Source organism: Pseudomonas sp. S2_B10, assembly GCF_054668425.1.
This window is the reverse complement of the sequence record NZ_CP162768.1, coordinates 4111952-4227294: the sequence shown is the minus strand read 5'-3', so window position 1 is coordinate 4227294 and position 115343 is coordinate 4111952. Positions and strand designations below refer to the sequence as shown.

Here is a 115343-nt window from a genome sequence, read left to right as displayed (position 1 = left end):
CGACGCGCATAACCAGCCGCTGTCCGATCCGCTGCTGTGCAGCCGTCTGCAAGATGCGATCGTCGAACAACTGAGCGTCAATCAGGAACCGGATATCAAACTTTCGCGGATCAGTATCTGAATCACCCATTTATCCCTGTGAATGCAGCCCATGCTTTCCTCCGGTACATACAATCCCCTGTGGCGAGGGGATTTATCCCCGTTCGGCTGCGAAGCAGTCGTAAAACCTGTGTATGCGGACATTCAGTTGAACCGCAGTGATGGTTTTGGGGCCGCTGCGCAGCCCAACGGGGATAAAGCCCCTCGCCACAGAAAGCTCTTGAGCATTTAAAAGAGGCCCCAATGAACAACGCTCTGAACCAGCTCCAGCCGTACCCGTTCGAAAAGCTCCGCGCCCTGCTTGGCACCGTGACCCCGAACCCGGACAAACGCCCGATCGCCCTGTCGATCGGCGAGCCGAAACACCGTTCGCCGAGCTTTGTCGCCGAAGCGCTGGCGAACAATCTGGATCAGATGGCGGTGTACCCGACCACCCTCGGTATCCCGGCCCTGCGCGAAGCCATCGCTGGCTGGTGCGAGCGTCGTTTTGGTGTGCCGAACGGCTGGATCGATCCGGCGCGCAACGTGCTGCCGGTCAACGGCACCCGTGAAGCGCTGTTCGCCTTTACCCAGACCGTGGTCAATCGTGGTGACGATGCGCTGGTGGTCAGCCCCAACCCGTTCTATCAGATCTACGAAGGCGCGGCGTTCCTCGCCGGGGCCAAGCCGCATTACCTGCCATGCCTGGATGAAAACGGCTTCAACCCGGACTTCGACGCCGTTTCGCCAGACATCTGGCAGCGCTGCCAGATCCTGTTCCTGTGCTCGCCGGGCAATCCGACCGGCGCGCTGATTCCGGTCGATACCTTGAAGAAGTTGATCGCCCTCGCCGATCAGTACGACTTCGTGATTGCCGCCGACGAGTGCTACAGCGAACTGTACTTCGACGAGCAAACCCCGCCGCCGGGCCTGCTGAGTGCTTGCGTCGAACTCGGCCGCAATGACTTCAAGCGCTGCGTGGTCTTTCATAGCCTGTCCAAGCGCTCCAACCTGCCGGGCCTGCGTTCAGGCTTCGTTGCCGGCGATGCCGACATCCTCAAAGGCTTCCTGCTCTATCGCACTTACCACGGCTGCGCGATGCCGGTGCAGACTCAACTGGCCAGCGTTGCCGCGTGGAATGACGAAGTGCATGTGCGCGCCAACCGTGCGCTGTATCGCGAGAAGTTCGATGCGGTGCTGAACATCCTCAGCCCGGTGCTGGACGTACAGCGCCCGGACGGCAGCTTCTATCTGTGGCCGAATGTGCAGGGCGATGATGCGGCGTTCTGCCGCGATCTGTTCGAACAGGAACACGTGACCGTGGTGCCGGGCTCGTATCTGTCTCGCGATGTCGATGGCGTCAATCCTGGCGCCGGCCGTGTGCGTATGGCACTGGTTGCGCCACTGGCAGAATGCGTCGAAGCCGCCGAACGGATTCGTGACTTCATCACCCGCCAGAAGTGATCACGGAGCGCTTGCGGCAGTCCCCTGCTGCAAGCGCTCAACCGGCTATTTGACCTGGCCCAGATTGGCCTCGCTCAAATCCAGTTCGCCGAGCACTTCTCGCAACACGTCATCACCGATCTGGTGCTGACGGCTCAGACTGTAAAGCTCAAGACGCTGCGCGCGCAGCGCTTTCAAACGCAGGCGACGCTCAAGCAGATCCATCTGAAACGCCAGCGCCTGGGCTTCGGCGGAATCGTTGAACACATCAAGTTGATGGCGATATTCGGACATGATCCGCGCCTTGAGCTCCGCTGCCAGCGCTGCTTGAGCGGCATCCTGTGGGACCACTTCTTCGCTTTCCAGCGAGTGAATCGCCGCTTCGGCCGTCTTGCGCCAGGCGTCGCGCACTTCCTGACGACGCTTGTCGTCGGGACTTTTGTCGATGCCGCGCAGCAGCAAGGGCAGCGCGATACAGGCCGAGACCAGCGACAGCAGAATCACCCCGGCTGCAATGAAGATCAGTAAGTCGCGTTCAGGAAAAGCCTCGGCGCCGATCAGCATCGGCACCGACATCACGCCTGCCAGCGTCACCGCCCCGCGCACACCGCCCACCGTCAGCAACCAGCATGAACGCGCCGTCGGCACTTGCGTCAGCTCGCCCTTGCCGCGCAGTCGGCGCAGCAACACCGACAAGCGCCAGATGCTCTGCACCCAGATGAAGCGCAGCAGCACCAGCGCGACGAAAATCGCCAGCACATCGAGGCAGCGATAGAACAACGTCGGCCACAGCGTCGGCTCATGGCTGACCACGGCCTTGATGATGTCTGGCAATTGCAGGCCAAGCAGCAGGAAGATCAAGCCATTGAACGCAAATTCGAGCAGCGCCCAAACGCTGCGGTTGAGCAGCCGCGTGCTGGTCTGGCGCGGCAGCAGGTCGAGCCAGCTTTGCATCATCCCCGCCGCCACCGCCGAAAGAATGCCCGAAGCGCCCAGACGTTCAGCCAGTACGTAAGCGGCGAACGGCAGCAGCAACATGAACACCACGTGAGTGGCCGGATCGTCCCAGCCCCGGGCGATCATCCACGCGCGCAGGCGCCCGACCAGCCAGCTCAACGCTACACCCACAGCCAGGCCACCGAGCGCCACCGCGACGAAGGTCAGACTGGCATTGGTCAGCGAAAACACGCCCGTGATCGCTGCAGCGAGGGCGAATTTGAAGGTCACCAGGCCTGAGGCGTCATTCATCAGCGCCTCGCCCTGGAGGATGTGCATCAGCGGCGTGGGGAGACGGTTCTGCGAAATCGCTGAAACCGCCACGGCGTCCGTCGGTGACAAAACCGCGGCAAGGGCGAAGGCCACTGGCAGCGGAATAGTTGGCAACAGCCAATGAATGAAATAACCGGCACCGACCACGGTGAACAGAACAAGGCCGACGGCCAGGGTCAGGATCGGTCCACGCAATTGCCAAAAGGCGCGTTTGGGCATGCGCCAGCCATCGGAAAACAACAACGGCGGCAGGAACAGAAACAGGAACAATTCCGGGTCGAGGGCGACGTGCAGCCCCAGGGTCGGCCAGGCGAGCAAGGCACCGGCGGCGATTTGCACCAGCGGCAATGGCAGCGGGATAACCCGCCCGACCAGGCGCGAGACGCTGACCAGCATCAGCAGGATCAGGACGGTGTAAGCAGTTTGCATAAAACGAAAATCTCAGGCGATCGACAGCGTTGAACTGCCATATTAGCGCCTTAGGCTGTGGCTGACCGTTGCACCTATGTCGCACGACCGCAAGCGACACCCTTGTGGGAGCGAGCCTGCTCGCGAAAGCGGTCGTTCAGCACACAGAGATATTGATTGATGTGGCCTCTTCGCGAGCAGGCTCGCTCCCACAGGTTTTACAGCGTTACGACAACCGTGGCCGACGAAACCGTCCGGTCATGGCATAATCCGTCACCATTTTTTTCCAGCACCTGTAAAGGGGGCGATTCCTTGGCCGTTTCAAGTAAAACGTTGCACCTTTTCGGCATCAAAGCCTGCGACACCATGAAAAAGGCGCGCACCTGGCTCGATGAACACGCTGTCAGTTATGACTTTCACGATTACAAGACCGCCGGCATTGACCGTGAGCACCTGACCCAATGGTGCGACGAGCACGGCTGGCAAACCGTGCTGAACCGCGCCGGCACGACCTTTCGCAAACTCGACGACGAACGCAAAGCCGATCTCGACCAAGCGAAAGCCATCGAACTGATGCTCGCACAACCCTCGATGATCAAGCGCCCGGTGCTCGATCTCGGTGACCGAACCCTGATTGGCTTCAAGCCAGATATCTACGCGGCCGCTCTGAAGTAAGCAGCCCGTCACTCTTTGTAGAGGTATTCACATGTCCAATTCCCTGTTCAGCATCGCCTTTGGTGTCGGCACCCAGAACCGTCAAGGCGCATGGCTGGAAGTGTTCTACGCACAACCACTGCTCAATCCTTCGGCCGAACTGGTCGCAGCGGTCGCGCCGATCCTCGGTTACACCGAAGGCAACCAGGCCATCACCTTCACCACCGCCCAGGCCGCGCAACTGGCTGAAGCCGTCAAAGGCATCGACGCTGTGCAAGGCAAGCTTCTGACCCGCCTGGCTGAAAGCCACAAGCCGTTGGTTGCCACGCTGCTGGCCGAAGATGCGCAACTGACCTCCACGCCTGAGGCCTACCTCAAACTGCATCTGCTCTCGCACCGTCTGGTCAAGCCGCACGGCGTCAGCCTCGCCGGTATCTTCCCGCTGCTGCCGAACGTGGCGTGGACCAGCCAGGGCGCGATCGACCTGAGCGAACTGGCGGAAATGCAACTCGAAGCGCGTCTGCGCGGCGAACTGCTGGAAGTGTTCTCCGTGGACAAGTTCCCGAAGATGACCGACTACGTGGTACCGGCCGGCGTGCGTATCGCTGATGCCGCACGTCTGCGTCTGGGCGCTTACGTCGGCGAAGGCACCACCGTGATGCACGAAGGTTTCATCAACTTCAACGCCGGTACCGAAGGCCCGGGCATGATCGAAGGCCGCGTTTCCGCTGGCGTATTCGTCGGCAAGGGTTCGGACCTGGGCGGCGGTTGCTCGACCATGGGTACCCTGTCGGGCGGCGGCAACATCGTGATCAAGGTCGGTGAAGGCTGCCTGATCGGCGCCAACGCCGGTATCGGTATTCCATTGGGCGACCGCAACACTGTGGAGTCGGGCCTGTACGTGACCGCTGGCACCAAGGTTGCGCTGCTCGACGAAAACAATAATCTGGTCAAAGTTGTGAAAGCACGTGAGCTGGCTGGTCAGACTGATCTGCTGTTCCGTCGCAATTCGGAAACCGGTGCTGTGGAATGCAAGACCCACAAATCGGCGATCGAGCTGAACGAAGCGCTGCACGCTCACAACTAAGCAGCACATCGACCTCCTGTGGGAGCGAGCCTGCTCGCGAAGCTTCTGGCGTCCTCAAGGACGCTGTCGCGAGCAGGCTCGCTCCCACAAGGTTTGGCGTACACCCCGCCCAATTTCACAGGGCTGAACCCATGATGATCCCCTCCCCGTGGCGCGCTGATTTCCCGGCTATCGCCGCGCTGCAACGGCAAGACCAGACCTATCTGGACAACGCCGCCACCACGCAAAAACCCCAGGCCCTGCTCGACGCACTGACGCATTACTACGCCAACGGCGCGGCCAATGTGCATCGTGCGCAACACCTGCCGGGTGCCCACGCGACACAAGCGTTCGAAGACAGCCGGCGCAAGGTTGGCCAGTGGCTGAATGCCGGTGACAGCGGGCAGATAATTTTCACGCACGGCGCCACCAGTGCCTTGAATCTGCTGGCTTACGGTCTTGAACATTTGTTCGAGCCGGGCGATGAGATTGTCATCAGCGCTCTGGAGCATCACGCCAACCTGTTGCCGTGGCAGCAACTGGCGCAACGCCGCAACCTGAAACTGGTGATCCTGCCGCTGGATGCCGACGGCCTGATCGACCTCGCCGCTGCCGTGCATCTGATCGGCCCGCGCACGCGTTTGCTGGCGGTCAGTCAGCTGTCCAACGTCCTTGGTGCCTGGCAACCGCTGACCGCTTTGCTCGGCATGGCCAAGGCGCAGAACGCGCTGACGGTAGTCGATGGCGCGCAAGGCGTGGTGCACGGCCGGCATGATGTGCAGGCGCTGGGTTGCGACTTCTATGTGTTTTCCAGCCACAAACTCTACGGCCCTGAGGGACTGGGCGTGCTGTTCGGACGCAACGCTGCGCTGGAGCAATTGCAGCCATGGCAGTTCGGCGGCGAGATGGTGCTGGACGCCAACTATCAGGATTCGCGCTTCCGCCCGGCGCCGTTGGGGTTCGAGGCTGGCACACCGCCAATCGCCAGTGTCATCGGCCTCGGAGCGACCCTCGACTACTTGGCCGGTTTGGATCAGGACGCCGTATCTGCCCATGAAGCGGCGCTGCACGACTATCTGTTGCGCGGCCTCGCTGCCCGCAACGGCATTCGCCTGCTGGGCAAGCCGCAACTGGCACTGGCCAGTTTTGTCGTCGAAGGCGTGCACAACGCTGATCTGGCGCATCTGCTCACCGAACAAGGCATCGCGGTGCGCGCCGGGCATCACTGCGCCATGCCGCTGATGAAAAGCTTCGAACTGGCTGGGGCGATTCGCGTGTCGCTGGCGCTGTATAACGACTCGGAAGATCTGGAGCGCTTTTTCGAGGCGCTGGATCAGGCGCTGGAGATGTTGCGATGAGCCTGCCGGTGGAAGCGGCCGAAGCGCTGCAGACGTTTCAGACTGCGGCGGGCTGGGAACAGCGGGCGCGGTTGCTGATGCAGTTTGGTGATCGCTTGCCGGCGCTGGATGACGCGCAAAAGTGCGAGGCCAACCGGGTGCATGGCTGTGAGAGTCAGGTGTGGCTGGTCGGGGATTTGCGCGACGGGCACTGGCAGTTCAAGGCGAGCAGCGATGCGCGGATGATTCGCGGGTTGGTGGCGTTGCTGCTGTTGCGGGTCAACGGCTTGCCGGCAGTGGAGTTGCAGCAGGTGGATTTGCCGGAGTGGTTCAATCAGCTGGGACTGTCGCGGCAGTTGTCGCCTTCGCGCAGTAATGGCTTGAATGCGGTGCTCCAGCGGATGAATGAGTTGGCCGGTTAATCGCCATCGCTGGCAAGCCAGCTCCCACAGGGTTCGGTGGTGTTCATAGATGCACTGAACTTACCCAATACCTGTGGGAGCTGGCTTGCCAGCGATGAGGTCATCAGCCTCACCGTTCAAACCTGAGGTTTTACTCGGTCCGAAGGGCGCCGCACCCCCGCCACAATCTTGTCCACAGCCTTGGTCGCCGCGACCATGCCAAACGTCGCCGTGACCATCATCACCGCGCCAAACCCGCCGGCGCAGTCGAGCTTCACGCCGTCGCCGACAAAACTCTTCTGCAGACAAATGCTGCCATCCGGTTTCGGGTAGCGCAGCTGTTCGGTGGAAAACACGCACGGCACGCTGTAGTGACGGGTCACGGTGCGGGAAAAGCCGTAGTCACGACGCAAGGTCGAACGGACTTTCGAAGCCAGCGGATCATTGAAGGTGCGGTTCAGGTCGCAGACCTGAATCAGCGTCGGGTCGATCTGCCCGCCCGCGCCGCCGGTGGTGATGATCTGGATCTTGCGGCGTTTGCACCAGGCGATCAGCGCCGCTTTGGCGTTCACCGCATCGATGCAGTCGATCACGCAGTCGATGTTCGGCGTGATGTATTCGGCCATGGTGTCGCGGGTGACGAAATCGGCCACGGCGTGCACCGTGCAATCGGGGTTGATCCCGCGCAGGCGCTCGGCCATCACCTCGACCTTGGGTTTGCCGACAGTGCTGTCCAAGGCGTGCAACTGACGGTTGGCATTACTGACGCAGACGTCATCAAGGTCGAACAGCGAGATCTCGCCCACCCCGCAACGGGCCATGGCTTCCGCCGCCCAGGAACCGACGCCACCGACGCCGACGATCGCCACATGGGCGGCGCGCAAGCGCTCCAGGCCCTCGATGCCATACAACCGGGCGATGCCTGCAAACCGCGGATCTTCTGTACTCATGACCATTACCCCAAAAACCGGCGCGCATTATAGGGCTACGCAGCGACAAGTTTTAAGCTGCAAGCGACAAGTGTAAGAACTTAAGTCAGAGACGGCTGCCCAATGTCAGGCATTTTCCCTTCAGTTGTACGACTGGTTAACCGCCGGTGTAGGATGCGCGCCCCTCGGGCGTCTATCCGACCGATCCTTCGTTCCACAGCCTTTGGAACCCGAAACAGCTATGTCATCGCGTAAATTTGGACTCAACCTGGTGGTGGTGCTGGCCATCGCTGCCTTGTTCACCGGTTTCTGGGCGCTGGTCAATCGCCCGGTCACGGCGCCGAACTGGCCGCAGCAAATCTCCGGCTTCTCGTATTCGCCATTCCAGCAGGGGCAATTCCCACAGAAGGATCAGTATCCGTCTGATGATGAAATGCGCCGTGACCTGGAAATCATGAGCAAGCTGACCGACAACATCCGTATCTATTCGGTCGACGGTTCGCTGGGAGACATCCCGAAACTGGCGGAGGAATTCGGCCTGCGTGTCACCCTCGGCATCTGGATCAGCCCGGACCAGGAACGCAACGAACGGGAAATCACCAAAGCCATCGAACTGGCCAACACCTCGCGCAGCGTCGTACGCGTGGTAGTCGGCAACGAGGCGCTGTTTCGTGAAGAAATCACCCCTGAGGCCTTGATCGTTCTGCTGGATCGGGTGCGCGCTGCGGTCAAAGTACCGGTGACCACTTCCGAGCAATGGCACATCTGGGAGAAATACCCGCAACTGGCCAAACATGTCGATTTGATCGCCGCCCACGTCTTGCCCTACTGGGAATTCATTCCGGTGGACAAGGCCGGCCAGTTCGTCTTCGACCGCGCCCGCGATCTGAAAAAACTCTTTCCGAAAAAACCGCTGCTGCTGTCCGAAGTCGGCTGGCCGAGCAACGGTCGCATGCGCGGTGGCGCCGATGCATCGCCGGCCGATCAGGCAATTTATCTGCGCACGCTGGTCAACAAGCTCAATCGCCAAGGCTTCAACTACTTCGTGATCGAAGCGTTTGACCAACCGTGGAAGGCCAGCGACGAAGGTTCGGTCGGCGCCTACTGGGGCGTTTTCAACGCCGCGCGCCAGCAGAAATTCAATTTCGAAGGCCCGGTGGTGGCGATTCCGCAATGGCGCGTGCTGGCCATCGGTTCGGTGGTGCTGGCGCTGCTGTCGCTGACCCTGCTGATGATCGACGGCTCGGCCCTGCGCCAGCGCGGTCGTACGTTCCTGACGTTTATCGCGTTCCTCTGCGGCTCGGTGCTGGTGTACATCGGTTACGACTACAGCCAGCAATACAGCACGTGGTTCAGCCTCACGGTCGGATTCCTCCTCGCGCTCGGTGCGCTCGGGGTATTCATCGTCCTGCTCACCGAGGCCCATGAACTGGCCGAAGCGGTGTGGATTCACAAACGCCGTCGGGAATTCCTGCCGGTGCTCGGCGATTCCGACTACCGACCGAAAGTGTCGATCCACGTGCCCTGCTACAACGAGCCGCCAGAGATGGTCAAACAGACCCTCGATGCCCTGGCCGCGCTCGATTATCCGGATTTCGAAGTCCTGATCATCGACAACAACACCAAGGATCCGGCGGTGTGGGAACCGGTGCGTGACTACTGCGCAACCCTTGGCCCGCGCTTCAAGTTTTTCCACGTTTCGCCGCTGGCCGGTTTCAAGGGCGGCGCGCTGAATTATCTGATCCCGCACACCGCCAAGGATGCCGAAGTCATTGCCGTGATCGACTCCGATTACTGCGTGCACCCGAACTGGCTCAAGCACATGGTGCCGCACTTCGCCGACCCGAAAATCGCCGTGGTGCAGTCGCCGCAGGATTATCGCGACCAGAACGAAAGCACCTTCAAAAAGCTCTGCTACGCCGAATACAAAGGCTTCTTCCATATCGGCATGGTCACCCGCAACGACCGTGACGCGATCATTCAGCACGGCACCATGACCATGACCCGCCGCTCGGTGCTGGAAGAATTGGGCTGGGCTGACTGGTGCATCTGTGAAGACGCCGAACTCGGTTTGCGCGTGTTCGAGAAAGGCCTGTCGGCGGCGTATTACCACGACAGCTACGGCAAGGGCCTGATGCCGGATACCTTCATCGACTTCAAGAAACAGCGTTTCCGCTGGGCCTATGGCGCGATCCAGATCATCAAGCGCCACACCCGCAGCCTGCTGCGCGGCAAGGACACCGAACTGACCCGTGGTCAGCGCTATCACTTCCTCGCCGGTTGGCTGCCGTGGGTTGCCGATGGCATGAACATCTTCTTCACCGTTGGCGCGCTGTTGTGGTCGGCGGCGATGATCATCGTGCCGCAACGGGTCGATCCACCGTTGCTGATTTTCGCGATCCCGCCACTGGCGCTGTTCGTGTTCAAGGTCGGCAAGATCATCTTCCTCTACCGTCGCGCCGTCGGCGTGAATCTGAAAGATGCGTTCTGCGCGGCGCTGGCCGGACTGGCGTTGTCGCACACCATCGCCAAAGCGGTGCTGTACGGTTTCTTCACCAGCAGCATTCCGTTCTTCCGCACGCCGAAAAACGCTGACAACCACGGTTTCTGGGTGGCGATCAGCGAGGCTCGCGAGGAGCTGTTCATCATGCTGTTGCTGTGGGGTGCGGCGCTGGGGATTTTCCTGGTGCAGGGCATTCCGAGCAATGACATGCGCTTCTGGGTAACCATGTTGCTGGTGCAGTCGCTGCCGTATCTGGCGGCGCTGATCATGGCGTTCCTGTCGTCGCTGCCCAAACCTGCGGCCAAGGCTGAGCCGGCACCGGTCGTCTAAATCCGCAACGCAGCACTAAACGGCGGCCAATGGTCGCCGTTTTGCTTTAAGATAACCGCCATTTTGCGGGGCTTGGCGTGATAACCGGTCTGACTGACCACCCCTGTCCCTTGTGGGAGCGAGCCTGCTCGCGAAGGCGTTGTAACATTCAACCTTTAAGGTGCCTGGTAGACCGCTTTCGCGAGCAGGCTCGCTCCCACATTAGAAGCCCAAGCTCACACCCCATGATCCCGGAGTTTTCCATGACGGCCCACGCCGACCTATCGCCGACCCTTCAACTGGCCATCGACCTGATCCGCCGTCCTTCCGTGACCCCGGTCGATGCCGACTGCCAGAAGCAGATGATGCAGCGCCTGGGCAATGCCGGTTTCGCCCTGGAGCCGATGCGCATCGAAGATGTGGATAACTTCTGGGCCACTCACGGCAACAACGACGGCCCGGTGCTGTGCTTCGCCGGCCACACCGACGTGGTGCCGACCGGTCCGGTTACCGCATGGCAGATCGATCCGTTCAATGCCGTGATCGACGAACATGGCATGCTTTGCGGTCGTGGCGCGGCAGACATGAAAGGCAGCCTGGCATCGATGACCGTCGCCGCTGAACGCTTTGTCGCCGATTACCCGAACCACAAAGGCAAAGTCGCTTTCCTGATCACCAGCGATGAAGAAGGCCCGGCGCATCACGGCACCAAGGCGGTGGTCGAGCGCCTGGTCGCGCGCAACGAGCGTCTGGACTGGTGCATCGTTGGCGAGCCGTCGAGCACCACCCTGGTCGGCGATGTGGTGAAAAACGGCCGTCGCGGCTCCCTCGGTGCCAAGCTCACGGTCAAAGGCGTGCAGGGCCACGTGGCCTACCCGCATCTGGCGAAGAACCCGATCCACCTCGCCGCTCCGGCGCTGGCAGAGCTGGCCGCCGAGCACTGGGACCACGGTAACGACTTCTTCCCGCCGACCAGTTTCCAGATTTCCAACGTCAATTCCGGCACCGGCGCGACCAACGTGATCCCGGGTGATCTGGTGGCGGTGTTCAACTTCCGTTTCTCCACCGAATCGACCGTAGAAGGCCTGCAGAAGCGTGTGGCCGATATTCTCGACAAGCATGGTCTGGACTGGCACATCGACTGGGCGCTGTCCGGCCTGCCGTTCCTCACCGAACCGGGCGCGCTGCTCGATGCGGTATCGTCGAGCATCAAGGACATCACCGGTCGCGAGACCAAGGCGTCGACCAGCGGCGGCACCTCCGATGGCCGCTTCATCGCGACCATGGGCACGCAAGTGGTTGAACTGGGCCCGGTCAACGCGACCATCCACCAGGTCAACGAGCGCGTGCTGGCAGCCGATCTCGACGTGCTGACGGAAATTTATTACCAGACCCTGATCAAGTTGCTCGCCTGATGCTCGCGTGCCCGATCTGCAGTGAACCGCTCAACGCGGTAGAGAACGGCGTGGTCTGCCCCGCCGGGCATCGGTTTGACCGTGCGCGTCAGGGTTATCTGAACCTGTTGCCGGTGCAGCACAAGAACAGCCGCGACCCGGGCGACAATCAGGCCATGGTCGAGGCGCGGCGTGATTTCCTCAACGCCGGGCATTACGCGCCAGTGGCCAAACGTCTGGCTGAATTGGCGGCGAGTTACGCGCCGGAGCGCTGGGTCGACATCGGTTGTGGCGAGGGTTACTACACCGCGCAAATCGCCGAAGCTTTGCCGAACGCTGATGGCTACGCGCTGGACATCTCCCGCGAAGCTGTCAAACGCGCCTGCAAACGCAACCCGGCGATCACCTGGTTGATCGCCAGCATGGCCCGCGTGCCATTGGCTTCAGGCAGTTGCCAGTTTCTCGCCAGCGTCTTCAGTCCGTTGGATTGGGAGGAAGCCAAGCGTCTGCTCAGCGTCGGCGGTGGGCTGATGAAAGTCGGCCCGACCCGTGGCCATCTGATGGAATTGCGCGAACGCCTGTACGACGAAGTGCGCGAGTACACCGACGACAAGCACCTGGCCCTGGTGCCGGAAGGCATGGTTTTGGCGCACAGCGAAACCCTGGAATTCAAGCTGACCCTGGACAAGCCCGAGGACCGCGCCAACCTGTTGGCGATGACGCCTCACGGCTGGCGTGCCAGTGCCGAGCGTCGTGCGGCAGTGATCGAACAGGCCGAGCCGATCGAGACCACCGTGTCGATGCGCTACGATTATTTCGTTCTTCAATAACTTTTGGTCTCGGGCACAGGCCCGGGGCCGGCTAAATCCGCGAATGGATTTTTCAGACCCGCAGTGAGGACATCCATGCGCCAACCGGACATCGAGATTTACCTGAAAGACGCCGACGTCGACCACAAGGCCATCGCCGCCTGGCTCGGCCAAGCGCTTGGCCCGTGCAGCGACTGGGTGCAGAAAGGCCAGACGTACAAGTGCAAGGCCGGCAACGTGCCGGTGACCTGGCTGCCGAAAGCCGTGGGCAAGTGGAACAGCCTGTTCCTGGAAAGCGACCAGACCCCCTGGGACGACGACATCGCCTGCGCCCGCGCAGCCTTTGCCGCGCTGAACGTCGAAGTGCGTTGCGCACCGGGGACGTGGGTCGAAGAAGAAGGTGAAGAAACCGCCGATCGCTGGATTCGCATCAGCGAAGACGGAGAAGAAGAGATCACCTGGAAAACGGCTTAAAAGCAGCTGCAAGTTACGAGCTGCAAGCTGCAAGCCTCAAGCGGAACTGCTTATAGCTTGTGGCTTGCAGCTTGAAGCTTGAAGCTGCTGTTACAGACCTACAACATCCTCAGCCTGCAACCCCTTCTCGCCGGTGATCACCGCATACTCGACCTGTTGACCTTCGGTCAGCGAGCGGTGCCCTTCGCCGCGTATCGCGCGGTAGTGCACGAACACGTCCACGCCGTCGTCGCGCTGGATAAAGCCGTAGCCTTTGGCGTCGTTGAACCACTTCACGTTGCCGGTTTCGCGTGTTGCCATCTGTTCATACTCCTTTTTTATTATTGAACGGGCTTTTCGCAGGAAAGCCTTAGAGGAACGTCAGCCTGCGTCCGACGTCCATGACAGGGCACCGGCAACAGAGCGCCGAGTATATGACAGGTGCGGAAACTCTCAACAGGAGATTACTTCGGCGCTTTTTTGCCGATTTTCGCCTAATACGGCAAACTGTCCGCCCCGAGCGCCTGCTCGGTTTTATCCACTCACGCAGAAGCCGTATGACCCGTTCCCCGTTCCGCCGTCTTGTGTTTGGCACCCTGCGCCGCCTGTTGTATCTCTGGGTTCGCTCCGAGACCATCAATCAGTCGTCGTTCACTCTTAACCTCGACCGCAGTCGTCCGGTGTTCTACGTCCTGCAAAACCCTTCGCTGACCGATCTGGCGGTGGTTGACACCGAGTGCACCAAGGCCGGTCTGCCACGCCCGGTGCTGGCGGTGTCGGTCGGTACGCTGATCGAACCTGCGGCGTTTTTTTATCTGACACCGGACCCGGACTGGCTCGGCCGCCAGGACAAACGCGGTGCGCCGCCGACTCTCACCCGCCTGGTCAGCGCGCTGACACAGAATGCTGCCGAAGACGCGCAGATCATTCCGGTCAGCGTGTTCTGGGGCCAGTCCCCGGACAGCGAAAACAGTCCGTGGAAACTGTTGTTCGCCGACAGCTGGGCAGTCACCGGACGCCTGCGCCGGCTGCTGAGCATTATCGTCCTCGGGCGTAAAACCCGCGTGCAGTTTTCCGCGCCGATCCACCTGCGCGAACTGATCGATCACAACAAGGGTCATGAGCGCACCGTGCGCATGGCCCAGCGCATCCTGCGCGTGCACTTCCGCAACTTGAAAGCCGCGGTGATCGGCCCGGACATTTCCCACCGGCGCAATCTGGTCAAAGGCCTGCTCAATCAGCCGCTGGTCAAACAGGCGATCCTCGACGAAGCCGAGCGCGAAAAAATCTCGCCGGAAAAGGCCAAGGCCCAGGCCCTGCGCTATGGCAACGAGATCGCTTCGGACTACACCTACACCGCGATCCGTTTTCTCGAAGTGGTGCTGAGCTGGTTCTGGAACAAGATCTACGACGGCATCAAGGTCAACCACATCGAGGGCGTGCAGAACGTTGCGCAGGGTCACGAAGTGATCTACGTGCCGTGCCACCGCAGCCACATCGACTACCTGCTGCTTTCCTATCTGCTGTTCCGCAATGGTCTGACCCCGCCGCACATCGCCGCCGGGATCAACCTGAACATGCCGGTGATCGGTAGCCTGCTGCGTCGCGGCGGTGCGTTCTTCATGCGCCGCACCTTCAAGGGCAATCCGCTGTACACCTCGGTGTTCAACGAATACCTGCACACGCTGTTCACCAAAGGTTTCCCGGTGGAGTATTTCGTCGAGGGCGGGCGCTCGCGCACCGGGCGCATGCTGCAACCGAAAACCGGCATGCTCGCGATCACTCTGCGCAGTTTCCTGCGTTCGTCGCGGATGCCGATCGTATTCGTGCCGGTGTACATCGGATACGAGCGCGTGCTCGAAGGCCGCACCTACCTCGGTGAGCTGCGCGGCGCGAGCAAAAAGAAAGAGTCGATCTTCGATATTTTCAAAGTGATCGGCGCGCTCAAGCAGCGCTTCGGTCAGGTCGCGGTCAACTTCGGCGAGCCGATCAAACTGGCGGAATTCCTTGACGCCGAGCAACCGGACTGGCGCCGGCAGGAACTCGGCCCGCAGTTCAAACCGGCGTGGCTCAACGAAACCACCAACCGCCTCGGCGAGAAAGTCGCCCGACATCTCAATGAAGCGGCGGCGATCAACCCGGTCAATCTGGTAGCGCTGGCACTGCTGTCGACCACGCGCCTGGCCCTGGATGATCGGGCCATGGCGCGGGTGCTGGACCTGTATCTGGCGCTGCTGCGCAAGGTCCCGTATTCGCCACACACCACCTTGCCGGAAGGCGATGGCCGTGCGCTGATTGAGCATGTGAAAGACATGGATCTGCTCGCCGAGCAGAACGATGCGCTGGGCAAGATTCTGTATCTGGACGAGCAGAACGCGGTCCTGATGACTTACTACCGCAACAACGTCCTGCACATCTTCGCCCTGCCTTCGTTGCTGGCGAGTTTCTTCCAGAGCACTTCGCGCATGAGCCGCGAGCAGATCCTGCGCTACACCCGCGCGCTGTATCCGTACCTGCAATCGGAGTTGTTCATCCGCTGGAGCCTGGAGGAACTCGACGCGGTGATCGATCAGTGGCTGGAAGCGTTCGTCGAGCAGGGCCTGCTACGTTTCGAGAAAGACCTGTACCTGCGTCCGGCACCGAGTTCGCGGCATTTCGTGCTGCTGACGCTGCTGTCGAAAAGCATCGCGCAGACCCTGCAGCGTTTCTACATGACGGTGTCCCTGCTGCTCAACAGCGGCCAGAACAGCATCAGCGCCGAAGAGCTGGAAGACCTCTGCACAGTGATGGCCCAGCGCCTGTCGATCCTCCATGGCCTGAATGCGCCGGAATTCTTCGACAAGAGTCTGTTCCGCCACTTCATCCAGACCCTGCTCGACCTCGACGTCCTGCGCCGCGACGAAGCCGGCAAGCTCAGCTACCACGAACTGCTCGGCGAGCTGGCCGAAGGCGCGGCCAAACGCGTGCTGCCGGCGGAGATTCGCCTGTCGATCCGCCAGGTCGCGCTGCACCGCAGTGAAGATGCGGCGGATCAGATCACGCCACAGCCTGAGGCTTGAAGCCTTACCCCTGTGGGAGCGAGCCTGCTCGCGAAGACGGAGTGTCAGTCGCCATTTATTTTGACTGATCCACCGCTTTCGCGAGCAGGCTCGCTCCCACATTGAAAGGAGATTCACCCATGAAAAAACTGTTGACCCTCGCCGCCGCCACCCTGCTCAGCGCCTGCCAATCAACCACACCCGCCGGCAAGGCCAGCCTCGACGGCGAAGTCTTCTACCTGCAACGCATCGCCCTGCCCCCGAGCGCGACCCTGAGCGTCAGCCTGCAAGACGTGTCGCTGGCCGATGCACCCGCCATCGTCCTCGCCGAACAGAACGGCCCGATCAAAGGCCAGGTGCCGCTGCCGTTTCATTTGAGCTACGATCCGGCGCAGGTCAAACCCGGCCATCGTTATTCGATCAGCGCACGCATTGAAGTCAACGGCGAGCTGATGTTCATCACCACCGAAAACCACGCCGTGCAACTCGACGGCAACGACCCGCAGCCGCTGAAAATCCGCGTCGACGCCGTTCGTTAATCCATTTTTCGCCACAAGGAAGCCGCCATGCGCCGCCCTACCCTTCGCTTCGCCGCCGCCTGCGCCGGCTTGCTGATCTCCGCCAACGCCCTGGCCCTGTCGCTCAGCGACCTGTCCCAGCAAGACGCCACCGGCGGCCTCAAGGACGCCCTGACCCAAGGCGCCCAGATCGCCGTGAAACAACTCGGCACCCCGGGCGGCTTCAGCAATAACCCCGAAGTGAAAATCGAACTGCCGGGCAAACTCGGCAAAGCCGCGAGCAAGATGAAAGCCTTCGGCATGGGCGCCCAGGTCGAAGAACTGGAAAACGCGATGAACAAAGCCGCCGAATCGGCCGTGACCCAGGCCCAGCCAATTCTCGTCGACGCGGTGAAGAAAATGAGCGTGGCCGACGCCAAAGGCATCCTCAGCGGCGGCAAGGACTCGGCCACGCAATACCTCGACAAATCCAGCCGCGAACAGATCCGCGCCAAGTTCCTGCCGATCGTCAAACAGGCGACCGACAAGGTTGGCGTAGCGCAGAAGTACAACTCGTTCGCCGGTCAGGCTGCTGCGTTTGGCGTTGTCGATGCGAAGAGCGCCAACGTTGAAAACTACGTCACCGAGCAAGCGCTGAATGGCCTGTTCGAGATGATCGGCAAACAGGAAGAAACCATCCGCCAGAACCCGGCCGCTGCGGCGACGAGTCTGGCGAAGAAAGTGTTTGGTACGCTTTAAGTCGTTACAACATGGGGGCGATTCAATTCGCTCCCATGCTTGCCTCCACGTAAAGAACTACGTAAAAAAAACACCCACTCCCGCCCCATCTTCCTTCTCTCAAAAAGCTGCAATTGGTCCAGCCCTTCCAGGATCGACGCCGCCTCGCTACCCGAGCAGGAAAAATTTTCCGCGACATTGCTCGCCGTAAACTCCTTCGCCTCCCCGCTTTTAGCCACCTGATACACCGCGCGCTGCCGTTCCGTCAGTTGAGCAATTACGCCAGAGCTCGTCAGCCAGCGCTGAAAGTCCTGAGTGTCTGCCAGACTCTTGCGGTACACAGATGTAAAACCGACCACGGCTCGCAAAACAACCGCGCATTGAAACTCGATGAAATAAGTCAGATCCAGCTCATCTGCCTCGGTGTGCAGGTAGGAGCGTCCGTATTTCACCGGTGCATTGCGCAGCAGCAGACTGATCGCAATGTAGCGAAACGCCGCGAACTCATGTTTGAACATGAACCAGTAAAACAAGGCTCTCGCGACCCGTCCGTTACCGTCGCGAAATGGATGTTCATAACCCATGGCGAAATGCAGCGTCACGGCCTTGGTCAGTGGATGCAGATAATTTTTGTCCAGAATCGAGGCAGCGGGCCGGTTGATCCAGGCGGACAGCCTCGCCAACCGCGCAACCAATCCTGCAGCAGGAGGTGGTCGGTGCACGGTGTTGCCTGAACCATCCTGAACAACCACCTCATCATTGGTCCGGAACAATCCGGGGGAATACTGCCCGTCATCGATCCCCTCCACACCCACTCGATGGATCTCTGCAATCAGCTCAATGCTCAGAGGTTCATAACGCTTTTCCCAAGCGAAATTCATCATTCGATAATTCCCCATGACCATGCGCTCATCTGGCGTCCGCGGCTGGCGCTGATGCTTGAGCATGTCCTTGGCTACGCGCGTGGTAGTCGCCGCGCCCTCCAACTGGCTACTGGCGATGGCTTCGTCTTCGATCAGGTCATTGAGCAGACAGGAGAAATGCGCCCGCTCGCCGATCTGACTGGTCATGTAATCCAGCGCGGCCGTACTGGCGTAACGATCCACCACAGCCAAGGTTTTCTGCGCCAACGGCGTTGGCACGTATTTGCCCCACTGCACCGGCTCGCCCAACGGCAACAAATGAATGTACTGGGCCGCCCGCGCCTTCTTCACCAACGCCCAACAAAGGTTCGCGTCCAACCCTGCCGCCCAGCGATAGCGCAACGCCTCGAATGGCAGATAGCGCCCCTGATCATCGAGCGGCTTGAGCAGCGCCAGATAATCCGCAAGTCGTTGCTTGTGGGGCGAGCGGGCCAACAGGTCGAAAACAGGATCCGTTCTGCCGGCTAATGTCGGTGGTTTCTTCATCAGACAGACTCAAGGACTCGGAAAAGCAGAACCCGGAGTACAGCATTGGACGGCTAGCGCCTCAAGATCGGAGGACTCTGAAAAAGCTGTAGGAAGGCAGCGTGAATTGGCGATTCGAAATGAATTGGCTGTCAGACCGCCTTCGCGAGCAAGCTCGCTCCCACAAAAGCAAAGCAGCGAAGCCGCCCCACTCAACAATGAGCGCAAGCTCGAGTGCTTTTGATCTTGATCCACCGGCGACGTCGGAAGGCTGAGTGGAGGGATTGATCCGGGCGTGGGAGCGCAGCGACCGTACGACGCAGTCGTACACAGCGAGTGTAGGTGCAGCGAAGCAAACCGGAGCCGCTGCGCCCGGATCGATCCCGCAGCGAAGGAACCCGAGCCTGCGAGGGCCGAACGCAGGAGCAAGCCTTTTTGGGTACTTTTTCGGCGTCTGGAAAAAGTGCCTCGCCGTAAGGGCGAAACCGCCAGCCGCAACACCCACAGCAACGGATATACACCCAAAACCCCACGTCATGGTCGGCCCGAAGGCCGCCACGACACAAAAACCTCAAGCCTCCTTACGCACCCGAAACCAGGCCGCATACAACGCCGGCAAAAACAACAGCGTCAGCGCCGTAGCCACAATCAGCCCGCCCATGATCGCCACCGCCATCGGCCCGAAAAACACACTGCGCGACAGCGGAATCATCGCCAGCACCGCCGCCAGCGCCGTCAACACAATCGGCCTGAAGCGCCGCACCGTCGCCTCGATAATCGCCTGCCAAGGCTTAAGCCCCGAAGCGATATCCTGCTCGATCTGATCGACCAGAATCACCGAATTGCGCATGATCATCCCGGACAATGCGATGGTCCCCAGCATCGCCACAAACCCGAACGGCTGCCGGAACACCATCAGAAACAACGTCACCCCGATCAACCCCAACGGCGCCGTCAGAAACACCATCGCCGTGCGCGAGAAACTGCGCAACTGCACCATCAGCAAGGTCAGCACCACGACAATGAACATCGGCACCCCGGCATTCACCGACTTCTGCCCGCGCTCGGAATCCTCCACAGTGCCGCCGACATCCAGCAGATAACCATCGGGCAATTCGGCGCGAATCGGGTCCAGCGTCGGCATGATCTGCTTGACCAGCGTCGCCGGCTGCTCCTTGCCGTAAATGTCGGCGCGCACCGTCACGTTCGGCAGCCGATTGCGGTGCCAGATGATGCCTTCCTCAAACCCGTATTCCAGCGTGGCAATCTGCGACAACGCCACACTGCGACCGTTATCCGTCGGCACCGCCAGGCTCGGCAACAACGACAATTCAGTGCGTTCGTGCACGGTGCCGCGCAGCAGAATCTCGATCAATTCATTGTCTTCGCGGTACTGGCTGACCGTCGAGCCGACCAGCGAACTCTGCAGGAATTTCGCCAGATTGGCCGTGCTCACACCGAGGGCGCGGGCGCGATCCTGGTCGATGTTCAGGTAGACAACTTTGCTCGGCTCCTCCCAGTCCAGATGCACGTTGACCACATGCGGATTCTCGCGAACCTTTGCCGCCACTTTGCGCGCCAACGCACGGACTTCTTCGATGTGCTCGCCAGTGACGCGGAACTGCACCGGATAGCCAACCGGCGGGCCGTTTTCCAAACGGGTGACCCGCGAACGCAGGGCCGGGAACTGTTCGTTGAGGGTTTCGATCAACCAGCTGCGCAGCGCTTCACGCTCTTCGATGGTTTTTGCCAACACCACAAACTGGGCAAAACTCGCAGCCGGCAGTTGCTGATCCAGCGGCAGGTAGAAACGCGGCGAGCCGGTGCCGACATAGGCCACGTAATTGTCGATGCCGGCGTGCTCCTTGAGCAGCGCTTCGAGGCGTTTGACTTCGCTGGTGGTATTGGCCAGAGAAACGCCTTCGGCCAGTTTCAGATCGACCATCAACTCCAGCCGGTTCGAAGCCGGGAAGAACTGCTGCGGCACGAAGCGGAACAACATCACCGAGGCGATAAACAGGCCTACGGTGAGCACGATCACCGTCTTGCGATGGGCCACGCACCACTCCACCAGACGCCGGACGCGCTGATAAAACGGCGTGGCATACGGATCCGGTTGACCATCGCCAGTACCGTGTTTCGCCGCATGAATTTTCGCCAGATCCGGCAGGAGTTTTTCCCCCAGATACGGCACGAACATCACTGCCGCGACCCATGAGGCGAGCAAGGCAATGGTCACCACCTGGAAAATCGAGCGGGTGTATTCGCCGGTGCCGGACTGCGCAGTGGCAATCGGCAGGAAGCCGGCGGCGGTGATCAGCGTGCCGGTGAGCATCGGGAATGCGGTGCTGGTCCAGGCGTAACTCGCCGCGCGAATGCGATCGAAGCCCTGCTCCATTTTGATCGCCATCATTTCCACAGCAATGATCGCGTCATCCACCAACAAGCCCAGCGCCAGCACCAGCGCACCGAGGGAAATCTTGTGCAGACCGATGCCGAGGTAATACATGCAAGCGAAGGTCATCGCCAGCACCAGCGGAATGGTCAGCGCGACGACCATGCCGGTGCGCACGCCGAGAGAGAAGAAGCTCACCAGCAAGACGATCGCCAGTGCCTCGACCAACACCTGGACGAACTCGCCGACGCCGGTTTTTACCGCTGCCGGCTGATCGGACACCTTGCGCAACTGCATGCCGGCCGGAAGGTTTTTCTGGATCCGCGAGAACTCGCCCTCCAGCGCCTTGCCCAGCACCAGAATGTCGCCGCCGTCCTTCATCGCCACGGCCAGACCGATCGCATCGTCGCCCATGAAACGCATGCGCGGCGCCGGTGGGTCGCTGAAACCGCGACGCACATCGGCGATATCGGAGATACGGAACGTACGATCGGCGACGCGGATCGGAAAGTTCTTTATCTCATCGACTGTCTGAAAATTTCCCGAGACGCGTAGCTGCAAGCGCTCGCTGCCGGTTTCAAAGAACCCCGCCGTGGACACCGCGTTCTGTTCCTCCAGCGCCTGCTGCACTGCCGCCAGCGGCAAGCCGAGGGTGGCGAGTTTGACGTTGGACAGCTCGACCCAGATTTTCTCGTCCTGTAACCCAAGCAGTTCGACCTTGCCGACGTCCTTAACCCGCTGCAGCTGAATCTGGATGCGGTCGGCGTAATCCTTGAGCACGGCGTAGTCGAAACCGTCACCGGTCAACGCATAGATATTGCCGAAGGTGGTGCCGAACTCATCGTTGAAAAACGGCCCCTGAATTCCCGGCGGCAAGGTCTGCCGGATATCGCCGACCTTCTTGCGCAACTGATACCAGAGATCGGGGATTTGCTTGGAGTGCATCGAGTCGCGGGCGATGAAGGTCACCTGGGACTCACCGGGGCGGGAGAACGACATGATGCGTTCGTACTCGCCGGTTTCCATCAGCTTCTTTTCGATGCGTTCGGTGACCTGGCGCGAGACCTCCTGCGCGGTCGCGCCGGGCCAGCGGGTCTGAATGACCATCGCCTTGAAGGTGAACGGCGGGTCTTCGCTCTGGCCGAGCTTGGTGTAGGACAACGCGCCGACAACGGCGAGCAAAAGCATCAGGAACAGTACGATCTGGCGATTACGCAACGCCCATTCTGAGAGGTTGAAGCGCATTGGGGCTTACTCCTTGTTCGCCAGATTGACCACACGGTTGGAGCGATCCACCGGCCGCACCTGCTGGCCGTCGAGCAGCACATGAACGCCGGCAGCCACTACCCAGTCGCTGGCATTGAGCCCCTCGAGCACCGCCACGCTTTTCTCGCCAAACGGACCGACCCGCACCGGGGTTTTCTTCAACGTGTTGTTGCCGTTGACCACCCAGACGTAGGTCGCGCCGTTTTCAGCGGTCAGCGCGGAAAGCGGTATCGACAGCGAGACACTGTCAGCCGATTGCACAAACACCCGGGCGCTCTGCCCCAGTTCAGCCGGCACTTTGCCGCTGGTGAACGAGATACGCGCGGCAAAAGTGCGTGAGCGCGGGTCGGCGGACGGCGACAACTCGCGGATCTGCCCGGCGAAGCGTTGATTTTGCTGTGCCCACAATTCCACGGTAACCGGCTGACCAACCTTGAAGCGGCCGAAGCTTTGCTCCGGCAGGCTGATCAACACTTCGCGCTCACCATCGGTGGCGAGGGTGAACACGGTTTGCCCGGCAGCGACCACCTGACCGACTTCCACCGAACGCTTGGCCACCACACCGTCCTGTGGCGCACGCAGCACCGCGTAACTGGCCTGGTTGGTCGAAACGTTGAATTCAGCTTTGATTTGTTTAAGGCGGGCTTCGCCGGAGCGATATAGATTTTCGGCATTGTCGTAGGCCGAGCGGCTGACCATCTGCCGATCCATCAGGGTTTTATAGCGATCACGTTCGGCGCGGACCAGGTTCAGATTGGCCTCGGCGGCGGCGACCTGCGCGCGGGTGGCTTCCAGTTGCAGGCGCACATCCTGCGGATCGAGTTCGGCCAAGGGCTGATCGGCTTTGACGCGCTGGCCTTCGTCGACCAGTCGTCGGCTGACTTTACCGCCAATGCGGAACGCCAGATCAGGCTCATAACGGGCACGCACCTCGCCCGGATAACTCTCCATCGCCTGCGCCGAAGGCTCGGGCTGTACCACCATGGCCGGGCGTACGGTGACCTTGGTCACCTCTTCCTGACCGCACGCCGATAACAGGAACGCCAGACTGACTGGCACGGCAAAGGACAACGCATGGCGGTACATGGTGACGGACCTTTCGCGAATGAGGCTTGGAATATTTATACTGGCGGGTATGGTATTAATAGCAAACTCACCAGTCCAGTATTAAAAGCGAAGAATGTCGAACAATCTTTCAGCTCCAAACGGCCCGGGCCGCCCCAAGGATCTGGCCAAGCGCTAAGGCGATCCTGGATGCGGCGAAAACCCTGTTTCTCTGCCATGGCTACGCCAACACCAGCATGGACGCGGTGGCCAGCGAGGCGGGCGTGTCGAAGCTGACGGTCTACAGCCATTTCAACGACAAGGAGACGCTGTTCTCCGCTGCCGTCGTCGCGAAATGCGAGGAACAATTGCCGCCGCTGTTCTTCGAATTGCCGGACGGCATCGCGGTGGAAAATGTATTGCTGAACATTGCCCGGGGCTTTCACCAACTGATCAACAGCGATGAATCAGTGAACCTGCACCGCCTGATCATGGCGCTGGGCAGTCAGGACCCGAAGCTGTCGCTGATCTTCTTCGAGGCCGGCCCAGAGCGCGTGGTCAACGGCATGGAAGGTCTGCTGGCGAAAATCCATGCAACCGGCGCGCTGAGCATCGACCAGCCACGCAACGCCGCCGAGCACTTCTTCTGCCTGATCAAAGGGGCGGGAAATTTTCGTTTGTTGTATGGCTGCGGCGAGCCGCTGACCGGAGAGGAAGCGGAGCGGCATGTGCGGGAGGTGGTGGGGTTGTTTATGCGGGCTTACAAACCCTGACAGTTTTGCGGTGCTTGTGCAGACCGCTTCGCGAGCAGGCTCGCTCCCACACTGGAATGCATTTCCTACTGTGGGAGCGAGCCTGCTCGCGAATGGGGCGACGCGGTCTCAGGGCTTCAGCGCTTTCTTCGGATAAATGTCATACCGGCTCGATTTGCCATCCAGCGCATGGCTCGGTTTCGGCCCTTCGATGCACGGTGCCTTGCGCGGGCGCTTGACCACCACCCGGTGCGTGGCCAGCGCCAGCGCGGCTTCAAGCAGGGCCGGTGCATCCGGATCATCACCGACCAGCGGGCGGAACAGGCGCATTTCCTTTTTCACCAGCGCGGTTTTCTCGCGATGCGGGAACATCGGGTCGAGATAGATCACCTGCGGCGCCTCCCCTTCCCAACTGCGCATCACTTCGATGGAGTTGCCCTTGAGCAATTTCATCCGCGCCACGATCGGCGCCACGTCGAAATCTTCCGCCGCCCGCGCCAAGCCGTCCTCAAGCAGTGCGCCGATCAGCGGCTGACGCTCGATCAGGCTCATTTCACAACCGAGACTGGCCAGCACAAATGCATCCTTGCCCAAGCCCGCCGTGGCATCCAGCACACGCGGGCGAACGCCTTGGGCGATGCCGACAGCCTTGGCAATCATCTGGCCGCTGCCGCCGCCATACAAACGACGATGCGCCGCGCCGCCTTCGACGAAGTCGACCCGCACCGGTCCAGGCGCATCCGGGCCAAGCTGCTGCAACTGCAAACCCTGCTCGCCGACCTGCAAGACGAACTCGCCGTCCGCCTCGCCGAGCGGCAGGCCGAGACGTTCGGCCCAGTGTGCGGCTTGCGCTTGAAACGTCGGGGCGAGGGCCTGGACATGGATGCGGCAGGCCGCGGGTGACTCGATCATGAAAAAACGCTCAAAAAAGTTAAGGATCGACAAAAACCGCCGATAAACCATTCAACGCGCATTTTGCCAGAGCTGAGCGTCAACCGAAAAAAATGTCAGGCATTCTTCCCACATCGATTGGCTACGTTTCGCCCCATGGCGACTTCAGCCGTCATAACACTCAAGCACTGAGCGGCGTCAGTCACCTGTGGCAGGATTTCTTTGCCCAGGCCCTGGCCGAACAGACGAGTGAAGTGGTGCCTGCCTGTGGCACGTTTCCACCGGTTGACCTGAACAGCCCGGAAGAACCGACCGTTGGCAGCGAGCTGCACGCGCACATCGTCAGCCAGCGTGAGTGCGACGTGGTCGAAACCCAGGTTCGCCCGCCGGAGCCGCTGTTCCTGCCGATCGCCGAGTTCGAAATGGAGCTGCTGGACAAGCCGTTCCCACCGTTCCCGCCGGAAGAGCTCAAAGCCCAGCAAGAGCAACAGGATTTCGACAGCAGCTGGGTACGCCCGATTGTGATCAACAATGGCCAGCCAGTGCCGGAGCCAGGCCCTGCTCCGCAGAAACGTCCGCTGTACCTGCCGATTGCCGAGTTCGATCTGGACTTGCTGCAGAAGCCTTACCCGCCGTTCCCGCCGGAAGAAATCGTCGAGCAGCAGAAAGCTCTGGACTTCGATAATGGCTGGGCTCGGCCGATCGTTCTGCAGAACCTGCGCCTCGCTGCCTGATTCTCAGCGACACACGCTCCAGCGCCCGACATCGACATGAAAGTGATTGCGATGGGCGGCGTTGTAATCCGGGCTCAACACCACACTGAATGACTCGCAGGCGCCGTCGCGCACTTGGCGGAGAAACTCTGCGTCCTGGTTTTGCTTGGGCCAATCCTTGAGCACGCTGATCGTGCGTCCGTCAGCCAGACGGAAACCGGCAATGTCCAGCGCGTCGGCACTGGCATGTCGACTGAGGGCGCCGCTCTCACGGTTGTAGACATTGCGACAGGCAAAGCTGCCGAGGTGATCGACCCGCGCAATCTTCTGGCCATAAGCCGATTGCGCGGCCGGTTGCAGGGTGTGGTGTTCGAACATCGCGTAGGCCACCGCCAGCGGGCAACTGGCGATGAAGCTGCTGCTCAGCCCCACTCCACCGCCCTGCACCCGCAGAGCACCGACCAGCGGACACTTGGCGCCGGGGCTGTCGGCCTGGGGGCTGACGCGCAGATCCGAGCTGCTCAATGCCTGTGCGCAAAGCTCGGGATCACTGCGCAGGCGCATGAGTTTGTAACCGGTGAGCCAGTTGGGCGCGGCTTTAATGTCCAATGGCGCCCACGGGTTCCACTGCGGCGGCACGTCCAGCCAGCCACGCCAGACACTCACCGCGCCACCAGCGATCGCGAGCAACACCCCCCAGAACAGCCAACGTCCCATGCTCAGTCCTTGCAGAGTTGATTGGCCTTGGCATACGGCATCGACTGTGACGTGAAGCCAAAGGTGCCGGATTGCTGGATTTCCTCAGCCGCGCGGAAGAACTCGCCGAACGCCGCCAGCGCCAGTGCCGACCCGGTGCTGATCCGCCGGACGCCCAGTTCCTCGAGCTGTTGCACGGTCAGTTTCAAACCGCCAGACATCAACACATTGACCGGTTTCGGCGCCACCGCTTGCACCACTGCGCGCACTTCTTCGGCGCTGCGCAAACCCGGCGCATAGAGCACGTCGGCACCCGCTTCGGCGAATGCCTGCAAGCGGCGAATGGTGTCGTCAAGATCGGGGTTGCCGTGCAGGTAATTTTCCGCGCGAGCGGTGAGGACGAAAGGAAACGGCAGGGTGCGCACCGCCGCGACAGCGGCTTCAATCCGTGCAACGGCGTGTTCGAAGCAATAGATCGGCGCGTCCGGACGTCCCGAAGCGTCCTCGATCGACCCGCCCACCGCGCCCGCTTCGGCGGCGCGCAACAGACTCTGCGCAGACTCGACCGGATCATCGGCAAAGCCGTTTTCCAGATCCACCGCCACCGGCAGATCCGTCGCTGCGACAATCGCCCGGACATTGGCCAGGGTCTCGTCGAGACTCAACGCGCCATCAGGCTTGCCTTGGGAAAACGCGTAACCGGCACTGGTGGTTGCCAAGGCCTGATAGCCAAGACCGGCGAGCATCTTCGCCGAGCCGGCATCCCACGGATTAGGGATGACGAAGATCCCCTGGCGATCATGCAGCGCTTTGAAGGCTTGGGCTTTGAGGCGTTGCTGTTGACTGACTTGGACGTTCATCGACGGCCTCCCGGGCAGAAAAAACCCGCCTCAGAGCAAGCCAAGCTGCTCGGCGGCGGGTTCTCTGTATAGCTCAGGCAGCGCGGGCAAGCCAGGCAAACGTTGCATCAGTTGGGCGTGAAAACGCTGCGCCAGTTTCGCTGCCAACAGGTTATCGGCGGTATGCAGAAAGACGTAGGGCGTGCGCCCCTCTTCGATCCATTCAGCAATCTTCGCCACCCACGGCACGAGAAACGCATCGTTGGCCTCAAGCTCGGGATGGCCGATGAAGCGCACCTGCGGAAACTGCGTGAACGCCGCCGGACGGGTCGGCACTCGCGGCTTTTTCGACTGCGCGTGGATCACCGAGGACTCGGTCGACAAGCAACTGAACAGCGCGCGCGGGTCGAGACAGATGCGCTCGACACCGCGATCCAGCAACAGACGATTGAGCAGACGCTCGCTCTCGCCCTTGGCGAAGAACTGTTCATTGCGCACCTCGACCGCAAGCGGGCAATCCAGCGCATCGATAAACGCCGCGAGCTCCGGCAGACGCTGCGGCGTGAAGCTTTTCGACAGTTGCAGCCACAGCGGCGAAACACGTTCGCCTAACGGCTTGAGTAATTGCAGGAAGGTTTCGGCAGCGGTCAGTTGCTCGCGCAAGTCGCCGCTGTGGCTGATGTCGCCGGGGAATTTGGCAGTGAAGCGAAAGTGCGCCGGCATGATCTCGGCCCAGCGTTGCACAGTGGCTGGCGACGGGCTGGCGTAGAAGGTGGTGTTGCCTTCAACGGCGTTGAACACCTGGCAGTAGAGAGCGAGAAAGTCGGAGGTTTTTGCGTCTACCGGATACAGATACTCGCGCCAGGCATTTTCGCTCCAGGACGGGCAACCGAGGTAGTAAGGCAGATCCATCAGATATACAGATCGAGGCCCAGCACGTCTGCGTCCCAATCGACAAAACCGGCGGTGCTCAGGTAGCTGGCCAGGGCCATGGCTACGCTTTTCTTCATCGCGCGGTGGTAGATCATGTCTTGCTGACGGGCAGGCAGGTTGCTCAGGCGTTGCGCGGTAGCTTGGGCAGCACGGGCGGCCAACTGCTCTTCGCTCGGGAATTCCAGCTCGCCGTCGATGATCTCGACGGACTCATCCAGCGCCGCATTGCCTTTGCGCGGCTTGCGCTTGATGGGGTAGGACTGAGTGGAAACGCCGTCTATACGCATAATGTCATGCTCGGTATCAATGATGGCAATTTAGCGGCACTTGACCGACTTAGCAAACCGCCGAGTGATAACTAGAACACATAAAGCGCAAAAGGTTTTAAGCGAGGGGGCAGAAACTGACGATTGGCGATATTTGTATGTGACCGCGAACCTGTGGGAGCGAGCCTGCTCGCGAAGGGTCCAGCACATTCAACACATGCATTGACTGAACAGAAGCTTTCGCGAGCAGGCTCGCTCCCACAGGAGAAAGTGTCGTATCAGCGGGCTTTTGGGGTGGCGACTTTATCGCGCAGGTAAACCGGCTGGGCGTCATCTGCCGGGATCGCCTCACCGCGCTGCCAGGCGTAACGCGCCAGGGTCAATAGGTCCTCGGCGTGGGGCAGCATGCCGGCGTCAGAGCCGCTCAGATTGACCGCAATGCGCTCGCCGTAACCCCAACCGGTACCGGCACCGAACCAATCGCCACTGGCATCAGTTGGCAACGCGGCGACTTCCGGTGGTAACACGGCTTCGGCGCCAACCAGACGCATCTCCCCCGCCGTCTCGCGGTAGCAGCCCCAATACACCTCATCCATCCGCGCATCGATCGCAGCCGCGACCTGGCTTACACCATGCTCACGAAAGGCACGCTGGGCCAGCACGGCAAGGTTGGATACCGGCAACACCGGACGATCCAGAGCAAAGGCCAAACCCTGCACCACACCAATGGCAATGCGCACACCGGTAAACGCGCCCGGGCCACGGCCGAAAGCAATCGCGTCGACCGCTTGCAGCGTGGTGCCGGCATCCGCGAGCAATTGCTGAATCATCGGCAGCAGCTTCTGCGCATGCAGGCGCGGGATCACCTCGTAATGGCTCGTGACCTTGCCGTCATGCAGCAAGGCAACGGAGCAAGCTTCAGTCGCGGTGTCCAGGGCCAGCAAGGTGCTCATCGATGTTTCCAAAACAGGGGTGGGAAAAAGTGCGTCAGTATAAACAACAACGGCCCGCAAGCGGGCCGTGGATGATGCAGCCGATCAGACTTTTCAGCTCAGCGCGGCCAGCACCTTGGTGGTGATTGCATCAACCGAACCCACACCTTCGATGTGGCTGTACTTTGGCTTGCCGCCGTTCTTGGCGGAAAGGTTCTGGTAGAACTCCACCAGCGGTTTGGTCTGCGAGTGGTAGACCGACAGGCGATGACGCACGGTCTCTTCGGTGTCGTCCTTGCGCTGCACCAGCTCTTCGCCGGTGATGTCGTCCTTGCCAGCCAGTTTCGGCGGGTTGTAGACGATGTGGTAAACGCGGCCGCTGGCTTCGTGAACACGGCGACCGGCGATGCGCTGAACGATTTCTTCGTCTTCTACAGCGATCTCGACCACGGCATCCAGCTCGACACCGGCAGTGACCAGCGCTTCAGCCTGCGGAATGGTGCGCGGGAAGCCGTCGAACAGGAAACCGTTGGCGCAATCAGGTTGAGCGATGCGGTCCTTGACCAGCGCGATGATCAGGTCATCCGACACCAGGCCGCCGGCATCCATGATGCTCTTGGCTTGCACGCCCAGTGGAGTGCCAGCCTTGACCGCAGCACGCAGCATGTCGCCGGTGGAGATTTGCGGAATGCCGAATTTCTCGGTGATGAACTTTGCCTGAGTACCTTTACCGGCCCCGGGAGCTCCCAGCAGAATGACGCGCATCGATGTGCTCCTCAATTTTTTATATAAAAGCTTTACAAAACAAAGGATTCGCTCGTAACCGGCGGATCCTGAAAATACGGGTCGTGGCCGCACAAACGGCCAAAGGCTGATCAAGATACACAGCAGGCTGCGCCCACACAAGACGCCAAAAGTCGGAGAAACCGACGCCCGCCGTGACCTCGCGACGCGGTAACCCAAGTCGCAACCCCTACATTAACTGTCGCCTCGCGGCACTTTCCTACGGCAGGAGAAGCGGCATCCGACCCTTTTCGCGAATGCCGCCTGAGGTGATCAGCAACCTTAGCCGGTATTGCGCAATCCGGCGGCAATCCCCGCCACAGACACCAGCAGCGCCTGTTCCACCGGGCTGCCCTGCTCGACATCCTGCTGCCGCGAACGCGCCAACAGTTCCGCCTGCAATAGATGCAGCGGGTCGAGGTAGGTGTTGCGCAAGCGGATGAATTCGAGGGTGTCCGGACTGTGCGCCAGCAGCTGCGACTGCCCGGTCAGACCGAGCACGACGGAGCATGCCTGCGACAATAGGTCGCGTAACTGCGCGCCCAATGGCAGCAGATCAGCTTCAACCAGACGCTCGTCGTAGGACTGCGCAATATCTGCATCAGCCTTGGCCAGGACCATTTCCAGCATATCGATACGGGTGCGGAAGAACGGCCATTGTTCGCGCATCTGCCCCAGCAACTCACCTTCGCCGCGCTCCAGCGCCTTGCTCAACGCAGTCTCCCAACCCAGCCAGGCCGGCAACATCAATCGGGTTTGGGTCCAGCCGAAAATCCACGGGATCGCCCGCAGGCTTTCGATACCGCCGGCGCGACGCTTGGCCGGGCGACTGCCCAGAGGCAAACGTCCCAATTCCTGCTCCGGGGTCGACTGCCGGAAGTACTCGACGAATTGCGGATTTTCCCGCACCACCTGACGGTAAGCGCTGACACCGTCCGCCGCCAATTCGTCCATCAGATGGCGCCATTCAGGCGTCGGCGGCGGCGGTGGCAGCAAGGTCGCTTCGAGCACGGCGGCCAGATACAGATTGAGGTTTTGCTCGGCGATGTCCGGCAGGCCGAATTTGAAACGAATCATTTCTCCCTGCTCGGTGGTGCGGAAACGCCCGGCCACCGAACCCGGTGGTTGCGACAGAATCGCCGCGTGCGCCGGACCGCCGCCACGCCCCACGGTGCCGCCGCGACCGTGGAACAACAGCAGTTCGACTTGCTGCTCACGGCAGATTTCCACCAGACGTTCCTGCGCCCGATATTGCGCCCACGCCGCAGCGGTGGTGCCGGCATCCTTGGCCGAGTCGGAATAGCCGATCATCACTTCCTGCGGGCCATGCAAACGCGCGCGATAGCCCGGCAACAACAGCAGACGCTCCATCACCGGCCCGGCGTTGTCGAGGTCGGCGAGGGTTTCGAACAGCGGCACCACGCGCATCGGCCGCAGTACGCCGGATTCCTTGAGCAGCAGTTGCACCGCGAGCACATCGGAAGCGGCGCCGGCCATGGAGATCACGTAGGAGCCCAGCGAAGCAGCAGGCGCGGCAGCGATTTCCTTGCAGGTGTTGAGCACTTCAGCGGTGTCCGCCGACGGTTTGAAATGCGCGGGCAGCAAAGGGCGACGGTTGCTCAATTCTTCGGTGAGGAAGTTGATGCGCTGTTCTTCGTCCCATTCCTCATAGCGGCCGAGGCCGAGGTAATCGGTGATTTCCGTCATCGCCGAGCTGTGCCGGGTCGAATCCTGACGCACATCGAGGCGCACCAGAAACAGGCCGAACGTCACCGCCCGACGCAGGCAATCGAGCAACGGCCCGTCGGCGATAACGCCCATGCCGCATTCGTGCAGCGAGTTGAAACACAACTGCAAAGGCTCGAGCAGGTCGCGATTATCGTGCAGCACATCGGCGGTTGCCGGGGTCGGCGCGGTCAACGCGGCATGCGCCCAGTTGCGTGTGGCGCGCAGGCGTTCGCGCAGTTGCTTGAGCACCGCGCGATACGGTTCGGCACTGTCGCCAGCCTTGGCCTTCAGCGCATCGCTGGCCTGCTGCATCGACAGTTCGGCAGCGAGATGATCGACATCGCGCAGGTACAAATCAGCGGCCATCCAGCGCGCCAGCAGCAAGACTTCGCGAGTGACAGCGGCGGTGACATTGGGGTTGCCGTCACGGTCGCCGCCCATCCACGAAGCGAAGCGGATCGGCGCGGCTTCCAGCGGCAAGCGCAGACCCGTCGCGGCGAACAGCGCCTGATCGGCCTTGCGCATATGGTTGGGGATCGCCTGCCACAACGAATGCTCGATCACCGCAAAGCCCCACTTGGCTTCATCGACCGGCGTCGGGCGGGTGCGGCGGATTTCTTCGGTGTGCCAGGCTTCGGCGATCAGCCGTTGCAGTTTGCTCTGGATCTGCTCGCGCTCGGCGCTGGTCAGGTCGCGATGATCCTGAGCGGCCAGTTGCGCGGCGATCGCGTCGTACTTCTGGATCAACGTGCGTCGCGCCACTTCGGTCGGGTGCGCGGTCAGCACCAGTTCGATTTCCAGCCGCGCCAGTTGCCGGGCCAGAGATTCGGCGCTGTGGCCTTCGCTGCGCAGGCGCGCGAGCAGTTCCGGCAACACCCGCGACTCGAACGGCGCCGGTTGCGACTCCTCGCGGCGATGGATCAGCTGGTACTGCTCGGCAATGTTCGCCAGGTTGAGAAACTGATTGAAGGCCCGCGCGACCGGAAGCAATTCGTCTTCACTCAATTGATTGAGGCTGGCGCTCAGTTCAGCGTCCATCGAGCCGCGCCGGTCGGCCTTGGCGCCTTTGCGAATCTGCTCGATCTTGTCGAGGAACGCCTCGCCGTACTGGTCTCGAATGGTGTTGCCCAACAGCTCTCCGAGCAGGTGAACATCTTCGCGCAAGCGTGCATCAATATCGGTCATCAGCAGTTCTCCAGCGGTAATCGGGGACAGCGCAGAAACGAATGCTTTGCCAGAGAGTGCCGCTCTGCGCCGCTTCTTACAAGCAGGCGACGAATTGACTTTAAACCTTGCCGGCGAAAGCTAGTCTCAACAGTAAGCCGTACGACGGCCCGCCGCCGGCGCTGCCGGACACTCACCCAGGCCTGCCATCAGCAGGCGCTAAATGAGGTCATCATGAAAATTCGTGAACTCGCCCAGCATTGGGAAGAAAACGCCAAAGGTCGCCTGACCGACACCGGCTACACGATTCATCTGGACGTCGAAGCCGCCGCAAGGCTGGCGGCGATTGCCGAAATGTACCCCAAGCGTCACCCCGAGGAACTGCTCGGCGAGCTGATCGGCGCCGCGCTTGAGGAGTTCGAAGCGAGCCTGCCGTATGTGAAGGGTTCAACAGTGGTGGCGACCGATGAGGAAGGCGATCCGTTGTATGAAGATGTCGGCCCGACGCCGCGTTTTCTGGCGTTATCGCGGCGGCATTTGCATGATTTGTCCTCGGCTGAGAACAAGCAGAAGCACTGATTCCTGACATCGAGAAAAATGTGGGAGCGGGCTTGCCCGCGATGGCGGCAGTTCAGTCAAAGATGTGCTGAGCACGATGGCCTCAGCGCTGGCAAGCCAGCTCCCACAGGGTGCGGATCATCCCTGATATCACCTTAAAACTCACCCGCGCGTACCGCTCCAAAGCCCCAAAGTTCCCGCCCCAGAGCCTTGTCCAAACGGTCAATTAAATTTTTGGCGATAGGCCATCTTTTCTGAACTTTTCAAAAATGCCGCCGGTCGGAACTGGTAACCACGCCTGGAACGAGCGTTTCAATTCGCGTCTACAAGCGATGCTTTCGCCTCCTCTGCCAGGATGGATTCAGTTGTATTTTCAGGAGATGCCTAATGGAGTTGAAGACCATGAAAACCCAAACCTCGTTTTCCCACCTGCGCGGTCTGAAACTGGCCGCTCTGGCCATCGGCACCAGCTTCGTACTGGCCGGTTGCGCCGGTAACCCACCGACCGAGCAGTACGCCGTGACCCAATCGGCCGTCAACAGCGCCGTCAGCGCTGGCGGTACCGAATTCGCTGCGGTGGAAATGAAGCAGGCTCAGGACAAACTGAAACAAGCTGAAATCGCCATGCACGACAAGAAGTATGACGAAGCCCGTCGCCTGTCCGAACAGGCTGAATGGGACGCTCGCGTCGCTGAACGCAAGGCTCAGGCCGCCAAGGCCGAACAGGCTGTGAAGGATTCCCAGAAAGGTGTTCAGGAACTGCGTCAGGAAAGCCAGCGCACTGTGCAGTAAGCGCGCATCCCGACCGCAAAGCTGAAACTCTTACCGATAGAAAGGACGAAAAATTATGCGTAAGCAACTGATGATTCCCGCTCTTCTGGCCGCAAGCGTTGCACTGGCTGCCTGCTCCACCCCGCCTAACCCGAACCTGGAACAGGCGCGCACCAACTACGCCGGCCTGCAGGCCAACCCACAGGCGAGCAAAGTCGCGGCACTGGAAACCAAAGACGCCAGCGATTACCTGGACAAGGCCGACAAGGCTTATCTGGACAAAGAAGATGCAGCCAAGGTTGACCAACTGGCTTACCTGACCAACCAGCGCGTGGAAGTGGCCAAGCAGACCATCGCTCTGCGCACCGCTGAAAACAACCTGAAAAACGCCGCTGCCCAACGCGCCCAGGCTCGTCTGGATGCCCGTGACCAGCAGATCAAACAGCTGCAGGACAGCCTCAACGCCAAGCAGACCGATCGCGGTACGCTGGTGACTTTCGGTGACGTGCTGTTCGCCACCAACAAGGCTGATCTGAAATCCAGCGGCTTGGTGAACATCAACAAACTGGCGCAATTCCTCCAGGAAAACCCGGATCGCAAAGTGATCGTCGAGGGTTACACCGACAGCACCGGCACCGCGAGCTACAACCAGTCGCTGTCCGAGCGTCGCGCGACTTCCGTGCAGATGGCCCTGATCAAGATGGGCGTCGACCCTTCGCGCATCGTCGCTCAGGGTTATGGCAAGGAATACCCGGTAGCGGATAACGGCAGCGTCTCGGGCCGTGCGATGAACCGTCGTGTGGAAGTGACCATCTCCAACGACAACCAGCCAGTAGCACCGCGTTCTTCGGTGAGCTCGAACTAAGCTCCACCCGGTAACGCAAAAGCCCCGCCTGAGTTGATCAGGCGGGGCTTTTTTGTGGGAGCAGACATCGTAGCCCCTCACCCCAGCCCTCTCCCAAGGGAGAGGGAGCCGATTTGTGTCGCTTTCAAAACTTGTGTTCGGCGCAATGGATCAGGTCGACTTAGCTTAAACAAACACCTCGGTCAGTCCCCTCTCCCTCTGGGAGAGGGTTAGGGTGAGGGCTGAACCTGCAGAATCACTCCTCCAGCTTCTGCGGGGTCTCTTCGCCCATACACCGCACGGCTTTTTTCTGCGCGTTGATCAACACCCCGGTCAGGCCTTTCTGTTCGGTATCGAACAGCACCAGCACGCCATCAATGCACTGCGCCACTTGCGGCGCAGGTGTCAGCGAGACTTTGTAGTCCTCGCCCGGCACGGTCTTGAGCATGGTGAATTCGTTTAGCAGCAACGCATCCTCCGGCTTGGCAAAGTGCAGGTAGCCGTAGTACCACAGCGCCCCGACGGTGCCGAGGATGCTGCAGATACCGGTGATGATCAGCGGGATGGCATTACGTTCTTCAGTCATTGCGGGGTCTCATCTTCGGAATTCGGGGGCGGCGGATAGTTGGGGATTTCGCCGAGGCGGCGCAGGCCGTCGAAGTGTTCGGGATCATCAAGGTAGCGCAGCATGACCTGACGCCACACCGGGTCGCCGAAGGTTTGCACATGACCGCCACGGGTCAGCTGCAACACCCGCGGCGGCGGCGCCGCTTGATACAGGCGAATGCCGTTGGCCATCGGCACCAGCGGATCGTCGATGCTGTGGAAGATCAGCTTGGGCACGCCGGTCAGCTGCGCCATCGAGTTGATCGCGCTGTCGCCATCCGGCACCAGCCACGACAGCGGCACCTGCAACGGCCAGGTCAGCCACGAAGTGCTGAGGGCGAATTGGCCGACACTGCGATAACTGGCCGGCACGCCATCCAGCACCAGGGCCTTGAGTTGTTTTTGCCGTTCCGGGTGCTGCGCCAGCCAATGCACCGACATCGCGCCGCCGAGGCTCTGCCCGAGCAGCACCAGCGGCTTGCCTTTGACTTCGGGCGCGTTGTCGAGCCAGGCGAACGCGGCGTCGATGTCCTGATAGATCGCCGGCAGGCTCGGCTTGCCCTCGGACAAACCGTAACCGCGATAGTCGACCAGCAGTACCTGATAGCCATTCTTCGGCAACCACCAGCTGCCGCCCAGATGCATCGGCAGATTGCCGCCGTTGCCGTGCAGATGCAGGACCGTGCCTTTGACCTCGACGCCAGGTTTGGCCGGCAGCCACCAGGCGTTGAGCTTCAAGCCATCAGCGGTGAGCAGGGTGATGGTGCGGTATTCGAGTTTGGCTTTGTCCGGGGTGAAGATCTGGCCCGGTTCAGGGTAGAACAGCAGCGAACTGCAACCGCCGAGGGTCAAGAGCAGGCAAAGAATGCCGAGGATTCTCATCCGGTGAAACCTCGCAAAGAAGAGAACTGAACACAAATCAAACCTGTGGGAGCGAGCCTGCTCGCGAAAGCGGTGTATCAGCCGACATCAATGTTGAAGGTGAAATCGCATTCGCGAGCAGGCTCGCTCCCACAAGGGGTTCGGTGGTGGGTCTAGAGGATATTGGAGTAATCCGCCTCAATCCGGTCCAGGCTCAAATGGTTGAGGAAGTTGGAGAAACACATCCACGCCGACAACGCATTCAAGTCACGGAACTGGTCAGGTAGATATTTCGGCGGCACCACCAGCCCTTCATCCACCAGTTGCCGCAAGGTTCGCATGTCTTCCAGTGTGGTCTTGCCACAGAACAACAGCGGAATCTGCTCGAGCTTGCCCTTGCGCACGGCCAACTGAATGTAGTTGTAAACCATGATGAAGCCCTTGAGGTAGGACAAGTCTTTGGTGAATGGCAGACCGGTGGGCGTCGAGCCACGGAACACCCGGCTGGCATTGCCGTAGCTTTCGGCCATCTCGAAACCCTGCTCGCGGAAGAATTCGTAAATCTGCAAAAAGTCGGCGCCCTCCTCGACCATATGAATCGCACGGGTGCGGTTGGTCAGTTTGCGCAGGCGACTCGGGTAAGAAGCGAAGGTGATGATTTCCATCAGGATCGCCAGCCCTTCCTGGGTCACCGTTGACGAGGGCGGGCCTTTGGACAGGAAAGTGCAGATAGGCTGGTTCAAGCCATTGAGCGTAGTGCCGACGTGCACCAGACCTTCGTGGACTTCCAGTGCGCGCACGTCGCGGTCGTTGAACAGCGCATCCGTGCGGATCTTGATGTAGTCGGCGCCCGCCGCGGCGTCGGCGACGATGCCGTCGGACTCGAACACGCGAATGGTTTCTTCGGCCTCACCGAATACCTTGTTCAGTCGGGTTTGCAGCAGGTGCACCGCGTCTTTGGCGGTAAGGATCTTCGGCTCGTCCTTCAGATCGCCGCGCCCGTCGATGTTGTTCAGGTAGTCGGACATCATCAGGCCGAGGTCGGCCAATGTCGGGTCACCGGCGTGGAAGGCATCGGACGCCGCGCCGTACAGCTCCTGCGAGATCAGTCCGAAGTCCTCGGTGCCACGCGCTTCGAGCATGCGCACCACCATGCGGTATTCCTTGCACATGCGCCGCATGATCTGCCCGACCGGGTTGAACTGGCCGAGCTGGCGGGTGATGTCGCGCTCGATGTTCTGGAATTCCAGTTTGACCTGGCTCGAATCGAACGACAGCGGGCGGTTGAGGTAGTAGTCGCGATCCACCGCCGGCATTTCCTTGCCTTTGGCCTTGAGAAAACCCTTGCGCACGTTGTCGTCCCACTTGACCGCATCGAGCACGCGGATCGGCGTCTGCGCCAGCACAATGCGATCGGACAACATGCGTATCGTCTGCTGGTAATCGTCCACCCGAAACTCCTGTAGAAAACGTGACGTGCTGAAACTCAGACTTTAAGCCTTTGCGGGAGCGGGCCTGCTCGCGAATGCACTGTGTCAGACAACGCAGATGTTGAATATCAGAGTGCTTTCGCGAGCAGGCTCGCTCCCACGGGGTGTAGCGTGAAACGCTAGACCGACGCCAGCACCAGGTGCATATACCGCGTCAGAATCCCGAGCATGTCCTCTTCGGCCAGAGGCTCGGCGTCATTGAGCAGGCCCTGATATTCCATCCGGCCGATAATCGCCGTCAACACCTTGGCATCCTGCTGTGGTTCGCGCGAGCCCAGTACCTGGAACAACTGGCAGGTGCCCTGCAACAGAATCTGCTGATGGGAGCGCACCAGAATGGCCAGACGCGGATTGAGCAGCGCTTCCTGGCGGAACGCCTGCTCGGCCATCAGATGTTCGCGACGGTTGATCAGTTGCCGATGCACGTAATCGGCCATCAACCGCGCTATGTCATCGGCCAATTGCGAGCGCGACTCCGGGCTGCCGTCGGCGCTGACCACCATTTCGCGCAGCAGCCCTTCATTATTGATCCACAACTTGGCCATGTACGCCGCGCTGCGTTCAACGTATTGGGCGAAGGTATCGGTGAGCAGGTCATCGATGTCCTTGAAATAATACGTGGTCGCCGACAGCGGCACACCGGCCTCCGCCGCGACCGCACGATGGCGCACGGCTCGCACGCCGTCGCGCACGACAATGCGCATCGCGGCGTCGAGAATGTCCTGGCGACGCTGCTCACTGCCCTGTCGGCTGGCCTTGCGGCCCTGGTACTGAACACTTTCAGCGACCGCAGTGGCGATACCCGCTGCACCTTCTTGAGCTATTGCACCCATCACGACAGCACTTCCTCTGCTATTTGCAAATTAACCAATTGATACATTTGTACCAGACAGGCAATAAAAAGCCGCCTGTTTTAGGCGGCTTTTCAACTGAAACGTTTACGCTTGCGGTCGCATGTGCGGGAACAGGATCACATCGCGGATCGACGGCGAGTTGGTCAGCAACATCACCAGGCGATCGATGCCGATACCTTCACCGGCGGTTGGCGGCATGCCGTACTCCAGCGCACGGACAAAGTCGGCGTCGTAGTGCATGGCTTCGTCGTCACCGGCGTCCTTGTCGGCCACCTGCGCCATGAAGCGCTCGGCCTGGTCTTCGGCGTCGTTCAGCTCGGAGTAGGCATTGGCGATTTCACGACCACCGATGAACAGCTCGAAGCGGTCGGTGACGTTCGGGTTTTCGTCGTTGCGACGGGCCAGCGGCGACACTTCGAACGGGTACTGAGTGATGAAGTGCGGCTGCTCCAGCTTGTGCTCGACCAGTTCTTCGAAAATCATCACCTGCAGTTTGCCCAGACCTTCGAAGCCCAACACCTTGGCGCCGGCCTTCTTGGCGATAGCGCGAGCCTTGTCGATGTCGTTCAGATCATCGGCGGTCAGCTCAGGGTTGTACTTGAGAATCGAGTCGAACACCGACAGACGCACGAACGGCTCGCCGAAGTGGAACACCTTGTCGCCGTACGGCACGTCGGTGCTGCCCAGCACCAGCTGCGCCAGCTCGCGGAACAGTTCCTCGGTGAGATCCATGTTGTCTTCGTAATCGGCGTACGCCTGATAGAACTCCAACATGGTGAATTCAGGGTTGTGACGAGTCGAAACGCCTTCGTTACGGAAGTTGCGGTTGATCTCGAAGACTTTCTCGAAACCACCGACCACCAGACGCTTCAGATACAGCTCAGGAGCGATACGCAGGAACATTTCCATGTCCAGCGCATTGTGGTGGGTTTCGAACGGCTTGGCCGCAGCGCCGCCGGGAATGGTCTGCAGCATCGGTGTTTCGACTTCGAGGAAGTCGCGCTTCATCAGGAAGCTGCGGATGTGCGCGATCACTTGCGAACGCACGCGGAAGGTCTGGCGCACGTCTTCGTTGACGATCAGGTCGACGTAGCGCTGGCGGTAGCGCTGTTCGGTGTCAGTCAGGCCGTGGTGCTTGTCCGGCAGCGGGCGCAGCGACTTGGTCAGCAGGCGCACGTTGGTCATTTCAACGTACAGGTCGCCTTTGCCGGAACGCGCCAGGGTGCCTTCGGCAGCAATGATGTCGCCCATGTCCCAGGTTTTCACCGCGGCCAGGATTTCTTCGGACAGTGTCTTGCGGTTGACGTAGACCTGAATGCGTCCGGTCATGTCCTGGATCACCATGAACGAGCCACGGTTGAGCATGATGCGACCGGCAACCTTGACCGGGATTGCAGCCTCTGCCAGCTCTTCCTTGGTCTTGTCCGCGTACTGTTTCTGCAAGGCATCGCAGTAGTTGTCGCGGCGGAAGTCGTTCGGGAAGGCATTGCCCTTGGCGCGCTCGGCAGCAAGCTTTTCCTTGCGCAGGGCGATCAGGGAGTTTTCTTCCTGTTGCAGGGCTTGCGGGTCGAGTTGTAGGTCGCTCATGTCTTTAAGTATTCCATCAGGTTCGTTGCCCCCAGCCTTCGGCTGGGGATCGCGGGCGAGCCCGCTCCCACAGAGGGTGTTACAGGCCGGATTTCAGGCTCGCTTCCAGGTACTCATCGATGTCGCCATCGAGCACCTTGTCGCAATCGCTGCGTTCGATGTTGGTACGCAGATCCTTGATCCGCGAGGCATCGAGCACGTAAGAGCGGATCTGGTGACCCCAGCCGATATCCGACTTGGTGTCTTCCAGCGCCTGCGAGGCCGCATTGCGCTTCTGCATTTCCTGCTCGTACAACTTGGCCCGCAGCATTTTCATGGCGGTGTCCTTGTTGGCGTGCTGGGAACGCTCGTTCTGGCAGCTGACCACGGTGTTGGTCGGTACGTGGGTGATACGTACGGCCGAGTCGGTGGTGTTTACGTGCTGACCACCGGCACCAGAGGAACGATAGGTGTCGATCCGCAGGTCTGCCGGGTTGATTTCGATTTCCACCTTGTCATCGATCTCTGGCGAGACGAAAACCGCGGAGAACGAGGTGTGGCGACGGTTGCCGGAGTCGAACGGGCTCTTGCGCACCAGACGGTGCACGCCGATCTCGGTACGCAGCCAGCCAAAGGCGTATTCGCCCTTGATGTGCACGGTCGCGCCCTTGATCCCGGCGACTTCACCGGCGGACAGTTCCATGATGGTTGCGTCGAAACCGCGTTTGTCAGCCCAGCGCAGGTACATGCGCAACAGGATGTTGGCCCAGTCCTGCGCTTCGGTACCGCCGGAACCGGCCTGGATGTCCAGGTAGGCGTTGTTCGGGTCCATTTCATGGCTGAACATGCGGCGGAATTCCAGCTTGGCCAGATTTTCCTCGAGACGGGCCAGCTCGGCGACGACATCGCCCACTGCGCCTTCGTCGTTCTCTTCGACGGCCATGTCCAGCAGGTCGCGGCAATCGGCCAGACCGCCGTTCAGTTCGTCGAGAGTGTCGACGATCTGCGCCAGCGCGGCACGCTCGCGGCCCAGCTCCTGGGCGTATTCAGGTTTGTTCCAGACACTCGGATCTTCAAGCTCGCGATTGACCTCGGTCAGACGCTCATGCTTTTGATCGTAGTCAAAGATACCCCCGAATAGTTTCGGAGCGCTCGGACAGGTCCTTGATGGTGTTCAGGATCGGGTTGATTTCCATGACGGGCAGCACTCGTTGGCGAACTTTTGAAAGCCGGCGAGTATAACGTAAACAGGCTGTCGCGGCAGCCCGTCTGGCGGTGAATGGGCCGAGATTGCTGCCCTCACCCTAGCCCTCTCCCGGAGGGAGAGGGGACCGATCGGGGGATATTTGAAACATACGCCGAATAGAATGGCTTCACCGAATCCGTGATCGCCAAGCCTGAAGATCCATAATCGCTGCGATCTCTCAGGTCGATGTCTGGCCCGAGACACCTCGGTCGGCCCCCTCTCCCTCCGGGAGAGGGCTGGGGTGAGGGCAACGGCCGTTACTCGATCCCGACCTGATTGCGCCCATTGTTCTTGGCCAGATACAAGCCGCGATCCGCCGCCGAAATCAGCAGCCGGCAATCACTGCCCGCCTGCGGCACCATGGTCGCCAGACCAATGCTGATGGTCAGACTGGAGCCCTCGGCCGGCGTGTTATGCGGAATTTTCAGCGCCGCCACGGTCTGGCGCAGTTTCTCGGCCAACAGCCGCGCGCCGCCCGGTGAAGTGTTCGGCAGCACCAGCACAAACTCCTCGCCGCCGTAACGCGCCGGCAGGTCCGACGGTCGCGCACTGGCCTCGCGGATCGCCGTGGCGACCTTGCGCAAGGCTTCGTCGCCTTCAACGTGGCCAAAACTGTCGTTGTACGACTTGAAGTAATCGACGTCGATCATCAGCAATGACAGCTGCGTCTGATCACGCAGCGAACGGCGCCACTCCAGTTCCAGGTACTCGTCGAAGTGCCGTCGGTTGGACAGCCCGGTCAGGCCATCGGAGTTCATCAGCCTTTGCAGCACCAGATTGGTGTCGAGCAATTGCTGCTGGCTGACCCGCAACGCTCGGTACGCGGCGTCGCGTTGCAGCAATGTCATGTAGGACCGCGAGTGGTAGCGAATGCGCGCGACCAGTTCGATGGTGTCCGGCAGTTTCACAAGATAGTCGTTGGCGCCAGCGGAGAACGCCGCGCTTTTGATCAGCGGGTCTTCCTTGGTCGAGAGAACGATGATCGGGATGTCCTTGGTCGCCGGATGATTGCGGTATTCGCGCACCAGGCTCAGGCCATCGAGGCCGGGCATCACCAGGTCCTGGAGAATCACCGTCGGTTTGATCCGCACCGCCTGGGCGATGGCCTGCTGCGGGTCGGAGCAGAAGTGGAAGTCGATGTTTTCCTGATTCGACAGCCCACGGCGCACCGCTTCGCCGATCATCGCCTGATCATCCACCAACAACACCATAGCGGCGTTTTCGTCGGTTTTAATGTCGTCGATCTGTAAATCATTCATGAGCGGTCACCTGAGTACTGCGGGGGCCTGGATTGCCGATCAACCTGTTCATTTGGGGAAAATCTCCAGCAATCGTGGCGCTATCTTTTCCAGCGGGCGGATTTCCACCGCGGCATCGATTGCCGCGGCAGCCTTGGGCATGCCGTACACCGCACTGCTGTGCTGATCCTGGGCGATGGTCAAATAACCCTGCTGGCGCATGAGCTTAAGCCCTTGCGCGCCATCGCGCCCCATTCCGGTCAATAAAACCCCGACCGCGTCACCGTTCCAGTAACTGGCAACGCTCTCGAAAAACACGTCGATCGAGGGGCGATAGATCTCGTTGACCGGTTCGGCGGTGTAGGCCAGCGTGCCGTTTTTCAACAGGCGAATATGGTGATTGGTCCCGGCCAGCAGCACCGCGCCACTTTGCGGCGGCTCGCCTTCACGGGCCAGACGCACATCGAGGCCGCTGGCGCTGGCCAGCCATTCGGCCATGCCGGCGGCGAACACCTGATCGACATGCTGCACCAGCACGATCGCGGCGGAAAAATCCTTCGGCAGGCCTTTGAGCAACACTTCCAGCGCCGCCGGCCCACCCGCAGACGAACCGATCGCCACCAGCCGCTGACGTGACGGCGAACTGCGCGGTGAACTCGGCGCCGGGCGCGAGCGCGGCGCCTTGTCGCCGATCAGCCAGCCGATGTTGAGGATCTTGCGCAACAACGGCGCCGCCGCTTCCTGGGCATTGCCGGCGCCGATCGCCGGCGTGTCGACCACGTCCAGCGCGCCGTGGCCCATGGCCTCGAACACGCGGTGCACGTTCTGCTGGCGGTCGACGGTGACGATGACGATCGCGCATGGGGTCTCGGCCATGATCCGCCGCGTGGCTTCGACACCGTCCATGATCGGCATGATCAGGTCCATCAAAATCAGGTCCGGCGTTTGTTCGGCGCAGCGTTGCACCGCCTCGGCGCCGTTGCTGGCGACCCAGATCACCTGATGCGCCGGCTCGAAGGCCAGCGCTCGGCGCAGGGCCTCCACCGCCAGGGGCATGTCGTTGACGATTGCGATCCTCATGCCCGCGCTCCCCCGATGAGCTCGACCACTGCATCGAGCAGGGCGTCGTCATGAAAACTGGCTTTGGCCAGATAATAGTCGGCGCCGGCGTCCAGTCCACGGCGGCGGTCTTCTTCGCGATCCTTGTACGACACGACCATCACCGGCAACGATTGCAGACGGTTGTCGCGGCGCAGCAGCGTGACCAGCTCGATGCCGTCCATGCGCGGCATGTCGATGTCGGTGATCAGCAGATCGAAGTTCTCCGAACGCAGCGCATTCCAGCCATCCATGCCGTCCACAGCCACCGCGACGTCATAGCCGCGATTGAGCAGCAGTTTGCGTTGCAGCTCGCGCACGGTCAGCGAATCGTCGACCACCAGCACCCGTTTGCGCGCCGCTTCGGCAGTTTGATTGCCGTGGCGGGCAATGCGCTCCAGACGCCCGGTGTTGAGCAGTTTGTCTACCGAACGCAGCATGTCTTCGACATCGACGATCAGCACCACCGAACCATCATCGAGCAAGGCCCCGGCGGAAATATCCTGAACCTTGCCCAGACGCTCGTCCAGCGGCAACACCACCAGCGTGCGCTCACCCACGAAGCGCTCGACAGCCACCCCATAAATCGCCTCGCGCTCGCGGATCACCACGACTTTCAGGGTAGCGCCATCGTTCTGACTGGCCGGGCGATTGAGCAACTGGCTGGCCGCAACCAGCCCGACATGCTGGCCTTCGTGCCAGAAATGCTGGCGTCCTTCGACCTGCACGATGTCTTCGGGGGCCAGATCGCACATGCGTTCGATGTGCGCCAAGGGGAATGCGTAAGCCTCTTCGCCGACTTCCACCACGAGGCTGCGTACCACCGAAAGCGTCAACGGCACCTCCAGATGGAAACGGCTGCCCTCGCCCGCCGTCTGCTCCAGCACCACGGCCCCACGCAATTGGCGGACCATATGCTGAACAGCGTCCAGGCCGACGCCACGCCCGGACACTTCGGTAACCTTGTCGCGCAGGCTGAATCCCGGCAGAAACAGGAAGGTCAGCAGTTCTTCTTCGCTCAATTGCGCTGCGGTTTCGGCTGGGGATAACTGCCGTTCGACGATGCTGCGGCGGACTTTCTCCAGATCGACGCCACCGCCGTCATCGCTGAGTTCCAACACCAGCAAACCGGCTTGGTGGGAGGCGCGCAGGCGAATCAGGCCTTCTTCCGGCTTGCCCTTGAGCAGGCGTTGGTCCGGGGATTCGATGCCGTGATCGACAGCGTTGCGCAGCAAGTGAGTCAGCGGCGCTTCGAGCTTTTCCAGCACATCGCGATCGACCTGGGTTTTCTCGCCTTCGATCTCCAGGCGCACTTGTTTGCCAAGACTGCGTCCGAGATCGCGAACCATGCGCGCCTGCCCGCTGAGCACGTCGGCGAACGGGCGCATACGACAGGCCAGCGCGGTGTCATAGAGCACTTGTGCACGCTGGCTGGCCTGCCAGGCGAATTCGTCGAGTTCGGCGTTCTTCTCGCTGAGCAATTGCTGCGACTCGGCGAGCAAACGTCGCGCATCTTCCAGCGACTCGAGCGCTTCCAGGCTCAGTGCATGCTCCTTCAGGTGCACATTGAGATTTTCCAGCGCGCGCAGGCCGTTGTTCTGCATGCGCTTGAGGCGCTGCATGGTCGCCAGATGCGGCTTGAGACGCTGGGTTTCCACCAGCGATTTGCTCGATAGATCGAGCAGGCTGTTCAGGCGTTCGGCAGTGACGCGCAAAACGCGCTCGCCGCCTTCGGTGGTGCGTTTGTTTTTGCGCGGAGTCGGCTCGGCGGGCTCGTCCATGATCGGCGCTGTCGCCGTTGGCGCAGGCTCGATCTGCAACTCGGCCATTGACGGCGTGGCAACCACAGCGGCTGGCGCCGAAGGATCGAGCAGACGCCCCATCAACGCGACGTAGGCTTCAATGTCCGTGGGTTGCGGCGCATTGGCCGGCGTGGCGATGCGCATCAGCAGGTCGGTGCCCTGCAACAACGCGTCGATGTGTTCGGGACGCAGCAACAAACGGCCTTCCTGCGCACTGACCAGGCAATCCTCCATGACGTGGGCGACGCTGACGCCGCTGTCGATGCCAACAATGCGCGCCGCACCTTTGAGCGAGTGCGCCGCGCGCATGCACGACTCCAGCTGATCGGCCTGGGTCGGATTGCGCTCCAGCGCCAGCAGCCCGGCGCTGAGCACTTGGGTCTGGGCTTCGGCTTCGAGACTGAACAGCTCGAGCAGAGAGGCGTCGCGCATTTGCTCGGGGGTCATGTCAGGCTCCGGGTCACGGCGGACAACAGCTGTTCTTCATCCAGCCAGCGCAGGCTGCGACCGCGATATTGCAGAACGCCACGGGTGTACTTGGCACTGTTCTGCGCACCGGACTGCGACGCGGCGTCGAGGATGCGCTCGTCGATGGCATGAATGCCGTCCACTTCATCCACCGGCACCACCACCGGCCCGCCGTGCGCGGCGATGATCAGCATGCGCGGCATGATTCGCCCGCCGCTGACCGGCGCAACGCTGGCGCCGAGGTCGAGCAGCTCCACCAGCGACAGGCACGCGACCAGTGCGCCACGGACATTGGCCACACCGAGCAAGGCCCGCGAGCGCTGGTGCGGCAGCGAATGTATCGCCTGCAACGGCGCAACTTCGACAAGCGTGCGCGTGGCCAGTCCGAGCCATTCCTCGCCGAGGCGGAACATCAGCAGCGAGCGGGTCTTGACGTCGGTTTCGACTTTGCTGACCACTGCTTCGCGCTGGTTCTGCTGCAACGAATAACGGTCGAGCAGGCGTGTGGCGGCGGCGGAATACACCGAGCAGTTGCGGCAATGAATGTGCTCTTCCAGCAACGGGCAGGACTTGTCGCCATGAATGCCGATGCGGTTCCAGCAATCGTCGATGGCGCGGGCGTCTTCGTGGGTAACGTTCAAGGTGTCGGACGCGCTCATCGTTTACGCTCACTGTCGGCGGTGCGCCCGCTGCGGGCGGCGCGCTCCTGCAATCGTCGGGCACCCGCCGTGTCGCCCTGAGCCTGTAGCAACGCGGCCAGGTGCATCAGCGCTTCGGGGTGTTGCGGTTCGAGGTACAAGGCCTTGCGATAGAAACCCTGGGCCTCGAGGCTCAGGCCGGCGACATCGCTGAGCAGGCCGAGCCAGTAGAACACCTGCGCCACCGGCTCATGGCTGCGCAGATAGTGTTCGCACGCGGCGCGGGCCTCGGCGCTTTTGCCTTCATTGGCCAATGCGGCGATTTGCGCCAGCAGCGTCGCGGCGTCGGGGTTGGCAGTTTTTTCGTTACCGGCAAAGCCGTCACGGCAGCGAACGGCCGATTGCGCACTGGCGCTGGCGGCGCGCTGCGCAATGGTTGGCTGACCGGCACGGCGACCGGTTTGGGCGTCGGCAGTGGTTCGGGGTGCGGCTCGCTGTGACGGCTGAAGGCGAACGACTGCGGGATGCCGATCGAGCGCATGCCCAAACGCCCGAGCAGACTGCCCTCCGCCGGGCCGATAAACAGCACGCCGTCAGCATGGGTCAGGCGCTTGAGCACTTCGAACACCTGCTTTTGCGTCGGCTGGTCGAAGTAGATCAGCAGGTTGCGGCAGAACACGAAATCGAAGGCTGGCTCGCTCGCCAACAGTGTCGGATCGAGGACATTGCCGACTTGCCAGCGCACCTGCTCGCGAACGTATTCGTTGACCCGGTGGCCGTCCTGCTCAGGCATGAAATGCCGATCGCGAAATTGCAGATCCTGCCCGCGAAACGAGTTCTTGCCGTAAACAGCACGGCGCGCCTTGTCCACCGACAACGGGCTGATGTCCATGCCGTCGACCTTGAATTGATGCGGCTGCAATCCGGCATCAAGCAAGGCCATGGCAATCGAGTAGGGTTCTTCGCCGGTCGAGCACGGCAGGCTCAGAATTCGCAGCGCGCGCATATTATTGAGTTCTTTAAGCCGACCTCGCGCCAGTTTGCCCAGCGTCGCGAAAGATTCCGGATAACGGAAAAACCACGTTTCCGGAACGATCACCGCTTCGATCAGCGCCTGCTGCTCGTCCCGCGAGCCTTGCAACAGCTGCCAATATTCGTCGGCGTGGGCGGCCTGGGACAGGGTCGTGCGCTGGCGCACGGCACGCTCGATGATCGCCGCGCCCACCGACGCGACATCAAGGCCGATGCGTTCCTTGAGGAAATCGAAAAAGCGCTGCTCACTGCTCATGGCTGCGCCTCAAGCTGCGCCGGATCACGCGGCGGATCGGGGAACAGCAAGCTGCGCACGGCGTCATCGAGCAAGTCATTGACCCGCACCCATTGCAGCAATCCCTGCGCATCTTCGCGCACCGGGCCGAGGTACGGCGCCTCACGGTTGTCGAGGCCGTAAGGCTGGAAATCTTGCGGATGACAGCGCAGCGTGTCGGTGGCCTGCTCGAGAATCAGCCCGAGCCATTGTGCTGATTGCGATTGATCCGGCTGATAATTGACCAGCACCAGCCGCGTGCTGGTGCGCGCCTCGGCGGGCTGGCCAAAAGTCAGCGCACTGAGGTCGATCACCGGCACCACCGCCCCGCGATAGGCGAACACCCCGGCCACCCAGTGCGGCGCCCGGGCAATCGGCTTCAACGGCAGGCGCGGCAGCACTTCGGCCACTTCCGTGGCGCGCAGGGCATAGCGCTCGTTGCCGATGCGAAACAGCAGAAACAGCGCCTGCTTCGCCACTGGCGCGGCGCCACGTTTGGCGATGATTTCGCTCATCAGACTTTGAATCGCGAAACGCCGCTGCGCAGGCCGACGGCCACCTGGCTCAGTTCGTCGATAGCGAAACTGGCCTGACGCAGCGATTCGACGGTCTGGCTGCTGGCATCGCCCAACTGCACCAGCGCATGGTTGATCTGCTCGGCGCCAGTGGCCTGGGCCTGCATGCCTTCGTTGACCATCAGCACGCGCGGCGCCAGCGCCTGCACCTGATGGATGATCTGCGACAGCTGCTCGCCGACCTGCTGCACTTCCGACATGCCGCGGCGCACTTCTTCGGAAAACTTGTCCATGCCCATCACCCCGGCCGACACCGCCGACTGGATCTCGCGAACCATCTGTTCGATGTCGTAGGTGGCAACGGCGGTCTGATCGGCCAGACGCCGGACTTCGGTGGCGACCACGGCAAAACCGCGACCGTACTCGCCGGCCTTCTCGGCTTCGATCGCTGCGTTGAGCGACAGCAGGTTGGTCTGGTCAGCCACTTTGACGATGGTCACCACCACCTGATTGATGTTACCGGCCTTCTCGTTGAGTATCGCCAGTTTGGCGTTGACGAGATCCGCCGCGCCCATGACCGAGTGCATGGTGTCTTCCATGCGCGCCAGGCCTTGCTGGCCGGAGCCGGCGAGCACCGAGGCCTGATCGGCAGCGGTGGACACTTCGGTCATGGTGCGCACCAGATCCCGCGAAGTCGCGGCGATCTCACGGGAGGTTGCGCCGATTTCGGTGGTGGTCGCTGCGGTTTCGGTGGCGGTGGCCTGTTGTTGCTTGGAAGTGGCGGCGATCTCGGTGACCGAGGTGGTCACCTGCACCGAGGAGCGCTGGGCCTGGGATACCAGCGACGTCAGCTCGGTCATCATGTCGTTGAAGCCGGTTTCGACCGCGCCGAATTCGTCCTTGCGATCGAGGTTCAGGCGCGAGCTCAGATCACCGGTGCGCATGATGTCGAGGATGGTCACGATGCGGTTCATCGGCGCCATGATCGCGCGCATCAACAGCAGACCACAGAGGCCGGCGGCCAGCACCGCAACCAGCAGGGAAATGACCATGCTGACTTTGGCCGTTGCCACCGCGTCGTCGATATTGGCCATGGCGGTATCAGCGACGACTTTGTTCTCGCCAATGATGTCGTTGAGTTTCATCCGACCGGTGTACCACGCCGGGGTCAGTTTCTCGTTGAACAGCTTGATGGCATCGGCTTCCAGATTGCGCTTGTGCAGGTCCAGCACGGCATCCTGAATCTGGATGTAGGTGTCGTGGTACTTCTCGAACAAGGCGAATTCGGAGCGGTCTTCATCGGTGGCCATGGTCTTGCGATAGTTGGCCATCTGCTCTTGCAGACGCGCCTCGAACGCCTTGTAGTCCGCTGCGTCTTCGCTGGAAACGCCCTGGCCTTCCTTGAGGCCGAGCAGCTCCTGGGTCTGCAAATAACTGTCGACCCATGCACCACGAATCATCGAGCTGTAATAGACGCCGGGAATGGCATCGTCGCGCACGCTGTTTTCACTGGCCTCGATTTTCAACAACCGCGAGTAGGACAGCACCACCATCAACAGCATGATGGCGATAATCACCGCAAAGCTCGCCAAAATGCGTTGGCGCAACGTCCAGTTCTTCACAGTGAATCCTCGTGCCTGATCGAAATGCGGGGAGTATAGCCGAGGGCGGTGTTTCATTTATAAGACGCTTTCGCTGGCAGCACTGTCCTTGTGGGAGCAAGCCTGCTCGCGAAGGCCACACCGCAGTCCCGGCAAATACCCAACTGCGCAAGAAGTTGCGCAGTTGGTCGTAATATTTCAGGACCTAAATCCTCTGCAGCTCAAGCGGCGCAAGGCCTGCAGCCAAGTGCGCAAGAAGTTGCGCAGTACTGCGCAACTTCTTGCGCACTTTCTCCCGACTTTCCCGCTGAAAATCGCCCCGAATGATCACCGACTACCGTGGCGCCCCCGCCATCCGGGCACCGCGCAAAACCTGGCACGCTCCTTGATAACTCTCAGCCACCCACCGGGCGATTTCGCCTCCGGGCACCCTAACTTTATCCGCAAGGAGAGCACCCCATGGCAACACCAGCGTACATGTCGGTTACCGGCGAAAAACAAGGCCTGATCACTGCCGGCGCTTTCACCGCCGACTCCGTTGGCAACACCTACCAGGAAGGCCACGAAGACCAGGTTATGGTTCAGGCTTTCACCCACGACGTGATCATCCCGCGTGACCCGCAATCCGGTCAGCCAACCGGTCAGCGCGTACACAAGCCAGTTGTGATCACCAAGGTCTACGACAAGGCTTCGCCACTGCTGCAAGCAGCTCTGACTTCCGGCGAGCGCATGAGCGAAATCGTTATCCAGTGGTACCGCACTTCGGCTCAAGGCACCCAAGAGCACTACTACACCACCAAACTGGAAGACGCGATCATCGTCGCCATCAACAACAAAATGCACAACTGCCAGGATCCAGGCAACGCGCACTTCACCCACCTGGAAGAAGTGCAGTTCACCTACCGCAAAATCACCTGGACCCACGAAGTATCCGGTACTTCGGGTTCCGATGACTGGCGTGCTCCAGTCGTTTAATTACGGCTGACCGTTACACGCATCGGCCAGCTCTGCTGGTCGATGTTGTTTACGCCCCTCCAGAATTTCGCGTACGTTGAGCCGCTTTTTTGCGGCCGTCGACGAGCGCCGCTGTACAGCACGAGGAACAAGGGATGTTCGCGCCGGCCAATGAAACCCACTTTGCCCTGACCATCGAAGGGCTTTCCGCCGACTTTCAGGTGTTTACCCTCACCGGCCGGGAAGCCATCAGCCAGCCTTTTGTCTTTGAGGTGGAGCTGGTCAGTGAGCAGCCGTCGCTGGACCTCGAAACCCTGCTGCACAAACCGGCCTTCCTGCAGCTGTCGCCCGACGGCAGCGGCATCCATGGCCAGATCTACCGCGCCGCGCAAGGTGACTCGGGCAAACGCCTGACCCGTTATTCGGTGACGCTGCGCCCGCAACTGGCGTATCTCGCGCACCGCATCAACCAGCGCATCTTCCAGAACCTCAGCGTGCCGAAAATCATCGGCATGGTGCTGGAAGAGCACGGCATCCAGAGCAACGCCTACGAATTCAAGACCGGTTCGATCTATCCTGAACGCATCTACTGCGTGCAATACGACGAGTCGGATCTGCACTTCATCCAGCGCCTGTGCGAGGAAGAAGGCATTCACTTCCACTTCCAGCACAGCGCCAACGCGCACAAGCTCGTTTTCGGCGATGACCAGACGGTGTTCCCGAAACTGGCCCCTGTGCCCTATCAGCAAGACTCCGGCATGGTCGCCAGCAACCCGGTTATCAAGCGCTTCGACCTGCGCCTGGAAACCCGCACCAGCCGCACCACCCGTCGCGACTACGACTTCGAAAAACCGCGCCTGACCCTGGAAAGCGAAAACCGTGGCGACGCCCTGCCCGACCTCGAAGACTACGATTACCCGGGCCGCTTCATCGACCGCGAGCGCGGCAAGCATTTGGCCAAACGCGCCCTCGAACGTCATCGCAGCGACTTCCAATTGGCCGAAGGCAAGAGTGATCAGCCACTGCTGGTCAGCGGCCATTTCCTCGCCCTGACCGAACACCCGAAAGCCAAGTGGAACGACCTCTGGCTGCTCACCGAAGTCCTGCACGAAGGCAAGCAGCCGCAAGTGCTTGAGGAGTCGGTGACCAGCGACACCACCGCACTCAAAGACGATTTCCACCAGGGCTACCGCAACCGCTTCCAGGCCACGCCATGGGACGTACCCAACCGCCCGCCGCTGCGCCACCCGAAACCACGCATCCTCGGCAGCCAGAGCGCCGTAGTTACCGGCCCGAAAGGAGAAGAAATCCACTGCGACGAATACGGCCGCGTCAAAGTCCAGTTTCACTGGGACCGCGAAGGCCAGGCCGACGACAAGACCAGTTGCTGGCTGCGCGTCTCCTCCGCCTGGGCAGGCGCCCAGTACGGCGGCATCGCCATCCCGCGCATTGGCATGGAAGTGCTGGTCACGTTCCTTGAAGGCGACCCCGATCAACCGCTGATCAGCGGCTGCCTGTACCACAAGGAAAACACCGTCCCCTATCCACTGCCGGCAAACAAGACCCGCAGCACCTTCAAGACCCTGAGTTCCATGGGCGGTGGCGGCTACAACGAACTGCGCATCGAAGACAAAAAAGGCCAGGAACAAATCTACCTGCACGCCCAGCGCGACTGGGACGAAAACATCGAGCACGACCAGAAAATCCGCGTCGGCAACGAACGCCACGACACCGTCGAGCAAAACAGCTACAGCGAATTCAAGGCCGAAGAACACCACACCGTCTACGCCGACCGCAAAGTCGAAACCCGCGCCAACGACCACCTCACCGTCGGCGTCAACCAGCACATCAAGATCGGCACCGGCCAGTTCATCGACGCCGGCCAGGAAATCCACCTGAGCAGCGGCATGAAAGTGGTGATGGAAGCTGGTGCAGAGCTGACCCTGGTCGGCGGTGGCAGCTTCATCAAGATCGACGCCGGCGGCGTGACCATGAGCGGGCCAGTGATCAACATGAATTCCGGTGGCAGCCCCGGCGTTGGTACGGGCGCCGCGCCATTGATGCCCGGCGTGTTGAAACAGGCGGATGCAGACAAGGCTGGCCAAGTCCTGACCCCGGCGCAGATCAACACCCTCAAACGCAACGCGCCGTTCTGTGAAGAATGCGAAAAATGCAAGGCAGGTGCCTGTGCCATCTGAACGAATTTCCCCCAAGGACTGGCTGGCGCAACAGCCGCTGCAAAGCGGCGAGCGCCTGTACCTGATCATCAGCGCCGCCAGCGACGCAGACGCCCTGAAAACCCTGTACCTCACCGAACCCACCGCCCAGCTCATCCCGATCTGGGGCGGCACGCCCTACTCCACCTGGCAACCGGTGATGCCCTACCTCACCGAACTCAAAGCCAACTCCGCCTTCCTGCCATGGATCGCCGAAACCGACGCCCTCGACTGGGGCTGGCTGGCCGTATCGCGCTCAGAGCCAAACGAAGTGTTCGAACATCTGCGCAGCCTGACGCAGGTGAAAATGCCGGATGGCACCGAGGTGTTTTTCCGGTTTTGGGATGGGCGGCATATCTATCCGATTCTGCGGGGGCTTGGGGAGAAGGCTGGAGAAGTGCTGCCGGTGTTTGAGCGGTATCTGATCAATGGGCAGGCGCTGGAAGTGGGCACGCGAGTTGTGCCGAAGGTGCGGGACTGGCGGTGGTGGGAGGTGCCGAAGGGGTTGTTGGAGGGGTTAATGGCAGAAAATCCATCGACCGTTATCGGCAACATGATGCAGTGGTTGCAAGAGGAACACGCCGATCTGTATTTCGCCTTTCCCGAATCGAACCTGAAACAAAAGGTGGCGCGCTTTGTTAAACGCACGCCACTCACGGAAGAAAACTTTACCGGGCTGTTGAAGGCCTATCTGGAAAAAGAGGTGGTGGTATGAGCGTTTTAATGGGCGGGATCGTTGGCGGTCTCACAGCAAAACAACCCGATGCTCAGGCCATCATCAACGATTTCAAGAAGTGCCTGAAGGATTATCGCGAGCATGCCGAAGCCTGGTACGGCGGCATTCTGGATGCGGAGCAGCAATTCAAAGTCGGTGACGAAGTTGGCACGGCTGACAAGGACAGCAAGAAAGAAAATACCCTTTATGCCAACTGTCCTGCGAACGGCAAGCTGGTGTTGATCCATAGTTTCGAGTCCGCGCGCTTTGTGCCGATCGGCAATACGCCAGTTCAACTGACACCGGTCGTCAATGGACGCTTCATCGGCAAAAACGAAGTTGGCCCGACCATCAATAAAACCATTGATGCATCAGGGATTCTTGAAGTTTCAGGCCTTACTCCCAATCAGCAATACAAAATCACCTTCTTCCCGAATCCTACGCGTGCCCAGATCGACAGTTTGTTCAATTCCTACCAAGGCGTGATCGGCGAGTTGGGCGGCTGGCTACAAACCGAATGGAGCACCAGCTTCCTCCCGCTCTGGCAAGCTCACACCGATGCCTCCCTTGGAGGTCGCGCCTTGCAGGAGCTGGAAGCGGCCTGGGAAGGCTTCATGAAAGCGATTATGGGATTGTGGGGCGATATCAAAAGTCTCTACGACCTCATCGCCCATCCTCGCGAAAACTACGAGAAGCTGAAAAACTTTTTCACTGAAGAACAGATCAAGAAAATTTACGACGCCTCTGCCGACGCTATTCACACTGCTTTATTGATCGCGAGCGATGAGCCGTTGATGTGGATATACGTCGCGGCCATCGTGGCCTGGGTGAAAATGCTGCCGCCGCAGACTTGTACCGAAGTGCTGGCGCAAATGTCGACAGAGTTCCTGCTCAACATTTTGATCGGCGTTGTCTTGACTGGTGGTCTTGGCTTGGCCGTACGCGTGGGTACAAAAGCCGTCAAAGGGGTACAAAGCAGCGGCAAAGTCATAAAGCTGATTGAAGACTTCACCGGCATGTTGATGAAAGTCAGCAAGTCCAAAGCGACGCCCCATACCGAAGCATCGAAGCCGTTGCTACTCAATGGTGATTCGAAATTCAATCCGGCACGCAAAGCGGATGTTCAGATTGCCGCTCCCAAACCTGCCGAAACCGCGACAGCTCCGAAGAGCAAGCCACCGGTCACTGGCGGAAAAGCGGAATCCGATGCGCAGATTCAAACCCGTAAAAAAGATGAGCCAGCCTCACGGATCGAGCAGGTAGAGGCCGTCGACAACGCCCCCGAACAGCCGAAGAACCCTGCAAAAAAACCTGCACAATGCGTCGACGACACGTGCTCAGACGGCGAACCAGTATCGATGGTGACCGGTGAAGAGTTACTGACGCTCACCGATGGGGAACTGGGTGGCCTGCTGCCTTTTGAGTGGACACGCCTATACCGAAGCAGTGCAGTCGAAATTGATAGCCGCCTCGGCTATGGCTGGAGTCATTCATTGTCTCATCGCTTGCAGATCGACGATGAGGGTGTGCTGTGGACGGACAACGAGAACCGGCAAACCCGTTTCCCGATGCCCACGGAACAGCGGCCGGCCATCACTAACAGTCTGGCTCAGGCAGCAATTTATCTAGGCAATGAACCCGGCGAACTCATTTTGACCCAAGCCGGGGCAAAAACACGCTTTTACCATTTCCGTGCCGGTCGACTGACCGCGATCAGCGATGCTTACGAAAATCGTCTGCACATCAGTTATGACTTCGTTGATCGTATCCAGCGCATAGATAACGGCGCAGGGCGCGCCCTTTTGCTGCGCTACGAAGACAGACACATCGTTGCTGTCGACCAACAGCAACAACGCCACGAATACAATGAACGCGGCGAACGCCAAGACCCATGGCTGACGATTCATACCCTCGTCACCTACCGATACAACGCACTCAATCAACTGATTTCTTCCACCAATGCGATCGGCGAAACCGAGCATTACCGCTACAACGATCAGCACGTCATCCTTGAGCGACAAATGGCCGGAGGGGCTAGCTTCTTCTGGGAGTGGGAGCGTGAAGGCAAGCTGTCCCGATGCGTGCGTCATTGGGCCAATTATGCGCAGATGGAAGCGCGTTACGAGTGGGACGATAAAGGCTCGGTCATTGTCCATAACGCTGACGGCAGTGAGCTGGTCTATGTGCATGACGAAAATGCACGCCTGGTCAGTGAGACCGCGCCCGACGGTGGTGAAACGCAGAACGCTTATGACGATCAGGGTCGACTGATTGCTGTTAAAGATCCCATGGGAGCGATCACCGAGTATCAGTACAGCGATGCCGGACGCTTGATTGCAGTGATTCCACCGGAAGGTGTTCCGACGCGTTACAACTACTTCAACGGTCAACTTATTGATGTCCAGCGCGGCAAGGCCCGCTGGAAATACGAACGCAACCGTCAGGGCGATATCACCCAACAAACCGATCCTGACGGCAACGAGACCTTCTACAGCTATGACCGTCAGGGACGCTTGCTGGAGATCCGTCACTCCGACGGCAGTCGTCATCAACTGGGCTGGAACAACCTCGGCCAGTTGTTGGAAGAGCGCCTGCCGGACGGCGGTCAACGAAAATACCGCTACGATGCCCTCGGCCGGCAAATCACTCGCCAGGACGAATTCGGCGCGATCACCCAATATCAATGGGACGCCGTCGACCGCCTGACCCAAGTCACCCTGCCCGGCGGCGCCACCCGCGCGTTTACCTACAATCCTTATGGCCGCGTCACCGCAGAACGTGACGAGCTCGGCCGCATCACCCGCTACGAATACGCTGACAACCTGCATCTGGTCAGCCGCCGCATCAACCCCGACGGCAGCCAACTGCGCTACCGCTACGACAACTCGCAACTCAACCTCACCGAGATCGAAAACGAGCGCGGCGAACGCTACCAACTCGATTACTACCCGAACGGCCTGATCCAGCAGGAAACCGGCTTCGACAGCCGCCGCACCGCGTACGAGTACGACCTCAACGGCCAACTGCTGAAGAAGACCGAATTCGGCGATGACGGTAGCGAACTGATTACCGAATACCAGCGCGATGCCGCTGGCCGTTTGCTGGTCAAGAAGCTGCCCGATGGCGAGGAGATTCACTACAGCTATGACGCACTGGGTCGATTGGTTAACGTCGACGACGGCCATTGGCCGCTCGCTTATGAATACGACGTACAAGATCGCTTGATCACCGAGCATCAGGGCTGGGGCACCACGCGTTATGCATACGACAGCGTCGGTCAACTCAGCCACTGCCGTCTGCCGGACGGCTGCACGCTTGATTACCGTCATTTGTCCGGTGGGCGCCTGAGCAGCATCGACCTCAATGGCTCACGCCTGACCAGCCACCAGTTCAGTGCCGGCCGCGAACAACAACGCCAACAAGGCTTGCTGCTCAGCCAGTACCAATACGACGAACAGGGCCGACTTCAAGCACACAGCGTCAGCCAGCGGGACAAACACCTGTTCCAGCGTCGCTACAACTACGATGCCAACGGCAACCTCACTGGCATCAACGACAGCCGCAAAGGCAACCGCAGCTATCACTACGATCCACTGGATCGCCTGATCAGTGTCCGCGGCGCCATGCCAGAGAGCTTCGCTCACGACCCGGCAGGCAACCTCCTCGGGCAAAATGACCTGCCCGCAGCCAACCTCGCCAACGTCAAAGGTAACCGCCTGCTCATGCAGGGCGACCGCCACTACGACTACGACGCGTACGGAAATTTGATCCGCGAGCGTCGCGGCAACGGCCAAAAGCTCATCACCGAATACCGCTACGACTGCCAACACCGCCTGATCGGCGTGAGTCTGCCAGGCGGCAGCACCGCAAGCTACAAATACGACGCCTTCGGCCGCCGCATCGAGAAAACCGTCGACGGCCACACCACTGAATTCCTCTGGCAAGGCGAACGCCTCATCGCCGAAAGCGCAGAAAAACGTTATCGCAGCTACATCTACGAGCCGGGCAGCTTCCGCCCGTTGGCGATGCTCGACGGCGAAGGCCCACTAAAGGCTGCCCCGTTCTACTATCAACTCGACCACCTTGGCACTCCGCAAGAGCTCACCGACTACAGTGGCGAAATCATGTGGTCGGCAAAGTACCGCGCCTACGGCAATCTCGCAGCGCTGGATATCAGCGAAATCGATAACCCGCTGCGTTTTCAGGGTCAGTACTTCGACGTCGAGACAGGGTTACATTACAACCGCCACCGCTACTACAATCCGAGCACTGGGCGGTTCTTGACGCCGGACCCGATCAAGCTTGCGGGTGGGTTGAACAGCTACCAGTACGTGCCTAACCCTACGGGGTGGGTGGATCCGTTGGGGCTGGTGTGTAAACAGACAAACGGTGCCACTCCGAAAAAGCCTCCGCAAAAAACGACCCCGCCCGAGGTTGGCGAGACACTTAAATTTGAGCATTTCGAGCAAGCGCGCAATAAGGCACTTGAATGGCTTGAAAGCAATGGATTCAAAGCAGAAAAGCCAACCATTGGGAAGTTTGGTACAAATGCCGGGAAGGTTGTAGGCATGCAAACCGCTGACGGCAAGACTGGCTATCGAATCGAATATGATGAAAGAAGCGGCGCACATATAAACGTTTGGTCAGGAAAAAAGCCAGCACCACATTACCTTTTCAATGCAAGCGAAAAAACCGTATTAAAATTACTAAAGGCATTTAAAAAATGAGCTACTTCGACGAAGAACTTGAGAAAGAATTGTTAGAATCCAGCATTAACTACATGAAACTTAACAATGATGCGCATGACAACGCCGTCTCACATATCAATAGAAATTTTCCGTTTATTGGATCAAAAATCGCTTGGAGCTCACTTCCCAACAGCATATCGCATTCAAAAAACACTATTAACAAAGCCATTGAAGAAATTTCAGAAAAAGCAAAAGATCTCAAAATAACTGAGATTACCTTTATCGGCGACTCGCTAACTGAGAATGCTTACAAATTCCACACCGCCGATCTTAAAAAAATAATAATGACATTCTCTGAAATACCGCAACACACCTATTTTTTCTCCGAGCAGTTTAGTTTGATAGGCTGCATAAGCAGCGAGGGCGAAATCAATTTTAGTGAGACCACTTAAACATGACACATAGCAGAAAAATAGGGAAAATCGATTTTCTATTGAAATAAATCCGCCCCCATTTGCGCCATTCAATCAGAGAAAACAAATATAAAAAACAGGATAATCACACTCATCATCGAAGATACTCTGAAAGCACTCGCAAACATTGAATTTACCTTGATTCCTCTACAAAAAATGGGAAGTTACTATAGCGACAAACCGGTTAGAGAATATCAAAAACTACAACCGAGTTCATTAACGATGATACGTCACTCAGCGACCAATCCAAGATCAAAAAATCATCAGCAAAAATTTCGCCCCAATTCCTGGTGAGGATTGACATGGATGACATAGAGCGTCATGTGGAGGGAATTGAATTCTGGAAGCCTTGAATGCTTAGCTGTACGAAGAAATCTGCTGAGCCGCCTGATATGCGTGAAAAATACGTCACTGAAACCTTCAAGGCGACTGTCAACTTAAACTCTCCATTCAAGAATAATGAAAAACAGAAAACTTATGCTCAACGCATAATCACCAGATCAAATCTCTGCGACCACTCTCACGGATTAAATAATCAAAGGACTGTTATCTTGAAACACTTAAGCCGCACTCTCACCTTGCTTCTAGCCCTTACCTTCTCCCTAAGCGCAAGCGCGCTGTCACTACGATCCGAACAACGTCCCGACGGCACAACTGTCTTGTTGCTTACAAACGAAGCCAGTCCAGAACGGGCTCACAAGCTCAACCAAGACCCGGCGGTTCGTTCTGCACTCGTTGATTTTTTTGGCTACCAAACCGGAAGTTACACCAATGACAATACGATGATCGTGCAGCAGGTTCTTGAAGCGCTCGACTCAGAAATGTCGACTTTTGTTGATGGTGTGCCTCCCGGCAGAAAAATGATCACTGCCATGGACGACGGTAACAACGGGTTCGAGCGCGCCGCATTGCTGCTGGACGACAAGGGGCAGTTGCTCGCCGTAGGACTGGTCAATGGCCACTGCACCGTCAAGTCTCGCGAGGAACCATTGACTTGTAACGATGCGCCGGAAACCGTGCTGACTATTTTCCAGCCAGAAGGCGCCGGCAAGTCTGACGCCGATGCTTTGATCCCCTGGAGTAAGCAACTGCCTCCTATGATGGCGCTGTGGGCGGAGAGTGACGATCCAGAACGCCGAGCCGCTGCGCAGAAGATTGCCCACGTTGAGTACATCGTGACTCAGCCGAAACAGGGAGCCTGGACTGCGGCTCAATTACCTTCCGATTTTCCAAAAGCGATGCTGCCGTTGCTTCCGCAGCGAGCTCACTTGATTGGCGCCGGCGCTCACGGTGTCTTTACGACACCGGGTATGGAGGGCACGTCAATTGACGGTGACTGGGACAAAATAGCCGGACGCCCTCAGCATGAATATGAGGTCATTCTCAGGACTTTTACCGAATACGCGGATGTTATCGACTTCTATCAGCAACATGCAAAGGACGCCGAAGTCAGCGGCAACGAGCGCAAAGCGCTCGTTGAAGGCCGCATCAATGGTGGTACCTATAAAGTAGAAATCACCAATAGAAAAGAAGCCGGCACAGTGATCACGTTTTCCGCTTGGCGGCAGGAGGTCTAATTCATCTCTGAAGACAGAGCGATCATGTGGTCGCTTTGTCTTCTGAGCAAAAGGGACTGAGTAAAAGAGGACAGATTTCTTTCTTCAAACTGAATATAAATCTGTCCCCTTTTCTTAAGGCAGGCTGCTCAGAGCGGATGGGCGCTGTCAGCCCAATAGGAAAGTGGAAATAACCTGAATGATAATTGAACTTGACGGCCTATCCATTTCTTCCGAGCAGGATTTCCACAAGCGGATAGCTTCTGCATTTTCTTGGGCTCAGTACTATGGAAACAACCTAAATTCTCTGTGGGATTTGCTCAGTACGGACGTGGAGCGTCCGATTGAAATAGTATGGAAAAATTCGAAAGAATCTGAACAAAGCATGGGCGAAACTTTTAAAAAATAATATTTATATTTGAGCGAACAAAAAATCAGGACATATCCCTGGGTTTAGATGAAAAACTCGAATACAAATTAAAGTAAAAAAAATTGATACTTGCCAGCGCACTTGTTCAACGCTGCAGTAAGCACGATTATCGTTTGAATGATCAGAGCAAAGTATTCACGAATGCAAAGATTTGAAGAGACCCAATGAGATCAAAACTCGAATACAAGCTCCAACCTATCAGAGTACCAAGCGGCTGGACAATAACAATCAACAATCTCTTTGAGGTGGAGCTGACACCGGAGACTTGCAACTGGTTCTCTAGTTCGGTACTGATCGGAGGAGTCCGCCAGAGTACCGGCCATTGCTTTGACACGAGAGTCGAGCCCGAAGGGGATCCCGACGGAGAATTTGTGATTGATATGCTAACGATCGAATACGATAGAAGAGGTGAGCCAATCAAAAACTCCGAAAAGTTTCTAGGTGAATTCAGAACCAAAAGCAAAATCGAATTCATTGAAAGAATTGAAGATTTTATGATTGAGGCTTGATTACATCATTGTTCACGAATCAAAAAGATTAAAAACGGCTTTCCGAGCTAAATCTGTATTGACGCCTCAATAAGCGACACAGGAAAAATCGCAGCACAACACTGCGATTTCTCACCCCATAGAATCAATCTGCCGCCAACCGCACCTGCCTCTCCAACTCCACCTTCAACCCCGGCTCCAGCTTCAACTGCCGTGCCAGTTCATCCAGATAGCTCTTCTCCATAAAATTCTCCTCATCCACCAGCATCACACTGGCGATGTACATCTCCGCCGCCATTTCCGGCGTGCTCGCCGCGCGGGCGACGTCGGTGGGGTCGAGGGGTTTGTTGAGTTCGGCGTGGAGCCAGTGTTGCAGTTCCTGGTCGTTGTCGAGTTTGGTGAATTCGCCTTCGATCAGTTCGCGCTCGCGCTCGTCGATGTGGCCGTCGGCCTTGGCGGCGGCGACCAGGGCTTTGAGGATCGCCTGACTGTGTTCTTCGACTTGCGCGGGTGGCAGGCGGTCGAGCGTTTGTGGTTCGCGTTGTGGTGCGCTGCCTTTCTGAGCGTTGTAGTTGCCGTAGGCCTTGTAGGCCAGCACGCCCAGCGCGGCGAGGCCGCCGTAGATGGCGACTTTGCCGCCGACCTTGCGGACTTTTTTGTTGCCGAGCAGCAGGCCCATCGCGCCCGCGGCCAATGCGCCGCCGCCCGCGCCGGACAGCAGGCCGCCGAGGCCGCTGGAGCCAGACGAGCCACCGAGCAAACCGCCCAGTCCGCTGGCAGCCGACTTGTTGGAAGCGCCACCAGTCTTGTTCTGCAGCATTTCCTGCCCGGACTTGAGCAGTTGATCGAGCAATCCACGGGTGTTCATGTTCCGTCTCCAAACAAGGGTTATCCGGATCTAAGGCCCTCAGCCTAGTTCGAAAGTGCCCGACCCCGACCTGCGAGTGTGCTTCGAGATGTTGCTCGCCACTCAGAAGGGCATGTTTCGAGCGTTACGCAAATGAAAAAGGGGCAGGCTTCTCGGCCGGCCCCCTTCTCCCCTCCCCCTTAGAATCGCGAAACACTCCGCATCGCATCCACCAGATAGCGCATGGCAATCCGGTCGCTTTCCGATAGTTCTCGATAACGCTCCACCAGTTTCAATTCTTCGGAATTGAGGCGGCGTCTTCTGCGCCCGCCGCCCAAGCAAGGGAAGATGCCCAACATTTCGGTGATGCTCTGTATTTTTGCCATGGACGATGTCCTTCTCTATTGAGTCAAGAAACTGCTGAACCTCACATCGCCCTGCCTCTTCGAGCAGCGTCGTGTGCCCCGCCGGCACGAAGGCTTGTATCCGGTCTTGCCCATAGAATAGGAATTAAATCGGCGTTGAAAAGCGGTTTTTAGAGTAATTAATCGAAAAAAGCAGATATGCCCTCTAAATCAGAGAACCCTGTCAGAAAAATTACAGACATGTCTTGTTTCATTGCCAGATGACGCAACGCAAACAACCCTTTTTGCCCGACAATCGAACCGATTAAGCTAGCGGGCATCTGTTTATAGTCCGTTGCGTTTGGCCGAAGGCATGACCGAACCGTAATTTCCGATCCGACAGGTGCCAGGAACGGCGCTGGATTGCACACGACAGGTTGTATTTATGCACCGCAGGAATTTGCTCAAAGCGTCCATGGCCATTGCGGCCTATACCGGTCTTTCCGCGTCGGGCCTGTTGGCCGCCCGCGCTTGGGCAGCCAATGGCGGCGCCGCCGATGGCGAGGCCCAGGCCTTCGATTTCGAGGCGTTGAAGCGTCAGGCCAAGCAGCTCGCCGGCAGTGCCTATCAGGATACGAAACAGGTGTTGCCGCCAACCCTGGCGACCATGACTCCGCAAAATTTCAACGCGATCCGCTACGACGGCGAGCATTCCTTGTGGAAGGAAAACAAAGGTCAGCTGGACGTGCAGTTCTTCCACGTCGGCATGGGTTTCCGTCAGCCGGTGCGCATGTACAGCGTTGATCCGAAGACGCGCATGGCGCGCGAGGTGCATTTCCGTCCGGCGCTGTTCAATTACGAGAACACTTCGGTCGACACCCAGCAGCTCAAGGGCGACCTGGGTTTTGCCGGCTTCAAACTGTTCAAGGCGCCGGAGCTGGATCGGCATGACGTGGTGTCGTTTCTCGGCGCCAGCTATTTCCGTGCGGTCGATGCCACTGGCCAATATGGCCTCTCCGCGCGCGGCCTGGCCATCGACACTTACGCGAAGAAACGCGAAGAGTTTCCCGACTTCACCAAGTTCTGGTTCGAGACGCCTGACAAGAACGCCACACGTTTTGTGGTCTACGCCCTGCTCGACTCGCCGAGCGCGACCGGCGCCTATCGCTTTGACATCGATTGCCAGGCCGAGCGCGTGGTCATGGAAATCGACGCGCACATCAATGCTCGTACCACCATCGAACAACTCGGCGTGGCGCCAATGACGAGCATGTTCAGCTGCGGCACCCACGAACGGCGCATGTGCGACACCATTCATCCGCAGATTCACGACTCCGATCGCCTGGCAATGTGGCGCGGCAATGGCGAGTGGATCTGCCGGCCGTTGAACAACCCGGCGACGCTGCAATTCAATGCATTTGCCGACAAGGACCCGAAGGGTTTCGGCCTGGTGCAGACCGACCACGAATTCGCCAACTATCAGGACACTGTCGACTGGTACAGCAAGCGCCCGAGCCTGTGGGTAGAACCTACAACCGCCTGGGGCGAAGGCTCTATCGATCTGCTGGAAATTCCTACGACCGGCGAGACGCTGGATAACATCGTTGCGTTCTGGACGCCGAAGAAACCCGTGGCTGCCGGTGATTCGCTGAACTACGGGTACAAACTGTATTGGAGCGCGCTGCCACCGGTGGGCACGCCACTGGCACGGGTGCACGCAACGCGTTCAGGCATGGGCGGCTTCACCGAGGGTTGGGCGCCGGGTGAGCATTACCCGCCAGTCTGGGCGCGGCGCTTTGCCGTGGACTTCACCGGTGGCGGCCTCGAGCGCCTGCCACAGGGCACCGGAATCGAGCCGGTGATCACCTGCTCCAACGGCAAGGTGCAGGACTTCAGCGTGCTGGTGCTGGATGACATCAAGGGGTACCGGATCCTGTTCGACTGGTACCCGACCAATGACAGCGTCGAGCCAGTGGAACTGCGTCTGTTCATTCGCACCAATGACCGCACGTTGAGCGAGACCTGGTTGTACCAGTATTTCCCGCCGGCGCCGGACAAGCGTAAATACCCTTGAGGTTTTGTAGCGCCTGAACGGGCCTAATCGCCGGCAAGCCAGCTCCCACAGTGGTGGGTTGATCACAAGACCTGTAGTCGACTCGAATCTGTGGGAGCGGGCTTGCCCGCGATGACGGCAGCGCAGACAGCGAGGCCGCATCAGACAAACCAAAGCCCCGGCCATCACCGGCTCGGGGCTTTTCCTTTCCAGCCTTCAATCAATCGCGCAAATCCGATTCATGAATCGGCTGATCCCGATGGGTCGCGCGCTGATACTGCGCCGGCCACACTGCTTTGCGCCCGCCCAGATCATCGTCGGCATGCAGCGGCCAGTACGGATCGCGCAGCAGTTCGCGCGCGAGGAAAATGATATCGGCCTGACAGGTACGCAGAATGTGCTCGGCCTGGGCCGGCTCGGTAATCATTCCGACAGTACCGGTGGCGATGCCTGACTCTTTGCGTACACGCTCGGCGAAGCGCGTCTGATATCCGGGTCCAACCGGGATTTCCGCGTTTGCAGCAGTCCCCCCTGAAGACACGTCAATGAGATCGGCGCCCAGCGTATGAAGGCGGCGCGCAAGCTCCACGGTCTCATCCGGATTCCAGCCATCTTCGACCCAATCGGTCGCCGAGACGCGGACAAACACCGGCAATTCCTCCGGCCATACCGCCCTCACCGCTTCAGTGACTTGCAGCACCAGACGGATACGATTCTCGAACGAACCACCGTACTGATCGCGACGTTGGTTGCTCAGCGGCGAAAGAAACTGATGCAGCAGATAGCCGTGTGCGGCATGCACCTCGACCACGCTGAAACCCGCCGTCAGCGCGCGTTTGGCCGCGTCGACAAAGGCCTGGATCACTTCGGCGATCTGCCCTTCATCCAGCTGCTTCGGTTGGGTGTGCTGCGGGTCGAAAGCAATCGGCGATGGCCCGACCGGCGTCCAGCCGCCGTCCTCGGGTTTGACACTGCCATGCTTGCCGATCCACGGCCGGTGGGTGCTGGCCTTGCGCCCGGCGTGGGCCAGTTGAATACCGGCGACCGCGCCCTGGGCGGTGATGAAGCGAGTGATGCGTTGCAGCGGTTCGATCTGTTCGTCGTTCCACAGTCCAAGGTCTTCGGCGGTGATGCGTCCGTCGGCGGTAACCGCCGTGGCTTCGGTGAAAACCAGACCGGCACCGCCCACCGCGCGGCTACCCAGGTGCACCAGGTGCCAGTCGTTGGCCAGGCCGTCGACGCTGGAGTACTGGCACATCGGCGACACGGCGATGCGGTTGGGCAGGGTCAGTTGGCGAAGAGTAAAGGGTTCAAGCAGCAGACTCATGGGGCACCTCTCGAATCAGTGGGCAGGCTCCAGGGTTCTGTTTGAAAAGTCGACGAGTGACAGAAAAAGGGTGCAGCACCCGCCCCCGCGGGCAAAAAAACGACAAGACGTCACAAGGCCAATCAAGCAGTGCTTAGAGCCTAGTCGACAACCGGGGATCTTGGGGGGTTCCAGAAAAGATCGCAGCCTTCGGCAGCTCCAACAGAGGAATGCGATCCCCTGTAGGAGCTGCCGAAGGCTGCGATCTTTTGATCTTCAGCGCGGTTCGATATGAGCAATCATCAACTGCACAGTCTCGTTGCCACGAAACTCGTTAACGTCGAGCTTGTAAGCCAGTTCAACCCATTGAATCGTCGGGTTCGGCCACACATCGCGATCAATGCCAAACGCGATGCCATCGAGCTTCACCGAACCGCATTCGCTTTTCAGCACCACTTTCAAATGCCGTTCGCCGACCACGCGCTGCTCGACCAGTTGAAACACACCGTGAAACAGCGGCTCGGGAAAATGCTGCCCCCACGGCCCGGCGTGGCGCAAGGCGCGGGCCAGTTCGAGATGAAACTCTTCAACGGCCAGCGTGCCATCTGAAAGCATCCGCCCAGTGAGGTCTTCTTCGCGAAGTTGCCTACGCACTTCAGCGTCAAATGCCTCGGCGAACAGCGGAAAATTCTCCTGCGGCAAGGTCAGACCAGCGGCCATCGCATGACCACCATATTTGGTGATCAGGTTCGGATGCTGCGCCGCGACCACACTCAGCGCATCGCGAATATGGAAGCCCTGCACCGAGCGACCGGAGCCCTTGAGCAGACCATCACCGGCATCGGCGAAGGCAATGGTCGGGCGGAAATAGCGCTCTTTCATGCGCGAGGCGAGGATGCCGATCACGCCCTGATGCCACTCCGGATCGAACAGGCACAGACCAAAAGGCATCGACTCGACCGGCAGATCCTTGAGCTGCGCCAGCGCTTCACGCTGCATGCCCTGCTCGATGGATTTGCGATCCTGGTTCATGCCGTCCAGTTGCGCAGCCATTTCCCGCGCCAGATTGGCGTCGGCCGTAAGCAGGCATTCGATGCCCAGGCTCATGTCGTCCAGACGTCCGGCGGCGTTCAGGCGCGGGCCGACGATGAAACCGAGGTCGGTGGAAGTGATCCGCGCAGCCTCTCGCTTGGCGACTTCGAGAATCGCCTTGATCCCCGGCCGTGCCCGGCCGGCGCGAATCCGCTCCAGCCCTTGATGCACAAGAATGCGGTTGTTGGCATCCAGCGGCACCACGTCGGCGACGCTGCCCAGCGCCACCAGATCGAGCAGTTCGCCGATGTTCGGTTGTGGCTTGCTCTCGTACCAGCCGAGGCTGCGCAGACGCGCGCGCAACGCCATGAGTACGTAAAAGATCACCCCGACGCCGGCCAGCGCTTTGCTCGGAAATTCGCAGCCCGGCTGATTCGGATTGACCAGCGCATCAGCCTGCGGCAGTTCATCGCCGGGCAAGTGGTGGTCGGTGATCAACACCTTCAGTCCGGCGCGCTTGGCCGCCGCGACGCCTTCGACACTGGAAATACCATTGTCGACGGTGATCAATAATTGCGGTTCACGGGTCAGCGCGACTTCGACGATTTCCGGCGTCAGGCCGTAGCCGTATTCGAAGCGGTTCGGCACCAGGTAATCGACATGCGCCGCGCCCAACAGGCGCAGACCGAGGACACCGACAGTGCTGGCGGTGGCGCCGTCCGCATCGAAGTCGCCAACAATGAGAATGCGCTGACACTGCTCCAGAGCCGTCACCAGCAGGTCGACCGCCGCATCGATGCCTTTGAGCTGCTGGAACGGGATCAAGCGCGCCAGACTCTTGTCCAGCTCCGCCTCCGACTGCACGCCCCGCGCCGCGTACAGGCGGGTCAGCAGTGGCGGCAGATCACCGAGGAAAGGCAGCGTGGCAGGCAATTGACGAGGTTCGATACGCATGGGGCGACGGAGGCTTCTCTTTGATTCGTGGGAAATATCAGCGGTGTCGCGACCTCAGCCGCGCTCACCTTGCAGCCATTGCAACTGGACTTCGTGCTGACCGCGATCGTCGGTGACGAAGATCGTGCCTTCGCTGATCATCACGTCCCACTTGATGACGCGCGGCATGTCCTTGGCCAGGGTCTCCAGCACTTCTTGCGGGACGGCGGCGATGTTGACGTTTTTCAGGTTCTTGATCGCCGGGATCACCTTGGTTTCCCACACACGCAGGCTGCCGTAGGCCAGCAGGCTGGTGCGTTCGGTGCGGCGCGAGCACCAGGTCAGGCGATCGGCATCCGGCTGGCCGACTTCGATCCAGTGCAGGACACGGTCGTCCAGGCTCTTTTCCCACAAGGCCGGTTCATCCACGTCTGACAGACCACGGCCGAACGACAGCTGCTCGTTGTACCAGAGCGCGTAGGCCAGCAGCCGCACAGTCATGCGTTCTTCGGTCTCCGAAGGATGACGGGCGATGGTCTGCTTGACGCTTTCGTAGACGCTGCGGTCGAGGTCGGTGAGGTTCAGTTCGAATTTGTAGGTAGTGGACGGCTGGGCCATGAACGGGCTTCTTGATACGAGGAAAGTCGGCAAGTCTAACCGATGCCACAGGCAATCATCGAATTGATGGCAATCAAGCTGCGGCGTCTGACAGTCGGCTATGTTAAAACCCTGTATCCGCTCAGCCTTGTCCTACAGGATTTCGCATGCCGTTCACCAGCAAACCGCTCTCGGGTCTGAAAGTCATTGAATTGGGTACGTTGATCGCCGGTCCGTTTGCCTCGCGCATTTGCGGCGAATTCGGCGCCGAAGTGATCAAGATCGAATCGCCGGACGGCGGCGATCCCCTGCGCAAATGGCGCAAGTTGTACGAAGGCACCTCGTTGTGGTGGTTTGTCCAGGCGCGCAACAAGAAGTCGCTGACCCTCAATCTGAAACACCCCGACGGTTTGGCGATCCTGAAACAACTGCTGGGCGAAGCCGACATCCTCATCGAGAATTTCCGCCCCGGCGTCCTGGAAAAACTCGGTCTGAGCTGGGAAACCCTGCACGCACTGAACCCGAAACTGGTGATGGTGCGCCTCTCCGGTTTCGGTCAGACCGGGCCGATGAAGGACCAGCCAGGTTTCGGTGCGGTCGGCGAATCCATGGGTGGCCTGCGGTACATCACCGGTTTCGAAGATCGGCCACCGGTGCGCACCGGGATTTCCATCGGTGATTCGATTGCCGCGCTGTGGGGCGTGATCGGTGCGTTGATGGCGCTGCGTCATCGCGAGGTCAACGGCGGGCTGGGCCAAGTGGTCGACGTTGCGCTGTATGAAGCTATCTTCGCGATGATGGAAAGCATGGTGCCGGAGTTCGACGTGTTCGGTTTCATCCGCGAGCGCAGCGGCAACATCATGCCGGGCATCACGCCCTCTTCGATCCACACCAGCGCCGACGGCAAGCATGTGCAAATCGGCGCCAATGGTGATGCAATCTTCAAACGCTTCATGCTCGTGATTGGCCGCGCAGATCTTGCCAACGACCCGGTGCTGGCCAGTAACGACGGGCGTGACAGTCGCCGGGACGAGTTGTATGGCGTGATTGATCGCTGGGTCAATTCCTTACCGCTGCAGACCGTTCTCGACTTGCTCAATCAGGCCGACGTACCGGTCAGCCGGATCTTCAGCGCCGAGGACATGTTCAACGATCCGCAATACCTGGCGCGGGAGATGTTCCTGCATGCCAAGCTGCCGGACGGCAAGGACTTCAAGATGCCCGGCATCGTGCCGAAGCTGTCGGAAACGCCGGGCTCGTCCGAATGGGTCGGACCGCAGCTTGGCGAACACAATGCGCAGGTGCTTGGCGATCTGGGCTACGACGCGGCGCAAATCGCTCGGCTGCGCGAAGACGGGGCCATTTGAGCAACGCTGGAGGTTTGGTTTTCGAGCAAAAAGCTGTGCACAGGGCAAACGCCGGGCAAAAGAAACCCCGAGAAGTGGGGAGACAACTCGGGGTTAAACGGGGTCTGCTTCGAGACCCGTAGCAGCAAGCGACAAGCACCGGAGCACAATGCTTGATCCTGCTGTTATGGGGTCTGACTGACAGGTATGCAGGAAGGTTCCCACAAAAAATATTTCATCTTTACAGGGCCGGACGCTTGTCCAGAGCTGCATTGCGCAACGCCGCAATGACGCAGGGTTCCAGCCGCCCTTCGGCGATCATCACGTCACGGTGCAGGCCGTCCACCACGTCGGTCAGCAAGCGCTTGTCGCTCAACTGGGCCTGATTGAATTCGCGTTCCACCACAATGGCGCCGCTGCTGTTCTTCAGCGTCACCAGACATTCACCATGGCTGCCGCGAGGGGTCAGCGTCACCTGATACGGGCTCAGAGCCTCACCGAGCAATAGACTGATACTTTCCATCTCGATCTCCACTCAATAGTCCGAAAACACAGTGCCTGGGGCGTGTTCACATTAAATGACCACCGGCCCGAGAAGAAAGTTCTGCCTGTCACGTTCCGACCTTGCAGGACCGTGTCTGACAGAGCATGCATGGCGAAGATGACAGAAAAATATTCGCCGGTATCAGGCCTCGATGAGTGCCTGCGCAGTGATCAGATAACTGTCCAGCAGACCTCGCATCAACACCGCCGAAACCGGTGTCTGCAGACGCCCCAGCAGGCGCAGGCGTTGTTGACGAAGCACCGGCTCCAGGTCACTCAACAAACTCTGCGCGACCGAGCCCAGCAGAATCAGGGCACGCGCCTCATGGTGCGCCGCCAGGTGATGAATCAATGCCAACCCATCGCCACCTTTGAGCTGCGGATCGCAAATGGCGATATCGACCGCACCGCGATGCCCCAGTGAAGACAGGGCTGACGCCAGCGAAGGCGCGGTCAATACGTCGTAGATGCCGATGGCATTGAGCATTTGATGCAATGCCATCAGCTGGAACGGGTTGGGTTCAAGAATCAGGACTTTAAGCGAGCGCATGGGCGACCTCTGGAGCGATCATCGCGGACTCTCACCGCAGGTGTCGTTCACTCTAGGGCAGGCGTCTTAAGCCTCCCATCAGAAAAGTAGCCGCGTCTTGCAGGACATTTCCCTTCTTTACTGCAGACAGCGACACCCGCTCTCGGTCCGACGCTGGGTGATGTCGGTCCAGCCGCCCAACAAGCCGCGCAATTTGCCGTCGCCGCTGTAAAACGGCACGGTCCACTGATAAACCTCGCGAGGCCCGCCCTTGAACAGCAGTTGGCGTTTGCTGAAGCGCGACTTGCGGGTTTGCAACTGGGCGATGAATTCGTCGTGGAGCATCCGCGCGGTGGTTTCCGGAAACGCATCGACTTCGATCAGCAAGCGTCCCTGCATCTGGTCCTGGCGCACCGACAGCGCTTCCTCGTAACTGCGATTGCAGATGATCAAACGCCCGTGCAGATCACGGACAAACACCGGATCCGGCATCGAATCGATCAGGGCGTGCTGAAAGGCCAGTTGATCGCCCAACTCCTTTTCCGCCGCGCAGCGCAGCTTGATCACGGCCGCCAGGCGGCGGTTCCACACCAGCGACAGCATTCCGAAAACGCCGATTCCCCCCATCGCCCAGCATGCCCACTCGACCAGGCGCTTCCACACGGAGGGCACGGGCGGCGGCGAAACGCCTGCCAGCCACTTGAAACGAATCGCCCGCAACTCCGCAGCAGGGAAAGCTTCCAGCGCCTTGTTAAGAATACTCAGTAGTTGCGGCATGCCTTTTCGTACAGCCAGATGATCGGCTTCCCACTTGCCCTCTACCAGGGCACCGACCTTGAGCATGCCCAACGGATAGAGCTGCGCGCCGATTTCGTTTTCGATGGTTGCATAGGCTTCCCCACTCTCGACCAGCGCCCGCGCTTCGGCGTAGGTTTTCACCGAGCGTATTTCAATCGACGGATAATCGCGCCGAATCGCATCCTCCAGGGCATGACGGGCGGGCAGCACCAGAACGCGCTTCGCCAGTTGCTCGAAAGACTCCACCCTCGGGGCATTGGCATGTCCGACAAACACCCAGCCAGCCCCTCCGAAAGCATGACTGAAATCGAGAAAGGCCTTGCGTTCATCGCTCATGGCCAACGTCGTACTGATGTCCGCGACCCCGCTTTGCAGGCGATCGAGCATATGGTCGGTAGAGAACGATTCCTGGTGCTCGAATTGCAGTCCGGTCATTGCGCTGACCCGCTTGAGCACATCGTTGTTCAGACCGCTCCACTGGCCGTGTTCGTCCTGAAACAGGTACAGCGGATATTGCACCGATGCCACCGTTACTCTGGGGTTGTCACGGATCCATTGCCGCTCGTGCGCATCCAGTTCGACAACCGGCACAGTGCCCGACGCATTGGCCTGATCGAGTGCCATCTGCGCTGCCACGCCGCTGTGCATCCATCCCAGCACCGCCAACAAAAACAACCAGCCCAGTGCCGGTTTCAAACCTCTGTAAAACAGCATTGCCATTTCCTTCGTGATCGACTCACCCGTCCTTCGTGGGTGAAAACCCGAGCAGTGTGGCAGCAGAAACAAAAAAGCCCGTCAGGAGACGGGCTTCAAAATGTGACAGCTTTTACTGGCTTAGAGTGGCTTGCCGCGGTTGCCATGCTGGCTGACAAAGGCTTGCACGGCTTTCAGGTCGTTTGGCAGAACCGTGCAACGCTCGCTTCGCTCAAACAAATCAGAAAGATGTGCAGGTAGTTCGAGCGCTTTTCCTACACCCGCTTTCTCCACTGCCTCAGGAAACTTGACCGGATGGGCAGTGCCCAGAATTACCATCGGGATATCCAGACTGCGACGGCATTCGCGCGCAGCTTTCACACCGATGGCAGTGTGCGGGTCGAGGACTTCACCGGTTTGCTCGTAGACGTCGGCGATGGTTTCGCAGGTCTGCGCATCGTCCACCGCCAGCGAATCGAACAGCTTGCGTGCTTCGGTCCAGCGTTCTTGTTCGACGCTGAAACTGCCGTCCTTTTTGAACGAGTCCATCAGGCCGGCAATCGCCGCACCGTTACGCCCGTGCAGGTCGAACAGCAGGCGCTCGAAGTTCGACGACACCATGATGTCCATCGACGGCGACAGCGTTGCGTGCAGGGTTTCCTTGACGTACTGGTTGCCGCTCATGAAGCGGTGCAGGATGTCGTTGCGGTTGGTCGCCACGATCAACTGATTGATCGGCAGGCCCATGTTGCGCGCCAGGTAGCCGGCGAAGATGTCGCCGAAGTTGCCGGTCGGTACCGAGAACGACACCGAACGCGCCGGACCGCCCAACTGCAGGGACGCATGGAAGTAGTAAACGATCTGGGCCATGATCCGCGCCCAGTTGATCGAGTTCACCGCCACCAGACGCGTGCCTTTGAGGAAGCTCTGGTCGGCGAAGCTGTTCTTGACCATTTCCTGGCAGTCATCGAAGTTGCCTTCGATGGCGATGTTGTGGATGTTCTCGCCGAAGATTGTCGTCATCTGCCGACGCTGCACTTCAGACACTCGTTGGTGCGGATGCAGGATGAAGATATCGACGTTTTCGCAGTGCTTGCAGCCTTCGATGGCCGCAGAACCGGTATCACCAGAGGTGGCACCGACAATCACCACGCGCTCGCCGCGCTTTTCCAGCACGTAATCGAGCAGACGACCGAGCAGTTGCAGGGCGAAGTCCTTGAACGCCAGGGTCGGGCCATGGAACAGCTCCAGCACCCATTCATTACCGTTCAGCTGACGCAATGGCGCCACGGCGCTGTGCGCGAACACGCCGTAGGTTTCTTCGAGGATCTTCTTGAAATCGGCATCCGGGATGCTGCCGGTGACAAACGGGCGCATCACCCGGAAGGCCAGTTCGTGATACGGCAGGCCAGCCCAGGAAGCGATCTCTTCCTGAGTAAAACGTGGCAGGTTTTCCGGGACGTACAGACCGCCATCGGTCGCCAGACCGGCCAGCAGGACCTCTTCGAAATTCAGGGCCGGGGCCTGGCCGCGAGTACTGATATATCGCATTTTTTTCAAACCTTCGGTTTGAGCTGCAAGCTGCAAGCTGCAAGTCGCAAGTAAAAGCCAGACTGCTTCTCTCTTGCCGCTTGCAGCTCGAAGCTTGCCGCTGCTTTTAGTTCAAATGTTCGACACGGATCCGTACAACCGGGCCGTCGACGCCAGCCAGTGCTTCCAGCGCGGTGATCGCATCATTGATGCGTTGCTCGACCACGCGGTGGGTCAGCAGGATCATCGGCACCAGGCCGTCATGCTCTTCGACTTCCTTCTGCATGATCGATTCGATATTGATGCCGCGCTCCGACAGGATGCTCGCCACCTGAGCCAGTACGCCCGGGTGGTCCTTGGCGTGGATTCGCAGGTAGTAAGCGCTTTCGCAGGCTTCGATCGGCAGGATCGGATGCGCCGACAGCGAGTCCGGCTGGAAGGCCAGGTGCGGTACACGGTTTTCCGGGTCGGAAGTCATCGCGCGAACCACGTCGACCAGATCGGCGATCACCGACGAAGCGGTCGGCTCCATGCCAGCGCCGGCGCCATAGAACAGCGTCGAACCGGCCGCATCACCGTTGACCATGACGGCGTTCATCACGCCGTTGACGTTGGCGATCAGGCGATCGGCCGGAATCAGCGTCGGGTGCACGCGCAACTCGATGCCGGCGTCAGTGCTGCGCGCCACGCCGAGGTGCTTGATGCGATAGCCCAGCGCTTCGGCGTAGTTGACGTCGGCAGTGGTCAGCTTGGTGATGCCTTCGGTGTACGCCTTGTCGAATTGCAGCGGAATACCGAAGGCGATAGACGCCAGAATGGTCAGCTTGTGCGCGGCATCGATGCCTTCGACGTCGAAGGTCGGATCGGCTTCGGCGTAACCCAGCGCTTGCGCTTCGGCGAGCACGTCTTCAAACGTACGGCCTTTCTCGCGCATTTCGGTGAGGATGAAGTTGCCGGTGCCGTTGATGATCCCGGCAACCCAGTTGATGCGGTTGGCGGACAGGCCTTCGCGGATCGCCTTGATCACCGGAATGCCACCGGCCACGGCCGCTTCGAATGCCACGATCACGCCTTTCTCGCGTGCCTTGGCGAAAATCTCATTACCGTGAACGGCTATCAGCGCCTTGTTCGCGGTGACCACATGCTTGCCATTCTCGATGGCCTTGAGTACCAGCTCGCGGGCAACGGTGTAGCCGCCCATCAGCTCTATGACGATGTCGATCTCAGGGTTCGTGGCCACTTCGAAGACATCGTTGGTAATCGCAATACCGGTCGTCTGGAACTGAGGCTTTGGCGTGCGCGTGGCAATTTGCGCCACTTCGATTCCACGCCCGGCACGACGAGCAATTTCCTCGGCGTTGCGCTGAAGTACGTTGAAGGTACCGCCACCGACGGTCCCTAACCCACAGATGCCTACTTTGACCGGATTCACTGTGAACTCCCCATGAAACGGCCGACACAGGGTCGGCCGGAAAACAACCGCGTGCTCGCGGCTCTCTGTTGATGGCCCGGCGCTGCTGCTGCCGGACCACGATCGTCAACGGTTACCCGTGACGATGCGAATTACTTCGCGCCCAGCGCCAGTTTGGCGACTTGTGGCGCCGGCTGGTAGCCCGGAATGACCTGGCCGTCGGCCAAAACGATGGCCGGTGTACCGTTCACGCCGATCGACTGACCGAGCGCGAACTGTTTGGAAACCGGGTTATCGCACTTGGCGGCTTTGATTTCCTTGCCATCGACCATTTTGTCCATGGCGGCTTTCTTGTCTTTCGAACACCACACTGCTTGCAGCTGCTCGTCACCCGGCGAATTCAGGCCCTGGCGCGGGAACGCCACGTAGCGCACTTCGATGCCGCGCTTGTTCAGCTCGGGCACTTCGGCATGCAGTTTGTGGCAGTACGGACAGGTGGTGTCGGTGAACACGGTGATGTGCGATTTGGTCTCGCCCACGGCCGGGTAGACCACGGTTTCGGCCACCGGGATGGCATTGATCAGTTTGGAAATGCCCAGGCGTTCGGTCTTCTCGGTCAGGTTGACCGGTTTGCCATTCGCGAGCTGGTACAGGTTGCCCTGCACGATGTACTGGCCATCGGCACTGGCGTACAGCACGCGGCTGCCTTTGAGTTTGACTTCGTACATGCCAGGCAACGGGCTGGCATTGATGCTTTCGACCGGAACCTCGAGTTCGAGTTTTTCCAGGCTTTGACGAATGGCTTTGTCGGCCGCGTCGTCGGCGACGGCAAAGGTGCTCACCAGCGCAATAGCGGCGGCGGCGAAAATCTGGGTCAGACGCATGAGTACTCCTGAGGGCGGGCCAATGAAACGATCAGAACGCCCGTGCGAAACACCGGGTCATAACCGTCCATCGTGCAAACCGGCAAAGCCTAACACATAAGGCCGCGAGGGCCGAATGCGCCTGTCGCCACACACTCATGTGCAACTGACACACCTTCATGCTTGTACAACTGACCCACAACCACATGTGGCTGACGCACATCATTGTGGCGAGGGGATTCATCCCCGCCGGGTTGCGAAGCAGCCCTAAACCATCCACCGCGATCTTTCAGTCAAAATCGAGCCAGCCGGGTTTGCGACTGCTGCGCAGCCGAACGGGGATAAATCCCCTCGCCACAGGTCAGTATTTCAACATTATGGGATGTGTCAGCCGCGTGGGTGGTGTTTGGCGTGAAGATCCTGCAATCGGGCGCGGGCGACATGGGTATAGATCTGCGTCGTAGAGAGGTCGCTGTGCCCGAGCAGCATCTGCACCACGCGCAAGTCCGCGCCATGGTTGAGCAGGTGCGTGGCAAATGCGTGGCGCAAGGTATGCGGCGACAGCGACTTGCTGATCCCGGCGACCTTGGCCTGATGCTTGATCCGATGCCAGAACGTCTGCCGGGTCATCTGCTCGCCGCGCTGGCTGGGGAACAGCACATCGCTGGGGCGGCCACCGAGTAATTCTTGACGGCCATCACGCATATAGCGCTCGACCCAGACAATCGCCTCCTCGCCCATCGGCACCAGACGCTCCTTGCTGCCCTTGCCCATCACCCGCAATACGCCCTGGCGCAGGTTGACCTGCTCCAGTGTCAGGCTGATCAGTTCGGTCACGCGCAGGCCACAGGCATACAGCACTTCCAGCATCGCGCGGTCACGCTGGCCGATGGCGTCACTCAGGTCCGGTGCCTTGAGCAGCGCTTCGACATCGGCTTCCGATAGCGATTTGGGCAACGGCCGGCCCAGTTGCGGCATGTCGACGCGCAACGTCGGGTCGACGCTGATCAGCTTTTCCCGCAGCAGATAGCGATAAAAGCCACGCACCCCGGAGAGAAATCTCGCGGTGGAGCGTGGCTTGTAGTTTTGCTCCAGCCGCCACGCCAGGTGATCGAGGATCAACTCGCGGCCGGCATTGATCAGCTCGAGATTTTTCTCCTGCAACCAGCCGTTGAACAGCGCGAGGTCGCTGCGATAGGCGTCGCGGGTGTTGTCGGACAGGCCTTTCTCCAGCCATAAAGCGTCGAGGAATTGATCAATCAGCGGATGGTCGATGGCAGGCATGGGTGCTCAGGGCAGGCGGTTTTTAACACTGCGCGCAATTAGACAGTGAACGACGGGAATGGCCGCTAGTCTTTCATAGCCAGCCAGATCAAGGAACAGGGAGCATCAATGAACGAGCAGCAAATTCTCTTGGCATTTGGCGGGATCGGCGCGGCGGCGCTGGGTTGTCAGTGGCTGGCATGGCGCCTGAAACTGCCGGCCATTCTGTTTCTGCTGCTGACCGGCATTCTGGCCGGCCCGGTGCTGGGTTGGCTCGACCCGCAGGAAATGTTCGGCCCGCTACTGATGCCACTGGTGTCGCTGGCAGTGGCGCTGATCCTGTTCGAAGGCAGTCTGACCCTGCACCTGTCGGAATGGAAAGAGATCGGCAGCGTCGTTCATCGACTGGTGACCCTCGGTGCGATTTCGACCTGGATCGTCATCGCGGTGGCCACGCACTTTCTGCTGGGCTTCGACTGGATGCTGGCGATTCTGTTTGGCAGCCTGACGCTGGTCACCGGTCCGACCGTAATCGTGCCGATGCTGCGGGTGGTGCGGCCAAAAGCCTCGATCGCCAACATCCTGCGCTGGGAAGGCATCGTCATCGATCCGATCGGCGCTCTGCTCGCCGTCGTGGTGTACAGCTTCATCATCGCCAGCGCTGAAGGGCATGGCCTCAAGCAAAGTCTTCTCACCTTCGGCGGGGTGATCCTCTGCGGCGCCGTGTTTGGTGTCGTCGGTGGCTGGCTGCTGGGGACGGTGATCCGGCGTCAGTGGCTGCCGGAATACTTGCATAACCTGGCCTCGCTGGCAGCGGTGCTGGCAATCTTCATCGGTGCCAACCAAGTGATGCATGAGTCCGGCCTGCTGGCGGTGACGCTGATGGGCATGTGGCTGGCCAACATGAAAGGCGTGGACGTGCGGCACATCTTGCACTTCAAGGAAAACCTCAGCGTGTTGCTGATTTCCGGACTGTTCATCCTGCTCGCGGCGCGCCTGGACCTGAACGCGTTGATCGGTCTGGGACCGCTGGTGTTGATTCTGCTGCTGGTGATCCAGTTGATCGCTCGCCCATTGAATGTTTTGCTCAGCACCGCCGGTTCCAGTCTCAGCTGGCGTGAACGGGCGTTGCTTTGCTGGATCGCGCCACGCGGGATCGTCGCAGCGGCTGTCTCGGCGATTTTCGCGATCCGCCTGGATGAATCCGGACATGAAGGCGCCCTGCTGCTGGTGCCGCTGACCTTTGCGGTGATCATCGGTACCGTGGTTTTGCAAAGCGCAACGGCGCGACCGCTGGCACGGCTGTTAAAGGTCGCCGAACCGGCGCCGAGCGGTTTTCTGATCGTTGGAGCCAATAGCCCGGCCCGCGCATTGGGCAAGTCGCTGCAGCAACTGGGCAGTCGCGTACTGCTGACCGATTCGAGCTGGGAGAATATCCGCGCGGCACGCATGGAAGGCTTGCCGACTTATTTCGGCAACCCGGCGTCGCAGCATGCTGACGCGCATCTGGACCTGGTGGGGTTGGGGCATTTGCTGGCGCTGTCACCGTCGGGCGAGCTGAACACATTGGCGGCGATGCGCTTTCGTCATGACTTCGGTCATCAGCGCCTGTTCGGTCTGGCCAGCGGCCATGAAAGCCGCCGCAGCGATAAACATCGGGCGAGCCTGGAACACCGGGGCAATCAGTTGGGCAGTGAGGCACTGACCTATTCGAAACTGGCCGGCCAGATGGGCCAGGGTGCCGAGCTGTACAGCACAACCCTGACGGATGGGTTTGGCTGGGATGATTACCGGGCGCTGCACGGCAATCGCGCAACGTTGCTGTTCATGCGTGATGACAGCGGCTGGGTGCATGTGGTGACGCCGGAAACGGCGCTGAAGCCTGGGGCTGGATGGACGGTGCTGGCGTTGATTCAACCAGAAGGTTCCAGCGCCTGACGGATCGATTCGCGAGCAGGCTCGCTCCCACTCTATTCCTGTGGGAGCGAGCCTGCTCGCGAAGGCCGCGACTGGGTCACGGACAGACTGAAGATCTTGGCAGCACAAATCCCGGGCAACAAAAAAGCAGCCCGTAGGCTGCTTTTTTCTGCATCGGAAGCTGGGCTTAAGCCAGTTTTTCCTTGATGCGGGCTGCTTTACCCGACAGGTCGCGCAGGTAGTACAGCTTGGCTTTACGTACGTCACCGCGACGTTTAACAGCCATGCTGTCGATCTGCGGGGAGTAGGTCTGGAAAGTACGTTCTACGCCAACACCGTTGGAGATTTTACGAACGGTGAACGCACTGTTCACGCCGCGGTTACGCTTGGCGATTACAACGCCTTCGAACGCTTGCAGACGGGAACGATCGCCTTCCTTCACTTTCACCTGAACGACAATAGTGTCGCCTGGGGCGAAGGTAGGGATTTCTTTGCTCATCTGCTCTGCTTCGAGTGCAAGGATGATTTTGTTGGTCATGCTGTGCTCCTAAGGTAAATCGTTCGATCTACCATCGATACGTTGTTAACTATCGTCCCGCTCGCGGATGTATTCCTCGAGCAGCTTCTTCTCTTCTCCAGAAAGCGAGCGGCTTTCCAGAAGATCGGCGCGTCGTTCATAGGTCCGACCAAGGGACTGCTGTAAACGCCAACGCCGGATATGCGCGTGATTGCCACTCAGCAACACGTCGGGAACACGCTGATCCGCATACACCTCCGGTCGGGTGTAGTGCGGGCAATCCAGCAGACCATCCGTAAAGGAATCTTCCTCAGCGGAATCCGCATGCCCTAAAGCTCCAGGCAGCAGTCGTGTAACCGCATCGATCAGGACCATGGCCGGCAGCTCGCCGCCAGACAGTACATAGTCGCCAATCGACCACTCTTCATCGACATGAGCCTCAATAAAGCGCTCGTCAATGCCTTCGTAGCGGCCGGCAATCAGGATCAATGCATCCGATTGTGCCAGCTCGCGTACCGCCGACTGAGTCAGTTGACGGCCTTGGGGGGACAGGTAAATCACCTTCGCCGCCTCCCCGGCTGCTGCCTTGGCCTGAGCCAGCGCATCTTCCAGGGGCTTGATCTTCATCACCATGCCCGGACCACCGCCAAACGGGCGATCGTCCACAGTGTGATGCCGATCCGTCGTGTAATCTCGCGGATTCCAACAGGTCAGCTGCAAGAGCCCCTGTTTGACCGCACGACTGGTGATGCCGTAATCGCCAATGGCGGAAAACATCTCGGGAAACAAACTGATCACTTCTACGCGCAAGTTAGCCACGTTCAGAAGTCCGCGTCCCAATCCACCTTCATCTCGCCCGCTTCCAGGTCGACGGCCAACACGCATTGCTCCGTATAGGGCAACAGGCGTTCGCGATCATCCAGGCTGCCAGCGCAAGGCTTGACGACCATTACATCATTGGCGCCGGTTTCCAGAAGATGATCGATTTTCCCGAGCAGTTGCCCGAGGGTGTCGATGACCTTCAGACCTTCCAGCTGGTACCAGTAGTACTCGCCTTCGGTCAATTCAGCGAACAGGTTGCGCGGCACGCAGATCTCATAACCGGCCAGAAGACGAGCTTCTTCACGATCATCGAGACCCTTGAGCTTGGCGACCAGGAACTTGTCGCTCCCGCGTCCACTGACCAGCTCGACCTGTTTGACATTGCCTTCGCGCTTGAGCGTCCAGGTTTTGTACTGCAACAGGTTTTCAGTCGGATCAGTAAAGGAATAAACCTTCACTTCGCCGCGAACGCCATGAACAGAATAAATTTTGCCAATAACGATCAAATCATCGGCAGGGGCTGGCGTCGCGTTCATATTGCTCAGGCCGCAGCCTTGGCAGATTCCTTCAACAACTGAGCAACGCGCTCAGAAGGTTGTGCACCAACGCTCAGCCAGTAGGCAACGCGTTCTTGGTTCACGGACAGACGGATTTCCTGACCACGGGCAACAGGGTTGAAGAAACCAACCTGTTCTTTGTGGGAGCCGTCACGCGGGTTACGCGAGTCGGTTACGGTCAGGTGGTAAAACGGGCGCTTTTTGGAGCCGCCAAGGGCAAGACGGATTGTTAGCATGTGAACATCGTTCCTGTAGTCGGTGCTGCAAATCTAAATGCACAGCGGGCATGGGTGCCCGAAAGGCCGCATATTCTAAGGAATATCCGGACTTTTGCAAATGACTTTTTCCGGCACCCATGGCATGCCGTGCAGATTTGCATAGAGAGCCGTCGTTAAAAACGGCCAGTCAGCTCCCGCCGAGTGCGGGTTTGCTGTTGATCCTGCGTCCTTGCAGGGTCTGCGCCGGTGCGACGACCGGCGAAGTCTTGGTGTCCTGTCTCACATTTTCGGCATGCCACCGCCGGGCAACATACCGCCCATGCCGCGCATCATTTTCGCCATACCGCCCTTGGCGGTGAATTTCTTCATCATCTTCTGCATCTGCTTGTGTTGCTTGATCAAGCGGCCGATGTCCTGCACCTGCGTGCCGGAACCCATGGCGATCCGACGCTTGCGCGAACCGCTGATCAGCTCAGGGTCGCGGCGCTCGGCCGGGGTCATGGAATTGATGATGGCTTCCATCTGTTTAAATTGCTTTTCTGCGGCGTTCTGGGCATTGCCCATCTGCGACAGGTTGACGCCGCCGATGCTCGGCAGTTTGTCCATGAGGCCGCCGAGGCCGCCCATGTTCTTCATCTGTTGCAGCTGATCGCGGAAGTCTTCGAGGTCGAAGCCCTTGCCCTTTTTCAGCTTCTTGGCCAGTTTGTCGGCCTTGTCCTTGTCGAGGGTCGCTTCGGCCTGTTCGATCAGGCTGAGCACGTCGCCCATGCCAAGGATCCGCGAGGCGATACGCTCAGGGTGGAACGGATCGAGCGCTTCGCTCTTCTCGCCCATACCGATGAACTTGATCGGCTTGCCGGTGATGGCGCGCACCGACAGCGCGGCACCGCCACGGGCGTCGCCGTCGACCTTGGTCAGGATCACACCGGTCAGCGGCAGCGCATCGCCGAACGCCTTGGCCGTGTTCGCGGCGTCCTGACCGGTCATGGCGTCGACCACGAACAGGGTTTCGACCGGGTTGATCGCGGCGTGCAGCGCCTTGATCTCGCCCATCATCTCTTCGTCGATGTGCAGACGACCGGCGGTGTCGACGATGACCACGTCGATGAATTTCAGTTTGGCTTCTTTAATAGCCGCATTGGCGATGTCGACCGGCTTCTGGCTCAGATCGGACGGGAAGAACGTCACGCCGATGTCGTTGGCCAGGGTTTCCAGCTGCTTGATCGCGGCCGGACGGTAAATGTCCGCAGACACGACCATGACCGACTTCTTCTTGCGCTCTTTAAGGAAGCGCGCCAGCTTACCGGCAGTGGTGGTTTTACCCGCGCCCTGCAGACCGGCCATCAGAATCACGGCTGGCGGAACGGCACTCAGGTTGAGGTCTTCGTTGGCCGCGCCCATCAGGCTTTCGAGTTCGGCCTGGACGATCTTCACGAACGCCTGGCCCGGCGTCAGGCTGCGCGACACCTCGGTGCCAACAGCGCGCTCCTTGACCGAATTGACGAAGTCCTTGACCACCGGCAGTGCGACGTCAGCTTCGAGCAACGCCATGCGCACTTCACGCAGGGTGTCTTTGATATTGTCCTCGGTCAGCTTGGCCTTGCCGGTGACATGGCGCAGCGTCTGCGAGAGACGGTCGGTTAAGTTTTCAAACATTGCGCGATCCTTTCAGGCCCTGTACGAACCGGGATAATGGCGGCCCAGACCGGAATCAACATGTGCTCGGCGAGCCTGCGGCGTGGGCAGGTCGCGGATTATAGCGAAGACTGCGGCCGGCGGACACCTCGCCGTCAGCTTGCGGAGTCTTTCGTGCCGTGGCGGTTCTATGCCAAACTCAGCGCCTTTCGGGCTCGCCTAACAGGATTTATGCTCCCCTTGTCACCCAGTTTGCTGACCACCCTCGCCGCCGCCCTGCTCTATGCCGCTGCGACCGTCTATCAAAGTACCCGCCTGGCCACCGGCGCCAAGGCGAACAAGCGCCTGCTGGTCAGCCTCGGCGTATTCGCCGTGCTCGCCCACGGCGCCAGCCTGCTTACACATCTATTGACCCCGATCGGCCTCGGTCTGGACTTCTTCAGCGCGTCCAGCCTTATCGCCGCTGCGGTGATTGCCCTGACTCTGCTGGCCTGTTCGCGGATCCCGGTGGAAAACCTGCTGGTGCTGCTGTTCCCGCTCGGTGCGATCACGGTATTGCTGGCGCAGTTCGCGCCGACCGGCACAGTGCAGATCATCGACGAAGAGCCGGGCATTCTCGCGCACATTCTATTGTCGATCCTCGCCTACGGCATGTTCACCATCGCCGTGTTCCAGGCGTTGCTGCTGCTGGTTCAGGACCATCAGCTCAAGCACAAGCACCCGTCCGGACTGATCAAGAACTTCCCGCCCCTGCAAACCATGGAAAGCCTGCTGTTCGGCTTTCTCTGGGCCGGCTGGACGCTGCTGTCGCTGTCGCTGATTTCCGGCTGGCTGTTCGTCGAGAACCTGTTCGCCCAGCATCTGGTGCACAAGACCCTGCTGGCCTGTCTGGCGTGGATCGTCTTCAGCGTGCTGTTGTGGGGTCGCAACCGACTGGGCTGGCGCGGCCATAAGGCGATTCGCTGGACCCTCGCCGGTTTCTGCCTGCTGATGCTGGCGTACTTCGGCAGCAAACTGGTTCGTGAATACATACTGCACATCTGACGGGCGGCATAAATGGACGGTTTGCCCATAGGGCCGATGCTCGCGGTATTTGTCCTGCTGATCTTATGGTCAGGGCTGTTTACCGCCGTCGAAATCGCGCAGCAGCACTTGCTCGCGCAACGGATCGCCTCGCGCGCCAGCGACAAGCCGCTGGCGAAGCTGAGCTTCCCGCTCGACAGCCTGATCCTCTGCAACACCCTGTGCCGCGCCCTGGCCGTGATCCTCGCGACGCTGCTGGCGATTTTTCTCTGCGAAGAAAATGGCCCGTGGGCGGCCTGCCTGGGCGCCGGTGGCATCCTGTTGGTGTTCGCCGATTATTTCCCGCGCACTTTGGCCCGGCGCTATCCCGACGCCGTGCTGGCGTTCGGCAATGCCCTGCTGGCCGTACCGATGAAAATCGTCTACCCGTTCGCGTGGCTGTTCAGCCGGGTCAGCGCTTTGCTGCTGACCCCGTTCACGCGCAAGGCTCAGGTGGTGCAACATAGCGAGGACGAGTTGCCGGCCGATCACGATGATGATCCCGAACATCCGGTCCGCGCCCACCCGGTGTCGGGCATTCATGCGCTGGACAACATCACGGTCAACGACATTCTGGTGCCGCGCAGTGACGTCGACGGCATCAACCTCGACGATCCGATCGAAGAGATCATCGAGCAACTGCGCGAGAACAAGCGCACGCGTCTGCCGGTGTTTCACAGTGACATCAATCAGGTCGAAGCGGTGCTCAACACTCGCCAGATCGGCCATTTGCTGAGCAACGGCGGATTGACCCGCGAGGCGCTGCTGGCCGCCAGCTACGAGCCCTACTTCGTCCCGGAAAGCACGCCGCTGCAATTGCAACTGCTGAACTTCCACAAACAGCAACGCCGTCTCGGCATGGTCGTGGACGAGTACGGTGAAGTGCTGGGCATCGTCACCCTTGAAGACATTCTCGAAGAAATCGTCGGCGAATTTGAAAGCGAGCACAGCCTCGACAATCCGCACATTCATCCCCAGGCCGACGGTCGCATGGTGATCGATGGCGCCGCGTCAATCCGCGACCTGAACAAGTGCCTGGGCTGGCACCTGCCGAGCGACGGGCCGAAGACCCTGAACGGCCTGGTCACCGAAGCGCTGGAAACCATTCCGGAAAGCGCGGTGTGCCTGAAGATCGGGCGTTATCGACTGGAAATCCTCGAGACCGAGGAGAACCGGGTGAGCAAGGTGTTGATCTGGCTGACCTCATCGGTGCCTGCTCTGGTGCCTGCCCGATAGAAGATCAAAAGATCGCAGCCTTCGGCAGCTCCTACCCTGCGATCTTTTGCGCTTGTTTGATCGTTAGCCCCCTTCCTATAATCGAGGCGCTTACCCAAGCGCCGTCGATCCCTGTGCCTACCCGGCACTGCCCGGATCCTGACTGTTTCCGCTGCAAACCGACGACTGTTCCTACTCGAAACAGCGCTCGCGCCCTACCCCACATCCCTGGGTGTTCGACCATAATAATTCGCTCCACTGGAGCTCATGACTGTCAGGGATCACCGCATGACGACCCATACCGCTTACAGCGAAACCGCGCCTGCCCAGCCGACCAATTCCGCCACCCGCGTGGCCACGGCAAGTTTCATCGGCACCGCCATCGAGTTCTACGACTTCTACGTTTATGCCACTGCTGCGGCGCTGGTGATCGGGCCGGTGTTCTTTCCGCAGACCTCCGGCACGGCGCAGATGCTTTCCGCTTTTCTCACTTTCGGCATTGCCTTCCTCGCCCGACCACTGGGTTCGGCACTGTTTGGCCACTTCGGCGACCGTATCGGCCGTAAATCGACGCTGGTCGCCTCGCTGCTGTTGATGGGCGTGTGCACCACCTTGATTGGCGTGTTACCGGGCTACGACAGCATTGGTGCCTGGGCGCCGATTCTGCTGTGCGTGCTGCGTTTCGGTCAGGGCCTGGGCCTTGGCGGCGAATGGGGCGGTGCGGCGCTGCTGGCTACGGAGAACGCGCCGAAGGGCAAACGCGCCTGGTTCGGCATGTTCCCGCAGCTCGGCCCATCGATTGGTTTTCTTGCGGCCAACGGCCTGTTCCTGACCCTGGCGATGACGCTGGATGACGAGCAGTTCCGCAGTTGGGGCTGGCGTATTCCGTTTCTGCTCAGCGCGGCGCTGGTGATGGTCGGCCTGTATGTGCGCCTGAAATTGCATGAAACGCCAGTGTTCGCCAATGCGATCGCCCGTCAGGAGCGAGTGAAAGTGCCGCTGGTCGAGTTGTTCAGCCAATACTGGGCGCCGACCCTGCTCGGTGCGGCGGCGATGGTGGTGTGCTATGCGCTGTTCTATATCTCGACGGTGTTTTCCCTGAGCTACGGCGTGGCCACGCTGGGTTATAGCCGCGAAACGTTCCTCGGCCTGCTGTGCTTTGCCGTGTTGTTCATGGCCGCAGCGACGCCATTATCCGCTTGGGCCAGCGACCGTTACGGGCGCAAACCGGTGCTGATCATCGGTGGCGTGCTGGCGATTCTGTCCGGGTTCCTGATGGAACCGTTGCTGACGCAGGGCTCGACCTGGGGCGTGGCGCTGTTTCTGTGCATCGAGTTGTTTTTGATGGGCGTGACATTCGCACCGATGGGCGCGCTGTTGCCTGAGCTGTTTCCGACCCACGTGCGTTATACCGGCGCATCAGCGGCGTACAACCTGGGCGGCATCGTCGGGGCCTCGGCGGCGCCGTTCTTTGCGCAGAAACTGGTGGCGATGGGCGGGTTGAGTTATGTCGGCGGGTATGTATCGGCGGCAGCGGTGTTGAGCCTGATCGCGGTGTTGTGTTTGAAGGAGACGCGCAATAACGATCTGAATCAGGTTGCCTGACAGAAGATCAAGAGCTTCGCGAGCAGGCTCGCTCCCACAGGGAAATGCATTCCAAATGTGGGAGCGAGCCTGCTCGCGAATAGCTGCCGCGACCCGGTTTACAGCTCTACAACAACCGCCTGCGACGCACGAGTCGCCTTGGCGCGAGCAGCCTCGATCGACTCATCCCGCGCCAGCGCCACGCCCATGCGGCGCTGACCGTTCACTTCCGGCTTGCCGAACAGACGCAGCGCGGTATCCGGCTCGCTCAACGCAGCGCCCAGATTGGCGAATGCGGTCTGGGTCGACTGGCCTTCCACCAGAATCACTGCCGACGCCGACGGGCCAAACTGACGGATCAGCGGTACCGGCAGGCCGAGAATGGCGCGGGCATGCAGGGCAAACTGCGACAGGTCCTGAGAGATCAGCGTCACCAGCCCGGTGTCATGCGGACGTGGCGAAACTTCGCTGAACCACACCTGATCACCTTTGATGAACAGCTCGACACCGAACAGACCACGGCCACCCAGCGCTTCCGTCACAGCTTTGGCAACGCGCTCGGATTCAGCCAGAGCAATCGGGCTCATGGCCTGCGGCTGCCAGGATTCCTGATAGTCGCCCTTCTCCTGACGGTGACCGACCGGTGCACAGAACGTGGTGCCGCCAATGTGGCGCACGGTCAGCAGGGTGATTTCGTAATCGAAATCGATGAAGCCTTCGATGATCACCCGACCTTTGCCGGCGCGACCGCCCTCTTGCGCGTAATCCCAGGCTTTTTGCACATCATCGGCGCTGCGCAGCAGGCTCTGACCCTTGCCCGACGAACTCATTACCGGCTTGACCACGCAGGGGAAACCCAGGTCCTGAACGGCTTTGCTGTAGTCCTCGAAGGTGTCGGCAAAGTGGTACGGCGAGGTCGGCAGGTCCAGCTCTTCGGCAGCCAGACGACGAATACCTTCGCGGTTCATGGTCAGTTGCGCCGCACGCGCGGTCGGAATCACGGTGAAGCCTTCGGCTTCCAGCTCGACCAGCGTGGCGGTGGCGATGGCTTCGATTTCCGGCACGATGAAGTGCGGCTTCTCGGCTTCGATGACTGCACGCAGGGCGGCGCCGTCGAGCATGTTGATCACGTGGCTGCGATGGGCGACTTGCATGGCCGGCGCGTTGGCGTAGCGGTCGACGGCAATCACTTCAACGCCCAGGCGCTGCAGTTCGATTACCACTTCCTTGCCCAACTCACCACAGCCACACAGCAATACGCGGGTCGCGGTTGGCGACAATGGAGTTCCGATACGGGTCATCTCAGGTCCTCAAAGGAAGCGGATCATCGAGGAAAGCCACGCTGGTGCGCTTTCCATGGGGAGAAAGCGCGGCATTTTACATGAACCCGAGGGTTTGGCTTCAGCTGGCGGCAGCCTGTTTGCGATCACGCCAGGCCATGATCAGCCAGACGGCGGTGACGCCGGCGAACTTCGAGGCCAGCGCGGTGATGATCACCGGCGGCGTCAAGGCGTCGATCATGCCGAAAAAGATGAAGGTATCCAGCGGAATGCTCAGCGCCGAACTGATCCATAAACGGTCGCGCAACGGCCGCTTGGTGACGCTGAACACCAGCCAGTCGATGCACTCGGAGACCGCGAACGCCGTGGCGCTGGCCAGCGCGATGGAAGGGTCGGACGTGATGTAGGAAAGCACCAGCGCCGCCAGCATCGCCACGATCGCGCCGTGACCGAAGCGCGTTTGCACCATGTCGCGCAGCACGAACACCAGCCCGCCCCAGGCCGACCAGATGATGTCCAGGTGCGGTGCGGTGGAAAAGGCGAAGTTGATCAGCACGACGCTGCTGATGTAGGCGATGAGAAAGATCATGGGGGCGGCCTGTCGATTTGGCGCACAGGTTACTTGAGCGCTGGTATTGCGCCAATAGGTGCGGTGACAGGACCGACGTCTTCGCGAGCAGGCTCGCTCCCACATTTGAATGCATTTCAAAGTGGGAGCGAGCCTGCTCGCGAAAGCGGTGGTTCAGACGCCTGACTTCGCGGGAATCATCCAGACCAATCCACTCGCCTTCGCCCGTTCATGACACAACCCCAGCACCACGCGGCGCTCGTCATTGTTCATGCGGCCCCAGCGGGTGATCTCCGCGACCGTGCGCTGGCACCCGGTGCAAACATCTTCTTCGTCCAGCGCGCAGATATTCACACACGGCGAGGCAACGGGTCGTTCAACAGTCGTCATTGTTCCTGCTCGACCAGATCGCGGGCGTAACGCTGCGAGTTATGCACATAGTGCGCGGCGCTGGCTTCGAGCATCTTTTTCTGCGCCTCGGTCAGTTCACGCACTACCTTGCCCGGCGAGCCCATCACCAGCGAACCGTCGGGAATTTCCTTGCCTTCGCCGATCAGGGAATTGGCGCCGATGATGCAGTTCTTGCCGATCTTCGCGCCATTGAGAATCACCGCGTTGATGCCGATCAGACTGTAATCGCCGACCGTGCAGCCGTGGAGCATCGCGTTGTGGCCGATGGTCACGCCGGTACCGATGGTCAGTGGATAGCCCATGTCGGTGTGCATCACCGTGCCATCCTGCACGTTGCTGTTCTTGCCGATGAGGATCAGTTCGTTGTCGCCGCGCAATACGGCGTTGAACCAGACGTTGGCGCCCTCTTCCAGGCGGACCTTGCCCACCAGTACGGCATTGGGCGCGACCCAGCTCTGTGGATGGGTTTCGACACGGGCGTCGCCCAGGCGGTATTTCATTTTGTTTTCCTCGGGCTCACGGCCGTTCGAACGACGGCTCAGGTATCGATAAAACTTTTCGGCGGTCGGTGCAGGCTGATTTTGGCGTCATAGAGCAGGTTGATCAACTCGACGATCATGATCGCCGTCAGGCCCCAGATCTTGTACTCGCCGAAACGATAGCTCGGCACGTACCAGCTGCGGCCCTGATAGTCGATGCGATGGGTATGCTCGCGCGGGTCCTTGCGGAAGAATTCCAGCGGTACGCTGAAGACGGCGGCGATCTCGGCATCGTTGGGCTGGTATTCGACAAAGTCGGGAATCACCCCGACATACGGCGTTACCTTGATGCCGTGCAGGGAAATCAGCGGACTCAGCGGGCCGATGACTTCGACCAGACCCGGCGGCAGGCCGATTTCTTCTTCGGCTTCGCGCAGCGCGGTGAAGATCAGGTCCGGGTCTTCCGGGTCGCGGCGTCCACCAGGGAAGGCGACCTCGCCGCCGTGGGTCGAAAGCCCGCTGGCGCGCAGGGTCAGGACCAGTTCCGGTTCGTCACTGCGGGTGATCGGCACCAGCACGGCGGCTTCGGGAAAACGTGCGTCGGTCTCCAGCGTGCGCGGTGTGTGGTTGCTTACCCTATGCAGTAGCTCGTCCAGCATGAGTGTTCTCGATCGGTGCCTTGCTCCGCATCATGCACCAATCAAAGCGAGCGCCCAAGCCCCCGAAACCCGTCGTGTCGCGAAACGACAACTTGCCGACCGGCCCCGCTGCACGCCAAGATAGGCGCAGCATTCAGGAACCCGAGCATGAAATTTTGCAGCCACTGCGGTAACCCGGTCACCCAGCGCATTCCCGAAGGCGACTCGCGGCTGCGATTTGTCTGCGACAGCTGTCAGACCATTCACTACCAGAATCCCAATATCGTCGCCGGGTGCGTACCGACCTGGGGGACGAAAGTGCTGCTCTGCCGCCGCGCCATCGAGCCGCGTCTCGGTTACTGGACGCTGCCCGCCGGTTTCATGGAAAACGGCGAGACCATCGAGCAGGCCGCCATCCGCGAAACCGCCGAGGAAGCCTGCGCCCGGGTACGCAACCTGAGCATCTACACGCTGATCGATGTGCCGCACATCAGCCAGGTGCATGTGTTCTTCCGCGCCGAACTGGCCGATCTGCAATACGCGGCCGGGCCGGAAAGCCTTGAAGTGCAGCTGTTCGAAGAAGCCGACATTCCCTGGGACGAGCTGGCTTTCCGCACGGTCGGGCGTACTCTGGAATGCTTCTTTGCTGATCGGCGCAGCGAGATTTACCCGGTGCGTTCGGAGTCGATTCCGCCACTGGTGCAGCCGGCGATCACTTGAGCTTCGCGGCACCCTGCCGATAACCACACCTGCATCTATCACTATGTGTCTGCGTCATTCTTGGGGAATCGTTTCAATGCGTTGGTTGCTTGCCCTGTTGTGCCTGTCGTTCGTCAGCGTTTCGCAAGCGTCATTCGTGACCACCGTGACGCCCTCGAACACTCCACTGATCGAAAAAGTCCTGGTACTGAAATCGGCCCACCAACTGCAGTTGATTGCCGACGGCAAGCCCCTGAAGACCTATCGCATTTCCTTGGGCAAGGGCGCGAAGAAAGGCCCGAAACTGATCGAGGGCGACAAACGCACACCTGAAGGTTTCTATTGGATCGACTGGCGCAAGACCAGCGACAAATTCAACCTGTCGATGCACATTTCCTACCCGAACATCAGCGATGCCGCCCGCGCGCGTCGTGAAGGCGTTGAGCCTGGCGGGATGATCATGATCCACGGCACCCCGGACTCGGCAGACAATCCGGAACAGCTGTTCCATACCCTCGACTGGACCGACGGCTGCATCGCCATGCGCAACGTCGACATGCGTGAAGTTTGGAATCTGGTACCGGACGGCACGATGATCGAGATTCGTCCGTAACCTCGACCGCTGGTCACCGCAAAAAAAATAAATCAAAAGATCGCAGCCTGCGACGGCGCCTACAGGGGTGATACCACTCTCAACTGTAGAAGCTGTCGCAGGCTGCGATCTTTTGCTTTTTATAGGCCATCACTAATACCACTTTAAACACTGCCCCCTGAAAACCGCCACTCCACTGGGTCAGACGCCAGTTCATCGCGTTGACATGGTATTCAAGTGGTATTAGCTTCCGTCGCACAAGCGAGCCACAACAATCCTATACTCGCGGCGGAAACGACCTACATGAACGACCTCCAGTCCCTACGTCCCGACGATTCCCAGCCGACGCCGCTGTACTTGCAACTGGCGCGCAATCTGGAAGCGGCGATTCATGCCGGGCAGTGGAAGGCCGAACAGGCGATGCCGTCCGAGCGTAACCTCAGCGACCAGCTCGGCATCTCCCGGGTCACCGCACGCAAGGCGCTGGAAGTCTTGCTCGAGCAAGGCCTGATCCGCCGCCTGCAAGGCTCGGGCACGTTCATCACCCCACGCCTGGAACAACCGCTGTCGCGTCTGTCCGGCTTCAGCGAAATGCTGCGCCTGAAAGGTTTCGTGCCGAGTTCGAAATGGCTGGAGCGGGAGATCACCCTCCCAACCCACGAAGAACTGATCCGCCTCAGCCTGTCGCCGAATGACAAGGTGGCGCGCATGAAGCGCCTGCGCAAAGCCGATGACACGGTCATGGCGATCGAAATGAGCACCCTGCCCGCGTCGATCATGCCCAGGCCGCAAGCGGTGGGCGATTCGCTGTACGAATACCTCGACGGCATCGGCAAACCGATCGTCCGCGCCCTTCAGCACATCCAGGCAATCAACGCCTCGGACGAATTCGCCGCACTGGTCGGCATCGCCCCCGGCACCGCCATGCTGCTGATGACCCGGGTCGGCTATCTGGAAGACAACACACCGATCGAAGTCACCGACACCTATTGCCGCAATGACTACTACGACTTTGTTGCAGAGCTTCGTAGATAAAGAGCTTCGTAGATAAAGAGCCGCATCGCTGAGCGCGGCCCCAAGCGAGAACGAAAATGTCCGAAGACAACATCCTCACCGCCAGCGGCTGGGTTCGCGGCCGGCTGATTCACGAACACGGCAAGATCGTGTCGATCGAAGGCGTGCCCTGCGATCCGGCGGCTAACGATCTGCCCTATCTGCTGCCGGGCTTCATCGACCTGCATGTGCATGGCGGCGGCGGCAAAGACATCATGGAAGGCGCCGACGCCTTCGAAACCATCAGCAAAACCCACGTGCGCTTTGGCACCACCTCGCTGTTGGCCACGACCATGACCGCGCCGAGTGCGGAGATTTCCAGCGTCTTGAAAGAGGTAGGAGAATTCTGCGAACAGCGTCCGAAAGGCGCCGCGCGAGTGCTTGGCGTGCACCTTGAAGGCCCGTACATCAATCCGGGAAAACTCGGCGCTCAACCGAACTTCGCCCACACCGCGTTGATGGCCGAAGTCGAAGAGTATCTGGCGCTGGCGCCGATCCGCGTCATCACCATCGCCCCGGAAATCGCCGGCCACGATGCATTGATTCGCGAGCTGAGCCGCCGTGGCATCCGCATGCAGATCGGCCACACCCTCGGCAGCTACGAGGAAGGCGTCGCCGCATTGGCTGCCGGTGCCAGCAGTTTCACCCACCTCTACAACGCCATGAGCCCGCTGCATCACCGCGAGCCGGGAATCGTCGGCGCGGCACTGGCGCACGCCAAATACGCCGAGCTGATTCCCGATCTGCTGCACGTGCACCCCGGCGCCATCCGCGTGGCCCTGCGTTCGATCCCGTGCCTGTATTGCGTCACCGATTCGACCGCCGCCGCCGGCATGCCCGACGGTGAATACAAGCTTGGCAGCCACACCGTGACCAAATGCCTGGGCGGCGTGCGTCTGCCCGACGGCACGCTGGCCGGCAGCACCCTGACCATGGATCAGGCCCTGCGCAATCTGGTGAAGATCGGTTTGCCGATCGCCGAAGCCTCGCAGCGTCTGTCGCAATTTCCCGCCGACTACCTCGGCATCACCGAACGCGGGCGCCTTGCCCCCGGCGCCTGGGCCGACTGCGTGCGGCTCGATCGTTCACTCACACTGACCGCCGTCATGGTCGAAGGAGAAGACATTGACTTCAAAAATGCTTGAAGAGGCGCTGTCCTCGTTCGAGGCCGTGCAAGCCCAGTTGCAACAACTCGACGCGCCGATGATCGAGATCGCCGGGCGCCTGCGCCGCCAGCCACCGCAAGTGGCGATGACCGTCGCCCGTGGCAGTTCCGACCATGCGGCGAGCTACTTCGCTTACCTGACCATGCAGCAACTGGGTGTACCGGTGGCGTCGTTGCCGATGTCGGTGGTGACCATGCAGCAGGCGCCGCTGAAAGTCAGCGGTCAGGTCGCCTTTGCGTTTTCGCAGTCGGGGCAGAGCCCGGATCTGGTCAACAGCCTGCGCCTGTTGCGCAAACGTGGCGCGCTGAGCGTGTCGATGGTTAACGCTGCCGATTCGCCACTGGAAGCGGCCTGTGAATTCAGCCTGCCGCTGCTCGCCGGCACGGAAAGCAGCGTCGCTGCGACCAAAAGCTTTATCGCCACCCTCAGCGCCAGCGCGCGTTTGATCGCGCACTGGAAAGAGGACAGCGAATTGCTGCAAGCCCACGATGCGCTGCCAGAAGGCCTGCGCGAAGCGGCTAAACAGGACTGGAGCTTGGCCATCGAAGCCCTGCGCGATTGCGAGCGCCTGATGGTGATCGGCCGTGGCGCCGGTTTCGCGATTGCTCAGGAAGCGGCGCTGAAATTCAAGGAAACCTCGGCGATTCAGGCCGAAGCGTTCAGCAGCGCCGAAGTCCGTCACGGCCCGATGGCATTGATCGACGAACACTATCCGCTGCTGGTATTCGCCCCACGCGGCGCCGAGCAGGCCGGCCTGCTCAGCCTCGCGGCAGAGATGCGTCAACGCGGCGCCCGGGTCTTGCTCGCCGCGCCAGATGACGTGACCGAGCGCGACCTGACCTTGACACGCGCCGAACACCCGGCCCTCGACCCGATTCTGGCGATCCAGAGCTTTTACGTGATGGCCGCAGGCCTGGCCGTAGCGCGGGGCATGGACCCGGATCAGCCGCGCCATTTGAGCAAAGTGACCCGCACGCACTGATAGCCGTTGACGGATGTACTCCGTGTAGGAGCTGCCGAAGGCTGCGATCTTTTGTTTTTTTCACGTAGCGGAAAAACAAGATCAAAAGATCGCGGCCTTCGGCAGCTCCCACAGGGGACATCGAACCGAGATTCAACTGATGAGACCCAGCCATGCCCGACAACAATAAAGAGCTGACCCTCAGCGCCCCGCTCAGCGGCCCGGTACTGACGCTCGCCAACGTCCCGGACGCGGTGTTCGCCAGTGGCGCGATGGGCGACGGCATCGCCATCGATCCGCTCAACGACACGCTGTATTCGCCCTGCGCCGGCGTGGTCATCCACGTTGCGCGCAGCAGCCACGCGGTGACCGTGCGCGCCGACAACGGCGCGGAAATCCTCCTGCATCTGGGTCTCGACACCGTTGAATTGAACGGTGAAGGTTTCGCCATGCTGGTCAAGGAAAGCGATCGCGTCAGCCTCGGTCAGCCGCTGCTGCGCTATGACCTGGACAAGGTCGGCCAGCACTGCAAAAGCCTGGTCAGCCTGTTGATCCTGACCAACAGCGCGGATTTTCAGGTGCGGCCGATCACCCTCAAAACAGTGAAAGTCGGCGAGCCGCTGCTGCACATCATCGCGCGCAATGTGGTGGCGGCGAATACCGATACAAGCGGCGGGCCTGAGGTTCGTGGCCAAGTGCGGGTCGCTCATCGCGGCGGCTTGCATGCGCGCCCGGCTGCGCTGATCCGCCAGACCGCCCAGGGTTTCAGCAGCCATTCACAGCTGCACTTCAACGGTAAATCGGCGCCGTGCAACAGCCTGATCGGTTTGATGGGTCTGGCCATTGGCGAGCAGGATGAGGTGCACGTCAGTTGTCAGGGGCCGGACGCCGATGCCGCATTGCAAGCTCTGCTCAGCGCATTGGCCACGGCGCTGCCGGACGATCATCACGCGCAAGCGCCGACCACCACAGCCGCGCTGAAACGCCCGGCCGAGGCTGGCGTGTTGCACGGTGTCTGCGCGGCGCCGGGGCTGGTCGCCGGGCCGCTGTTTCGCTTGAACGCGATCACCTTGCCGGCGGATGCGGGCAACCACGATCCGGTGCAACAGCAGCCGATTCTTGAAGCGGCATTGAACGCGGTGCGCAGCGAAATCGCTGCCACCCTCGCCCAAGCGAAAAAGCACAGGAACGCCGACGAAGAAGCGATCTTCGCCGCACACATGGCGCTGCTTGAAGACCCGGCCCTGCTCGACGCCGCGCAGCAATTCATCGCGCAAGGCACCGCAGCGACGCACGCCTGGAGTCAGTCGATCGACACGCAGTGCGACATGCTGCAAGGCACCGGCAGTCCGCTGCTGGCCGAACGTGCCAACGATTTGCGCGACCTCAAGCAACGCGTCCTGCGCGCTCTGCTTGGCGAGGCCTGGGGATACCAGGTTCCGGCCGGCGCCATCGTTGCCGCCCATGAACTGACGCCGTCGGATCTACTGCAACTCAGCGCGCAAGGCGTCGCCGGGTTGTGCATGGCCGAGGGCGGCGCGACTTCCCACGTAGCGATTCTGGCGCGCGGCAAAGGTCTGCCGTGCATCGTCGCTTTGGGCGCGCAATTGCTTGAGCAGCCGCAAGATCAAGCCGTGGTGCTCGACGCTGACGACGGGCGCCTCGAATTGACGCCAAACGCCGAGCGCCTGAGCGAAGTTCAACAGGCGCAGATCGAGCGCCGGCAGCGTCGCGAAAGCCAACAGGCCAAAGCCCATTTACCCGCTGAAACGCGCAATGGCGTGCACATCGAAGTGGTCGCCAACGTCGCCTCAAGCAGCGAAGCGGCAGACGCATTTACCAACGGTGCTGATGGTGTAGGCCTGTTGCGCACCGAGTTTCTCTTCGTCGATCGCCAGACGGCACCCGACGTCGAAGAACAGCGCAGCGCCTATCAAGCGGTGATCGATGCCATGGGCGACAAGTCGGTGATCATCCGCACCATCGACGTCGGTGGCGACAAGCAACTCGACTACCTGCCACTGCCCGCCGAGGCCAACCCGGTGCTCGGATTGCGCGGCATTCGTCTGGCGCAGGCGCGCCCGGAAATTCTCGATCAGCAACTGCGCGCGCTGTTGCAGGTCAAGCCGTTGCCGCGTTGCCGGATTCTGTTGCCGATGGTCACCGAGGTCGACGAGCTGCTGCACATCCGCCAGCGCGTCGATGCCTTGTGTCTGGAGCTGGGGATTACCGAGCGCCCGGAAATCGGCGTGATGATCGAAGTCCCCGCCGCCGCGCTGCAAGCCGAGCAACTGGCCGAACACGCCGACTTCCTCTCGATCGGCACCAACGATCTGTCGCAATACACCCTGGCCATGGACCGCGATCACGCCGGGCTGGCGGCGCGGGTCGATGCCCTGCACCCGGCGTTGCTGCGCCTGATCGCCATGACCTGCGAGGGTGCGGCGGTACACAAGCGCTGGGTCGGCGTCTGCGGCGCCCTCGCCTCCGACCCGTTGGCGACGCCGGTGCTGATCGGCCTGGGCGTCACCGAACTGTCGGTGAGCCCGGTGCAGATCGGTGAAATCAAGGACCGCGTGCGTCAGCTGCATGAAGCCGAATGTCAGCGCCTGAGCCGCGACCTGCTCAAGCTGGCCAGCGCCGCTGCCGTTCGCCACGCCTGTCATCAACATTGGCCTCTGCGCTAACAAAAACAAAAAGGACAAACGCCATGTACCAACTCTTCATCGAAGGCCTGCAACGCCTGGGCCGCGCGCTGATGCTGCCGATCGCGATCCTGCCGATTGCCGGCCTGCTGCTGCGCCTGGGCGACACGGACCTGTTGAACATCGCGATCATTCACGATGCCGGGCAAGTGATCTTCGCCAACCTGGCGATGATCTTTGCCATCGGCATCGCCGTCGGTTTCGCCAAAGACAACAACGGCACCGCCGGCCTGGCCGGAGTGATCGGTTATCTGGTGATGATCTCCACGCTCAAGGTGCTCGATGCGAGCATCAACATGGGCATGCTCGCCGGGATCGTCAGCGGCCTGATGGCCGGTGCGCTGTACAACCGCTTCAAGGACATCAAGCTGCCGGAGTATCTGGCGTTCTTCGGTGGCCGGCGTTTCGTGCCGATTGTCACCGGTTTTGCAGCGGTGGGGCTGGGCGTGCTGTTCGGCTATATCTGGCCTCCGATCCAGCAGGGCATCAATGCGTTCGGCGCGCTGATGATGGAAAGCGGCAGCATCGGCGCCTTCGTCTTCGGCGTGTTCAACCGCCTGCTGATCGTCACTGGCCTGCACCACATCCTCAACAACATGGCGTGGTTCGTCTTCGGCAACTTCACCGACCCGAGCACTGGGGCATTGGTGACCGGCGATCTGTCGCGTTATTTCGCCGGCGATCCGAAGGGTGGGCAGTTCATGACCGGCATGTTCCCGATGATGATCTTCGGCCTGCCCGCCGCGTGCCTGGCGATGTATCGCAACGCGTTGCCGGAGCGGCGCAAGGTGATGGGCGGGATCTTCCTGTCGATGGCGCTGACCTCGTTTCTGACCGGTGTGACCGAGCCCATCGAATTCGCCTTCATGTTTCTCGCGCCGTTGCTGTTCCTTCTGCACGCGCTGCTGACCGGGCTGTCGATGGCGATCACCAACGCCCTGAACATTCATCTGGGCTTCACCTTTTCCGGTGGTTTCATCGACATGATTCTCGGCTGGGGCAAGTCGACCAATGGTTGGCTGGTGGTGCCGGTCGGGCTGGCTTACGCGGTTATTTATTACCTGGTTTTCGACTTCTGTATCCGTCGTTTCAACCTGAAGACGCCGGGGCGCGAAGACGTCGCCAGCGCCGAAAAAGCCGTGCTCTCGGAAACCGAACGCGCCAGTGCGTATATCAAAGCCTTGGGCGGCGCCGAAAATCTGCTCACCGTCGGCGCGTGCACGACCCGACTGCGCCTGGAGATGGTCGATCGCAACAAGGCCTCGGATGCCGATCTGAAAGCGTTGGGCGCGATGGCGGTGGTGCGCCCGGGCAAGGGCGGCAGTTTGCAGGTCGTGGTCGGGCCGTTGGCTGACAGCATTGCCGATGAGATTCGCTTGGCCATGCCTGCCCTGGGCCGTACAACTTTGGCAGAAACCGTAGTAGTTGCCGATGAGCCGACGACTGTCGCGCTTACCCGCAACGAGGCGCAGCAATGGCTGAATGCGCTGGGCGGTCGCGACAATGTGCTGCAACTCGATTGCATCGCCATGACCCGTATTCGCCTGCAACTGGCCGATGCCAAGGCGCCCTCCGAGGCGCAGCTCAAAGCGCTCGGCTGTCTGGGTGTCAGCCGGTTGGACGGTGGCGTCTGGCATTTGCTGGTGGGGGACAAGGCCGCGAGTTTGAGTGGCGCGATCGAGGCGTTGCTGAGTCGCGGGGAGATCCGCGCGCAGGTTTGATCTGCGCGGGTGGCGGGAGGGCTGGAGCGGGCGCCGAAAATACGGCACGCGCACGATACATGAATACCACCCTCCTCCACGCCCTGCTCGCCATGCTGGCCCTTCATCCCCAGCATGGAAATCGTGCCCATGAGCACCCCCAACGCACCCACACCCGATGAGCTCAAAAACGATCTCAACCAGATCGGTCGTCTTCTCTTCAACACCGAAACCCCGCTGTTGCCCGAGCACAAACCGAGCACCGAGCAGGCTCATCTCAAACGCCTCGAAGAGCAGCTGAAAACCTATCGCGACGGCTACCTGCAACGCAGCCGCGCGCTCTATCAGGCGCTGGCAACCAGCGACCTGCAGAGCGAGGCAGGCAAGCAACTGATCGCCACGCTGAAGGTGCGCCTCAACACGCAACTGATCAACATGGATCTGCGTGACGAGATCAACGGCAAAGCGGCAAAAACCTTCCTCAAATACGACGCCGGTTTCACTGCGCTTGAGTACGAGGCGAAACAGGCCGTCACCGATCGCCTGCTGCACCCACAGGCCGGCGAGCTGATACAGAAACTGGCACTCGGCCCGCTGTTGCGTCCGGCGATGTATGCGTTGCAGTTCACTTATCAGCAAACCACTGTCGAGCTGGCCGGGGCCTTTGTTGTGACGCAAAAAGACACCCCGAAAGTCAGCGATCTGTTGACCGACCAGAGCGCGGGCTTCGTCGTGTTGTTCACACCGGCCAGGGGCCTGGAGCTGTTCAGTTCCCTGGCTGATCTCGATGCCCATCTGCTCAAGACCATGCAGCACAGCATTAGCCGTGGCGAATTGATGCAGCTGCTGCCCAGCCGCTACCACGATGTCGGTACAGCGGGAATCTGGCCATTGCAGCTGGCGCCCATCGACAGCAAACCGCTGTTCGAACACATCTACGATGCCTTGATCGAAAAACGCACCCAGGATATCGAACATGCATTGAGTTTCGCCGCCAATCCGCAGCAGGATGCCGCTGTACTGATCGCCGAGCTGGAGCGCGCCATCGGCGCTGCGCTGCCGGATCTCACCCCGCGCCTGGCACTTCAGGCACAAACCCTGTTCGAGCGGCATTTGCGCAACAGCGCCCCGGACTGGTACCGCAGCGCCGACGCCGCCAAGCGGGCCGAACTGGCGTTGCACCTGGGCAACTACAATCAGGCCCGGCAAAACCTGCTTGACCTGATGGGTCCGGCGGTCAGCCTGATGGCCGTGGCCCGCCACCAATGGCTGGAACGGCTGAGTGATGATCTGCAAATCGACGACCTGGAACCGGCCAAGCTGCAGATCATTACGGATCGGCAGGTCCCCGGATTCGGCGCTTATGTGCACAAGAGCAATCTGCTCGAGCTGACCTTGCGCGGCCCGCACACCGGCGATGAGTTACCAGGCTCGGCGTTTCTCAGCCACACCCGGCTGACTTACAACGACCTGCCGTTATCCGACGAGTACGCGGACGTAACGCCCGCCTGGGTGATCAAGCAGGCACTGGAGCTGGAACCGCGCGTCGACTTCGCACGCTTGCAAACGCAGATGCAGGCGAGATCCGCGATCAAACCTGCGATCGAGCAGATGCTCGATCAGCGCATCGTCGCGCTCGCCCATGCCGCAGCGCTGCAAGGGCATCTGCTCGACAGCGATCTGCAAATGCTCCAGCGCCTGCGTAACGGCAGCGATCCACAGCTGCGCGCCGCCACCCTGTCTTTGCACGGCGCCCAGCTGCAGGATCTTTGGGTGCTGCGTCAGACCGACGAATCCGGCGCGGTCCGCCGCCTGCTGCTCTGCACACCGCAGGCGCCCCGTGAACGCCAGTTCGAGGCGTTCGACAGCGAGCGCCAATTGCAGACCCATCTCTTGGGTTGGGCCAAGCAGAATGACGCCGCCGAAAGCATGGCCGGCTATCTGATCAGCCGCGCGCCGATGCGCTTTCGTTCGACCCTGCGCAAGGTGTTGTCGGGGCTGAGCCTGAAGCCGGAAGCAGCAGAGCACCAGAAAGTCACGTTCGACCACCTGGGCAACCATCTCGATTGCCTCAAAGCGATGGCTGAACACATGCTCGCCACACGCATCGACGACTACGATTTCAGCACCCCGGTGTGGTATCGCTCGACCACTGCGGCCAATCGCCGAAAACTCTCGACCCTGAGCGACGACGCTGAGGGGGCTTTGCGCGCGTTCAATCAGCATCCGCTGTCGGGCGGACGTTTTCAGGCGTTTGACGATTACGTGCATGCGCAAGCGAAGATCAGCCTGAACCGCTTGCTCAAGCGTCCTGCCAATGACGTCGATCCCGACACCGTCTGGGCCTATTCGCCAAAGTCGATCGTGCCCTCATGGACGCCGAAACCGCTGACCTATACCCGGCTGTATCGCGACGGCTATGCCGACGGCGTCGGTTTTCTCGACCAGAAATTCTCACGCTCGGCGCGCTTCAAAGGTCCGCAAGGCGTCGATATCAGTAGCCTGACCGCGCAGAACGTAGCCCGCTCGGTCACGGGGGTCTGGATCGGCAAACGCTATACCGACAAAGTCAAAAACGAGCTGCAGGACTCTAAAAGCGAAGGCTACGCATTCCGACGCAACGCGACGCTGGCCATCACTCAGCGCCAGATGCAAAGCGCCGCGCTGGAATGCCAGCTGCAAGGACATATCGCCAGCAGCGACCTGCAATGGCTGCAGCAAAGCATCAGCAGCATGGATCAAACGTCGGGGCAGACCCGGACGAAATACCCGATCCACCGGCTGATGATCGACGGCGAATGGGTGATCGATGCCTGGTTGTTCAGCCATGGCGGCGATCCGGTCCTGCTGTATACGCCGGACGCACCGGACGGCGTGCGTTTTCGCGAAGCACGCCTGTTCAATTACCTGCTGCTGCAGTCCGGCATGATCGAATACCTGACCCAGCGGGTGGGTGTCAGTGCCCAGACCCGGGTGCGCACGTACCTGGAAAACATCCGCAAGAAACTGCCCAAAGACCTCAACAGAACCAGCCCCAGCCCCGCCCGTTATGACTCGATGCGCCCGGCCGACGCCGTCAGCGACCTGCGTACCGCGCTCTACGACATGAAGTTGCAACGGCGGATCGACAACGTCCATGCCACGACCACCAGTCGCGCCGAAATGATTGCCGGCCTGATCTGGACGAGCGTCGAATGGGTCGCTGCCATCGCCACCGCGCCGTTCCCGCTGTTGAGCCTGAGCACCGGCCTGTTGCTGGCCTTCAAGGACGCGATGCTCGCCCTGCATGCCTATCGTCAGGGAAATAACAACGAAGCGTTCCGGCACTTGCTCGGCTATCTGTTCAACAGTGCTGGCGCGGTGCTGACGGATCTGCGTCCGGCGCTGCGTTCACTCAAGCCCGTCCGGCGCCCGTTGCGTCGGGCTGTCACCACCGTTGGCGACGAGCAAGAGGATCTTCTGCCATTGATCGATCAAATGGCGACCGAACCGGTCCGGGACGATATGCATGCCGTCGTTTTCAGAGGGCAGTCGTATTACGCCAGCACGACCCCGGACGCACTCGGCCGTTATTTGCTCTACCGCCCGGATCCGAATGGCTCCGGACTGCTTTCGACCGGCATTCTGACCGTGCGCAACTCCGACGGAGTGATGGTGCGCAGCGGCCTGTCCGGCGGTGCACCAAAATACGAAGCCGTGCCCGAGACACCCGGCCCGCATAAGGACTATGGAGTCGCGATCAAGTACCGGGATCTCGTTGAAGAGTTGCTGGACCCGCAATCGCGACGACGAATGCTCCAGGAGGGCGAGCATTACATGGGCTTCTCACCCCAGGTCATCCTGGTCAACGTGGTCGACAAAATGGCCAGCATGCGCCAAGCCTATCTGCAACAGGTGGAAAAACTCACCACGGACGCCACGCGCCATTTTGCCCAACTCGCACCGCTGCCCGCTCGCGCCGAAGTGCCGGCGGTTGCCGCCAACACCTCATTCGCACAGTTGATTGCCAGCGATGCATTCGCCGCAAAGAATCTGGTCATCGGTGCACAGCCGGGCTCTATCGCCAGCAAACAGGCACTGATCGAAAATCTCGACGTGCTTTTGGAGAACGGCTACAAGCACCTCTTCCTCGAATACCTGCCGGGAGACGTATTTCATCTCAAACTGGAAAAATTCAACAAGGGAGAATCCTGGCGCCATATCAAGAAACATCTGAAAGCGCTCGATAAAGCCATGGGCCATGAGCCAGACGCGCCTTTCTCTTACCTGGCGCTGGTGCGCAAGGCACGGGAAAAAGGCATGAGCATTCATGCGCTGGACGGCTCGACCAGTTATCAACTCGAAGGGATCATGGTGATGTCCAAGCTCTCGCCTTTGACCCCGCGAAACAACCGCATCAGAAACTTTTATTCGCACAAGGCGCTTGCCACCGATATGGCCGAGATCGGCGAAGAGCGCTGGATTGCCCTGACCGAGCAGTCGCGCATGACCACGTTCGACAACACCCCGGGCCTGGCCGACCTCCACGAGGCCGTTGCCGTGCGTATTGAAGACATCGACTTGTACCAACCCGCACGCATAAGCAGGGACGCGCCCGGTGCCATCGCGGGAGACGCGACAGCGCAAGGTGATTACCTCCTACAGATGCCGAGTGCCTACAAGGCACCTCTACCTGTCTCCAAGCCGCCCGCCGCAGCTAGCGCCGTTGAACATTTCAGCGAGTTCGATATTGCTTCGCCACTGCGCGACGATATTGCTGAAATGTTGCATAAGCCCTACTCCATGGATTCCCATTACACCCCGACAGTAGCCAGTGAAAGAACGGCCTACGAGGCTTTCCTTGCCCAACGCAAACGTCTGGAAAAAACCGCCAGGGACGCTTTTACCGACTACGTCCCACCCGATGCGCCGATCCTGCCGGTGCTCGCCTCCGACTGCACATTCGAAGCTTTTTTACGGCAATTGACCGACGGACGTCTGAATCTGCTGATCGGCGAAGCCCACGTCGATGTAGCGAGCAAAGCGCTGCTGAAAAAGCACATGAAAGCCCTTAAGCAAGCCGGTTATGACACGTTGTATGTCGAGCACCTGTTCACCGACCTGCACCAGGCCGATCTCGACACTTTTCTGCGTACCCAGCGCATGCCCGACAGGCTCAAGGCTTATCTGCATCGTCAGGATCAAGGGCAGATGCCGAATTACACAGGGAACGATACGTACACGGCGGTCTGTCAGGCGGCGGCCAAATACAACATTCGCATCAGAGCCCTAGATTGCACGGCGTCCTATCACCTCAAGGGCGTGTATGACGAACACGTCTCGCGAAACGAGATGTTCAGCTATTTTGCAACCCAAGTGATCGAGGCTGATCAATTGGCCAACGGGCCGCATAAATGGGTGGCCTTCATCGGCAGTGCGCATACCAATTACAACCTCGGTGTGCCAGGTCTGGCCGATACACTGTCCGCCGTCAGCCTGCACGTGCGCGACACAGCCCCTGAACTGGCCCGGGATATTCACCGTGGGTCGTGGGAATTTGTCAGCGGCAAGCACGAGGCCAACGTCAGGGCTTTGAGCAGCGATTTTGTGATGGAGGTGGCCGTCCCCGGAACGAAAAAGCCTGCTGCGACGCCTTCTGTCAGTCGCAGCAAACTGACCGAACCCGGAAACTTCCTTATAGAAAATGCAGACACCCGCAACGCCAGCGTGGTGCATAAATCCAGGTCCGGCGAGATCGTTGAAACGCCGATTCAGATCAATGACAAGGGTCTGTTCTTCGTTGATCGCTGGGAGAAAAAAGATCAGACCTTCACCTACCTGCGCACGTTGATCGACATGCTCGTCACAGACGTGAAGCTGACACAGGTGACGTGACGCCCGGGCGATTGCACGTTGTGGAAAACCACTGGGCTTGACGGCCCAGTGGTTTTTTCATGCCTGAGGATCCACCCGATCCAGCGCACGGTTCACCGCCAGCTCAGCGAGCATGATGATCTGCTGAATCGCCAGCGCCGTATTGCGCTGCGGTCGCCCCAACTGATCAGCGAAATCACTGGCCAGGGTGTTGGCTGAAGCGAGGGATTCACAGGCATGGGCGAGCAGGGTTTCGGTATCGATTTGCGGCTGGATGAGGAACATGGTGCTGGGCGGGTGCGCCTTGCCAGGTTGCGGGCACAGGTAAAAATCCAGAGCCCGCTTGATCGCTTCGCGGTTTTTCGCGAGGTCGTCGGCGCGGATGGTTTGTTCGAGGGGGGTGGGTTCGTATGGTGGATCGGGAACGATTTTATCCACAATGCTTCTCCTGCTGATGCTGATGCTGATGGACAGCCATCGATCGCCGGATCTCACGCGGCGGATAGGTGGCAGCTATGTGCGAGGTGAGATCCACCGGAGCAGGCAACCGGCCAGACCGAAGTCTGCCCGCACACAGCCGCCATAAAGCAGGCAGCAGATTGAGCTGGCGCCAATTATCGTGGTGCTGGCGCCAGTTGCAAGCTATCCGGGGATCTCACTCCCGATCGCTGATTCGCAGCGACGGGAAAAGACTAGAGATCGCACGTCCGACGGACAACCTGAAAACCTTGTGGGAAGGTTCTGCGAACTCAGACACTGCTTTAAACACACTCCTGATCGCCACCCTCACCCTAGCCCTCTCCCAGAGGGAGAGGGGACTGACCGAGTTGTTCAGGCGAGGTACGCCGACGTGAAAGTCCGAGTTGAACTCAGGATTTGCAAACCACACAAAATCGGCCCCCTCTCCCTCGGGAGAGGGCTGGGGTGAGGGGCAAATCCACAACAAAAATAACGCCGAACACCCGCTCTTCACCACTCAATAGGCCGAGTGTCAGCTCGCCTGCTCGTGATCTTGATCCACCGGCGACGTCGGAAGGCTGAGTGGAGGGATTGATCCGCGCGTGGGAGCGCAGCGACCGTCTGGCGCAGCCAGACACAGCGGAAGGAGGTGCAGCGAAGCAAACCGGAGCCGCTGCGCCCGGATCAGTCCCGGAGCGAAGGAACCCGAGCCTGCGAGGGCCGAACGCAGGAGCTAGCGTTTTGGGTTACCTTTTTGGCGTTTGAAAAAGGTGACTCGCCGTAAGGGCGAAACCGCCAGCCGCCACACCCGAAGCAACGGATATTCACCCAATCAGCCAGCATGCTCGCCTGTAAGGGCGCCTTCGCGAGCAGGCTCGCTCCCACAGTGAAAATGCGCCCGCACAAAAATCAGCGGCAACAAAAAACCCGCAGACAATCCCTCATCTGCGGGTCTCCCGTTCCAGCAGCAAAGAAGATCAGAAATCCTCCAGCCGCCACACCTCATAAGCCGGCGTCTCATACGGATGACTGAGCTTCAACGCCGCCACAACAGCCACAATCAACTCATCCGCAACAACAAGCTCAACCTTCCATTCCTCAACCCGCTCAACCTGCCCCGCCTGACCGACAAACGGCTGACTGCCGTCCAACGGTCGAAACTCGCCCAGGCCAAGCACCTGCCACGCACAGTGGTCATAGTCACCGATCCGCCCACCACCGGCAGCGAACACAGCCCCTTTGACCACCTCGACATGACTGTCAGGAACAAAAAACGCCAGCTTGTACACAGGCCTTAGTTCACCCAGACGCGCGCATTACGGAACATGCGCATCCAAGGAGCATCCTCGGTCCAGTCTTCCGAACGCCACGAGTTCTGCACCGCGCGGAACACACGCTCCGGGTGCGGCATCATGATCGTCACGCGACCGTCACGGCTGGTCAGACCGGTGATCCCGCGCGGCGAGCCGTTCGGGTTGGCCGGGTAGGCTTCGGTGACCTTGCCGTGGTTGTCGACAAAACGCATCGCCACGCAACCGGACAGATCGGCTTCCAGCAGTGCTTCTTCGCTGGCGAACTCGGCATGCCCTTCACCGTGGGCGATGGCGATCGGCATGCGCGAACCGGCCATGCCCTGCAGGAAGATCGAATTCGATTCCTGGATCTGCACCATCGCTACCCGCGCTTCGAACTGCTCGGAGCGGTTGCGCACGAAGTGCGGCCAGAACTCGCTGCCCGGGATCAGCTCGTGCAGGTTGGACATCATCTGGCAACCGTTGCACACGCCCAGCGTGAAGCTGTCGTTACGTTCGAAGAAGCCCTGGAACGCATCGCGGGCGCGGCTGTTGAACAGCGCCGACTTGGCCCAGCCTTCACCGGCGCCAAGCACGTCGCCGTAGGAGAAACCGCCGCAGGCCACCAGGCCTTTGAACTCGTTGAGGTCGACACGACCGGCGAGTATATCGCTCATGTGCACGTCGATCGCGCTGAAACCGGCACGGTCGAACGCGGCGGCCATTTCCACCTGACCGTTGACGCCCTGCTCACGCAGCACGGCAACCTGTGGCCGGATGCCTTTCTTGATGTAAGGCGCGGCGATGTCCTGATTGACGTCGTAGCTGAGCTTGACGCTCAGGCCCGGGTTGTCTTCTTCCAGCAGCGCGTCGAATTCCTGCTCGGCGCAGTCGGCGTTGTCGCGCAGACGCTGGATCTGGTAGCTGGTTTCGGCCCACTGACGTTGCAGCAGACGACGCTGGCCTTCGAACACGGTGTCACCGTTGAAGGTGATGTTGATCTGGCCATTGTTGATCGGCTGACCGATCACCGACACGCAGTCGCCCAGACCGGCGGCGCTGAACTGCGCGAGGATGTCCGGGGTGGCGTCCTGGCGAACCTGGATCACTGCGCCGAGTTCTTCGTTGAACAGGATCGCGGCGATTTCCGAAGCGGATTCGGCAACGCTGTCCAGGTTCAGGCTCAGACCGCAGTGGCCGGCGAAGGCCATTTCCACCACGGAGGTCAGCAGACCACCGTCGGAACGGTCGTGGTAGGCCAGCAGGTGACCGTCGGCATTGAGGCCCTGGATCACCGCGAAGAAGGCTTTCAGGTCTTCAGCGTCATCGACGTCCGGCGCATGCTTGCCGAGTTTGCCGTGGACCTGCGCGAGGATCGATGCACCCATGCGGTTCTGGCCGCGACCGAGGTCGATCAGGATCAGGTCGGTGGTGCCCTTGTCCATGCGCAGTTCCGGGGTCAGGGTCTGACGGATGTCAGCCACTGGCGCGAAACCGGTGACGATCAGCGACATTGGCGAGGTGACGGTCTTATCTTCGCCGTTGTCGTTCCAGCGCGTGGCCATGGACATCGAGTCCTTGCCCACCGGAATGGTGATGCCCAGCTCAGGGCACAGCTCCATGCCGACCGCTTTCACGGTGTCATACAAACGCGCGTCTTCGCCCGGGTGACCGGCCGCCGACATCCAGTTCGCCGACAGTTTGATGTCGGAGAGCTTGTTGATCCGCGAGGCAGCAATGTTGGTGATGGTTTCGCCGATGGCCATGCGGCCCGATGCCGGCGCGTCCAGCAGAGCCAGCGGAGTACGCTCGCCCATCGCCATGGCTTCACCGGTGTAGACGTCGAAACTGGTGGCGGTGACGGCAACGTCGGCCACCGGCACTTGCCATGGGCCGACCATCTGGTCACGGGCGACGAGACCGGTGATGGTGCGGTCGCCGATGGTGATCAGGAAGCTTTTGCTGGCCACGGCCGGATGATGCAGAACGCGTTCGATGGACTCGCTGATGTCGAGGTTCGACGGATCGAAGTCATCGCCCAGCTCGGCTTCGCGAACCACCGAACGGTGCATGCGCGGCGCCTTGCCCAGCAACACTTCCAGCGGCATGTCCACCGGGTTGTTGCCGAAGTGGCTGTCGGTGACGGTCAATTGCGGTTCGGCAGTGGCTTCCCCGACCACGGCAAACGGGCAACGCTCGCGTTCGCAGATCGCCTGGAAGCGCTCGAAGTCTTCCGGGCCGACTGCCAGCACGTAACGTTCCTGGGATTCGTTGGACCAGATTTCGTGCGGGGCCATACCCGGCTCGTCGTTTGGAATGTTGCGCAGTTCGAAACGGCCACCGCGATCGCCGTCGTTGACCAGTTCCGGGAAGGCGTTGGACAGACCGCCCGCGCCAACGTCGTGAATGAAGCTGATCGGGTTCTTGTCGCCCAACTGCCAGCAACGGTCGATGACTTCCTGGCAGCGACGCTCCATTTCAGGGTTTTCACGCTGCACGGAAGCGAAATCCAGATCCGCCGAACTGGTGCCGGTGGCCATCGACGAAGCCGCGCCGCCACCGAGACCGATCAACATCGCCGGGCCGCCGAGCACGATCAGCTTGGAGCCGACGACGATCTCGCCTTTCTTGACGTGTTCTTCACGGATGTTGCCCATGCCGCCAGCGAGCATGATCGGCTTGTGGTAACCGCGAACTTCGTCGCCGTGCGGGGTGGTGATCGACTGCTCGAAGGTACGGAAGTAGCCGGTCAGCGCCGGACGGCCGAATTCGTTGTTGAACGCAGCGCCGCCGAGCGGGCCTTCGATCATGATGTCCAGCGCGGTGACGATGCGCTCAGGCTTGCCGTACGGCACTTCCCACGGCTGTTCGAAGCCCGGGATCTGCAGGTTGGAGACGGTAAAACCGGTGAGGCCGGCCTTGGGCTTGGCGCCACGACCGGTTGCACCTTCGTCACGGATCTCGCCACCGGAACCGGTGGATGCGCCCGGGAACGGAGCAATCGCGGTCGGGTGGTTATGGGTTTCAACCTTCATCAGGATGTGCACCGGCTCCTGCACCGCGCCGTACTGGCGGGTTTCAGGGTTCGGGAAGAAGCGGCCGGCAACGTTGCCGACAATCACCGAAGCGTTGTCCTTGTAAGCGGACAGCACGCCTTCGCTGTGCATCTGATAGGTGTTCTTGATCATGCCGAACAGGCTTTTTTCCTGGCTCTGGCCGTCAATGTCCCAACTGGCGTTGAAGATCTTGTGGCGGCAGTGCTCGGAGTTGGCCTGGGCAAACATCATCAGTTCGATGTCGTGCGGGTTGCGCTTCAGACCGTTGAAGGCGTTGACCAGATAGTCGATCTCGTCTTCGGCCAGGGCCAGGCCCAGCTCGGTGTTGGCCTTTTCCAGCGCGGCGCGGCCGCCACCGAGGATGTCGATGGCGGTCAGCGGCTTCGGCTCGGCGTGGCTGAACAGTCCGGCGGCCTGCTCGAGGTTGGCCAGCACGATCTGGGTCATGCGGTCATGCAGCGCGTCCGAAATCAGCTGGGCTTCGGCTTCGCTGAACTGCCCTGCAACATAGAAGGCGATACCGCGTTCCAGGCGCTGGATCTTGCTCAGGCCGCAGTTGCGGGCGATGTCGCTGGCCTTGCTCGACCACGGCGAGATGGTGCCGAAACGCGGCAACACCAGAAACAGACGACCGGTCGGCTCTTGAACCGGAACACTTGGGCCGTACTTCAGAAGGCGCGCTAGCACCTGCTGTTCGTCGCCGGTCAGGACGCCGGTGACTTCGGCGAAGTGAGCGAATTCAGCATACAGGCCACTGACAGCTGGAACCTTCTGGCTCAGTTGCTCAAGGAGTTTGCTGTGGCGAAAGGCAGAAAGGGCAGGAGCGCCGCGCAGGATCAACATCTTCGGGACAGCCTCGGGAAGGGGTGTGCTTTGAGGCCGTGCATTCTAGCCTAAACCGACCTCAACATCACCCGAAACGCTACGCACGGTTGCACTCGGGTAGCAATCTGTGTTTCTGCCTTCGGGGTCAGGTAAATCGAGCGTTTCAGCATGGCTTTTTTTTACTGTAACAAAATGCCCTGAAGGCCCGTATTCAAGGGATTTCGTTCGATTTTGTGATCGCTAGCAGACTAGTCCTACGCTGTCGAGATATGGCGCCCGTGGCCGTTTGCGTATACTGCGCAGATGTTTTTCCCAACGGCTTTGCGTCCGCGATACGCCAAATGGCTGATCGCAACCGGACTCTTCCTGATGCTCGGTGGCTGTGTTGATAAACCCAACACACTCGAGCGCGTAAAGGAGGATGGTGTGCTGCGCGTGGTTACCCGCAACAGCCCCGCCACCTACTTTCAGGATCGCAGCGGTGAAACCGGCTTCGAATACGAGCTGGTGAAGCGCTTCGCCGACGATTTGGGCGTCGAGCTGAAGATCGAGACGGCCGACAATCTCGATGACCTGTTCAACCAGGTCGGCAAGCCGAACGGCCCGGTACTCGCGGCCGCCGGTCTGGTCAGCAGCGATGAACGCAAGAAGCAGGTGCGGTTCTCCCACTCCTACCTCGAAGTCACTCCGCAGATCATCTACCGCAACGGCCAGTCGCGCCCCACCGATCCGGCGGATCTGGTCGGCAAGAAGATCACCGTGCTCAAGGGCAGCACCCACGCCGAACAACTGGCCGCGCTGAAACAGAAATATCCCGGCATCGAATACGAAGAATCCGACGCCGTTGAAGTGGTCGATCTGCTGCGCATGGTCGATGAAGGCCAGATTGACCTGACCCTGGTCGACTCCAACGAAGTGGCGATGAATCAGGTGTACTTCACCAACATCCGCGTGGCCTTCGACCTCGGCGACGCGCGCAGCCAGAGCTGGGCGGTGGGCCCGGGCGAAGACAACAGCCTGCTCAATGAAATCAACGCCTATCTGGACAAGGTGCAGAAGAACGGCACCCTGCAACGCCTGAAGGACCGCTACTACGGCCACGTTGATGTGCTTGGCTACATGGGCGCCACCACCTTCGCCCAGCACTTGCAGCAGCGCCTGCCGAAATACGAACAGCACTTCAAGAACTACGCGAAGAAAGAGAAAGTCGACTGGCGCCTGCTGGCCGCCATCGGTTATCAGGAATCCCTGTGGCAGCCGACGGTGACCTCGAAAACCGGCGTGCGCGGTCTGATGATGCTGACCCAGAACACCGCGCAGGCGATGGGCGTGTCGAACCGCCTCGATCCCAAGCAGAGCATTATGGGCGGTGCCAAGTACCTGGCTTATATGAAAGATCAGCTCGACGATTCGATCCAGGAACCGGATCGCACCTGGTTCGCCCTGGCGGCGTACAACGTCGGCAGCGGCCACCTGGATGACGCGCGCAAACTGGCGGCGAAGGAAGGCTTGAATCCGGACAAGTGGCTGGACGTGAAAAAGATCCTGCCGCGCCTCTCGCAGAAGCAGTGGTACAGCAAGACCCGCTACGGTTACGCCCGGGGTGGCGAACCGGTGCACTTCGTGGCGAACATCCGTCGCTACTACGACATCCTGACTTGGGTGACCCAGCCGCAGCTTGAGGGCGATCAGGTGGCCGAGGGCAACCTGCATGTGCCGGCGATCGACAAGTCGAAACCGGCGCAAGAGCCCGCCCCTCTTTAAAGCAAAAGATCGCAGCCTTCGGCAGCTCCTACAGGGTTATGTGTACACCTGTAGGAGCTGCCGAAGGCTGCGATCTTTTGATCTTAGCCCTTGAGATCAGCAGCCAGAATCAGCGCTTTCATTTCCGATACGGCGGACTTGAAGCCCACGAACAACGCATGCGCCACCAGCGCGTGGCCGATGTTCAGTTCGTTGATGCCTTTGATCGCCGCCACGGCCTCGACGTTGTGGTAATGCAGGCCGTGACCGGCGTTAACGATCAAGCCTTGGGCCAGACCAAACGCAACGCCATCCGCCACACGCTTCAATTCCTCGGCCACTTCAGTCGGGGTTTCAGCATCGGCATAACGACCGGTGTGCAGCTCGATTGCCGGAGCTCCGACGCGCTTGGAGGCGGCGATCTGGCGCTCGTCAGCATCGATGAACAGCGACACTTCGCTGCCGATTTTCGACAAGCGCTCGACCGCAGCCCTGATGCGTTCTTCCTGCCCCGCCACATCCAGACCACCTTCGGTGGTCAGCTCCTGACGGGTTTCCGGGACCAGGCAGATGTGCGCCGGGCGAATACGCTCGGCGAACGCCATCATTTCTTCGGTGACGCCCATTTCGAAATTCATGCGCGTCTGCAGCACATCCTTGAGCAGCAACACGTCGCGCTCCTGGATGTGCCGACGGTCTTCACGCAGGTGCACGGTGATGCCATCGGCGCCCGCCTCTTCTGCATCCAGCGCCGCCTTGACCGGATCCGGGTAGCGCGTGCCACGGGCCTGACGCAAGGTGGCGACGTGGTCGATGTTCACGCCGAGAAGAATGCGATTGCTGCTGGTCACGGATGCGCTCCTGAATTGAAAGGTTCGGCGCACAGCATATCAGGGCTTGCGAAACAGCTCGCGACTGACAAGCGGACGCCCGCCCAAATGCACCGCCAGCGCCTGGCGCATCAGACGCTTGGCCGCCGACAGCGCACCAGGCGCCGACCAGTCGGCTTCGGCCATGGCCAGCAGCTCGGTACCGTTGAACAGGCCTGGCTGCAGCAGATACACCCTTTCGAGACCGGCATCGACTTGCAGGCGATAGAGACCGTCAGCAGCGACGGGCTCACCGTGGATGTCAGTGTTCATGGAGAAGCCGTAGCCGAGATCATCCAGCAATCGCCATTCGAAGGAGCGCAACAATGGCTCCAGCGGTCGACCTTCGGCCAGCGCCAGCAAGGTCGCGGCATAGTGGTCGAATACGGCGGGATGCGGATCTTCGGCAGGCAACAGCCGAATCAACAGCTCGTTGAGATAGAGGCCGCTGAACAGCGCCTCGCCATTGAGCCAGGCGGAGGTGCCGGAGCTTTCCATGCGCCCGACATTCTTCAGCTCGCCCTTGCCACGGAACTCGACCTCCAGCGCCACGAACGGCCGCGCCAGCGTCCCGGCCTTGCCCCGCGCACTGCGCAACACCGCCCGCAGCCGACCTTGCGGCGTGAGGAAATCGACCAATGCGCTGGTTTCGCGATAGGCGCGCGAATGCAGGACATAGGCGGGTTGGGCGGGAGGCGGGTTTTGCGACATTGAGTTCTCGATGAAAAAACGCGGTTTTACATACAACCCAAAACCACTGTGGGAGCGAGCCTGCTCGCGAAAGCGGAGTGACAGTCAACATCAATGCTGAGTGTTACATCCTCTTCGCGAGCAGGCTCGCTCCCACAGTGAGTAGCGGTGTTTTCGAGATCGCTACTTACAGATCGCCATAACCCAGCGAACGCAGCGCGCGCTCGTCATCGGACCAGCCGCCCTTCACCTTGACCCACAGGTTGAGCATGATCTTGGAGTCGAACAGCAGCTCCATGTCCTTGCGCGCTTCGGTGCCGATGCGCTTGATGCGCTCGCCCTTGTCGCCAATGATGATTTTCTTCTGGCCGTCACGCTCGACGAGAATCAGCGCGTGGATGTGCAGGGTCTTGCCCTGCTGCTTGAATTCTTCGATTTCGACGGTGATCTGGTACGGCAGCTCGGCACCCATCTGGCGCATGATTTTCTCGCGCACCAGTTCGGCGGCAAGGAAACGGCTGCTGCGGTCAGTGATCTGGTCTTCCGGGAAGAAGTGATCATTCTCCGGCAAGTGATCGGCGATGACCTTTT

94 protein-coding genes and 2 pseudogenes (2 of these 96 running past the window's edge) are annotated in these 115343 nt (G+C 60.1%); 41 read left to right on the top strand and 55 right to left on the bottom strand.

The window, feature by feature from the left end:
- Positions 1-121 carry the final stretch of a [protein-PII] uridylyltransferase gene (locus tag AB4O45_RS18760; RefSeq protein WP_056783205.1) on the top strand. It extends 2582 nt beyond the left edge of the window, so only the last 121 of its 2703 coding nucleotides appear in the window; the start codon falls outside the window, past its left edge; it ends in the stop codon at positions 119-121.
- A gap of 221 nt (positions 122-342) precedes the next feature.
- Positions 343-1542, top strand: coding sequence for a succinyldiaminopimelate transaminase (gene dapC, locus AB4O45_RS18755; RefSeq protein ID WP_056783203.1), 1200 nt, complete (start codon positions 343-345; stop codon positions 1540-1542).
- 45 nt (positions 1543-1587) lie between these two features.
- Here dapC and AB4O45_RS18750 read toward each other — a convergent pair whose 3' ends face one another.
- The gene (locus AB4O45_RS18750) at positions 1588-3219 is read right to left on the bottom strand and encodes a Na+/H+ antiporter (protein WP_056783200.1); all 1632 of its coding nucleotides are present in this window, start codon (positions 3217-3219) and stop codon (positions 1588-1590) included.
- Between the two features lie 345 nt (positions 3220-3564).
- On the opposite strand from AB4O45_RS18750, the gene AB4O45_RS18745 reads away from it, so the two are divergent.
- The 4 genes from AB4O45_RS18745 to AB4O45_RS18730 all read left to right on the top strand — a co-directional run bounded on the left by AB4O45_RS18745 (position 3565) and on the right by AB4O45_RS18730 (position 6677).
- Positions 3565-3873: an arsenate reductase gene (locus tag AB4O45_RS18745; protein WP_050977860.1), complete on the top strand. Its 309-nt coding sequence runs from the start codon at positions 3565-3567 to the stop codon at positions 3871-3873.
- Between the two features lie 31 nt (positions 3874-3904).
- The gene (dapD, locus tag AB4O45_RS18740) at positions 3905-4939 is read left to right on the top strand and encodes a 2,3,4,5-tetrahydropyridine-2,6-dicarboxylate N-succinyltransferase (protein WP_041478134.1); all 1035 of its coding nucleotides are present in this window, start codon (positions 3905-3907) and stop codon (positions 4937-4939) included.
- A 131-nt stretch (positions 4940-5070) separates the two neighbouring features.
- Positions 5071-6276, top strand: coding sequence for an aminotransferase class V-fold PLP-dependent enzyme (locus AB4O45_RS18735; protein WP_150743267.1), 1206 nt, complete (start codon positions 5071-5073; stop codon positions 6274-6276).
- Positions 6273-6677, top strand: a complete 405-nt coding sequence (locus AB4O45_RS18730; protein ID WP_252883250.1) for a SufE family protein — start codon at positions 6273-6275, stop codon at positions 6675-6677. The genes AB4O45_RS18735 and AB4O45_RS18730 overlap by 4 nt, the downstream gene beginning before the upstream one ends.
- 116 nt (positions 6678-6793) lie before the next feature.
- Here the strand turns inward: AB4O45_RS18730 and tcdA are convergent, their stop codons facing one another.
- Positions 6794-7612, bottom strand: a complete 819-nt coding sequence (gene tcdA, locus AB4O45_RS18725; protein WP_150743265.1) for a tRNA cyclic N6-threonylcarbamoyladenosine(37) synthase TcdA — start codon at positions 7610-7612, stop codon at positions 6794-6796.
- 214 nt (positions 7613-7826) lie between these two features.
- Here tcdA and AB4O45_RS18720 point away from each other — a divergent pair, with 214 nt between their 5' ends.
- From AB4O45_RS18720 to AB4O45_RS18705, 4 genes are all read left to right on the top strand, one after another.
- Positions 7827-10418 (top strand): glycosyltransferase, encoded by a 2592-nt coding sequence (locus AB4O45_RS18720; protein WP_110645889.1) that lies wholly within the window; start codon positions 7827-7829, stop codon positions 10416-10418.
- Positions 10419-10660: 242 nt separating this feature from the next.
- On the top strand, positions 10661-11812 hold the full coding sequence (gene dapE / locus AB4O45_RS18715; RefSeq protein ID WP_252877517.1) for a succinyl-diaminopimelate desuccinylase: 1152 nt from the start codon (positions 10661-10663) through the stop codon (positions 11810-11812).
- On the top strand, positions 11812-12621 hold the full coding sequence (locus AB4O45_RS18710) for a putative RNA methyltransferase (protein ID WP_460160422.1): 810 nt from the start codon (positions 11812-11814) through the stop codon (positions 12619-12621). The genes dapE and AB4O45_RS18710 overlap by 1 nt, the downstream gene beginning before the upstream one ends.
- A 75-nt stretch (positions 12622-12696) precedes the next feature.
- Positions 12697-13074: a hypothetical protein gene (locus tag AB4O45_RS18705; protein ID WP_016771488.1), complete on the top strand. Its 378-nt coding sequence runs from the start codon at positions 12697-12699 to the stop codon at positions 13072-13074.
- A 90-nt stretch (positions 13075-13164) separates the two neighbouring features.
- On the opposite strand, the gene AB4O45_RS18700 is transcribed toward AB4O45_RS18705, so the two are convergent.
- Positions 13165-13374, bottom strand: coding sequence for a cold-shock protein (locus tag AB4O45_RS18700; RefSeq protein WP_016771489.1), 210 nt, complete (start codon positions 13372-13374; stop codon positions 13165-13167).
- A gap of 236 nt (positions 13375-13610) precedes the next feature.
- On the opposite strand from AB4O45_RS18700, the gene plsB reads away from it, so the two are divergent.
- The 3 genes from plsB to AB4O45_RS18685 all read left to right on the top strand — a co-directional run bounded on the left by plsB (position 13611) and on the right by AB4O45_RS18685 (position 17347).
- Complete coding sequence (plsB, locus tag AB4O45_RS18695; protein ID WP_095180480.1) at positions 13611-16112, top strand: glycerol-3-phosphate 1-O-acyltransferase PlsB; 2502 nt, start codon at positions 13611-13613, stop codon at positions 16110-16112.
- Between the two features lie 119 nt (positions 16113-16231).
- Positions 16232-16630, top strand: coding sequence for a YbaY family lipoprotein (locus tag AB4O45_RS18690; RefSeq protein ID WP_095180479.1), 399 nt, complete (start codon positions 16232-16234; stop codon positions 16628-16630).
- Between the two features lie 27 nt (positions 16631-16657).
- Entirely contained in the window at positions 16658-17347 is a 690-nt protein-coding gene (locus AB4O45_RS18685; protein ID WP_095180478.1) for a DUF4197 domain-containing protein, read from the top strand.
- Here AB4O45_RS18685 and AB4O45_RS18680 read toward each other — a convergent pair.
- From AB4O45_RS18680 to AB4O45_RS18670, 3 genes are all read right to left on the bottom strand, one after another.
- Positions 17344-18735: a Fic family protein gene (locus AB4O45_RS18680; protein ID WP_460160421.1), complete on the bottom strand. Its 1392-nt coding sequence runs from the start codon at positions 18733-18735 to the stop codon at positions 17344-17346. The two genes, AB4O45_RS18685 and AB4O45_RS18680, sit on opposite strands and share 4 nt — an antisense overlap.
- A gap of 550 nt (positions 18736-19285) precedes the next feature.
- The gene (locus tag AB4O45_RS18675) at positions 19286-22354 is read right to left on the bottom strand and encodes an efflux RND transporter permease subunit (protein ID WP_041478146.1); all 3069 of its coding nucleotides are present in this window, start codon (positions 22352-22354) and stop codon (positions 19286-19288) included.
- Between the two features lie 6 nt (positions 22355-22360).
- Positions 22361-23461 (bottom strand): efflux RND transporter periplasmic adaptor subunit, encoded by a 1101-nt coding sequence (locus AB4O45_RS18670; RefSeq protein ID WP_095180475.1) that lies wholly within the window; start codon positions 23459-23461, stop codon positions 22361-22363.
- Positions 23462-23555: 94 nt separating this feature from the next.
- Between AB4O45_RS18670 and AB4O45_RS18665 the strand changes: the two are divergent.
- Positions 23556-24192, top strand: a pseudogene (locus AB4O45_RS18665) (TetR/AcrR family transcriptional regulator).
- A 108-nt stretch (positions 24193-24300) separates the two neighbouring features.
- Here AB4O45_RS18665 and AB4O45_RS18660 read toward each other — a convergent pair.
- Positions 24301-25083, bottom strand: a complete 783-nt coding sequence (locus tag AB4O45_RS18660; RefSeq protein WP_435406343.1) for a class I SAM-dependent methyltransferase — start codon at positions 25081-25083, stop codon at positions 24301-24303.
- Between the two features lie 92 nt (positions 25084-25175).
- Here AB4O45_RS18660 and AB4O45_RS18655 point away from each other — a divergent pair, with 92 nt between their 5' ends.
- On the top strand, positions 25176-25796 hold the full coding sequence (locus AB4O45_RS18655) for a hypothetical protein (RefSeq protein WP_056783179.1): 621 nt from the start codon (positions 25176-25178) through the stop codon (positions 25794-25796).
- Between the two features lie 3 nt (positions 25797-25799).
- Here the strand turns inward: AB4O45_RS18655 and AB4O45_RS18650 are convergent, their stop codons facing one another.
- From AB4O45_RS18650 to ppc, 7 genes are all read right to left on the bottom strand, one after another.
- Positions 25800-26492, bottom strand: a complete 693-nt coding sequence (locus tag AB4O45_RS18650; protein ID WP_150743259.1) for an extensin-like domain-containing protein — start codon at positions 26490-26492, stop codon at positions 25800-25802.
- Between the two features lie 2 nt (positions 26493-26494).
- Complete coding sequence (locus AB4O45_RS18645) at positions 26495-27331, bottom strand: isocitrate lyase/PEP mutase family protein (protein ID WP_256810829.1); 837 nt, start codon at positions 27329-27331, stop codon at positions 26495-26497.
- A gap of 30 nt (positions 27332-27361) precedes the next feature.
- Positions 27362-28222, bottom strand: a complete 861-nt coding sequence (locus tag AB4O45_RS18640) for a DUF72 domain-containing protein (protein WP_041478155.1) — start codon at positions 28220-28222, stop codon at positions 27362-27364.
- Positions 28222-28530 carry a hypothetical protein gene (locus AB4O45_RS18635; RefSeq protein WP_016771497.1) on the bottom strand — a complete coding sequence of 103 codons (309 nt, stop codon included), beginning with the start codon at positions 28528-28530 and terminating at the stop codon, positions 28222-28224. Before AB4O45_RS18635 ends, AB4O45_RS18640 begins: the two co-directional genes overlap by 1 nt.
- A gap of 257 nt (positions 28531-28787) precedes the next feature.
- Positions 28788-29462, bottom strand: coding sequence for a tRNA (adenosine(37)-N6)-threonylcarbamoyltransferase complex dimerization subunit type 1 TsaB (tsaB, locus tag AB4O45_RS18630; RefSeq protein ID WP_256810825.1), 675 nt, complete (start codon positions 29460-29462; stop codon positions 28788-28790).
- A gap of 93 nt (positions 29463-29555) precedes the next feature.
- Entirely contained in the window at positions 29556-30206 is a 651-nt protein-coding gene (adk, locus tag AB4O45_RS18625; RefSeq protein WP_056783171.1) for an adenylate kinase, read from the bottom strand.
- Positions 30207-30506: 300 nt separating this feature from the next.
- Positions 30507-33137 carry a phosphoenolpyruvate carboxylase gene (gene ppc / locus AB4O45_RS18620; protein WP_252883244.1) on the bottom strand — a complete coding sequence of 877 codons (2631 nt, stop codon included), beginning with the start codon at positions 33135-33137 and terminating at the stop codon, positions 30507-30509.
- Positions 33138-33350: 213 nt separating this feature from the next.
- On the opposite strand from ppc, the gene AB4O45_RS18615 reads away from it, so the two are divergent.
- The 3 genes from AB4O45_RS18615 (at position 33351) to AB4O45_RS18605 (ending at position 35310) form a co-directional block, all read left to right on the top strand.
- Positions 33351-33695: a hypothetical protein gene (locus AB4O45_RS18615; RefSeq protein ID WP_016771500.1), complete on the top strand. Its 345-nt coding sequence runs from the start codon at positions 33351-33353 to the stop codon at positions 33693-33695.
- A gap of 366 nt (positions 33696-34061) precedes the next feature.
- On the top strand, positions 34062-34466 hold the full coding sequence (locus tag AB4O45_RS18610) for a DUF4398 domain-containing protein (RefSeq protein ID WP_024011747.1): 405 nt from the start codon (positions 34062-34064) through the stop codon (positions 34464-34466).
- 55 nt (positions 34467-34521) lie between these two features.
- Positions 34522-35310 (top strand): OmpA family protein, encoded by a 789-nt coding sequence (locus AB4O45_RS18605; RefSeq protein ID WP_024011746.1) that lies wholly within the window; start codon positions 34522-34524, stop codon positions 35308-35310.
- Positions 35311-35545: 235 nt separating this feature from the next.
- Here the strand turns inward: AB4O45_RS18605 and AB4O45_RS18600 are convergent, their stop codons facing one another.
- From AB4O45_RS18600 to AB4O45_RS18540, 13 genes and pseudogenes are all read right to left on the bottom strand, one after another.
- Positions 35546-35875, bottom strand: a complete 330-nt coding sequence (locus AB4O45_RS18600; protein WP_258707654.1) for a hypothetical protein — start codon at positions 35873-35875, stop codon at positions 35546-35548.
- Complete coding sequence (locus AB4O45_RS18595; protein ID WP_150743254.1) at positions 35872-36777, bottom strand: alpha/beta hydrolase; 906 nt, start codon at positions 36775-36777, stop codon at positions 35872-35874. The genes AB4O45_RS18600 and AB4O45_RS18595 overlap by 4 nt, the downstream gene beginning before the upstream one ends.
- 152 nt (positions 36778-36929) lie before the next feature.
- Positions 36930-38180 (bottom strand): flavohemoglobin expression-modulating QEGLA motif protein, encoded by a 1251-nt coding sequence (locus AB4O45_RS18590; RefSeq protein ID WP_166554750.1) that lies wholly within the window; start codon positions 38178-38180, stop codon positions 36930-36932.
- Positions 38181-38365: 185 nt separating this feature from the next.
- Positions 38366-39079, bottom strand: coding sequence for a TetR/AcrR family transcriptional regulator (locus AB4O45_RS18585; protein WP_056783159.1), 714 nt, complete (start codon positions 39077-39079; stop codon positions 38366-38368).
- Between the two features lie 105 nt (positions 39080-39184).
- A complete protein-coding gene (gene lysS, locus AB4O45_RS18580) occupies positions 39185-40687 on the bottom strand; it encodes a lysine--tRNA ligase (protein ID WP_460160420.1) in 1503 nt (500 codons plus the stop codon).
- A 79-nt stretch (positions 40688-40766) separates the two neighbouring features.
- A protein-coding gene (gene prfB / locus AB4O45_RS18575) for a peptide chain release factor 2 (RefSeq protein WP_099758102.1) occupies positions 40767-41862 on the bottom strand; the annotation gives its coding sequence in 2 pieces (ribosomal slippage) (positions 40767-41789 and positions 41791-41862; 1095 coding nt in all).
- Between the two features lie 307 nt (positions 41863-42169).
- Positions 42170-43171, bottom strand: coding sequence for a response regulator (locus tag AB4O45_RS18570; RefSeq protein ID WP_041478162.1), 1002 nt, complete (start codon positions 43169-43171; stop codon positions 42170-42172).
- Positions 43172-43219: 48 nt separating this feature from the next.
- Positions 43220-44230: a chemotaxis response regulator protein-glutamate methylesterase gene (gene cheB / locus AB4O45_RS18565; RefSeq protein WP_150636279.1), complete on the bottom strand. Its 1011-nt coding sequence runs from the start codon at positions 44228-44230 to the stop codon at positions 43220-43222.
- Positions 44227-46497 carry a hybrid sensor histidine kinase/response regulator gene (locus AB4O45_RS18560; protein WP_150636277.1) on the bottom strand — a complete coding sequence of 757 codons (2271 nt, stop codon included), beginning with the start codon at positions 46495-46497 and terminating at the stop codon, positions 44227-44229. Before AB4O45_RS18560 ends, cheB begins: the two co-directional genes overlap by 4 nt.
- Complete coding sequence (locus AB4O45_RS18555; protein WP_252877506.1) at positions 46494-47177, bottom strand: chemotaxis protein CheW; 684 nt, start codon at positions 47175-47177, stop codon at positions 46494-46496. Before AB4O45_RS18555 ends, AB4O45_RS18560 begins: the two co-directional genes overlap by 4 nt.
- Positions 47174-48444: pseudogene (locus AB4O45_RS18550) on the bottom strand (CheR family methyltransferase). Before AB4O45_RS18550 ends, AB4O45_RS18555 begins: the two are co-directional and overlap by 4 nt.
- Entirely contained in the window at positions 48441-48977 is a 537-nt protein-coding gene (locus AB4O45_RS18545) for a chemotaxis protein CheW (protein ID WP_130928068.1), read from the bottom strand. Before AB4O45_RS18545 ends, AB4O45_RS18550 begins: the two are co-directional and overlap by 4 nt.
- Complete coding sequence (locus tag AB4O45_RS18540) at positions 48977-50599, bottom strand: methyl-accepting chemotaxis protein (RefSeq protein ID WP_110645874.1); 1623 nt, start codon at positions 50597-50599, stop codon at positions 48977-48979. Before AB4O45_RS18540 ends, AB4O45_RS18545 begins: the two co-directional genes overlap by 1 nt.
- Positions 50600-51037: 438 nt before the next feature.
- On the opposite strand from AB4O45_RS18540, the gene AB4O45_RS18535 reads away from it, so the two are divergent.
- From AB4O45_RS18535 to AB4O45_RS18500, 8 genes are all read left to right on the top strand, one after another.
- The gene (locus AB4O45_RS18535) at positions 51038-51553 is read left to right on the top strand and encodes an Hcp family type VI secretion system effector (protein WP_007949952.1); all 516 of its coding nucleotides are present in this window, start codon (positions 51038-51040) and stop codon (positions 51551-51553) included.
- Positions 51554-51687: 134 nt separating this feature from the next.
- Complete coding sequence (locus AB4O45_RS18530; RefSeq protein ID WP_460160419.1) at positions 51688-53730, top strand: type VI secretion system Vgr family protein; 2043 nt, start codon at positions 51688-51690, stop codon at positions 53728-53730.
- Positions 53720-54463, top strand: coding sequence for a DUF4123 domain-containing protein (locus AB4O45_RS18525; RefSeq protein WP_460161512.1), 744 nt, complete (start codon positions 53720-53722; stop codon positions 54461-54463). Before AB4O45_RS18530 ends, AB4O45_RS18525 begins: the two co-directional genes overlap by 11 nt.
- Positions 54460-59190 carry an RHS repeat-associated core domain-containing protein gene (locus AB4O45_RS18520; protein WP_460160418.1) on the top strand — a complete coding sequence of 1577 codons (4731 nt, stop codon included), beginning with the start codon at positions 54460-54462 and terminating at the stop codon, positions 59188-59190. The genes AB4O45_RS18525 and AB4O45_RS18520 overlap by 4 nt, the downstream gene beginning before the upstream one ends.
- Positions 59187-59603, top strand: coding sequence for a hypothetical protein (locus tag AB4O45_RS18515; RefSeq protein ID WP_064364373.1), 417 nt, complete (start codon positions 59187-59189; stop codon positions 59601-59603). The genes AB4O45_RS18520 and AB4O45_RS18515 overlap by 4 nt, the downstream gene beginning before the upstream one ends.
- A 374-nt stretch (positions 59604-59977) precedes the next feature.
- Positions 59978-61201: a hypothetical protein gene (locus AB4O45_RS18510; protein ID WP_460160417.1), complete on the top strand. Its 1224-nt coding sequence runs from the start codon at positions 59978-59980 to the stop codon at positions 61199-61201.
- A gap of 178 nt (positions 61202-61379) precedes the next feature.
- The gene (locus AB4O45_RS18505) at positions 61380-61589 is read left to right on the top strand and encodes a barstar family protein (RefSeq protein WP_241089686.1); all 210 of its coding nucleotides are present in this window, start codon (positions 61380-61382) and stop codon (positions 61587-61589) included.
- Between the two features lie 185 nt (positions 61590-61774).
- Positions 61775-62119: a hypothetical protein gene (locus AB4O45_RS18500; protein ID WP_071174496.1), complete on the top strand. Its 345-nt coding sequence runs from the start codon at positions 61775-61777 to the stop codon at positions 62117-62119.
- Positions 62120-62243: 124 nt separating this feature from the next.
- On the opposite strand, the gene AB4O45_RS18495 is transcribed toward AB4O45_RS18500, so the two are convergent.
- A complete protein-coding gene (locus AB4O45_RS18495) occupies positions 62244-62966 on the bottom strand; it encodes a tellurite resistance TerB family protein (RefSeq protein ID WP_095180453.1) in 723 nt (240 codons plus the stop codon).
- Between the two features lie 179 nt (positions 62967-63145).
- On the bottom strand, positions 63146-63331 hold the full coding sequence (locus tag AB4O45_RS18490; RefSeq protein WP_041478186.1) for a hypothetical protein: 186 nt from the start codon (positions 63329-63331) through the stop codon (positions 63146-63148).
- Between the two features lie 403 nt (positions 63332-63734).
- On the opposite strand from AB4O45_RS18490, the gene AB4O45_RS18485 reads away from it, so the two are divergent.
- Positions 63735-65363 carry a glucan biosynthesis protein D gene (locus tag AB4O45_RS18485; RefSeq protein ID WP_095180451.1) on the top strand — a complete coding sequence of 543 codons (1629 nt, stop codon included), beginning with the start codon at positions 63735-63737 and terminating at the stop codon, positions 65361-65363.
- Between the two features lie 199 nt (positions 65364-65562).
- Here the strand turns inward: AB4O45_RS18485 and AB4O45_RS18480 are convergent, their stop codons facing one another.
- The 3 genes from AB4O45_RS18480 to AB4O45_RS18470 form a co-directional block, all read right to left on the bottom strand.
- The gene (locus tag AB4O45_RS18480) at positions 65563-66669 is read right to left on the bottom strand and encodes an NADH:flavin oxidoreductase/NADH oxidase (protein WP_039759093.1); all 1107 of its coding nucleotides are present in this window, start codon (positions 66667-66669) and stop codon (positions 65563-65565) included.
- A 255-nt stretch (positions 66670-66924) separates the two neighbouring features.
- Positions 66925-68634 carry a single-stranded-DNA-specific exonuclease RecJ gene (gene recJ / locus AB4O45_RS18475; RefSeq protein WP_460160416.1) on the bottom strand — a complete coding sequence of 570 codons (1710 nt, stop codon included), beginning with the start codon at positions 68632-68634 and terminating at the stop codon, positions 66925-66927.
- Positions 68635-68688: 54 nt separating this feature from the next.
- Complete coding sequence (locus AB4O45_RS18470) at positions 68689-69231, bottom strand: YaeQ family protein (protein ID WP_007908961.1); 543 nt, start codon at positions 69229-69231, stop codon at positions 68689-68691.
- Between the two features lie 146 nt (positions 69232-69377).
- Here AB4O45_RS18470 and AB4O45_RS18465 point away from each other — a divergent pair, with 146 nt between their 5' ends.
- Positions 69378-70577 carry a CaiB/BaiF CoA transferase family protein gene (locus AB4O45_RS18465; RefSeq protein ID WP_041478190.1) on the top strand — a complete coding sequence of 400 codons (1200 nt, stop codon included), beginning with the start codon at positions 69378-69380 and terminating at the stop codon, positions 70575-70577.
- Between the two features lie 220 nt (positions 70578-70797).
- On the opposite strand, the gene AB4O45_RS18460 is transcribed toward AB4O45_RS18465, so the two are convergent.
- The 7 genes from AB4O45_RS18460 to xerD form a co-directional block, all read right to left on the bottom strand.
- Positions 70798-71079 carry a DUF3509 domain-containing protein gene (locus AB4O45_RS18460; protein ID WP_016771530.1) on the bottom strand — a complete coding sequence of 94 codons (282 nt, stop codon included), beginning with the start codon at positions 71077-71079 and terminating at the stop codon, positions 70798-70800.
- 162 nt (positions 71080-71241) lie between these two features.
- A complete protein-coding gene (locus tag AB4O45_RS18455; RefSeq protein WP_041478191.1) occupies positions 71242-71649 on the bottom strand; it encodes a response regulator in 408 nt (135 codons plus the stop codon).
- Between the two features lie 117 nt (positions 71650-71766).
- Positions 71767-73140: a transporter substrate-binding domain-containing protein gene (locus AB4O45_RS18450; protein ID WP_460160415.1), complete on the bottom strand. Its 1374-nt coding sequence runs from the start codon at positions 73138-73140 to the stop codon at positions 71767-71769.
- Positions 73141-73260: 120 nt separating this feature from the next.
- A complete protein-coding gene (gene thrC, locus AB4O45_RS18445; protein WP_310214373.1) occupies positions 73261-74670 on the bottom strand; it encodes a threonine synthase in 1410 nt (469 codons plus the stop codon).
- 106 nt (positions 74671-74776) lie between these two features.
- Positions 74777-76081: a homoserine dehydrogenase gene (locus AB4O45_RS18440; RefSeq protein ID WP_024011722.1), complete on the bottom strand. Its 1305-nt coding sequence runs from the start codon at positions 76079-76081 to the stop codon at positions 74777-74779.
- Between the two features lie 131 nt (positions 76082-76212).
- Positions 76213-76944 carry a bifunctional protein-disulfide isomerase/oxidoreductase DsbC gene (gene dsbC, locus AB4O45_RS18435; RefSeq protein ID WP_041478193.1) on the bottom strand — a complete coding sequence of 244 codons (732 nt, stop codon included), beginning with the start codon at positions 76942-76944 and terminating at the stop codon, positions 76213-76215.
- Between the two features lie 366 nt (positions 76945-77310).
- On the bottom strand, positions 77311-78207 hold the full coding sequence (gene xerD / locus AB4O45_RS18430) for a site-specific tyrosine recombinase XerD (RefSeq protein ID WP_150636241.1): 897 nt from the start codon (positions 78205-78207) through the stop codon (positions 77311-77313).
- Between the two features lie 108 nt (positions 78208-78315).
- On the opposite strand from xerD, the gene AB4O45_RS18425 reads away from it, so the two are divergent.
- Positions 78316-80124 carry a cation:proton antiporter gene (locus AB4O45_RS18425; protein ID WP_315435705.1) on the top strand — a complete coding sequence of 603 codons (1809 nt, stop codon included), beginning with the start codon at positions 78316-78318 and terminating at the stop codon, positions 80122-80124.
- Positions 80125-80290: 166 nt separating this feature from the next.
- Here the strand turns inward: AB4O45_RS18425 and rplS are convergent, their stop codons facing one another.
- The 5 genes from rplS to ffh all read right to left on the bottom strand — a co-directional run bounded on the left by rplS (position 80291) and on the right by ffh (position 83873).
- Positions 80291-80641 (bottom strand): 50S ribosomal protein L19, encoded by a 351-nt coding sequence (gene rplS, locus AB4O45_RS18420; RefSeq protein ID WP_041478196.1) that lies wholly within the window; start codon positions 80639-80641, stop codon positions 80291-80293.
- Positions 80642-80686: 45 nt separating this feature from the next.
- The gene (gene trmD / locus AB4O45_RS18415; protein WP_231507574.1) at positions 80687-81397 is read right to left on the bottom strand and encodes a tRNA (guanosine(37)-N1)-methyltransferase TrmD; all 711 of its coding nucleotides are present in this window, start codon (positions 81395-81397) and stop codon (positions 80687-80689) included.
- A gap of 44 nt (positions 81398-81441) precedes the next feature.
- The gene (gene rimM / locus AB4O45_RS18410; RefSeq protein WP_016771538.1) at positions 81442-81978 is read right to left on the bottom strand and encodes a ribosome maturation factor RimM; all 537 of its coding nucleotides are present in this window, start codon (positions 81976-81978) and stop codon (positions 81442-81444) included.
- 5 nt (positions 81979-81983) lie between these two features.
- Positions 81984-82235, bottom strand: coding sequence for a 30S ribosomal protein S16 (rpsP, locus tag AB4O45_RS18405; RefSeq protein ID WP_003185073.1), 252 nt, complete (start codon positions 82233-82235; stop codon positions 81984-81986).
- Between the two features lie 261 nt (positions 82236-82496).
- Positions 82497-83873, bottom strand: a complete 1377-nt coding sequence (gene ffh, locus AB4O45_RS18400) for a signal recognition particle protein (RefSeq protein WP_007967791.1) — start codon at positions 83871-83873, stop codon at positions 82497-82499.
- A 210-nt stretch (positions 83874-84083) separates the two neighbouring features.
- On the opposite strand from ffh, the gene AB4O45_RS18395 reads away from it, so the two are divergent.
- The 3 genes from AB4O45_RS18395 (at position 84084) to AB4O45_RS18385 (ending at position 87734) form a co-directional block, all read left to right on the top strand.
- Positions 84084-84896 (top strand): cytochrome C assembly family protein, encoded by an 813-nt coding sequence (locus tag AB4O45_RS18395; RefSeq protein ID WP_016771539.1) that lies wholly within the window; start codon positions 84084-84086, stop codon positions 84894-84896.
- A gap of 12 nt (positions 84897-84908) precedes the next feature.
- Positions 84909-86150: a CNNM domain-containing protein gene (locus tag AB4O45_RS18390; protein WP_460160414.1), complete on the top strand. Its 1242-nt coding sequence runs from the start codon at positions 84909-84911 to the stop codon at positions 86148-86150.
- A 267-nt stretch (positions 86151-86417) separates the two neighbouring features.
- Positions 86418-87734, top strand: a complete 1317-nt coding sequence (locus AB4O45_RS18385; protein ID WP_041478199.1) for an MFS transporter — start codon at positions 86418-86420, stop codon at positions 87732-87734.
- A 98-nt stretch (positions 87735-87832) separates the two neighbouring features.
- Here the strand turns inward: AB4O45_RS18385 and purT are convergent, their stop codons facing one another.
- The 5 genes from purT to AB4O45_RS18360 all read right to left on the bottom strand — a co-directional run bounded on the left by purT (position 87833) and on the right by AB4O45_RS18360 (position 91110).
- Positions 87833-89014, bottom strand: a complete 1182-nt coding sequence (gene purT, locus AB4O45_RS18380; RefSeq protein ID WP_024011715.1) for a formate-dependent phosphoribosylglycinamide formyltransferase — start codon at positions 89012-89014, stop codon at positions 87833-87835.
- A 100-nt stretch (positions 89015-89114) separates the two neighbouring features.
- On the bottom strand, positions 89115-89582 hold the full coding sequence (locus tag AB4O45_RS18375) for a preQ0 transporter (protein ID WP_460160413.1): 468 nt from the start codon (positions 89580-89582) through the stop codon (positions 89115-89117).
- A gap of 153 nt (positions 89583-89735) precedes the next feature.
- Positions 89736-89951, bottom strand: a complete 216-nt coding sequence (locus AB4O45_RS18370) for a DUF1289 domain-containing protein (RefSeq protein ID WP_056783118.1) — start codon at positions 89949-89951, stop codon at positions 89736-89738.
- The gene (locus AB4O45_RS18365; RefSeq protein ID WP_016771546.1) at positions 89948-90472 is read right to left on the bottom strand and encodes a gamma carbonic anhydrase family protein; all 525 of its coding nucleotides are present in this window, start codon (positions 90470-90472) and stop codon (positions 89948-89950) included. The genes AB4O45_RS18370 and AB4O45_RS18365 overlap by 4 nt, the downstream gene beginning before the upstream one ends.
- 38 nt (positions 90473-90510) lie before the next feature.
- The gene (locus tag AB4O45_RS18360; RefSeq protein WP_016771547.1) at positions 90511-91110 is read right to left on the bottom strand and encodes a CoA pyrophosphatase; all 600 of its coding nucleotides are present in this window, start codon (positions 91108-91110) and stop codon (positions 90511-90513) included.
- Between the two features lie 147 nt (positions 91111-91257).
- On the opposite strand from AB4O45_RS18360, the gene AB4O45_RS18355 reads away from it, so the two are divergent.
- The 8 genes from AB4O45_RS18355 to AB4O45_RS18320 all read left to right on the top strand — a co-directional run bounded on the left by AB4O45_RS18355 (position 91258) and on the right by AB4O45_RS18320 (position 105839).
- The gene (locus AB4O45_RS18355; RefSeq protein WP_150636236.1) at positions 91258-91809 is read left to right on the top strand and encodes an NUDIX hydrolase; all 552 of its coding nucleotides are present in this window, start codon (positions 91258-91260) and stop codon (positions 91807-91809) included.
- 76 nt (positions 91810-91885) lie between these two features.
- The gene (locus tag AB4O45_RS18350; protein ID WP_024011712.1) at positions 91886-92401 is read left to right on the top strand and encodes a L,D-transpeptidase family protein; all 516 of its coding nucleotides are present in this window, start codon (positions 91886-91888) and stop codon (positions 92399-92401) included.
- A gap of 282 nt (positions 92402-92683) precedes the next feature.
- Entirely contained in the window at positions 92684-93415 is a 732-nt protein-coding gene (locus AB4O45_RS18345; RefSeq protein ID WP_095180444.1) for a GntR family transcriptional regulator, read from the top strand.
- Positions 93416-93471: 56 nt separating this feature from the next.
- Complete coding sequence (gene nagA, locus AB4O45_RS18340) at positions 93472-94578, top strand: N-acetylglucosamine-6-phosphate deacetylase (RefSeq protein WP_460160412.1); 1107 nt, start codon at positions 93472-93474, stop codon at positions 94576-94578.
- On the top strand, positions 94559-95581 hold the full coding sequence (locus AB4O45_RS18335) for an SIS domain-containing protein (RefSeq protein WP_460160411.1): 1023 nt from the start codon (positions 94559-94561) through the stop codon (positions 95579-95581). The genes nagA and AB4O45_RS18335 overlap by 20 nt, the downstream gene beginning before the upstream one ends.
- 152 nt (positions 95582-95733) lie before the next feature.
- Positions 95734-98247 (top strand): phosphoenolpyruvate--protein phosphotransferase, encoded by a 2514-nt coding sequence (gene ptsP / locus AB4O45_RS18330; protein ID WP_460160410.1) that lies wholly within the window; start codon positions 95734-95736, stop codon positions 98245-98247.
- A gap of 23 nt (positions 98248-98270) precedes the next feature.
- A complete protein-coding gene (nagE, locus tag AB4O45_RS18325; RefSeq protein WP_460160409.1) occupies positions 98271-99986 on the top strand; it encodes an N-acetylglucosamine-specific PTS transporter subunit IIBC in 1716 nt (571 codons plus the stop codon).
- 129 nt (positions 99987-100115) lie between these two features.
- The gene (locus AB4O45_RS18320) at positions 100116-105839 is read left to right on the top strand and encodes a membrane-targeted effector domain-containing toxin (RefSeq protein ID WP_460160408.1); all 5724 of its coding nucleotides are present in this window, start codon (positions 100116-100118) and stop codon (positions 105837-105839) included.
- A 57-nt stretch (positions 105840-105896) separates the two neighbouring features.
- Here AB4O45_RS18320 and AB4O45_RS18315 read toward each other — a convergent pair whose 3' ends face one another.
- From AB4O45_RS18315 to purL, 3 genes are all read right to left on the bottom strand, one after another.
- Entirely contained in the window at positions 105897-106256 is a 360-nt protein-coding gene (locus AB4O45_RS18315; RefSeq protein WP_406228332.1) for a DUF6124 family protein, read from the bottom strand.
- A 998-nt stretch (positions 106257-107254) separates the two neighbouring features.
- Positions 107255-107566 carry an NGG1p interacting factor NIF3 gene (locus AB4O45_RS18310; protein WP_460160407.1) on the bottom strand — a complete coding sequence of 104 codons (312 nt, stop codon included), beginning with the start codon at positions 107564-107566 and terminating at the stop codon, positions 107255-107257.
- Between the two features lie 5 nt (positions 107567-107571).
- Positions 107572-111468 (bottom strand): phosphoribosylformylglycinamidine synthase, encoded by a 3897-nt coding sequence (purL, locus tag AB4O45_RS18305; protein ID WP_095180438.1) that lies wholly within the window; start codon positions 111466-111468, stop codon positions 107572-107574.
- A 285-nt stretch (positions 111469-111753) separates the two neighbouring features.
- Here purL and mltF point away from each other — a divergent pair, with 285 nt between their 5' ends.
- Entirely contained in the window at positions 111754-113214 is a 1461-nt protein-coding gene (gene mltF, locus AB4O45_RS18300; RefSeq protein WP_081932530.1) for a membrane-bound lytic murein transglycosylase MltF, read from the top strand.
- An 83-nt stretch (positions 113215-113297) separates the two neighbouring features.
- Here the strand turns inward: mltF and pdxJ are convergent, their stop codons facing one another.
- The 3 genes from pdxJ to era form a co-directional block, all read right to left on the bottom strand.
- Positions 113298-114044 carry a pyridoxine 5'-phosphate synthase gene (gene pdxJ, locus AB4O45_RS18295; RefSeq protein ID WP_460160406.1) on the bottom strand — a complete coding sequence of 249 codons (747 nt, stop codon included), beginning with the start codon at positions 114042-114044 and terminating at the stop codon, positions 113298-113300.
- Positions 114045-114083: 39 nt separating this feature from the next.
- Entirely contained in the window at positions 114084-114773 is a 690-nt protein-coding gene (gene recO, locus AB4O45_RS18290) for a DNA repair protein RecO (protein ID WP_041479514.1), read from the bottom strand.
- Between the two features lie 166 nt (positions 114774-114939).
- Positions 114940-115343 carry the 3' end of a GTPase Era gene (gene era, locus AB4O45_RS18285; protein ID WP_016771562.1) on the bottom strand. 499 nt of this gene lie beyond the right edge of the window, so the window shows 404 of its 903 coding nt (coding positions 500-903); its start codon lies beyond the right edge, outside the window; the stop codon is at positions 114940-114942.

Bases quoted from the DNA above. Each gene is read 5' to 3' on its own strand.
- AB4O45_RS18705 (WP_016771488.1), top strand. From the start codon at position 12,697: ATGCGCCAACCGGACATCGAGATTTACCTGAAAGACGCCGACGTCGAC.
- AB4O45_RS18680 (WP_460160421.1), bottom strand. From the start codon at position 18,735: ATGAAGAAACCACCGACATTAGCCGGCAGAACGGATCCTGTTTTCGAC.
- AB4O45_RS18345 (WP_095180444.1), top strand. From the start codon at position 92,684: ATGAACGACCTCCAGTCCCTACGTCCCGACGATTCCCAGCCGACGCCG.
- lysS (WP_460160420.1), bottom strand. From the start codon at position 40,687: ATGAGCGACCTACAACTCGACCCGCAAGCCCTGCAACAGGAAGAAAAC.
- AB4O45_RS18505 (WP_241089686.1), top strand. From the start codon at position 61,380: ATGATAATTGAACTTGACGGCCTATCCATTTCTTCCGAGCAGGATTTC.
- rpsP (WP_003185073.1), bottom strand. From the start codon at position 82,235: ATGCTAACAATCCGTCTTGCCCTTGGCGGCTCCAAAAAGCGCCCGTTT.
- AB4O45_RS18645 (WP_256810829.1), bottom strand. From the start codon at position 27,331: ATGAACGTCCAAGTCAGTCAACAGCAACGCCTCAAAGCCCAAGCCTTC.
- AB4O45_RS18395 (WP_016771539.1), top strand. From the start codon at position 84,084: ATGCTCCCCTTGTCACCCAGTTTGCTGACCACCCTCGCCGCCGCCCTG.
- AB4O45_RS18515 (WP_064364373.1), top strand. From the start codon at position 59,187: ATGAGCTACTTCGACGAAGAACTTGAGAAAGAATTGTTAGAATCCAGC.
- AB4O45_RS18385 (WP_041478199.1), top strand. From the start codon at position 86,418: ATGACGACCCATACCGCTTACAGCGAAACCGCGCCTGCCCAGCCGACC.
- mltF (WP_081932530.1), top strand. From the start codon at position 111,754: ATGTTTTTCCCAACGGCTTTGCGTCCGCGATACGCCAAATGGCTGATC.
- AB4O45_RS18660 (WP_435406343.1), bottom strand. From the start codon at position 25,083: ATGATCGAGTCACCCGCGGCCTGCCGCATCCATGTCCAGGCCCTCGCC.
- ppc (WP_252883244.1), bottom strand. From the start codon at position 33,137: ATGACCGATATTGATGCACGCTTGCGCGAAGATGTTCACCTGCTCGGA.
- AB4O45_RS18650 (WP_150743259.1), bottom strand. From the start codon at position 26,492: ATGGGACGTTGGCTGTTCTGGGGGGTGTTGCTCGCGATCGCTGGTGGC.
- AB4O45_RS18745 (WP_050977860.1), top strand. From the start codon at position 3,565: ATGAAAAAGGCGCGCACCTGGCTCGATGAACACGCTGTCAGTTATGAC.
- AB4O45_RS18520 (WP_460160418.1), top strand. From the start codon at position 54,460: ATGAGCGTTTTAATGGGCGGGATCGTTGGCGGTCTCACAGCAAAACAA.
- AB4O45_RS18530 (WP_460160419.1), top strand. From the start codon at position 51,688: ATGTTCGCGCCGGCCAATGAAACCCACTTTGCCCTGACCATCGAAGGG.
- recJ (WP_460160416.1), bottom strand. From the start codon at position 68,634: ATGCGTATCGAACCTCGTCAATTGCCTGCCACGCTGCCTTTCCTCGGT.
- AB4O45_RS18710 (WP_460160422.1), top strand. From the start codon at position 11,812: ATGCTCGCGTGCCCGATCTGCAGTGAACCGCTCAACGCGGTAGAGAAC.
- AB4O45_RS18490 (WP_041478186.1), bottom strand. From the start codon at position 63,331: ATGGCAAAAATACAGAGCATCACCGAAATGTTGGGCATCTTCCCTTGC.
- AB4O45_RS18360 (WP_016771547.1), bottom strand. From the start codon at position 91,110: ATGCTGGACGAGCTACTGCATAGGGTAAGCAACCACACACCGCGCACG.
- plsB (WP_095180480.1), top strand. From the start codon at position 13,611: ATGACCCGTTCCCCGTTCCGCCGTCTTGTGTTTGGCACCCTGCGCCGC.
- AB4O45_RS18615 (WP_016771500.1), top strand. From the start codon at position 33,351: ATGAAAATTCGTGAACTCGCCCAGCATTGGGAAGAAAACGCCAAAGGT.
- AB4O45_RS18370 (WP_056783118.1), bottom strand. From the start codon at position 89,951: ATGACGACTGTTGAACGACCCGTTGCCTCGCCGTGTGTGAATATCTGC.
- dapC (WP_056783203.1), top strand. From the start codon at position 343: ATGAACAACGCTCTGAACCAGCTCCAGCCGTACCCGTTCGAAAAGCTC.
- tcdA (WP_150743265.1), bottom strand. From the start codon at position 7,612: ATGGTCATGAGTACAGAAGATCCGCGGTTTGCAGGCATCGCCCGGTTG.
- AB4O45_RS18460 (WP_016771530.1), bottom strand. From the start codon at position 71,079: ATGGAAAGTATCAGTCTATTGCTCGGTGAGGCTCTGAGCCCGTATCAG.
- AB4O45_RS18375 (WP_460160413.1), bottom strand. From the start codon at position 89,582: ATGATCTTTCTCATCGCCTACATCAGCAGCGTCGTGCTGATCAACTTC.
- AB4O45_RS18605 (WP_024011746.1), top strand. From the start codon at position 34,522: ATGCGTAAGCAACTGATGATTCCCGCTCTTCTGGCCGCAAGCGTTGCA.
- AB4O45_RS18670 (WP_095180475.1), bottom strand. From the start codon at position 23,461: ATGTACCGCCATGCGTTGTCCTTTGCCGTGCCAGTCAGTCTGGCGTTC.
- tsaB (WP_256810825.1), bottom strand. From the start codon at position 29,462: ATGAGCACCTTGCTGGCCCTGGACACCGCGACTGAAGCTTGCTCCGTT.
- AB4O45_RS18685 (WP_095180478.1), top strand. From the start codon at position 16,658: ATGCGCCGCCCTACCCTTCGCTTCGCCGCCGCCTGCGCCGGCTTGCTG.
- AB4O45_RS18450 (WP_460160415.1), bottom strand. From the start codon at position 73,140: ATGCTGTTTTACAGAGGTTTGAAACCGGCACTGGGCTGGTTGTTTTTG.
- AB4O45_RS18570 (WP_041478162.1), bottom strand. From the start codon at position 43,171: ATGAATGATTTACAGATCGACGACATTAAAACCGACGAAAACGCCGCT.
- AB4O45_RS18610 (WP_024011747.1), top strand. From the start codon at position 34,062: ATGGAGTTGAAGACCATGAAAACCCAAACCTCGTTTTCCCACCTGCGC.
- AB4O45_RS18465 (WP_041478190.1), top strand. From the start codon at position 69,378: ATGCCGTTCACCAGCAAACCGCTCTCGGGTCTGAAAGTCATTGAATTG.
- AB4O45_RS18485 (WP_095180451.1), top strand. From the start codon at position 63,735: ATGCACCGCAGGAATTTGCTCAAAGCGTCCATGGCCATTGCGGCCTAT.
- AB4O45_RS18590 (WP_166554750.1), bottom strand. From the start codon at position 38,180: ATGTTGTCCGATCGCATTGTGCTGGCGCAGACGCCGATCCGCGTGCTC.
- rplS (WP_041478196.1), bottom strand. From the start codon at position 80,641: ATGACCAACAAAATCATCCTTGCACTCGAAGCAGAGCAGATGAGCAAA.
- xerD (WP_150636241.1), bottom strand. From the start codon at position 78,207: ATGCCTGCCATCGACCATCCGCTGATTGATCAATTCCTCGACGCTTTA.
- AB4O45_RS18355 (WP_150636236.1), top strand. From the start codon at position 91,258: ATGAAATTTTGCAGCCACTGCGGTAACCCGGTCACCCAGCGCATTCCC.
- AB4O45_RS18690 (WP_095180479.1), top strand. From the start codon at position 16,232: ATGAAAAAACTGTTGACCCTCGCCGCCGCCACCCTGCTCAGCGCCTGC.
- AB4O45_RS18600 (WP_258707654.1), bottom strand. From the start codon at position 35,875: ATGACTGAAGAACGTAATGCCATCCCGCTGATCATCACCGGTATCTGC.
- dapE (WP_252877517.1), top strand. From the start codon at position 10,661: ATGACGGCCCACGCCGACCTATCGCCGACCCTTCAACTGGCCATCGAC.
- AB4O45_RS18470 (WP_007908961.1), bottom strand. From the start codon at position 69,231: ATGGCCCAGCCGTCCACTACCTACAAATTCGAACTGAACCTCACCGAC.
- thrC (WP_310214373.1), bottom strand. From the start codon at position 74,670: ATGCGATATATCAGTACTCGCGGCCAGGCCCCGGCCCTGAATTTCGAA.
- AB4O45_RS18425 (WP_315435705.1), top strand. From the start codon at position 78,316: ATGAACGAGCAGCAAATTCTCTTGGCATTTGGCGGGATCGGCGCGGCG.
- AB4O45_RS18585 (WP_056783159.1), bottom strand. From the start codon at position 39,079: ATGGGTGCAATAGCTCAAGAAGGTGCAGCGGGTATCGCCACTGCGGTC.
- AB4O45_RS18640 (WP_041478155.1), bottom strand. From the start codon at position 28,222: ATGGATCTGCCTTACTACCTCGGTTGCCCGTCCTGGAGCGAAAATGCC.
- AB4O45_RS18535 (WP_007949952.1), top strand. From the start codon at position 51,038: ATGGCAACACCAGCGTACATGTCGGTTACCGGCGAAAAACAAGGCCTG.
- AB4O45_RS18320 (WP_460160408.1), top strand. From the start codon at position 100,116: ATGAGCACCCCCAACGCACCCACACCCGATGAGCTCAAAAACGATCTC.
- dsbC (WP_041478193.1), bottom strand. From the start codon at position 76,944: ATGCGTCTGACCCAGATTTTCGCCGCCGCCGCTATTGCGCTGGTGAGC.
- AB4O45_RS18455 (WP_041478191.1), bottom strand. From the start codon at position 71,649: ATGCGCTCGCTTAAAGTCCTGATTCTTGAACCCAACCCGTTCCAGCTG.
- AB4O45_RS18365 (WP_016771546.1), bottom strand. From the start codon at position 90,472: ATGAAATACCGCCTGGGCGACGCCCGTGTCGAAACCCATCCACAGAGC.
- AB4O45_RS18720 (WP_110645889.1), top strand. From the start codon at position 7,827: ATGTCATCGCGTAAATTTGGACTCAACCTGGTGGTGGTGCTGGCCATC.
- AB4O45_RS18510 (WP_460160417.1), top strand. From the start codon at position 59,978: ATGCTTAGCTGTACGAAGAAATCTGCTGAGCCGCCTGATATGCGTGAA.
- AB4O45_RS18655 (WP_056783179.1), top strand. From the start codon at position 25,176: ATGTCAGGCATTCTTCCCACATCGATTGGCTACGTTTCGCCCCATGGC.
- nagE (WP_460160409.1), top strand. From the start codon at position 98,271: ATGTACCAACTCTTCATCGAAGGCCTGCAACGCCTGGGCCGCGCGCTG.
- AB4O45_RS18545 (WP_130928068.1), bottom strand. From the start codon at position 48,977: ATGAGCGAAATCATCGCCAAACGTGGCGCCGCGCCAGTGGCGAAGCAG.
- AB4O45_RS18735 (WP_150743267.1), top strand. From the start codon at position 5,071: ATGATGATCCCCTCCCCGTGGCGCGCTGATTTCCCGGCTATCGCCGCG.
- AB4O45_RS18495 (WP_095180453.1), bottom strand. From the start codon at position 62,966: ATGAACACCCGTGGATTGCTCGATCAACTGCTCAAGTCCGGGCAGGAA.
- AB4O45_RS18350 (WP_024011712.1), top strand. From the start codon at position 91,886: ATGCGTTGGTTGCTTGCCCTGTTGTGCCTGTCGTTCGTCAGCGTTTCG.
- recO (WP_041479514.1), bottom strand. From the start codon at position 114,773: ATGTCGCAAAACCCGCCTCCCGCCCAACCCGCCTATGTCCTGCATTCG.
- AB4O45_RS18500 (WP_071174496.1), top strand. From the start codon at position 61,775: ATGAGATCAAAACTCGAATACAAGCTCCAACCTATCAGAGTACCAAGC.
- nagA (WP_460160412.1), top strand. From the start codon at position 93,472: ATGTCCGAAGACAACATCCTCACCGCCAGCGGCTGGGTTCGCGGCCGG.
- AB4O45_RS18750 (WP_056783200.1), bottom strand. From the start codon at position 3,219: ATGCAAACTGCTTACACCGTCCTGATCCTGCTGATGCTGGTCAGCGTC.
- AB4O45_RS18595 (WP_150743254.1), bottom strand. From the start codon at position 36,777: ATGAGAATCCTCGGCATTCTTTGCCTGCTCTTGACCCTCGGCGGTTGC.
- AB4O45_RS18635 (WP_016771497.1), bottom strand. From the start codon at position 28,530: ATGCGTATAGACGGCGTTTCCACTCAGTCCTACCCCATCAAGCGCAAG.
- dapD (WP_041478134.1), top strand. From the start codon at position 3,905: ATGTCCAATTCCCTGTTCAGCATCGCCTTTGGTGTCGGCACCCAGAAC.
- ptsP (WP_460160410.1), top strand. From the start codon at position 95,734: ATGCCCGACAACAATAAAGAGCTGACCCTCAGCGCCCCGCTCAGCGGC.
- adk (WP_056783171.1), bottom strand. From the start codon at position 30,206: ATGCGCGTCATTCTGCTGGGAGCTCCCGGGGCCGGTAAAGGTACTCAG.
- AB4O45_RS18675 (WP_041478146.1), bottom strand. From the start codon at position 22,354: ATGCGCTTCAACCTCTCAGAATGGGCGTTGCGTAATCGCCAGATCGTA.
- rimM (WP_016771538.1), bottom strand. From the start codon at position 81,978: ATGAACGCGACGCCAGCCCCTGCCGATGATTTGATCGTTATTGGCAAA.
- AB4O45_RS18700 (WP_016771489.1), bottom strand. From the start codon at position 13,374: ATGGCAACACGCGAAACCGGCAACGTGAAGTGGTTCAACGACGCCAAA.
- cheB (WP_150636279.1), bottom strand. From the start codon at position 44,230: ATGAGGATCGCAATCGTCAACGACATGCCCCTGGCGGTGGAGGCCCTG.
- trmD (WP_231507574.1), bottom strand. From the start codon at position 81,397: ATGTTTTCCGCCATTGGCGATTACGGCATCACCAGTCGTGCGGTCAAA.
- purL (WP_095180438.1), bottom strand. From the start codon at position 111,468: ATGTTGATCCTGCGCGGCGCTCCTGCCCTTTCTGCCTTTCGCCACAGC.
- AB4O45_RS18730 (WP_252883250.1), top strand. From the start codon at position 6,273: ATGAGCCTGCCGGTGGAAGCGGCCGAAGCGCTGCAGACGTTTCAGACT.
- AB4O45_RS18555 (WP_252877506.1), bottom strand. From the start codon at position 47,177: ATGAGCGCGTCCGACACCTTGAACGTTACCCACGAAGACGCCCGCGCC.
- AB4O45_RS18560 (WP_150636277.1), bottom strand. From the start codon at position 46,497: ATGACCCCCGAGCAAATGCGCGACGCCTCTCTGCTCGAGCTGTTCAGT.
- AB4O45_RS18390 (WP_460160414.1), top strand. From the start codon at position 84,909: ATGGACGGTTTGCCCATAGGGCCGATGCTCGCGGTATTTGTCCTGCTG.
- purT (WP_024011715.1), bottom strand. From the start codon at position 89,014: ATGACCCGTATCGGAACTCCATTGTCGCCAACCGCGACCCGCGTATTG.
- ffh (WP_007967791.1), bottom strand. From the start codon at position 83,873: ATGTTTGAAAACTTAACCGACCGTCTCTCGCAGACGCTGCGCCATGTC.
- AB4O45_RS18480 (WP_039759093.1), bottom strand. From the start codon at position 66,669: ATGAGTCTGCTGCTTGAACCCTTTACTCTTCGCCAACTGACCCTGCCC.